111 protein-coding genes and 1 tRNA gene (2 of these 112 running past the window's edge) are annotated in these 113,839 nt (G+C 64.2%); 59 read left to right on the top strand and 53 right to left on the bottom strand.

All coding sequences use genetic code 11. From position 1 onward, the window contains the following. The 5 genes from SCD90_RS08620 to SCD90_RS08640 all read right to left on the bottom strand — a co-directional run. Positions 1–913 carry the 5' portion of a murein hydrolase activator EnvC family protein gene (locus SCD90_RS08620; protein ID WP_319844253.1) on the bottom strand. Its footprint begins 389 nt before the window's first position, so only the first 913 of its 1,302 coding nucleotides appear in the window; it begins with the start codon at positions 911–913; its stop codon lies beyond the left edge, outside the window. A gap of 58 nt (positions 914–971) precedes the next feature. Then, positions 972–1,454, bottom strand: coding sequence for a 23S rRNA (pseudouridine(1915)-N(3))-methyltransferase RlmH (rlmH, locus tag SCD90_RS08625; protein WP_319844254.1), 483 nt, complete (start codon positions 1,452–1,454; stop codon positions 972–974). Between the two features lie 13 nt (positions 1,455–1,467). Further along, entirely contained in the window at positions 1,468–1,851 is a 384-nt protein-coding gene (gene rsfS / locus SCD90_RS08630) for a ribosome silencing factor (protein ID WP_319844255.1), read from the bottom strand. Positions 1,852–1,957: 106 nt separating this feature from the next. Beyond that, positions 1,958–2,557 carry a nicotinate-nucleotide adenylyltransferase gene (locus SCD90_RS08635; protein WP_319844256.1) on the bottom strand — a complete coding sequence of 200 codons (600 nt, stop codon included), beginning with the start codon at positions 2,555–2,557 and terminating at the stop codon, positions 1,958–1,960. After that, positions 2,554–3,873 carry a glutamate-5-semialdehyde dehydrogenase gene (locus tag SCD90_RS08640; RefSeq protein ID WP_425265665.1) on the bottom strand — a complete coding sequence of 440 codons (1,320 nt, stop codon included), beginning with the start codon at positions 3,871–3,873 and terminating at the stop codon, positions 2,554–2,556. The genes SCD90_RS08635 and SCD90_RS08640 overlap by 4 nt, the downstream gene beginning before the upstream one ends. Before the next feature lie 72 nt (positions 3,874–3,945). On the opposite strand from SCD90_RS08640, the gene SCD90_RS08645 reads away from it, so the two are divergent. Continuing rightward, positions 3,946–4,665 carry a DUF72 domain-containing protein gene (locus tag SCD90_RS08645; protein WP_319844257.1) on the top strand — a complete coding sequence of 240 codons (720 nt, stop codon included), beginning with the start codon at positions 3,946–3,948 and terminating at the stop codon, positions 4,663–4,665. A gap of 3 nt (positions 4,666–4,668) precedes the next feature. Here the strand turns inward: SCD90_RS08645 and proB are convergent, their stop codons facing one another. The 5 genes from proB to rplU all read right to left on the bottom strand — a co-directional run bounded on the left by proB (position 4,669) and on the right by rplU (position 8,328). Continuing rightward, positions 4,669–5,793 (bottom strand): glutamate 5-kinase, encoded by a 1,125-nt coding sequence (gene proB / locus SCD90_RS08650; RefSeq protein ID WP_425265666.1) that lies wholly within the window; start codon positions 5,791–5,793, stop codon positions 4,669–4,671. A gap of 52 nt (positions 5,794–5,845) precedes the next feature. Further along, positions 5,846–6,886 carry a GTPase ObgE gene (gene obgE, locus SCD90_RS08655; protein WP_319844258.1) on the bottom strand — a complete coding sequence of 347 codons (1,041 nt, stop codon included), beginning with the start codon at positions 6,884–6,886 and terminating at the stop codon, positions 5,846–5,848. Next, positions 6,883–7,461 (bottom strand): GNAT family N-acetyltransferase, encoded by a 579-nt coding sequence (locus SCD90_RS08660; protein WP_319844259.1) that lies wholly within the window; start codon positions 7,459–7,461, stop codon positions 6,883–6,885. The genes obgE and SCD90_RS08660 overlap by 4 nt, the downstream gene beginning before the upstream one ends. Positions 7,462–7,644: 183 nt before the next feature. After that, complete coding sequence (gene rpmA / locus SCD90_RS08665) at positions 7,645–7,917, bottom strand: 50S ribosomal protein L27 (protein WP_319844260.1); 273 nt, start codon at positions 7,915–7,917, stop codon at positions 7,645–7,647. A 6-nt stretch (positions 7,918–7,923) separates the two neighbouring features. After that, positions 7,924–8,328 (bottom strand): 50S ribosomal protein L21, encoded by a 405-nt coding sequence (gene rplU / locus SCD90_RS08670; protein ID WP_319844261.1) that lies wholly within the window; start codon positions 8,326–8,328, stop codon positions 7,924–7,926. A gap of 211 nt (positions 8,329–8,539) precedes the next feature. Between rplU and SCD90_RS08675 the strand changes: the two genes are divergently transcribed. Both SCD90_RS08675 and SCD90_RS08680 read left to right on the top strand, forming a co-directional pair. Next, positions 8,540–8,629, top strand: a tRNA-Ser gene (locus tag SCD90_RS08675). A gap of 1,334 nt (positions 8,630–9,963) precedes the next feature. Then, positions 9,964–11,007, top strand: a complete 1,044-nt coding sequence (locus SCD90_RS08680; RefSeq protein WP_319844262.1) for a sensor histidine kinase — start codon at positions 9,964–9,966, stop codon at positions 11,005–11,007. Between the two features lie 338 nt (positions 11,008–11,345). Here SCD90_RS08680 and SCD90_RS08685 read toward each other — a convergent pair whose 3' ends face one another. Further along, positions 11,346–11,627 (bottom strand): hypothetical protein, encoded by a 282-nt coding sequence (locus SCD90_RS08685; protein WP_319844263.1) that lies wholly within the window; start codon positions 11,625–11,627, stop codon positions 11,346–11,348. Between the two features lie 1,074 nt (positions 11,628–12,701). Here SCD90_RS08685 and SCD90_RS08690 point away from each other — a divergent pair. The 4 genes from SCD90_RS08690 (at position 12,702) to SCD90_RS08700 (ending at position 15,264) form a co-directional block, all read left to right on the top strand. After that, complete coding sequence (locus tag SCD90_RS08690; protein ID WP_319844264.1) at positions 12,702–12,863, top strand: hypothetical protein; 162 nt, start codon at positions 12,702–12,704, stop codon at positions 12,861–12,863. A 72-nt stretch (positions 12,864–12,935) separates the two neighbouring features. After that, complete coding sequence (locus SCD90_RS16610; RefSeq protein ID WP_425265667.1) at positions 12,936–13,199, top strand: DUF6894 family protein; 264 nt, start codon at positions 12,936–12,938, stop codon at positions 13,197–13,199. A 701-nt stretch (positions 13,200–13,900) separates the two neighbouring features. Then, on the top strand, positions 13,901–14,611 hold the full coding sequence (locus tag SCD90_RS08695) for a hypothetical protein (RefSeq protein ID WP_319844265.1): 711 nt from the start codon (positions 13,901–13,903) through the stop codon (positions 14,609–14,611). 320 nt (positions 14,612–14,931) lie between these two features. Continuing rightward, a complete protein-coding gene (locus tag SCD90_RS08700; protein WP_319844266.1) occupies positions 14,932–15,264 on the top strand; it encodes a DUF3768 domain-containing protein in 333 nt (110 codons plus the stop codon). A gap of 28 nt (positions 15,265–15,292) precedes the next feature. Here the strand turns inward: SCD90_RS08700 and SCD90_RS08705 are convergent, their stop codons facing one another. Continuing rightward, complete coding sequence (locus SCD90_RS08705) at positions 15,293–15,559, bottom strand: helix-turn-helix domain-containing protein (protein ID WP_319844404.1); 267 nt, start codon at positions 15,557–15,559, stop codon at positions 15,293–15,295. 20 nt (positions 15,560–15,579) lie between these two features. Here SCD90_RS08705 and SCD90_RS08710 point away from each other — a divergent pair, with 20 nt between their 5' ends. The 3 genes from SCD90_RS08710 to SCD90_RS08720 all read left to right on the top strand — a co-directional run bounded on the left by SCD90_RS08710 (position 15,580) and on the right by SCD90_RS08720 (position 18,532). Continuing rightward, complete coding sequence (locus SCD90_RS08710; RefSeq protein ID WP_319844267.1) at positions 15,580–16,446, top strand: DUF2628 domain-containing protein; 867 nt, start codon at positions 15,580–15,582, stop codon at positions 16,444–16,446. 780 nt (positions 16,447–17,226) lie between these two features. Beyond that, positions 17,227–17,832, top strand: coding sequence for a hypothetical protein (locus SCD90_RS08715; RefSeq protein WP_319844268.1), 606 nt, complete (start codon positions 17,227–17,229; stop codon positions 17,830–17,832). Positions 17,833–17,962: 130 nt separating this feature from the next. Further along, positions 17,963–18,532, top strand: coding sequence for a recombinase family protein (locus SCD90_RS08720; RefSeq protein WP_319844269.1), 570 nt, complete (start codon positions 17,963–17,965; stop codon positions 18,530–18,532). Positions 18,533–18,719: 187 nt separating this feature from the next. Here SCD90_RS08720 and SCD90_RS08725 read toward each other — a convergent pair whose 3' ends face one another. The 16 genes from SCD90_RS08725 to SCD90_RS08800 all read right to left on the bottom strand — a co-directional run bounded on the left by SCD90_RS08725 (position 18,720) and on the right by SCD90_RS08800 (position 37,286). Beyond that, on the bottom strand, positions 18,720–19,595 hold the full coding sequence (locus tag SCD90_RS08725; protein WP_319844270.1) for an HNH endonuclease family protein: 876 nt from the start codon (positions 19,593–19,595) through the stop codon (positions 18,720–18,722). Next, a complete protein-coding gene (locus SCD90_RS08730; protein WP_319844271.1) occupies positions 19,592–21,649 on the bottom strand; it encodes an AAA family ATPase in 2,058 nt (685 codons plus the stop codon). The genes SCD90_RS08725 and SCD90_RS08730 overlap by 4 nt, the downstream gene beginning before the upstream one ends. Positions 21,650–21,884: 235 nt before the next feature. Then, the gene (locus SCD90_RS08735; RefSeq protein ID WP_319844272.1) at positions 21,885–22,604 is read right to left on the bottom strand and encodes an HNH endonuclease; all 720 of its coding nucleotides are present in this window, start codon (positions 22,602–22,604) and stop codon (positions 21,885–21,887) included. A 533-nt stretch (positions 22,605–23,137) separates the two neighbouring features. Beyond that, positions 23,138–25,270 (bottom strand): Z1 domain-containing protein, encoded by a 2,133-nt coding sequence (locus SCD90_RS08740; protein ID WP_319844273.1) that lies wholly within the window; start codon positions 25,268–25,270, stop codon positions 23,138–23,140. Between the two features lie 228 nt (positions 25,271–25,498). Continuing rightward, complete coding sequence (locus tag SCD90_RS08745) at positions 25,499–26,200, bottom strand: Eco29kI family restriction endonuclease (RefSeq protein ID WP_319844274.1); 702 nt, start codon at positions 26,198–26,200, stop codon at positions 25,499–25,501. After that, entirely contained in the window at positions 26,197–27,357 is a 1,161-nt protein-coding gene (locus SCD90_RS08750) for a DNA cytosine methyltransferase (protein ID WP_319844275.1), read from the bottom strand. The genes SCD90_RS08745 and SCD90_RS08750 overlap by 4 nt, the downstream gene beginning before the upstream one ends. Beyond that, the gene (locus tag SCD90_RS08755) at positions 27,357–27,767 is read right to left on the bottom strand and encodes a very short patch repair endonuclease (RefSeq protein WP_319844276.1); all 411 of its coding nucleotides are present in this window, start codon (positions 27,765–27,767) and stop codon (positions 27,357–27,359) included. The genes SCD90_RS08750 and SCD90_RS08755 overlap by 1 nt, the downstream gene beginning before the upstream one ends. Before the next feature lie 96 nt (positions 27,768–27,863). Beyond that, positions 27,864–29,534 carry a DUF927 domain-containing protein gene (locus SCD90_RS08760; protein ID WP_319844277.1) on the bottom strand — a complete coding sequence of 557 codons (1,671 nt, stop codon included), beginning with the start codon at positions 29,532–29,534 and terminating at the stop codon, positions 27,864–27,866. Between the two features lie 168 nt (positions 29,535–29,702). Beyond that, positions 29,703–30,626: a hypothetical protein gene (locus SCD90_RS08765; RefSeq protein ID WP_319844278.1), complete on the bottom strand. Its 924-nt coding sequence runs from the start codon at positions 30,624–30,626 to the stop codon at positions 29,703–29,705. 139 nt (positions 30,627–30,765) lie between these two features. Then, positions 30,766–31,344: a hypothetical protein gene (locus SCD90_RS08770; protein ID WP_319844279.1), complete on the bottom strand. Its 579-nt coding sequence runs from the start codon at positions 31,342–31,344 to the stop codon at positions 30,766–30,768. Then, on the bottom strand, positions 31,341–31,565 hold the full coding sequence (locus tag SCD90_RS08775) for a helix-turn-helix transcriptional regulator (RefSeq protein WP_319844280.1): 225 nt from the start codon (positions 31,563–31,565) through the stop codon (positions 31,341–31,343). The genes SCD90_RS08770 and SCD90_RS08775 overlap by 4 nt, the downstream gene beginning before the upstream one ends. Positions 31,566–31,672: 107 nt before the next feature. Then, positions 31,673–32,641 (bottom strand): hypothetical protein, encoded by a 969-nt coding sequence (locus tag SCD90_RS08780; protein WP_319844281.1) that lies wholly within the window; start codon positions 32,639–32,641, stop codon positions 31,673–31,675. Then, positions 32,638–33,831 carry a tyrosine-type recombinase/integrase gene (locus tag SCD90_RS08785; protein ID WP_319844282.1) on the bottom strand — a complete coding sequence of 398 codons (1,194 nt, stop codon included), beginning with the start codon at positions 33,829–33,831 and terminating at the stop codon, positions 32,638–32,640. Before SCD90_RS08785 ends, SCD90_RS08780 begins: the two co-directional genes overlap by 4 nt. Positions 33,832–34,102: 271 nt before the next feature. Continuing rightward, the gene (locus SCD90_RS08790; protein WP_319844283.1) at positions 34,103–34,807 is read right to left on the bottom strand and encodes an enoyl-CoA hydratase/isomerase family protein; all 705 of its coding nucleotides are present in this window, start codon (positions 34,805–34,807) and stop codon (positions 34,103–34,105) included. Further along, positions 34,804–36,099: an LLM class flavin-dependent oxidoreductase gene (locus tag SCD90_RS08795; RefSeq protein ID WP_319844284.1), complete on the bottom strand. Its 1,296-nt coding sequence runs from the start codon at positions 36,097–36,099 to the stop codon at positions 34,804–34,806. Before SCD90_RS08795 ends, SCD90_RS08790 begins: the two co-directional genes overlap by 4 nt. Further along, positions 36,096–37,286, bottom strand: coding sequence for an LLM class flavin-dependent oxidoreductase (locus SCD90_RS08800; protein ID WP_319844285.1), 1,191 nt, complete (start codon positions 37,284–37,286; stop codon positions 36,096–36,098). Before SCD90_RS08800 ends, SCD90_RS08795 begins: the two co-directional genes overlap by 4 nt. Positions 37,287–37,483: 197 nt before the next feature. On the opposite strand from SCD90_RS08800, the gene SCD90_RS08805 reads away from it, so the two are divergent. The 9 genes from SCD90_RS08805 to SCD90_RS08845 all read left to right on the top strand — a co-directional run bounded on the left by SCD90_RS08805 (position 37,484) and on the right by SCD90_RS08845 (position 46,673). Continuing rightward, a complete protein-coding gene (locus tag SCD90_RS08805; protein WP_319844286.1) occupies positions 37,484–38,386 on the top strand; it encodes a dihydrodipicolinate synthase family protein in 903 nt (300 codons plus the stop codon). Continuing rightward, positions 38,379–38,813: a GlcG/HbpS family heme-binding protein gene (locus SCD90_RS08810; RefSeq protein WP_319844287.1), complete on the top strand. Its 435-nt coding sequence runs from the start codon at positions 38,379–38,381 to the stop codon at positions 38,811–38,813. Before SCD90_RS08805 ends, SCD90_RS08810 begins: the two co-directional genes overlap by 8 nt. Before the next feature lie 8 nt (positions 38,814–38,821). Next, positions 38,822–39,658 carry an ABC transporter ATP-binding protein gene (locus SCD90_RS08815; protein WP_319844288.1) on the top strand — a complete coding sequence of 279 codons (837 nt, stop codon included), beginning with the start codon at positions 38,822–38,824 and terminating at the stop codon, positions 39,656–39,658. Beyond that, on the top strand, positions 39,655–40,419 hold the full coding sequence (locus SCD90_RS08820; protein ID WP_319844289.1) for an ABC transporter permease: 765 nt from the start codon (positions 39,655–39,657) through the stop codon (positions 40,417–40,419). Before SCD90_RS08815 ends, SCD90_RS08820 begins: the two co-directional genes overlap by 4 nt. A gap of 22 nt (positions 40,420–40,441) precedes the next feature. Beyond that, complete coding sequence (locus SCD90_RS08825; RefSeq protein WP_319844290.1) at positions 40,442–41,479, top strand: ABC transporter substrate-binding protein; 1,038 nt, start codon at positions 40,442–40,444, stop codon at positions 41,477–41,479. Between the two features lie 334 nt (positions 41,480–41,813). Continuing rightward, positions 41,814–42,323, top strand: a complete 510-nt coding sequence (locus SCD90_RS08830; RefSeq protein WP_319844291.1) for an RNA polymerase sigma factor — start codon at positions 41,814–41,816, stop codon at positions 42,321–42,323. 87 nt (positions 42,324–42,410) lie between these two features. After that, on the top strand, positions 42,411–43,343 hold the full coding sequence (locus SCD90_RS08835) for a FecR family protein (protein WP_319844292.1): 933 nt from the start codon (positions 42,411–42,413) through the stop codon (positions 43,341–43,343). A 114-nt stretch (positions 43,344–43,457) separates the two neighbouring features. After that, the gene (locus SCD90_RS08840) at positions 43,458–46,079 is read left to right on the top strand and encodes a TonB-dependent receptor (RefSeq protein WP_319844293.1); all 2,622 of its coding nucleotides are present in this window, start codon (positions 43,458–43,460) and stop codon (positions 46,077–46,079) included. 12 nt (positions 46,080–46,091) lie between these two features. After that, complete coding sequence (locus SCD90_RS08845) at positions 46,092–46,673, top strand: biliverdin-producing heme oxygenase (RefSeq protein ID WP_319844294.1); 582 nt, start codon at positions 46,092–46,094, stop codon at positions 46,671–46,673. Between the two features lie 350 nt (positions 46,674–47,023). Here SCD90_RS08845 and SCD90_RS08855 read toward each other — a convergent pair whose 3' ends face one another. From SCD90_RS08855 to SCD90_RS08880, 6 genes are all read right to left on the bottom strand, one after another. Then, a complete protein-coding gene (locus SCD90_RS08855) occupies positions 47,024–48,652 on the bottom strand; it encodes an MFS transporter (RefSeq protein WP_319844295.1) in 1,629 nt (542 codons plus the stop codon). Then, positions 48,649–49,086, bottom strand: a complete 438-nt coding sequence (locus tag SCD90_RS08860) for a DoxX family protein (RefSeq protein ID WP_319844296.1) — start codon at positions 49,084–49,086, stop codon at positions 48,649–48,651. The genes SCD90_RS08855 and SCD90_RS08860 overlap by 4 nt, the downstream gene beginning before the upstream one ends. 4 nt (positions 49,087–49,090) lie before the next feature. Next, positions 49,091–51,070, bottom strand: coding sequence for an amidohydrolase (locus tag SCD90_RS08865; RefSeq protein ID WP_319844297.1), 1,980 nt, complete (start codon positions 51,068–51,070; stop codon positions 49,091–49,093). Continuing rightward, a complete protein-coding gene (locus tag SCD90_RS08870; RefSeq protein ID WP_319844298.1) occupies positions 51,070–51,360 on the bottom strand; it encodes a XapX domain-containing protein in 291 nt (96 codons plus the stop codon). The genes SCD90_RS08865 and SCD90_RS08870 overlap by 1 nt, the downstream gene beginning before the upstream one ends. Before the next feature lie 63 nt (positions 51,361–51,423). Further along, positions 51,424–52,113, bottom strand: a complete 690-nt coding sequence (locus SCD90_RS08875) for a hydrolase (protein ID WP_319844299.1) — start codon at positions 52,111–52,113, stop codon at positions 51,424–51,426. Positions 52,114–52,224: 111 nt separating this feature from the next. Then, positions 52,225–53,157 (bottom strand): ring-cleaving dioxygenase, encoded by a 933-nt coding sequence (locus SCD90_RS08880; protein WP_319844300.1) that lies wholly within the window; start codon positions 53,155–53,157, stop codon positions 52,225–52,227. Positions 53,158–53,273: 116 nt separating this feature from the next. Between SCD90_RS08880 and SCD90_RS08885 the strand changes: the two genes are divergently transcribed. Next, a complete protein-coding gene (locus tag SCD90_RS08885; RefSeq protein ID WP_319844301.1) occupies positions 53,274–54,173 on the top strand; it encodes a LysR family transcriptional regulator in 900 nt (299 codons plus the stop codon). Between the two features lie 250 nt (positions 54,174–54,423). On the opposite strand, the gene SCD90_RS08890 is transcribed toward SCD90_RS08885, so the two are convergent. The 12 genes from SCD90_RS08890 to uxuA all read right to left on the bottom strand — a co-directional run bounded on the left by SCD90_RS08890 (position 54,424) and on the right by uxuA (position 66,709). Then, on the bottom strand, positions 54,424–55,272 hold the full coding sequence (locus tag SCD90_RS08890) for a sugar phosphate isomerase/epimerase family protein (RefSeq protein WP_319844302.1): 849 nt from the start codon (positions 55,270–55,272) through the stop codon (positions 54,424–54,426). Positions 55,273–55,321: 49 nt separating this feature from the next. Continuing rightward, positions 55,322–56,602 carry a TRAP transporter large permease gene (locus SCD90_RS08895; RefSeq protein WP_319844303.1) on the bottom strand — a complete coding sequence of 427 codons (1,281 nt, stop codon included), beginning with the start codon at positions 56,600–56,602 and terminating at the stop codon, positions 55,322–55,324. Next, entirely contained in the window at positions 56,596–57,102 is a 507-nt protein-coding gene (locus SCD90_RS08900) for a TRAP transporter small permease (protein WP_319844304.1), read from the bottom strand. The genes SCD90_RS08895 and SCD90_RS08900 overlap by 7 nt, the downstream gene beginning before the upstream one ends. 22 nt (positions 57,103–57,124) lie before the next feature. Next, complete coding sequence (locus SCD90_RS08905) at positions 57,125–58,117, bottom strand: C4-dicarboxylate TRAP transporter substrate-binding protein (protein ID WP_319844305.1); 993 nt, start codon at positions 58,115–58,117, stop codon at positions 57,125–57,127. 58 nt (positions 58,118–58,175) lie between these two features. After that, the gene (locus SCD90_RS08910) at positions 58,176–59,270 is read right to left on the bottom strand and encodes an Ldh family oxidoreductase (RefSeq protein WP_319844306.1); all 1,095 of its coding nucleotides are present in this window, start codon (positions 59,268–59,270) and stop codon (positions 58,176–58,178) included. After that, a complete protein-coding gene (locus SCD90_RS08915; RefSeq protein WP_319844307.1) occupies positions 59,267–60,010 on the bottom strand; it encodes an SDR family oxidoreductase in 744 nt (247 codons plus the stop codon). The genes SCD90_RS08910 and SCD90_RS08915 overlap by 4 nt, the downstream gene beginning before the upstream one ends. Positions 60,011–60,030: 20 nt before the next feature. Then, a complete protein-coding gene (locus SCD90_RS08920; protein ID WP_319844308.1) occupies positions 60,031–60,906 on the bottom strand; it encodes an SDR family oxidoreductase in 876 nt (291 codons plus the stop codon). Beyond that, a complete protein-coding gene (locus tag SCD90_RS08925; RefSeq protein ID WP_319844309.1) occupies positions 60,903–61,715 on the bottom strand; it encodes a sugar phosphate isomerase/epimerase family protein in 813 nt (270 codons plus the stop codon). Before SCD90_RS08925 ends, SCD90_RS08920 begins: the two co-directional genes overlap by 4 nt. Before the next feature lie 81 nt (positions 61,716–61,796). Next, on the bottom strand, positions 61,797–62,537 hold the full coding sequence (locus SCD90_RS08930) for a GntR family transcriptional regulator (protein WP_319844310.1): 741 nt from the start codon (positions 62,535–62,537) through the stop codon (positions 61,797–61,799). Continuing rightward, on the bottom strand, positions 62,534–63,670 hold the full coding sequence (locus SCD90_RS08935) for a mandelate racemase/muconate lactonizing enzyme family protein (protein ID WP_319844311.1): 1,137 nt from the start codon (positions 63,668–63,670) through the stop codon (positions 62,534–62,536). Before SCD90_RS08935 ends, SCD90_RS08930 begins: the two co-directional genes overlap by 4 nt. A 126-nt stretch (positions 63,671–63,796) precedes the next feature. Continuing rightward, positions 63,797–65,323 (bottom strand): UxaA family hydrolase, encoded by a 1,527-nt coding sequence (locus SCD90_RS08940; protein ID WP_319844312.1) that lies wholly within the window; start codon positions 65,321–65,323, stop codon positions 63,797–63,799. 189 nt (positions 65,324–65,512) lie between these two features. After that, positions 65,513–66,709 carry a mannonate dehydratase gene (gene uxuA, locus SCD90_RS08945; protein WP_319844313.1) on the bottom strand — a complete coding sequence of 399 codons (1,197 nt, stop codon included), beginning with the start codon at positions 66,707–66,709 and terminating at the stop codon, positions 65,513–65,515. A gap of 228 nt (positions 66,710–66,937) precedes the next feature. Between uxuA and SCD90_RS08950 the strand changes: the two genes are divergently transcribed. From SCD90_RS08950 to eda, 5 genes are read left to right on the top strand one after another with little or no spacing between them, the layout of a single operon-like run. Then, the gene (locus SCD90_RS08950) at positions 66,938–67,645 is read left to right on the top strand and encodes a GntR family transcriptional regulator (protein ID WP_319844405.1); all 708 of its coding nucleotides are present in this window, start codon (positions 66,938–66,940) and stop codon (positions 67,643–67,645) included. An 11-nt stretch (positions 67,646–67,656) separates the two neighbouring features. Then, the gene (gene uxaC, locus SCD90_RS08955; RefSeq protein ID WP_319844314.1) at positions 67,657–69,063 is read left to right on the top strand and encodes a glucuronate isomerase; all 1,407 of its coding nucleotides are present in this window, start codon (positions 67,657–67,659) and stop codon (positions 69,061–69,063) included. Beyond that, on the top strand, positions 69,060–70,550 hold the full coding sequence (locus tag SCD90_RS08960) for a mannitol dehydrogenase family protein (protein WP_319844315.1): 1,491 nt from the start codon (positions 69,060–69,062) through the stop codon (positions 70,548–70,550). Before uxaC ends, SCD90_RS08960 begins: the two co-directional genes overlap by 4 nt. Further along, positions 70,547–71,491, top strand: coding sequence for a sugar kinase (locus tag SCD90_RS08965; RefSeq protein ID WP_319844316.1), 945 nt, complete (start codon positions 70,547–70,549; stop codon positions 71,489–71,491). Before SCD90_RS08960 ends, SCD90_RS08965 begins: the two co-directional genes overlap by 4 nt. Beyond that, positions 71,488–72,126, top strand: a complete 639-nt coding sequence (eda, locus tag SCD90_RS08970) for a bifunctional 4-hydroxy-2-oxoglutarate aldolase/2-dehydro-3-deoxy-phosphogluconate aldolase (protein WP_319844317.1) — start codon at positions 71,488–71,490, stop codon at positions 72,124–72,126. The genes SCD90_RS08965 and eda overlap by 4 nt, the downstream gene beginning before the upstream one ends. A gap of 17 nt (positions 72,127–72,143) precedes the next feature. Here eda and SCD90_RS08975 read toward each other — a convergent pair whose 3' ends face one another. Beyond that, positions 72,144–72,851, bottom strand: coding sequence for a GntR family transcriptional regulator (locus tag SCD90_RS08975; protein WP_319844318.1), 708 nt, complete (start codon positions 72,849–72,851; stop codon positions 72,144–72,146). A gap of 102 nt (positions 72,852–72,953) precedes the next feature. On the opposite strand from SCD90_RS08975, the gene SCD90_RS08980 reads away from it, so the two are divergent. The 15 genes from SCD90_RS08980 to pstS all read left to right on the top strand — a co-directional run bounded on the left by SCD90_RS08980 (position 72,954) and on the right by pstS (position 88,703). Next, positions 72,954–73,928, top strand: a complete 975-nt coding sequence (locus SCD90_RS08980) for a TRAP transporter substrate-binding protein (RefSeq protein ID WP_319844319.1) — start codon at positions 72,954–72,956, stop codon at positions 73,926–73,928. Between the two features lie 66 nt (positions 73,929–73,994). Then, entirely contained in the window at positions 73,995–74,531 is a 537-nt protein-coding gene (locus tag SCD90_RS08985) for a TRAP transporter small permease (protein WP_319844320.1), read from the top strand. A gap of 2 nt (positions 74,532–74,533) precedes the next feature. Continuing rightward, complete coding sequence (locus tag SCD90_RS08990) at positions 74,534–75,817, top strand: TRAP transporter large permease (protein WP_319844321.1); 1,284 nt, start codon at positions 74,534–74,536, stop codon at positions 75,815–75,817. A gap of 41 nt (positions 75,818–75,858) precedes the next feature. Further along, positions 75,859–76,695: a 5-dehydro-4-deoxy-D-glucuronate isomerase gene (gene kduI, locus SCD90_RS08995; protein ID WP_319844322.1), complete on the top strand. Its 837-nt coding sequence runs from the start codon at positions 75,859–75,861 to the stop codon at positions 76,693–76,695. Beyond that, positions 76,692–77,453: a 2-dehydro-3-deoxy-D-gluconate 5-dehydrogenase KduD gene (gene kduD / locus SCD90_RS09000; protein WP_319844323.1), complete on the top strand. Its 762-nt coding sequence runs from the start codon at positions 76,692–76,694 to the stop codon at positions 77,451–77,453. Before kduI ends, kduD begins: the two co-directional genes overlap by 4 nt. A 19-nt stretch (positions 77,454–77,472) precedes the next feature. Next, entirely contained in the window at positions 77,473–77,805 is a 333-nt protein-coding gene (locus SCD90_RS09005; protein ID WP_319844324.1) for a cupin domain-containing protein, read from the top strand. 437 nt (positions 77,806–78,242) lie between these two features. Further along, positions 78,243–79,529 (top strand): ribulose-bisphosphate carboxylase large subunit family protein, encoded by a 1,287-nt coding sequence (locus SCD90_RS09010; protein WP_425265668.1) that lies wholly within the window; start codon positions 78,243–78,245, stop codon positions 79,527–79,529. Beyond that, positions 79,526–80,896, top strand: a complete 1,371-nt coding sequence (locus tag SCD90_RS09015; RefSeq protein ID WP_319844326.1) for a four-carbon acid sugar kinase family protein — start codon at positions 79,526–79,528, stop codon at positions 80,894–80,896. The genes SCD90_RS09010 and SCD90_RS09015 overlap by 4 nt, the downstream gene beginning before the upstream one ends. 16 nt (positions 80,897–80,912) lie before the next feature. Beyond that, positions 80,913–81,764, top strand: coding sequence for a phosphogluconate dehydrogenase C-terminal domain-containing protein (locus tag SCD90_RS09020; protein ID WP_319844327.1), 852 nt, complete (start codon positions 80,913–80,915; stop codon positions 81,762–81,764). Positions 81,765–81,850: 86 nt separating this feature from the next. Further along, a complete protein-coding gene (locus SCD90_RS09025; protein ID WP_319844328.1) occupies positions 81,851–82,858 on the top strand; it encodes a TRAP transporter substrate-binding protein in 1,008 nt (335 codons plus the stop codon). Between the two features lie 113 nt (positions 82,859–82,971). Further along, the gene (locus SCD90_RS09030; protein WP_319844329.1) at positions 82,972–83,571 is read left to right on the top strand and encodes a TRAP transporter small permease; all 600 of its coding nucleotides are present in this window, start codon (positions 82,972–82,974) and stop codon (positions 83,569–83,571) included. Next, positions 83,568–84,845, top strand: a complete 1,278-nt coding sequence (locus tag SCD90_RS09035) for a TRAP transporter large permease (RefSeq protein WP_319844330.1) — start codon at positions 83,568–83,570, stop codon at positions 84,843–84,845. The genes SCD90_RS09030 and SCD90_RS09035 overlap by 4 nt, the downstream gene beginning before the upstream one ends. Before the next feature lie 51 nt (positions 84,846–84,896). Next, positions 84,897–85,610, top strand: coding sequence for a transcriptional regulator NanR (locus SCD90_RS09040; RefSeq protein ID WP_319844331.1), 714 nt, complete (start codon positions 84,897–84,899; stop codon positions 85,608–85,610). Positions 85,611–85,874: 264 nt separating this feature from the next. Then, positions 85,875–87,587 (top strand): Na/Pi cotransporter family protein, encoded by a 1,713-nt coding sequence (locus SCD90_RS09045; RefSeq protein ID WP_319844332.1) that lies wholly within the window; start codon positions 85,875–85,877, stop codon positions 87,585–87,587. Positions 87,588–87,659: 72 nt separating this feature from the next. Further along, entirely contained in the window at positions 87,660–88,703 is a 1,044-nt protein-coding gene (gene pstS / locus SCD90_RS09050) for a phosphate ABC transporter substrate-binding protein PstS (protein WP_319844333.1), read from the top strand. A 58-nt stretch (positions 88,704–88,761) separates the two neighbouring features. On the opposite strand, the gene SCD90_RS09055 is transcribed toward pstS, so the two are convergent. Further along, entirely contained in the window at positions 88,762–89,190 is a 429-nt protein-coding gene (locus SCD90_RS09055; protein ID WP_319844334.1) for an ATP-binding protein, read from the bottom strand. Between the two features lie 29 nt (positions 89,191–89,219). After that, positions 89,220–89,549, bottom strand: coding sequence for an STAS domain-containing protein (locus tag SCD90_RS09060; RefSeq protein WP_319844335.1), 330 nt, complete (start codon positions 89,547–89,549; stop codon positions 89,220–89,222). Positions 89,550–89,761: 212 nt separating this feature from the next. Here SCD90_RS09060 and SCD90_RS09065 point away from each other — a divergent pair, with 212 nt between their 5' ends. Genes SCD90_RS09065 through SCD90_RS09075 form a run of 3 tightly spaced genes read left to right on the top strand, consistent with a single transcriptional unit; the run spans position 89,762 to position 93,654 of the window. Continuing rightward, positions 89,762–92,104, top strand: a complete 2,343-nt coding sequence (locus SCD90_RS09065) for a response regulator (protein ID WP_319844336.1) — start codon at positions 89,762–89,764, stop codon at positions 92,102–92,104. Then, positions 92,104–92,475 carry a response regulator gene (locus SCD90_RS09070; protein ID WP_319844337.1) on the top strand — a complete coding sequence of 124 codons (372 nt, stop codon included), beginning with the start codon at positions 92,104–92,106 and terminating at the stop codon, positions 92,473–92,475. The genes SCD90_RS09065 and SCD90_RS09070 overlap by 1 nt, the downstream gene beginning before the upstream one ends. 12 nt (positions 92,476–92,487) lie before the next feature. Further along, entirely contained in the window at positions 92,488–93,654 is a 1,167-nt protein-coding gene (locus SCD90_RS09075) for a PP2C family protein-serine/threonine phosphatase (protein WP_319844338.1), read from the top strand. 4 nt (positions 93,655–93,658) lie between these two features. Here the strand turns inward: SCD90_RS09075 and SCD90_RS09080 are convergent, their stop codons facing one another. After that, positions 93,659–95,293 (bottom strand): Na/Pi symporter, encoded by a 1,635-nt coding sequence (locus tag SCD90_RS09080; protein WP_319844339.1) that lies wholly within the window; start codon positions 95,291–95,293, stop codon positions 93,659–93,661. Positions 95,294–95,613: 320 nt separating this feature from the next. Between SCD90_RS09080 and SCD90_RS09085 the strand changes: the two genes are divergently transcribed. The 8 genes from SCD90_RS09085 (at position 95,614) to SCD90_RS09120 (ending at position 104,130) form a co-directional block, all read left to right on the top strand. Next, entirely contained in the window at positions 95,614–96,714 is a 1,101-nt protein-coding gene (locus tag SCD90_RS09085) for an ABC transporter ATP-binding protein (protein WP_319844340.1), read from the top strand. Further along, on the top strand, positions 96,711–97,994 hold the full coding sequence (locus SCD90_RS09090; protein WP_319844341.1) for an ABC transporter ATP-binding protein: 1,284 nt from the start codon (positions 96,711–96,713) through the stop codon (positions 97,992–97,994). The genes SCD90_RS09085 and SCD90_RS09090 overlap by 4 nt, the downstream gene beginning before the upstream one ends. 34 nt (positions 97,995–98,028) lie before the next feature. Beyond that, positions 98,029–99,438 (top strand): extracellular solute-binding protein, encoded by a 1,410-nt coding sequence (locus SCD90_RS09095; RefSeq protein ID WP_319844342.1) that lies wholly within the window; start codon positions 98,029–98,031, stop codon positions 99,436–99,438. 82 nt (positions 99,439–99,520) lie between these two features. After that, positions 99,521–100,447 carry a carbohydrate ABC transporter permease gene (locus tag SCD90_RS09100; protein ID WP_319844343.1) on the top strand — a complete coding sequence of 309 codons (927 nt, stop codon included), beginning with the start codon at positions 99,521–99,523 and terminating at the stop codon, positions 100,445–100,447. Between the two features lie 11 nt (positions 100,448–100,458). Continuing rightward, the gene (locus SCD90_RS09105; protein ID WP_319844344.1) at positions 100,459–101,298 is read left to right on the top strand and encodes a carbohydrate ABC transporter permease; all 840 of its coding nucleotides are present in this window, start codon (positions 100,459–100,461) and stop codon (positions 101,296–101,298) included. 5 nt (positions 101,299–101,303) lie between these two features. Next, a complete protein-coding gene (locus tag SCD90_RS09110) occupies positions 101,304–101,813 on the top strand; it encodes a hypothetical protein (RefSeq protein ID WP_319844345.1) in 510 nt (169 codons plus the stop codon). A gap of 35 nt (positions 101,814–101,848) precedes the next feature. Then, positions 101,849–103,414: a GMC family oxidoreductase gene (locus SCD90_RS09115; RefSeq protein ID WP_319844346.1), complete on the top strand. Its 1,566-nt coding sequence runs from the start codon at positions 101,849–101,851 to the stop codon at positions 103,412–103,414. Continuing rightward, complete coding sequence (locus SCD90_RS09120) at positions 103,411–104,130, top strand: phosphoribosyltransferase (RefSeq protein ID WP_319844347.1); 720 nt, start codon at positions 103,411–103,413, stop codon at positions 104,128–104,130. The genes SCD90_RS09115 and SCD90_RS09120 overlap by 4 nt, the downstream gene beginning before the upstream one ends. Here SCD90_RS09120 and SCD90_RS09125 read toward each other — a convergent pair. Then, positions 104,127–106,418: a xanthine dehydrogenase family protein molybdopterin-binding subunit gene (locus tag SCD90_RS09125; RefSeq protein WP_319844348.1), complete on the bottom strand. Its 2,292-nt coding sequence runs from the start codon at positions 106,416–106,418 to the stop codon at positions 104,127–104,129. The genes SCD90_RS09120 and SCD90_RS09125 overlap by 4 nt on opposite strands. A 172-nt stretch (positions 106,419–106,590) precedes the next feature. Between SCD90_RS09125 and SCD90_RS09130 the strand changes: the two genes are divergently transcribed. From SCD90_RS09130 to SCD90_RS09145, 4 genes are read left to right on the top strand one after another with little or no spacing between them, the layout of a single operon-like run. After that, complete coding sequence (locus SCD90_RS09130; RefSeq protein WP_319844349.1) at positions 106,591–107,130, top strand: SRPBCC family protein; 540 nt, start codon at positions 106,591–106,593, stop codon at positions 107,128–107,130. A 20-nt stretch (positions 107,131–107,150) separates the two neighbouring features. Further along, a complete protein-coding gene (locus SCD90_RS09135) occupies positions 107,151–107,636 on the top strand; it encodes a (2Fe-2S)-binding protein (RefSeq protein WP_319844406.1) in 486 nt (161 codons plus the stop codon). Between the two features lie 2 nt (positions 107,637–107,638). Then, positions 107,639–108,463, top strand: a complete 825-nt coding sequence (locus SCD90_RS09140; protein WP_319844350.1) for an FAD binding domain-containing protein — start codon at positions 107,639–107,641, stop codon at positions 108,461–108,463. 12 nt (positions 108,464–108,475) lie between these two features. After that, positions 108,476–109,093: a DUF1989 domain-containing protein gene (locus SCD90_RS09145; RefSeq protein WP_319844351.1), complete on the top strand. Its 618-nt coding sequence runs from the start codon at positions 108,476–108,478 to the stop codon at positions 109,091–109,093. Positions 109,094–109,107: 14 nt separating this feature from the next. Here the strand turns inward: SCD90_RS09145 and SCD90_RS09150 are convergent, their stop codons facing one another. Both SCD90_RS09150 and SCD90_RS09155 read right to left on the bottom strand, forming a co-directional pair. Then, on the bottom strand, positions 109,108–109,806 hold the full coding sequence (locus SCD90_RS09150) for an XdhC family protein (RefSeq protein ID WP_319844352.1): 699 nt from the start codon (positions 109,804–109,806) through the stop codon (positions 109,108–109,110). Further along, positions 109,806–110,129, bottom strand: coding sequence for an XdhC family protein (locus SCD90_RS09155; protein ID WP_319844353.1), 324 nt, complete (start codon positions 110,127–110,129; stop codon positions 109,806–109,808). The genes SCD90_RS09150 and SCD90_RS09155 overlap by 1 nt, the downstream gene beginning before the upstream one ends. A gap of 335 nt (positions 110,130–110,464) precedes the next feature. On the opposite strand from SCD90_RS09155, the gene SCD90_RS09160 reads away from it, so the two are divergent. The 4 genes from SCD90_RS09160 to SCD90_RS09175 form a co-directional block, all read left to right on the top strand. Continuing rightward, entirely contained in the window at positions 110,465–111,340 is an 876-nt protein-coding gene (locus tag SCD90_RS09160; RefSeq protein WP_319844354.1) for an alpha/beta hydrolase, read from the top strand. A gap of 53 nt (positions 111,341–111,393) precedes the next feature. Further along, on the top strand, positions 111,394–112,548 hold the full coding sequence (locus tag SCD90_RS09165; RefSeq protein ID WP_425265669.1) for an ABC transporter substrate-binding protein: 1,155 nt from the start codon (positions 111,394–111,396) through the stop codon (positions 112,546–112,548). 123 nt (positions 112,549–112,671) lie between these two features. After that, on the top strand, positions 112,672–113,544 hold the full coding sequence (locus tag SCD90_RS09170; RefSeq protein WP_319844355.1) for a branched-chain amino acid ABC transporter permease: 873 nt from the start codon (positions 112,672–112,674) through the stop codon (positions 113,542–113,544). Beyond that, positions 113,541–113,839: the 5' end (the start) of a branched-chain amino acid ABC transporter permease gene (locus SCD90_RS09175; protein ID WP_319844356.1), read on the top strand. 739 nt of this gene lie beyond the right edge of the window; 299 of the gene's 1,038 nt are visible here — the first part of the coding sequence; the start codon lies at positions 113,541–113,543; the stop codon falls past the right edge of the window. Before SCD90_RS09170 ends, SCD90_RS09175 begins: the two co-directional genes overlap by 4 nt.

Consider the following 113,839-nt stretch of genomic DNA (forward strand, 5'->3'; position numbering starts at 1 on the left):
TGACGGTCATTCCATTGACCGGCAGCGGCAGGAGGCCCTTGGCGGCGGCGAAGGACATTGCGGGCGTCAGGCGGCCGGGATCCTTCAGCGCGGCAAGATCGCCGCGGCCCGGCGTGGTGCCCGGGCGCGGCGCGGCATCGGCCGCAGCTTCCGCTGCCTTGCGGGCGCTCGCCACGTCGCGCTCCATCCGACCGATCAGTTCCTCCAGGGAGCGAACCTCGCGCCCCAGCGATTGCGCCAACTGGCGTTCCTCGCCCAGCGCGGCCTGCTGCTCCGTTTCGCGCTGCTGGCGCGCCTCGACAAGCAGGGACAGCCGCGACTGGACGGCCTGCTGCTCGGCGAACTCGGTGGCCAGCGTGGCGCGTTCCGTTTCGAGGTCGCTGCGCACGCGCGCCAGTTCGTTCAGGTCCGACGCAAGCTCGTCGGCCTGCTGGCGGATTTCAGGCAGGAGAGTGCCGAGCAGCATCGCTGACCGTACCGAGGCCAAAGCATCGCCCGGCTTCACCAATAGAGCGGGAGGCGGGCTGCGCCCGAGGCGCTCCAGCGCAGCCAGCAGCTCGGCCACCACCGAGCGGCTGTCGCGCAGCTTGCCCTGCACATCGGACTCCTGTGCGGAGAGGTCGCGCATACGCTGCTCGCTGTCCGCGATACGGGTCTCGCCCTCGCGGATGCGTTCGCCGGTGGCCACGAGATCGGCCGCGAGCCGGGCCCGCTCCTGTGCGATCTCGCCGATCTCGGCGCGGATGCGGGTTTCGTTGCCCTGGGCTTCCTTCAGGCGCGCACGGCGCTGCTCCAGTTCCTGCCGTTTCTGGGCCGCCGGCGTGAGATCCTGCGCTGCTGCGGGAACGGCAAACAGGATCAGCGCGACCAGCGCGCCTGCCCATTGGATGCCCGTGTGCTGCGATACTGCCATCGCATCCTTGCTGCGCCTGAAGCCTTAAGGCCTGATTAACCGAGAAAGGGCGCACGCCCTATTCACGATGATAGGGGTGCCCGGCCAGGATCGTCGCGGAGCGGTAAACCTGCTCGGCCAGCAGAACGCGGACGATGCCGTGCGGCCAGGTCAGCGCACCGAAGGCAAGCACCAGTTCGGCACGCTGCCGCAGTTCCGGTGCAAGGCCGTCGGCACCGCCGATGACGATGTGCAGCAGGGATGCGCCGTCGTCCCGCCAGCGGCCCATTCGCTCGGCAAAGGCCGCGCTTGTCAGATTGCGTCCGCCCTCATCGAGCGCCGCAACCGGCGCCCCGGGCTCAAGAGCGGCGCTGATGGCCTGCGCCTCTTCCCGCTTGCGGTCCTCGGGGCGTCTTGCGCGGCTTTCGGCGAGTTCGCGGACCTCGAGCGGGCCGATGGCCACGCCGCGGCCCATCTGCGCGACCCGCTCGGTGTAGCGGGACACAAGTTCGCGTTCCGGCCCATCCTTGAGCCGGCCGACCGCGACGACAACCACACGCATGAAGATGCGTGGGTTAGATCATGGACTTTTCGTCCGGACGATCCGCCGACCACATCTTCTCGAGATTGTAGAAGGAGCGAACCTCGGGACGGAAGATGTGGATGATCGCGTCGCCGGCGTCGATCAGCACCCAATCGGCCATGTTGAGACCCTCGACCCGGCAGCGGCCGAAGCCTGCTTCCTTGAGGCCCTGGATCAAACGGTCGGCGATGGAGGCGACGTGACGGGCGGAACGGCCCTCGGTGACGACCATCGTATCGGCAATGGATGTCTTGCCGCGCAGGTTGATGGACACCGTGTTCTCGGCCTTCGCGTCTTCCAGAAGAGCGATGACCAGCGCGTCGAGCCCGTCGGTACCTGGTGCGGTAGCCGGAGCTCCGATCGGGGGCAGGTTCATGGCTGCCTCCTGGGGCATGGAAATCTGCAGTGTTCTACCTCGTTCAGTGGCGGTTCCTTCACGTGAAGGGCCGCATCTTCAATATAGGGATGATGTGACATCCGGTTCAAGCGCGCTGCTCCGTACGGCGCAAGGCCGAGGACGAAAGGCGCGAGCGGGGGCCGTGCAGCAATGTCCAGGCAGGCGGGTGCCGGAGGGCAAGCGTCGGGGCATCAGCCTCATCGATCCGCGAGCGTGCCAACCGGAGGGCCGCCGGCATTCTGACGGCCCGGTGCGTGGTGCCCGGCCGGTCGATCACCGCGATGGGCACCCGACCAGCCAGCCCGCGCCAGTTCCTCCAGCGGTGAAGATCGGCAAGGCCGTCGCCGCCCATGATCCAGACGAAATGCACGCCCGGGCAAAGCCGCTGCAGCGCGGCCACGGTGTCCGCTGTGAAGCGGGTGCCGAGCCGGGCTTCGACATCCGTGGGAAGGATGCGCGGATCGGCGAGCAGCGCCCTCGCCTGCGCCATGCGCGCTGCGAGGGGCGGCAGCTTTCCGTTGTCCTTCAGCGGATTGCCCGGCGTCACCAGCCACCAGACGCGGTCCAGGCGCAGACGCCGCAGTGCGCGGCGGCTGACCATCACATGCGCCGCATGAGGAGGGTTGAAGGAGCCGCCGTAGAGCCCGATGCGCATGCCGCGGGCATGCGGCGGGATGCCCTTCACGGACGCGTCTGTCCCGTGCCCCTGAGCTGGTACTTGAAGGTCGTCAACTGCTCCAGACCGACCGGCCCCCGCGCATGCATGCGCCCGGTGGCGATGCCGATCTCGGCGCCGAAGCCGAACTCCCCTCCATCGGCGAACTGCGTAGAGGCGTTGTGGACGACGATGGCGGAATCCACCTCGCGCAGGAACCTCTCCGCCGCAGCGTCATCATCCGTCAGGATGGCATCCGTGTGCTGGGAGCCATAGCGGGCGATGTGCTCCATCGCGGCGGCCAACCCGTCGACCACCTTCACGGCGATGATCGCGTCCAGGAACTCGGTGGCATAATCCTCCTCGACCGCAGGCGTCACGCGAGCGTCCACCGCACTGGCCGCATCGTCTCCGCGAACGGCACATCCCGCATCGAGCAGCATGGTCAGCAGCGGGGCCAGATGCGTGCCGGCCAGCGCGCGGTCGACCAGAAGGCTTTCGGCGGCACCGCACACGCCCGTCCGCCGCAGCTTCGCGTTCATCAGCACGGTGCGCGCCATGTCCAGATCGCAGGGGCCGTGCACGTAGATGTGGTTGTTGGCGTCGAGATGGGCGAACACCGGCACGCGGGCCTCGGCCTGGACCCGCGCGATCAGGCTCTTGCCACCGCGGGGAACGATCACATCTACATCGCCGCCAAGGCCGGTCAGCATCTCGCCAACCGCGGCGCGGTCACGTGTCGGCACCATCGCAATGGATGCGGCAGGCAGGCCCGCAGCCACGAGGCCTTCGACCAACGCGGCGTGAATGGTGGTGGAGGTGCGGAAGCTTTCCGACCCGCCGCGCAGGATCACGGCATTGCCGGATTTCAACGTCAGCGCGCCGGCATCGGCGGTCACGCCCGGCCGGCTCTCATAGATCATGCCGATGACGCCGATCGGCGTGGCGACGCGCTCGAAGCGAAGTCCGTTGGGGCGCGTCCACTCTGCTCTAACCGCGCCAACGGGGTCAGGCAGAGCCGCCACTTGGCGAATGCCGTCCACGATGCCCGCCACCCGCTTTTCGTCGAGGAACAGGCGGTCGATGAGCGCCGGAGCGGTGCCGGCCGCACGTGCCGCCTCCATGTCCTGCGCATTGGCAGCGAGGATCGCCGGCATCTGGCGCTCCACGGCGTCGGCCATGGAAAGCAGCGCGGCATCCTTCTTGGCGCGTGGCGCAAGCGCCAGCACGCGCGCGGCAGCACGGGCCTCGCTGCCCATGCGCGCCATCAGATTGGAAATATTCTCGTCTCCGGCAATCCCGGGGGCCGCGACCGCGTTGAGCTTCACGACAGTTGCAAGGCTCATGACAATACTACCTACCGACATTCATGGCGCTGATATAGCCCATCAAGCCCCATCGCGCACCCCGGTGCTGCGATGACAGAGCTGCGCATCGGCACGTCCGGCTGGCATTATGGCAGCTGGATGGGCCCGTTCTATCCCTCCAACGTGAAGACGAAGGACCAGCTGGGCTTCTATTCCAGCCGCTTCGACACGACCGAAATCAACAACAGCTTCTATCGCCTCCCCACCGAGAAGGCCGTGGATGCCTGGCGGGAGACGGTGCCGGACGGCTTCGTGTTCGCGTGGAAGGCGTCGCGCTTCGTCACCCATTTCCGCCGGCTCAAGGATGTCGAGGACAGTCTCGCGCTCATCTTCGGGCGCATGGACCGTCTGGGCGTCAGCTTCGGGCCGGTGCTGTTCCAGTTGCCGCCCCAGATGAAGATCGACCACGAAAGGCTGGCGGCGTTCCTCGGCCTCCTGCCGCGCGAGCGCAGGTGCGCGTTCGAGTTCCGTGATCCGAGCTGGTACGAGCCGACTGTGTTCTCCCTTCTGGCAGACCACAACGCGGCGCTTTGCATCAGCGACCATGCGGCGGCCCCGGCGCCTTGGGAAGTCACAGCCGATTTCGTCTATCTGCGGGGTCATGGGCCAGGCGGCCGATATCACGGCAACTATCCCGAACAGACTTTGCGGGAGTGGGCAGCGACCATTGCCGATTGGCGCACCGGAAAGCGCGATGTCTATGTCTACTTCGACAACGACCAGAAAAGCGCCGCGCCGGCAGACGCGGCCAAGCTGCAATCCCTGACCTGACGGTCAGGGGGCGCGCAGCACAAGGTCGTCCCGGTGCACCATGACGCTGCGGAACGGCGCACCCAGCACCTCCTCGATGGCGGCGCTGTTCTTGCCCGCAATGCGCAGCGCGTCCGCAGCATCGTAAGCTGCGAGGCCCCGGCCGATCTCGGCGCCGGAAAGATCGCGCAGCACCACCGCCTCTCCGTGATGGAAGCTGCCTTCCACGCGCGACACGCCTGCGGGCAGCAGGCTCTTGCCGCCGCGCAGTGCCCTCACCGCGCCGTCATCGAGAAAGAGCGAGCCCTTGGGCTCCAGCGTGCCGCCGATCCAGCGCTTGCGCGATGCGGAGGGTGTTCCGGCCGTCAGGAACCAGGTGCAGCGCCCCTCCTGCTCGATGGCCCGGAGCGGATGATCGACCTTGCCGGAGGCGATGACCATGTGCGTGCCGCCATCGGTCGCGATCTTGCCGGCCTCAATCTTGGTGCGCATGCCGCCCCGCGACAGGGCGGACGCCGCGCCTCCGGCCATGGCCTCGATGGCCGGCGTGATGCGCGGCACGACAGGGATGTGCTCGGCAGCAGGGTCCAACGCCGGAGGCGCGGTGTAGAGGCCGTCGATGTCCGAAAGCAGCACCAGCAGGTCGGCGCCGGCCATGGTCGCGACGCGGGCCGCCAGCCGGTCGTTATCGCCATAGCGGATCTCGGTGGTGGCGACGCTGTCGTTCTCGTTGATGATGGGAACCGCCTTGTAGTCCAGCAGGCGGGCAATGGTCGCGCGAGCGTTGAGGTAGCGCTCGCGCTCCTCGGTGTCGCCGAGGGTCAGCAGGATCTGCCCGGCGGTCAGTCCATGGGTGCCAAGCACCTCGGACCATGCCCGCGCCAGAGCAATCTGCCCAACCGAGGCTGCGGCCTGGCTTTCCTCAAGCCGCAGCGGACGGCGCGGCAGATCGAGGATAGTGCGGCCAAGCGCGATGGAGCCCGACGACACCACCAGCACATCGGCCCCGCGCCGCGTCAGCCCGGCGATGTCCTCGGCCATGCTTTCCAGCCAGCCGCGCTTCAGCGCTCCCCTCTCCTGATCGACGAGGAGCGCGGAGCCGATCTTCACGACGACGCGGCGGAACTGGATGAGCTTGGGTATGATCACGGCACGACCAGACGATGATGCAGCCCGGCGCTAGCACAGCCCGGGCCGCGCGTCACGGCTGCCAGTCGCTCTGCACGGGTGCCAGGGCGATTTCCTCCTGCACGCGATGCTCGTCGATAATCGCCAGCAGCGCGCGCAGCACCTCCGGCACGCCCTCGCGGGACGCGGACGACAGGACCATCGGCGTCTTCTTGCAGGCCCGCTTCAGGCGCGCGATCTGCTGCTTGCGCGTCTCGGGATCAAGCGCGTCGGCCTTGGAGAGGGCAACGATCTCCGGCTTGTCGATGAGCCCGCCGCCATAGGCTTCCAGCTCATGGCGCACGGTCTTGTAGGCCTCGCCCGCATGCTCGGACGTGCCGTCGATGAGGTGCAGCAGCACCCGGCAGCGCTCGACATGGCCGAGGAAGCGGTCGCCAAGCCCGATGCCCTCATGCGCGCCTTCGATAAGGCCCGGAATGTCGGCGAGCACGAATTCCCGGTCGTCGGATCGCACGACGCCCAGGCCCGGAATGAGCGTGGTGAAGGGATAGTCGGCGATCTTCGGCTTCGCGGCCGTGGTCGCCGCCAGGAAGGTGGACTTGCCGGCATTGGGCAGGCCGACCAGACCGGCATCCGCGATCAGCTTGAGACGCAGATAGATGGTGCGCTCCTCGCCTTCCTGCCCGGGATTGGCGCGGCGCGGGGCTTGGTTGGTCGAGGTCTTGAAATAGGCGTTGCCGAAGCCGCCATTGCCGCCCTTGCAGAGAAGCACGCGCTGGCCCGGCTCCGTCATGTCGGCGATCAGCGTCTCCTCGTCCTCGTCGAGGATCTGCGTGCCGACCGGCACCTTCAGCACCGCGTCGTCGCCGCCCGCGCCGGTGCGGTTTGCGCCCATGCCGTGGCCGCCGGTCTTGCCCTTGAAGTGCTGCTGGTAGCGGTAGTCGATCAGGGTGTTGAGGCCCGTCACGCACTCGACCCACACGGAACCGCCGCGGCCGCCATCGCCGCCATCCGGCCCGCCGAACTCGATGAACTTCTCACGCCGGAACGAAACCGCTCCGGCGCCGCCATTGCCGGAGCGGATAAAGACCCGGGCCTGATCCAGGAATTTCATTGCACCCTCTCCAAAGTCTCACAGCAGATTTGGGACGCGGGCAAGGATTTGCCACGCCCCTGCCCCCAGGCCAGCAGGCTCTCCCAGATGCGCCGCTCCAGGCGAAACCGGTCCACCGGAAAAGCGCCTTTGAAGCCGAGCGATCCCGCGAGACCGCATCCGGACCACTGGAAGCCGCACTTCTCGATCACCCGCCGCGAAGCGGTGTTGGTCACACGGCACGAAACCGCGATGCGCTGGGCACCCAGATCGTCGAACGCGTGATCGACCAGCGCGCGCGCCATCTCCGTTCCATAGCCCGCGCCCCTGTGGGGAGCGCCGAGCCAGTAGCCAAGTTCGGGAACGCCGCCCTCGCCCGCATTGAACCCGCCGGCCCCGATCAGGGTCGGCACGCAGTCGACCATTGCAAAAGCAAGGTATGCCGGCTGGTCCTCGGCCTCCACCCGCGCACTCCACGCTTCCGCGTGCGCCGGAGTGTAGGGATAGGGGATCATGGCCGTGTTCTCGGCGATGGTCCGGTCATTGGCGAGGCAGGCGATCGCTTCGGCATCGCCCACCCGCGGACGGCGCAGCACCAGCCTGCCCGTCCTGATCCTACAGTCCTCGTGTTCGAGGTGTTCCCTGTCCCTGCTTTGCATGTGCCCTGCTCCAGATGCGACGAAGGGGAGGCGGTGTCCCGTCTCCCCTTCGAATATCGGAGCTTTAGAGGGCTCCGCCGGGTGTCTGGGACACCGGCGGATGGTCGCTCATCCGCCGTTTTACTCTGCGGCCTCGGCCATGGCCGGAGCCACGGTCACGTAGGTTCGGCCGTTGCCTTTGGCCACGAACGCAACCTTGCCCTCGACAAGCGCGAAGAGGGTGTGATCGACGCCCATGCCGACATTGGCGCCGGGATGCCACTTGGTGCCGCGCTGGCGCACGATGATGTTGCCCGGGATCACGGCTTCGCCGCCGAACTTCTTGACGCCAAGACGACGGCCGGCGGAGTCGCGGCCGTTGCGGGATGAACCGCCTGCTTTTTTATGAGCCATTGATCCTTACTCCTGCTCGTTCGAGGCCGGGGCAGCGGCCTCCTCAGCGGCGGGTGCCGGCGCAGCCTTCTTGGCCTTAGCCTTGCTCTCCGCCTTCTGGCCAGCGGCCAGGATGTCGGTGATGCGGATCACGGTGTGATCCTGCCGGTGGCCGCGCTTGCGCTTGGAGTTCTGGCGGCGGCGCTTCTTGAACGCGATGACCTTGTCGCCGCGCGAATGCTCGACGATCTCGTACACCACGCGGGCGCCGTCCACGAAGGGGGCGCCGAACGACGGCTGGTCGCCACCGAGCGCCAGGACTTCGCCGAACTCGGCGCTGGAGCCTGCATCGCCCTCGATGCGGCCGATGGTGATCTTGTCATTGGCGGCAACGCGATATTGCTTGCCGCCCGTTTTGATGACTGCGAACATCGTTATTCCTTTCGTGTTCGAACCGGCCTCGAGGACCGTCTTCTTGGCAGTCTGCGGGAAACGAAGAACCCGAGGATGGAATCCCCGCGCCTTCAAGCGCGTGTCCTTACTCCCGCGAGCCCTCTGCCGTCAACACGGCGACGCCTAAAGACGCTTGTGCGGCGCAGGGGCTGCATGTACATGAGCCCTGCTCATCGACAGCCCGGCCCGCGGAGAGGTGCTAGAGTGGTCGATTAGGACGGTCTCGAAAACCGTTGTGCGGGCAACCGTACCGTGGGTTCGAATCCCACCCTCTCCGCCATCTGCCCTGCTAAGTCGTTGGAATAGCGAGTTATTTGCTCCATCTCAGCCAGCTACCCCACATCGTACCCCACAACTTGCGGTGGCTGTAGCTGCACTGGCTTGTACTGCACCGGACATAGGCATGCCGGGCTCGACTAGAATCTCGGGCGTTAGAATGAATGCCTTGCGCTGGGCGGCATCTGTGCAACGCTGAGGCAGCTAGCCTTGTCCCTCCAAGATCTTGGGCTGGCAAGGTGGTCGCCACGCCGCTCCGATGGCTGTGGCGGCCGGTGCTTCGATCTGCGGCCAGCGGGAATATAACGACAGTCGTCGCGTTAGCCGATCAGAAGGCTCGGTGTTTCTGCTTGTCGGGCAAGCCAGCCCTTGCCCGACAAGCGCGCGGGCCGCCGTGAGTTGCTTCCGAGCAATGAATGGCGGCCCGCGCGGCTCCAGCGACGGTACCCTATAGCGGCCTTTCCACCGTCCGCGAGCGAACTCATCCTTCAGCCGCAAACCCGACTAGGCGCACAACAGTCAAACGTCGGGGCAAAAAGAAGCCTCGCATCTCCGTAGAGAGGCGAGGCTTCTGAGGTAAATTGAGACCGTTCAGTTGAACTGAAGTAGCTATCCGCTGCCCGCGCACAAGGGTTGGCTCAAAGAAGTCAAAACGCGTGCGGGGGTTCTTCCCTTCGACCCTAGTTGGTGCCGCCAGCTGCGGGGCCTGGAGGTGTAGCGCTGGTGGTCGCGTCTTGATCAACGCCGCCGACCTTTCCGGGGATCGTGCAGCCGCCGGAACCCGCAGTGCACACGGTGCTAGGGTTACTTGCTTCAGTCTGACCTGCCGCCGAGCTAGGCCGGGACGTGGGCTGGGAAGCACCCGCTCCTTGCTCTGACGATGCCTTGGCACCTTCCTTGGTGGTCTGGCTCAGACCGATGTCAGAGTTCGCCGGGTTGGCGGCCGAGGGGTTCTGCGCCAAGGCCGGAGCCGCTGCGAACATGATGAGCGCGGGAACGAGAAGGATTTTCTTCATGCCGGTTTCCTTAAGTTGTAGCTCGACAACCCTGAACCAGAAGTGGAGTTCCTTCGCTAGCGTCGGGGTGCATCAACTCCTGGTCGCTCGGCGTGGCGGCAGGAGTGGATGGTCAGCCCGTTTCGACCTGCCGACGTGGGGCCTGGTGCCGTACCGGGCCAAGGATCGCCGCGGTGCAGCGTCATGGCGAAGCTGAAGCGCCTGATGCGACGTTAACTTCGCCGTCACTCGAGCTCCAAGGGTAATGCGGCCTTGCCCAACCGGTGGATTTGCTCAACATGCCGGCCATCCGGAGGCTTGGTCCGGGTTAAGCGGAACATTCGTGACACGTCCCAAACTATCGCTGAGAGAACGCGTACCGATCTGGCGTGATCGGCCTCTCGCCGCCTATTGCTTTGCCGTGGTGATATCGGTGGCCGCCTGCGTACTGCGCGCGGTGCTGGACCCCTATTTCCCGCCGGGCTTCCCCTATCTGACCTTCTTCCCGGCCGTCATCATCTCATCGTTCCTGATGGGGATCGGCCCGGGCATTCTGGCCGCCGTCCTTTGCGGGCTCATGGCCTGGTATTTCTTCATGCCGCCGTTTGACAGCTTCGCCGTGGAAGCGCCGACAGCTGTTGCCCTTGCCTTCTATGTGGGCGTCGTGGCCGTCGATATTGCCCTGATCCACTGGATGCAGTTGGCGATGCGGCACCTTCGGGAAGAGCGTCAGCGCAGCGCTGATCTTGCGGAACGCAGCACGAAGCTGGCCGCACGTAACGAATTGCTGTTTCAGGAACTTCAGCACCGCGTCGCCAACAACCTTCAGATGGTCGGCGCCATCCTGTCGCTGCAGAAACGGGGCGTAGCGGATGGGGCGGCTCGCAAGGCGCTGGAGGATGCCTCCGCCAAACTGCGGATGATTGGCCAGATCCAGCGCCAGCTCTACGACCTTCACGGCAGCCGCACGAACCTCGATGCATTCCTGGGCACGCTGGTGCGCGACGTAATGGCCAGCGCCGATCAGCCTGGCATCACCTATTCGGTGAGAGCCGAAACGGCGGCGCAGCTGGACGCAGATGCCGTCACTCCTCTCGCCCTGATCGTGGCCGAGGCCATCTCGAACGCGCTGGAGCATGGGTTCAGCGAACGCACCGGTGGACATATCGAGGTGGTGGCGGAACGCCGGGGCACAGAATTGCACTTGCAGGTGGCCGACAACGGCGCTGGGCTGCCGGAGCATGCCGATTTCTCTTTGCCGGGAAGCCTTGGCCTTAAGATCGCGACCGCCATGGCGGCGCAGCTTTCAGGCCGCTTCACACTTGCGGCAGGCGATGCAGGCGCGGTGTCCAGCCTCGTCATGCCGCTGCCCAACGATCCCGTCTGAATTCGGATGGCAGACGCACACTGAGACACGCTCAGCGAGGGCAGGCAGGGGGCTAGAAGATGCTGAGTTGCTGAACCCGATCTGGGCCCGCATCTCGGGCGAGCTAATGGGCTCGTCGTCATTGTTGAACTCAGCCACGGCTTCCAACGGGAGAGCGCGCACTCCGACCAGCCAGTCTGCAACAGCAATTTCGATAGCTTGCTGGCGCGTGGGCTTCGGGTCTGGCTGGCAGCGGATCCAAGCATCTAGGCCAGCGTCGAGGACAGGCGGAAGATTGATCATGTGCCACCAAAGCCGCGTCGGGCCTGAATGACACCTGAACGCGACGTCGGGCGACGTCAGTCCGCCTTCTCGATCGACTGATGATGAGTGCTGATCGTCGGTCCGTTCTCACGGCCCACTTCAAAGCGCTCCAGGATCGCTGCAATGGTGATCTTCACTCGGCAGTTCTTCTCTCGCGCTGCCGTGTCCAACTCCCTGCGCACGCCGGACACGGCTTTGTCGATGTACGAGTTGCCGTCCATCCACACGTCGACACGGAGGACGCCGTCTGTCTCTTCGTAGATGGAGAAGCGCTCTATTCCTCTCCGACTTTGCAGGCGCTGCAGCAGCTCTTTCATGTTGCGATCCTCGCCTTGTTTAGGGCCGTACAATCATCGGCTTGAAGCAGAGTTCCTGACCTTTACCGTGCGGCCTCTTGCTCACGCATAAGCGCGGCGCAGAAGTCACGTGTTGGCGGAAGCATGTCTCGGCAGATTTCTGGCACCGGGTCATAGTGCCACCAGAAGTACGCGGCCCCCGTGACGAGGACGGTCAGGATCGATCCGAGGATCAAGGGCGTCGCTTTGTCCATTGCCGGCTAACCCTCCCCAATCTCCGCGCTCTTAGATCCGCAACGCAGGGAGGAGCGGCTATGTTCATGGCGGTAGTCGAGTAGCTGTTCTTCGAGGCTCTTGAGGCAGGGCTCCGGCGGTTCCTGACGTCTCTTTGGCGGTGCCGGGCGCCTCGACGTCGTCGCCCGCCGAGCTTAACCTTGAGGGGTGGTCGCAGAGGCTCTGAACATCGGAGCGTACAAAGAGGGTCGCTTGTATGAGCTTGGTGTTTGGATCTGTTAGCTTTCTCGTTGGGCTTCTCATGATCTTCGTCGGACGACCTGGCTCGACCGGGGAGAACCCCGCATTCCTCCGCAATGGTTTCGCTGAGACGTTCTATCCTGTCACCTGCCTCGGGCTGCTCGTCGTTGGAGCTGCATTCGTCGGGAAGGGCATTGGCCTCATCTAAGTCGGCACGTCCTCTGCCGGCCGTGTTGCAGCTTCGACATCCGGCAATCGCGCCCCACACTTGGGGTCGTATTTACCCGCCGGCCGCTGCCACGGTTTGCGGGCATAACGGCAATCCTTCGCAAGTTCCTGCAGCACGTCGATCAAGCGTGCGTGCGCGCGGAATTGCACCGCCAAGCGCACCAGGGGGTAGACGCCTCGCCGTGGGCAGACCACGCATGTGGTGCGCACCTTCACCCACGGATAGTCGGAGAGTCGACTCGGCGGTGCATTGTGAGAATGGAAAAAAGCGAACATGCGGAGGAGACAACGATGGTCCGCGAGACCTGTTTTTTACTCAATCCTACCGCGTCGACGGGCCGAAGCTAGTTGGCGGCACGCCCGAGAAGCACCGCTCTGCGGAGAAGGCCAAAGGTGGCCGCCGAGCGCATGTCGGCGAAGATCGGCGCGGTAGCTTTTCAGGTGACCGGCAATTACGACAGCGAGTTCGATTCGCCCGTGGTGTCATTCAAAGCTGGTCGGCTGCCTAACGACCTCGCAGAGGCCGAGGTTTTCGGCGAGCCGCAGTTCGATTGATCGTCGGGATACGCGAGGCTTGGTACGATAGCCCCAATGTCAGACCGAGCGGGCCGACGGCATACTAGTGCCATGCCCCGTTTTTACTTTGACATTTGGGAAGGTCGTCGCTTCATCCGAGACGATGACGGCGTAGACCTTGAAGATACCGATGCCGTTGAGCGGACGGCGACAATAGCTGCGGCCGATATCGGGCGCGAGGTGCTACCTCGTGAGGCTGGCGCAACCTCAGTGACAATCGAGGCTCGCGACGAGGCGGGCAATCACCTGCTGAGCGTGACCACATCGCTGTTGGTCCGGCGCCCGATGCAGATATCCGCGGGCCCAATTTCCTGAAGTTGGTCCGGAACCCACAGAGGGTGATGGTGTTATTTGGATCGACGGTGCCGGAAAGGGCCTGCCACTCCTAAGGCGGTGCGCTCACCACGGATGCACTGGAAGAAATCGTCGCCCTAACCGTGAGCACTTACAGGGCGACGGCATACTTCCGGCACCTCTATTCGTTGACGTCGCGCGGTGCAGCTATGGCGGATCATGAGAAGCTGAGCATGACCGCATCCCAAACCATGATGCTCGACGCCATGCAGGCGCTCCAAGGCAGCGGGGCATCAGTCACGCCTGCAGCACTCGAAGCCGAAGAACACGCTGCAACACGCATTGGCCAGGCGTTGACCGCACTTCGCGGGTCAACAGAGCAGACAGCTCTGCGCTCTACCGCCCTCAAGGAGACGAGTTCTTCGCCCCGTGACGCTGATCTTCCGCTGGGTCATGTTCTAGCCGAGCTTGAAACGCCAGCCGCTGCCACTCCTGCGCCATTCTGAGCCAGATAGCCTTGTCAGGTTCTGAAGTCGCCTGCGCAGCTTGCGCTTTGCAATCTGCGGCCTTCCGCTGGTACTCGTCTGCCTTCGTATTCATCGAAGTCTCGGGCTCCGGGTCGAGCCTCTTCTAAGCGCCTGACCAGCCAATGCCCAGCGCCTCAAGCGCAGCCGTCAGCTGGTAGTGCGGGCCACGCAGCTAGACCATTTTCGTGCTCCGGCTTGAGCGATGGCGGGGTCGATCCCATCGTGCGGATCGAGGCAAATCGCATTCGTGGGGCGCTGTCCGCTTACTATGCGGCTAATCCGGCGCTCGATGAGCTCAGGATTGAGTTGCCTAAAGGTGGCTACATTCCCGAATTCGTTCCGCGAGATCGGCCGACGAACGTCGTCGGGTTACCGTCTGCAACTCCTCTGCAGGTCGCCTCTTCCGGACCGCGATTGATCTGGCCGATAGGCGCGACCCTCCTTTTCATCTTGATCCTCGTTTGGGCTGGTTACCTGGCAGAGCCTGCTACGCCTCCGGTTGTCGAACTGCCGCCGCTCATCGCGCTAAACCAGGTCGAGGTTCTCGGAACCAATCCAGCCACCCCTGCGCTCGCGCGAAACCTCGCCCAGGCGATAATCGCGGACCTGTCGCAAGACACGGATCTACGCGTTGTGCTCGTAGATGAAAGGATGAAGGTCGATCGACTTCTCACCTTGAATGACCGAAGCCGCTTCTACCAGGTGAGCTCTACGATCCAAATTCTGCCGTCGGCGCACCGCTTCTGGTGGAGTGTGGCTGATGCCAGGCGGGGTGACATTGTCTTGTCGGAAACGCTCGATCATCCTTACGCTTCCCAAGGCGAAACGATAGAGAGTTACGTTAGCTCCCGGATAGCGGACAGTATCAACGGTCTAGTGATTTCGCGGTCGACTGGTTCACGTTAAGTGATCCCGAGCGCTGTTCACAGCGTCCTTGAATGCTTGAAGGCCTTTGACGTGTCGCCTACGGGCACAATCGCTTCCTCTAAAGGCCGATCGAGGAAGCGTAACTTCTAGCTGCGCCGCGGTCCAATCGGGCCAGCAGGAACGGGCGGACACTCTGGAAACTACACCGTACTCCAGACTGCTCCGCGCTACTTCAGCCACAAACCGCATGTAGGAATATATTGCTACTATCGCGAAAGTATGCGAAGTTGCCATCGATCAACCGAGCGCCTTAGCGACTATCGCTTAAAGCGATTTTCGCCCACTTGTAGGGGCAAAGAATGGAGACGCGTACAAGCGATCGCATTCGTGCACTCAACGATGACTTGCGTCAGCATCACCGAGGCGGCCGCATCGTCCTCACCGCTGGCGTTCGCAGCCTGTCTTCTGCAACGATCCAGCGGATCGACGAAGCGCTCGCAAGCTTCAGTGGCTTCAACGCCGACAATGATCCGCACGGAGAGCATGACTTCGGCTCATTCGAGATCGGCAGTGACGTTATCTTCTTCAAGATCGACTACTTCGATTTGGATATTCGCTTTCAATCTCCCGACCCAGCAGATCCTCATGTCACATGCCGCGTGCTGACGGTGATGCTGGCCAACGAGTACTAGTTGGCTGGCAGTTAATGCGGTGATGTAACTACAACCCGTCAACGAGATCGCGAACACGTACGTTCAGCACTTCAGCCAAGTGCCAGAGGGTTAGGACCGTAGGGTTTCGGTGACCCCGCTCAAGCCCGCTGACGTAAGAGCGGTCCACGCCCATGCGCTCAGCAAGACTTGCTTGCGTGAGCCCAGCAGCCAAACGGCAGCGCCTCACATTCAGACCCACACCCAAACGCACGTCATCAGCCATGGCTGATGCGCGCATATGGTGCACTTTAATGCGACGCACTAAAGTGCACATCACCAGGAGGATTGTGCCCAATGAGCAAGACAGAAACAGGATCAATGCCAGCGCGGGACAAGGTAGACGTCGAGCGTTTTCTAGCGTCTGACGCAACACGCTCGCTGATCGGACGAAAGCATGAGTACTATGCCCGCGTCTTCCAGAGGATCCTCCTGAAAACCGGTGGTGACCTTCCGATCGGCTTCACCTGGGGGCCCGCTCCTGGTCAGCGCGCCTACTTTTCATGGAACTGGGCCGCAGCGCTTTTCCCGACAATCTGGCTGCTCTACCGGCGTCAGTACGCGTTTGGCTTTCTTGCCCTGATCGCCAGCGTCGCTTGCAGCTTCCTGTCGCCGACGACATCGTTGTTGCTGCAGGTCTGTTTGATCGCCGTCGTCGGAGCCAAAGGCAACATCCTGTACCTGCGGTACGTACACCGCCGCTGGCTCGCATTGGAAAGTCCTCAGGCTGCTCCTTCCGGCCTTTCACGCAATGGGGGAGACATGGTGACCCCGATCGCCGCCCACGCCGTTCCTGTGGCGGCAGCGTTTCTCGTTGGCGCCAGCCTTGAAGCCTCAGCGGACTTCAGCTGCGCATCACCGACTGTCACCGGGTTAGCGACGCAGATCATCCGGGAGGATCTGGCGAAAACGCCATACGTCGATGCACAAGCCACCACTCTCGAGCTTGTTTTTGTCCGCACGCGATCATCGTCGCCGACGGCGCTGCAATGTGCGGCAGAGCTTCGCGCGAGCACCGTTTTGACGCAAGAATTCGCAGCTGCGCTCGGCAATAATCCGGAGAGGATGGCGACCATCTTGAACGCACAGCTCAATCGCGAGATCAGCTACTCGGTTGAGGAAACATCGGTCGCCGGCGAAATCTACGTCACCCTTAACCAATGATCGTCCGCGCCGTCGCTCCCTCTCTCAACCAGGCCGGGGAAGCGACAGCGCGCCACTAGGAGGTGCGCACACGCTCTGATCGACAATCGCCCAACGGCAAACCGGCGGAGGAACATGCGACACGTTAAACAACAAGGGGTTTGGGATTGCGGGGTAGCCTGTTTAGCCATGTTGGCTAACACAGACTACCCCATCGCATTCTCGACATTGTATCCAACCGGCCGCGCGAGGCCCACGAACTTAGCACAGCTGCGCCGTGCGCTTTCAGCGCTCGGTGTCGAACTTGCCGCAAGCCGAACGATGATCACCGCCAACCGCGCCACTTTGCTAACCTTCGATCGAAACGCGCTCCTAAAAGTCAGACCCCGGAAAGATCGAGGCGTCCATTGGTTGGTTTGGGACGCCGATCGGAAGCTTGTGCTCGATCCCCGGCACCCGCCCGATGTCCGTCCCCTCATCTGGCGCGCGCTCCCCATGTCGTCGTGATTTCGGACTCGTCGCGCGCCACTTCTGCGATGAAGCAACGTTGCGGCTAGAGGCGTCGGCAGCAGCATCACGTGTCTAAATCCTAGTCTCACGCTACGGAGGGACCACCGCCTTCGCAGGCTCAAAATGTACGGGCAAACATTTCCGCCGTTGACACTAGGACTATTTTCCTGTATGCTGATCGCAGGGATCTGCATTTGTGCGAGAGACTTACCGGAAGCTCGGAGCCGCTTATCGCATCTTCAAACAGGCCCTGCCCGAGCTTCCTTCCAAGCAAGCCAGGAGTCTATCCAGATGACAAACGTAAGCCCGTCTTCTAAGGCAAACCCGCAAAGCGGCAAGATCGCTGATGGCCGGAAGGCTCCAGCCGATCCGAAATCAACCTTGTCCCATCAGGTAAGCGTCGGTCTCGATAATGGCGATGCCGCTAAGGAGGGCGCACCGCTCAAGCCAGTTACCGCGCCACAGGAACTCCCGGCAGAAAGGACTGGTAGCTCAGTTGAACAGGAGCTTACCCCTTCTTCACAGATCAAAAAGGGTGACACGGTCCTCGCTGCTGATCCCGAAGATGGCTGGTTCGAGGCTAGCGTTGTAGGTGAGAAGGGCAACGAACAGCTGATCCTGCGTTGGCGGGATTGGCCGCTGGAGCTCGCTTTCACCAAGCCTCATACCGAGGTCGCCTTGCTCCCCTCGGCTACTGAAACCAGCAAAAGATGGGAAATCGCAACAGCGGGCTTGAAGGTGCTGGCCTTCGATCAGGAGTTCGAGGGTTGGTATGAAGCCACGATAGTCGAAGACCAAGGCACGCGTCTTAGCCTGAGGTGGGTAGCGGATCCTGACGATCCCGTTTTCTTCCGGACACGAGACTTCCTGGCGTTCATGCCGTCAGCGAAATCTTAGCGAAGCACTTAGGGCGCCGGGCACTGAAGTGCCCGGCGTCGGCTTCTTGTTCAAAACTCATGAGTTTTGAACAAGACCTAAGCTGCTGTTCAAGCAGCGCTAATTTGGCACGTATGTCTGGTACACAATCATGATCATCGGCTACGCTCGTGTATCGACGGACGATCAGGATCTGACATCGCAGGTAGAACGACTCCGGGCTGCGGGCTGCGAGAAGATCTTCAGCGAGAAGTTGAGCGGCAAGAACGCCAACCGTGCTCAACTCCTGAAGATGCTTGGTGGCCTCTCGGCTGGGGATGTCGTCCTTGCAACGGTGACTGACCGCATCGCCCGCGATCCTCTCGACATGCTCAACATTCTCAACACGGTCAAAGCTGCCGGGGCAGGTCTTCGGCTCCTGGACGAGCCTTTCCTCGACACGTCCAACGATCTCTCCGACATCGTCATCTTTATTGTGGGTTGGGCGGCCAAGTGGCACCGGCGGCGAATCTTGGAGAACACCGCCCGCGGCCGAGCTCGAGCCCAGGCCAATGGAACGAAGTTTGGCAGGAAGTCAAAGCTCACTCCCCATCAGCAGAGAGAAGCTCTGGACCGGCTTGCCAAGGGCTTTGAAACCCAGCGAGAGATCGCGCTCTCGTACAATGTCAGCCACCCCACCATCGGCCGGCTTCGCTCGAAGAGGGACAGGCCCGAGCTTTGATTGCCGCGGCAACGTTTTAGTCTGCTGTGGGGATACTTCGCCACATCAAACGGGCTAAAAGCGTAGGGTCGATAGTGCATCTTCAATGCATGGCTTACCAGGACTCGCAGATGAGCCCTCACAATCCCACACCAGTTTTGCTCTCGCTCCGCCCTACTATTTCACCGCGTAATTCACGCGTCACGGCCTATAGGGTTTCAAGCCAGCTACGGTAGTAGGCTCGGCATGCGGCCGAATACGGATTACGCCAATGCAAGAAGTTCTTGGCGAGCCGCTTTATCGCGAGCCGCCCTTTACTTCTTAAAAGGGCCGCTTTAGCGGGATCTGCCTCGGCATCGGCCACTTGGAAAAAGGTTTCGACGTTATCGATCGCTGCAATCATTCTCTCTATCGTTCTAAGTCGCGAAACTACCAGTCGATCACGATTCAAACCATAGGTATCGATGGACGCGCGTCCCTTTGGATCTTCGGTCCCCCCCGCATCGACGACTGGCTGCACAATGCTTTCCTTTCGTCCGCCAGGCAACTCGATATACACGTGCTGAATATGTCGGCTCGGCTGATCCTCTGTCGGGTTTAGAAGTAATGGCTGCTCTCCGTTGACGCCCGCCTCATCAACCGCAGGAGGAGCCCCACCTAGTAGCGGGAATAGGTTTTCCTTCCCCCTCTTGTACTTGCTCGTTCCTACCTTCTGCCAACGCGTCCGATTACAATCGATGCAGGATGGAAGCAGGTTCTCCCACTTCGAGGCCAACCACCAGTAACCAGGAAAGCGAAGCGTGCCAGTTGCATCGATTACGCCGCCCTTCGGCCGAAAATGTTCGACATCCACCGGCATCATGGCCCCAAAATCTCCCTCGCAGTAAGCGCACTTGAATCCAAACAGCATGTTAAGCTTGTTTTTAACTTCCTCATCAGAATAGGCTTTGAATTTCATATTATCCGTCGGCGCCGGATTCTGTGTGTAGTGGGTGATCGCACGTAGACGCTCGACCGCCGCTGGCGAGCCAGTATCCGCAAGAACCGCTGGGCAGGTGACTAGTTCACGAGGGCGCAGAATCATTCTTCGAGCTCGTCGTCCTGCTGGAGCATCTCACGCTCAGCGAGTTCGAAGAGATCGACTAGTTCAGCGATGGTTTCCTTGCTGATATTCTCCTCCCTGGTTCCCCGATGCCGAGCCAGGTACTCGTCAGCTATGCGGTACATGAGGCGCTCGCGCTGACTGTCGCCAAGAGGTACCTCAGGGGGAAGTGCTTCCGCAGCCAGCTGGAGTGACTGGCGCTCGCCGCGTGTCGGGTTCGGTCTTGAGAGCAGTGAATAGTATGTAGCTATACGATCGGCTGTCTCCGCATCCAGCGTCGTTTCTAACCCGAACAGGTCAGAGGTCAGGATTTGATCGACGCTCATCCCGCCCAACCCCGTTACATGCGGCTTAGCAAGGAACATCCCATCCTCGTCACGGCTGAGGATGGCGATTTCACCATCCATAAGCCCGCGCAATGGCAGCGGATCGTGGGTTGTCATTAGAAACTGCGCTAGTGGAAACGTTTCTCTCAAGGCGTCGACGATTGCTAGACGCCATGAGGGATGCAGGTGGGCGTCGATCTCGTCGATCAAGATGAACGCCTGGGCCGAAGTCATTCCATTCCAGACCTCGTACATGACATCCATGATGTCGGCCGTAATCGCCACAACGCTCTTGAAGCCGGAGCTGAGTTCATCGAGCGGCTGTTGCCGGCCGTTATCGTCGACGATGAGGCGGTTGGCTGGGCCAAGATGAGCCTTTGCGCGGCCCTGCAGAACGGCGTTCAACGCGCGCGTAGCATCTTCTAATCGAGCGATATCCGGCTCCCCGTTAGAAGATGATAGATGTTGCCGGAGCCCTAAGGCACCGTTTACTAGTTTTCGCTCAGAGAAGAGACTCCGGACCCTGTACTCATATCCGCGGGCACTCTCGCCGACCTCGCGACGGGCCGCTAGTCGATAAGCGCCATAGCCGAGCACCATAACCGGCACTGGAGCATCCCCGTCAAAGCTCTCGGAGCCGCTGTTAAACCGGACGACGTTCGTACGATCCGTGCCCCAAAACGAGACCTCGACCTCGCCTTGCTGCTCACCGTCCATGAGGCACCAGTTTGGCTTGATGCCTGCTTCTTCCGCATGGATCGGGCCGAGGCATCCAAGCGCTGCGGCTTGCAGCAAGGAGGTTTTCCCGACCCCGTTGTCTCCTAAAACAACTACGGAGCCGCCGCCTTTCCGACCCTTTTGATCAAGAGCAGGAAAATCGAGGACAGCATCTTCCAAGCCGCGAAAGTTCCTCACGCGAACCTGTCGTACATATCTCCGGCGGGGTTCTTCGGCGGAACGGTAATGAGAATCTTCGAAACTACCGCCGTCTAAGAAGGCGATCGACACTAGGTTCCGGATAGTTGTCAGGCTGGTGGAGTGACGGCGCCTGGTACGGGCGGCCTTCGGCGGCACACGCGCCAGCAGAGCAAGCCATGCGGCGCCAGAGAATTGCGCGGTAGGGAGGAGGGCTTCGGCCTTCTCGCCTTGTCTAGTCGCGCGCGAGAAGAGTTTGCTTACAACCTCTCCCCGTTGTCCCAGCAGATCACCTCTGTTTAGATCGAATACATCAATAGTTAATTCACCTCTCAATGTGTGAGGCACTAGTTCCCCGTTGCGGGTGATCCGAAGATGCTCGGAGGGCGCATCCCAGCAGGGATCCAGAATGGTGTCCTGCTCCATTCGACGCAGCTGTGTGATAGTCGCGCGCAACGGTCCGCGTGAAACTACTGGAAAGCGATTGCGTTTTTCACGAATGCAATATGGGCAAGCCAGGTAGAGGTTTGCCCAGTCCAAGGCGAGCCAGCAATAGTGCTGAAACGCGATTCTATCTGGGCCCTGTTCCGCTCCATGCGCTGGGCGAAACAAATCAACCGAACCGGAAGAACCAACGCGGATCCCGCAATACGCACAGTTGTTGCCGAACAGACGCCCAAGAGATCGCCGAAGGCTACTTTCCTGAAATATATGACTGGGAACACGTGGTGGCCGTTCCTCCCGGCTGGCCTGGCTGAGGTAGTTCGCAACCTCCACCCGATATTGTTCTGCCATCGACGATCGCAGGATGGGGGGCTGCGCAACGCGCTGCCGATCAACGACCTGCATCCATCACCTCTTTGGTTCGTTGCGAAAGCGACGAGACCCTCTACATTGCCAGCATCCAAACTCCAAACTAACAACGGTATTCATTGAGCGAACTGCTGGTACCTGACGTTGGCAACGAAACGGACCCCGATGTAGTCGAGGACGCAGCCGCGCTTAACGTCGGCGGATGATAGAACGTAGATCAGATTGCTGGCGTTCTTCCCAAAGATAGCTTCCGGTGCAACACGCGATGGCAATTTGCGCAGAGGCATTTTAGATCGTCAGTGGTGGTCACATGGCCCGGCTGCATCGCTGACACGTGCACGCGGTGGTGATGGACCTCGATGCATGCAGGGCCTAACTCAGGACCATATGCCTCGACTGGATCGAGCTTGCACTCCTCGCAGAACAGCCGGCCCCACAGCGCGATGAACTCAGCTCGCTTTCGCTCAGCAACTCCCGGATGCCGCTCACGTTTTAGGTGTGAAACAATCTTCGGATTTCCTTCGATCCAGCTACGCTCCTCCTCCGTCGGCGCAAGGGCGGTTAATGCGGCTACGACTTCGCCCGGATGCGGCTTGGGCCTTGAGGCCCCCTCCCCTTTCGGGACGATCCATAAACCTGCCTTCTCCAAAAGTTCGAAAGCCACCTGGCTCCACCCGGCACTGAAATGGCGAGGAAAAGCCTCTATTCCCAAGGCGTCTTCCAGGGCCAGCCCGAAGACCTTTTTCGGTGCGAGTGGTGCGCCATCATCCGTTAAGACATCGTAGTCACGTGAAGAAGCGAAGTTCGGCGCTTTCTCGCCCGCAAGAAGCCGGGCCACAGCCTTGTGGATGTGAGCGCTAGTTACCTGCCTAAGCTGCGCAGCAGGTAAGCGTTCAAGGCCCGGCGAGCTCGCATTTGCTGAGAGCGCGACACGCATTCTCGCACTGTCCCTCTCTGCCATTCGTATGAGGAGGCGACGCCAAGCGCTATGACTAGCGCTTCCAGCGTTCATTGATCGAACAAGTTGGTCGAAACGAGCTTTGACCGGGGCCTGTTGGTTGAACGTTAGGCGACGATCTTCCAGCGGGAGATGCTGTACGGGCCGGCTATCAAGGTAGACTTCAAAGCAGATTTCTAGGCGGTCGAGCCACGCGAACATCAGCTCCAATGCGCGGCGGTAATCTCGATTCCGGTCCGTCCCGCTGCGGCTGTGAAGGACAATGCCTCGTGGGTCCACCTCGATAGTCGCGTTAAGCGACACTCCAGCTTCATCTCTCAGCGTTAAGCTCGGCATGGAGGTCGACAATCAGCGGGCGTGTGGGTTTCGTAGCCTTCCAGGCAGCATCAGCCGAACGCCGCTTGATCCGCCACTGAAATCGATGCCTGCCTGCCGATCCCACCGAGTTCAAGTGGTACGGTTCAGGGGGCTTCCATAGAAGTAGGAGGCAGTGGAGAAGGCGCCCCTGTAACCTAAGCCGCAACTTTCGTGGCGAAGACGCAAGGTGCCGCACCTGGAGGCGCCGCTAACATCGGCCACCAGAAAGGTCCTGCTTTCCAGCCGAGTTCAGGTCCTCCGTCCTGCCGCAGCATCACGATAGCCGGGGCAGTTCGGCCGCGCGAACGAACCAGGTCGCGTAATTCTGACGTACCAAGAATGGAGAGGCCCGACCGATCTCCTGAACGCTCCCGATGTAGCCGGCGTCCTGTCTCAGCAAGAAGCAGGACCTGACCGCTACCACGTTCGGCGTAATAACGAAGCAGCCCCCGCATCGCGTCCCACTCAAAAGCGCCGTCCTCCGCAAGCTCCAGCGTGGGCTCTATCGCGTCAAGCAACGCGACTGCATCCTCGAGCGGAAACTCGACAAAGGTCTTCGTGTCACCTGCGGCACGCTCAACAATACGGTCAATGGCAGCTATCTGCCGACCAAGTCGAGTAGCAGAGACAGTGTTAAAGCCCGTGGGCAACAACACCTGATTGGGTCGAACAGCCACGACACCGCTGAGCTTCACCTTACTCGGAGCGCAGGGCACAATCCCCTGACGAGCATCACTCTGGATGAAAACAACGCCTGCATCATGCGCACCACTTTCGAATGCTTCGCGAAGAGCGGTCTCAAGCGCGTAAATCTTAGACAGTCGGGAATGAACGCTGCGCGATGTATAAAACCGCGTCACGGCAAGATCGTCAGGATGGCGGGCGCCATACATACGCGAGTGTTGGAGAACAGTATCCGCCTGCATGCGCTTGGGGTTACGGCCATAGTAGAAGGCGATCAGGTTAGGAACGGTAATCCCGCGATCAAGGATGCTGCCGCCGATGAACAGGTTCGCTTTAGTTCGAAGGCGAAGCTCTGCAGTGTCGGCATCCAGCAAGGGCTCCAGCTGTGCATCGGAATTGACGCGCTGAACGTTGAGCTCGCCGTCGCCGATCATCGTTCGGACGTCGTCGAAAGCCTCGGACGAGGATGGTAGGTGCCCCTCATTCGCGACGACAGATTTTGAAAGATCGGCGTAAGCCTCATTGAAAAGGGCTCGGAGCCGCTCATCGTTTTGCTCAACGGCCGACTCGAATGCTTTTGCTATGCGATGTACAGTCTCCCACTGCCAGTCATGCGCGGCACGCTGAGTGTCATTGTGGATGATCATTGAATACTTTTGAGGACGCTGGTCGAGCTTTACCTGCTGACGGCGGCGCACTGAAACAGCGAGCAGGAAGCTCATCAACGCGCGTCGAAGGATCTTAATGTTCTCACTCGTCCAGAGGCGATCCTCTCGGATTGTCCGACCATCAGCTGTTCGCAGCGCGTCATGCTCCCGATCTTCCACTTCGACATAGAGGTAGTATCGCAAGTCATCCGCGCCCCAGCCGCCGAAATAGGCCTCGCCCCCGACGTACGCTCCGTGGATCGGTAGTAGGACCGTGAACGCTGGCCGCTTGGGGTAAAAGAACTCTGTTGCCTGACTGGCACCGTCATAGGCCTCAGGCTGAAGATAGAGCGCGTAAGGTGTCGCGGTGACCTGCAAAAAAGCGATCCCAGATAGCGTCTCGCGCAGTCTGTCCATCTGGTTCGCAATAGCGCCCTGATCGTAGTCGTCCTGCCCCTTCTTCTTGGTGAAGCGGACACTTGCCATGTCAGCCTCATCGTCAACCAGCAAGACACGTTTTTCTCGAAGTTGCGGATAAGTGTCATCGAACAGTGCTTGGATCCGGTCCAGGTTCTGGACCTGCTTCTTAGCGACTATGATGATCTTGCGACGCAGCTCAGACTTGGTGAGTGCGTCTGGTGTCGACATTATATCGAACACGAGGATCTCGTCGTTACAGACGAATTCCTTGAAGTCGTGGTTGATTCTTTTCACTGTTTGACTAGCGAGCGTCTTCGTCCCCTTCGTCAAGACGATGGCAATGTCGAATTCCCGGTCGAACGCCCGCGCGATTACGCCCAGAAAAGCGCGGGTCTTACCGGACTGGATTTTGCCCAACAACATGCCAGGTTTGCGGGGATCGTCGGCGGTCTCGAGCTGGTCGACTACGGACTCAATACATCGCTGCAAATCTTCGTCATCGTTCCGAGCGTCGCGGAGCCTTGAATAGAAACCCACGAAGCGCCTCCCATCCATCTTCTGCCGACCCTTAACATGCGCGCATGGCGCTTCAGTCGGGCTCAGAATCGCCGAGGAGCCAGTAAAGCCGATCTTGGGTAAACCTGCAAAATGTCTATCGTGATCAGGAGACCGGCAGGCGCACGACTTCGCTCGAGCCCGGACAGATCTTAGTCGTTAGCTCAGAATCCCGAATGCGAATTCTAGCAATGTTCGCTGATCGATGATTCAGGCTTCATCAGCACCTTCCTCAGCTTCGGCTAGCTCTGCGGCCTGCTGTTCGACAACGGCTTTCGGCAGCTTCGCGAGAGGGCGACCAGCAAAATAGTCGGCAACTCGCTGGATCAGGAATTCGCTCGTCAATGGACTATCAGCTAGCTTGTGCGAGAAGGATCGGCCGGGATGCAGCACGTCCCAGGGAGATTTGAACTGGGTGGCCCGCCTTCTGCCCGGATCCTTGTTACCAAAGCCGTCTATGGCTCGGTTCCAAACGGGCTTGAAGGACTCGATCAGCATGTTCTCGCCGAGAGGTATCCAGATATCATCCACAACGAGATGCCGAATGCAAAAGTCAGCTAGGTCAAGGTTTTCCGATTCGGAGACAGATGCGGCATGCTGTCGAAGGCGCTCAGCCAATGCTGTGCCGCCTGCCGCCGCATTCTCGTTCAAGCCGCCCTTCCGCCCTCCTTTGGGAATAGCTTTGCCGACATAAATGGGCATTCTGAACTGCCCATCCGCGTTTGCTGCGGCAACTGGCGTGTACGGCGGAAAGCGACCGACATAGTAAATAACGTACATGCCCGCGCCGATGATGTGATCGACTTCAGCAAGTGGCGTCGTTGGGCGATTTAGCAGCTCCCCCTCGATGCTCCGTGCGAGATTGATACGCGCAAGTGGGTTGTAAGCGGCCTCGCTTTCTTTCCGCCTCATGCGGCTGCCGTGAGGTGCTTAGCGACGCTTTCGCCCACAGCCTGAGCCAGCATCACCGGGACGGCATTCCCCAGCTGCCGCATGGTTTCGCTCCAAGAGCCATGGAAGAGAAAGTTGTCAGGAAAGGTCTGGAGGCGCGCGCTTTCGCGCACGCTAAAATAGCGCACTGAGCCATCAGGTCGCGCCAGCATGTTCTCGCCCCCAGGGACGCCGTGGACGCCCGCCTTGAGCGTCTTAGCCGGTTCATCAAGCGGGCTGCCAGTATGGCCGGGGTAAGATCGGGCTCCCGGCTGAAAGCGGTGGTTTAGAACGCCGGCAGGAGGTCCGTCCAAACTCTCAAGATCCGGGAGATCGTGGATAGCGTCGCGCACTGTGCGCCACGGTAAGCTGTCTGGCTTGATATGGATGCGCTTCGCGCGATCAATTGCCCTTGGGCTCATCAACTGGCCGCGCCGTGAGACCCGATGGCGATCCCAATAATTTCCGTAGGTTTGATCCCAGAGCAGTCCTTCTAGAGAGTGAGTCTCGGTTGGAAAGGACCAAGTAACATTAAGGTCATCTCGGAGTCCCACGAAAACAACCCTCTCGCGGCGCTGCGGCACGCCAAAGTTGGCAGCGTTCAGCACACGAGTGACGACTCGATAATGAAGGTCGGTACGTGAGCCGCTAGTGTGGTGGCCCTCCAGGCGAGCTAGGTGCTCATTCCAACTTTCATCTGGCCTCGCAACGATCGTTGGGTGCTCCAGCTGGAGCCGCACATACTCGTAGTAGTTGCGGAAGCTAGCTCGAGTGAGCCCCTTCACATTCTCGAAAATGAACGCCTTTGGGCGAGCTTGACGCACGGCGCGAATCGCCTGCGGGAACATGTCTCGGACATCGTCATGAGCTCGGTGCTTTCCTCCCAGCGAGAAAGGCTGACAGGGCGGACCGCCAGATATCAGCTGGAGCTTGCCTTCATACGAGCTGAAATCAACAGCCCGCACATCGCCATGGGTGACGTTCCAACCCGCCATGGCCTTGATGCCGCGGCGCTTGTTCTCAGTCAGCGTATCGCAGCAATAGCGGTCCCATTCGACCACACGCACCGGATGAAAGCCAGCTTGGTGCAGCCCCATGCCTAAACCGCCAGCACCGGCAAAAAGCTCGATCGAGTTCATCAGCCTAGAAATGTCCGAAGGGTGGATTCCATCTGCGTTCTATCTTTTATCCTGCACTCCCACACAATCAAAACGTCCCAACCCAGGGCGCCGAGGTGATCCTGGTTCTCTTGATCACGGGCGCGATTGCGCTCGAGCTTCGGCAACCAAAAATCCAGCTTTGTTTTGGGAAGGCGGGCGAGCTTACAGGCTGGATCACCATGACGGTGCCAGAAGCATCCGTGAACGAAAATTGCCTTATGTCTGCGTGGAAAAACGAGATCGGGACTGCCTGGCAGTTCACAAGTATGAAGGCGATATCTGTAGCCCATACCATGCACAAGATGGCGCACGAGCATCTCGGGAGCTGTGTTCTTGCTGCGAACTAGGCTCATCCGTCGGCTGCGTTCGGTTGGCTCCAAGGTGTCCATGCTTAACCCTTTTACTTGCGCTACGCGCCGCCCGCCCGCTGCACTGATGGCCCACTCACGTACCCGTTCACGTTTTTTGTCGGCTGAGCTGGACCCTCAGGAGCTCTTCAGAAAAGCTAAGGAAAAGGCGTCGTATCGTAAAGTGAGCCAGCGCCGCCGGTTCGACCCCGGGAATCCCTGAACCTGGATCTGCGTGCCTCCTTTAGGCCCGTTCATAGCCAGATGCCCCGCCTCCTTGAGCTGCGCTCGCAGGACATGACAAGCCACATCTGACCCCGCGACCCCCCTCACCCAGCCAGGATCTAGAGCTACCACAGATCCAATCCCGATGGTCCGCTGGAACCCGACTGCACGATTTCGTAAACCGTCCGGGAGCTTTCGCCCAGCGGGAAGGGTGGGAATGCGCCCTTCATCCATGGCCGTTCGAACTGCAGCAAGAAAACTGCTTACGCCGCAGCCTGACGAGGCTATCTGGCGCCGGGCAACCCGATAGGTCCCGAGCACCGACAGGCGCCCAAACAACGGTGTCCAAGGAGCCACTCCCGCGCGGGCGGCAAGGTCTGCGGCCGCATACAGGAGGCCGAACTTGTTCGCGAACCGGGTTTCCCAAGCTTGTTCCTCTGCTCCAACCGTCACGATGAACCTGGCCCGCAGGATCTGTACTTCCTCCATGGCTTCAGCTCGTTGGCCGAGGAGCCATTCAACCCATGGCCGCAGTGCCACGCCGTAGTTCGCTTGGATAGTTGCCTCGGCCTCCGCAATGAGCTGGGTTGGTGATGAGCGCCGGCTACTCCAGCGGCGATCGAAGATCCCTCCCTCGGCCTCTGGCGGCACAGGGATGTCGATGTAACGTGCCTGTTCTCCGCGCAGCCGCGCTCTCCCGGAAACGGAATCGAGGGGCGTTTCGCCGGAAGTTAGTCCGGTGACCTTCCAGGAGGAGTTCGGCAGGTGGTATTTGACGCTTTTCGACCGCGACTTTCCGCTCCCACCAGCCACCTTGAACGCAATGGATTTCCGCCGATCAGGTCCGGCCGGGTCCTGTCCTTCTTCATCCAGAAGCACGCACAAATCGGACCGGCGTACGCACATTTCGTCGATCGCCGTATCAGTCATGTTGAAGGTTGGTAGATCGTTCTTACCGGCCCGGCCATAAACAGACGCGGCGCACCTCAGAACGCCTGTCTTGCCGGTGCTGGAGTCCCCGTGGAAGTGGAACAGGGCGCCCTCGCCCTCGCTGATGAGATCCAGCAAGGGCCCGGCGAACGCTGCTGCGATCCCCGTCGTGAGAAAGCGTGACCAGCGGCAAGGGCCGGCGAGTCCCTCTCGCCAGGCCTCCAGCGATCCCGCTGACAAGAAGGCGCGATCATCGTCGCCGCTGGCCCGCTCGTAGCTGAGGTGGCCTGCCTCCTCCCCGGCTGTCCAGGCCTGGTGCACATAGGTATTGGTGCCATGCCACCCGTGACGGCTAGTTACCTTGCTGATCCCCGGTGCAGGCACCCGGAGCATCCTTTCCACTGCAGCCTTTGCCGCGGACGGGTCTGCCGGTGCGTTCCAGCCCCTGTCCATCAGCTTTGCCAGGACATCTCCCGGCCGCCTCAGCTGAGAGCGGAGAAGCGTCGTTGACGCCTGTTTCCCTGACAGATCCTGGAAGGCGATCCTTACTTCGTGCTGATCCGTGTCTATGTCATGAAGGATGCTGTCGATCCGCAAACTCGCTACGGAGCTCGCGGTATCAAACAGGTCATTGAATGGGACGTTTGTTGACATGTGATCTTCCTAAAGAGGTGAGCGGTGAGCAGAGAGGCCGACTGCTCACCGCTCACCGGCGATTGCGACGCCACCAATTCCGGCGCGCCAAGTTGCAGTTCACACAGTTTTCCAGTGCCGGGGTTCCATGTTCACGCGTGATCACCAGAGCTCGGCAAGCTGACGAAGCTAAACAGGATGGGAGGTGTTGGAGCTTTTAGGATGGGACCGTGAAACCGGCTTGGGCTTCATCAGAGGTATGCCGGACAGCAACCATCGTGAGGTCAAACCCACTTCGTCTAGGTGCAGGGCCAACTCCACCTTCTGCCAAGCCAAGAGGTCGCGATCACGCGTGTTGCGACAAACCGTGCGGCCCTCTTTGCCGATGTGCTTGGGAATGGTCACACGGCGGTCGAAGGTGGTTTTGACGCAATACGCGAAGGCTCGAAGGTCGCCGTTGAAGCGATCGGCTTTGATCGGACGAGGCACATCCGGAGTCCTAGGAAACAGAGCACGGATCAAGGCCTCAGCGCGGAACCAAGCCTGTTGCGGGATCACGACGTAGACGTGCGCACACCTTCCGGATCTCCTGGGAGAAGGGTCAGCGGCATCATCACGGCGGATGAAGGGTGCCGTCTCATTGTACGAGACGTCGACACCTCCGATGAAGGTGTTGATCTTCGCTGCGTGAAGCGCGCGGAGGACGCGGTACTTAGCTGCTCGGATGCTCCCGCGGACGACAGCGCTCGTGTCCGGGGCCGTGGGGATGATGGTGACGGCCATCATATTGTCGTAGCGGGCGACGGCATGCAGCCTTGCGGACTCGTCGGCCTTGCCCACAAAGCGGCGCTGCGCTGCACGGCCACATTCGGGGCACGCGCCACTAGCGCATCGGCGCAGCGGACGGCACTCGTTGAGCTTCTCTGCCAACGAGAGCGCCATTGCGTCCTGCTTGCCATGGCGGCGCAGCACTTTCACCAGCTTGCGGCGCTCGATAGCGGCTTCTTCTGACGTTTGGCAGGGCCTGTTCGCCTTGCCCTGGCGCCAGTAGGGCGGGCCGTCGCCGTGCAGGATCTCCTTCAGAACAAGCTTTCTATCACGCTTGATGGACATCTCTTTGCTTCCTCGATGGACACGACTGGTCGATCCCGCGTTTGCAGGTGGCTCGATCGTTGAACGGCAGTTTCAGTTTTTGTGGTGGTTCGAAGAGGAGCCCGGGGGTCTGCCCCGGGCGTCCTTATTGTTTACCGGATCAGCGCTGGGTCTCAGGTGAATCAGAGAAGGCCGACGAGCCCTCCGCTGATGCATGATCCCCCGGTATTACGAACCTAGAGGCCAACAATGAGGAGGCCTGCGAGCGGCGCAGTTGCTCTTGAGAAGAACGCCTCGACTTTCGCCAGCGAGGGTCACTCATGATGATCGGAGCACCCAGTACAGTGTAAGCGTCAGCACGCCGACATCCCGTTAGCGCCAAATAGTGAAGCAGCAGAACGTAGCTCTTGAAATTCTCTGGCTTCTCGGCTGCGTCAGGAAAAATGCGCAGTACGACCCAGCAGAAGATGTCGTTGAATGGGACCTCTTCGGGCGGGCACTCGTCTTCCCAGATGAGATCTTTCCGAAACTCCTTCCAGGATCCGGCGTCCGTCATCAGGTGCTTGCCAAAGCCGTAAGCCAATGCGAGCACACGCAGCGTGCGTCTATGGCGATTTGGCTGGATGGCCACCGCCTCGTTGAACAGAAAGTCCGCGTAGGCAGCTACGCCTCCGCGGCGGAGCATCTCAGCTTTGTAGAAACAAGCTTCAAGGCCCTTTGATGCGTGAGCGCGGTTCATGCGCCCACCTCCTGATTGAGGCATTCGCAGAAGGCTTTGACGTCCTCACAGCGCCAGGCGGTGATACGCGGCGAAAGCTTGACCGGCTTGGGCGCCTTGCCGCTTTTTACCCACGCCCACCACGTGCTCTTGCACACGGGGATCGGGCCGTCGGGCGCGAGGACCTGGTTAAGCCGCAGAAAGCGGCACCCGTTGGGCGGGCCGTATTGAATAGACTGCATAACGCTCTTCTCCGATGTCCGTCGTTGGACAGAAGAGGAATTGGGCGTTCGCAGCTTTGGTTGGATTATGCCCGCCACGCTTCATAATGCAGGCGGCCCAGCATCATCTATTTGGCCTTGGACTTGCCACGCGGCTTCCTTGCGAACCCCGACCTAATGGCGTCCGCTGTGGCTTGATCGAAGTGTGGCGCAGGTATTTCGATGGGGATCAGTCCAGGCCCGCGAGGCGCCGGTTTCCGCAGCACTCGGCTCTCAGGGAGCTTCCCCAGGATGGCATCCGCCGCATACTGCGCTTTGCCAGCCCATTCAGGCAAAAGCGACGCATGCTTCCTGAGGCTAGCAGATTCATCAAGCATCTCATCGAGGAGCGTTCGCTGCTCGCCTGTGAAGATAGTTGAGGCGGCGTAGGAGTATGCAATGGACGCTTTGTGCTTAGCCCAAAATTCCTTGATCACCCGACCGGACGGCGGCTCTATTTCTTCGCAGGATATCTCATGAACTAAGTCGCTGCCCTTGTTGAGGCTGGGATATTCCTTATCCCCCGTTGCGATCTGATGATGAAATATTCTCATCATCGACAATAGATGAGGCAGTCCGATTGCTTTCGCCTTAAGGCGCTTCGACAACAGGCTCTTCCGCGAAGCCGCAAGCAATCCACTTAAGCCGCCGACAGTGAAGTACATCTCGTCGTAGAATTCTGGGCCGATCTTGCGGATCCGTATCAATAGATCCGCCAACATCCAGGTGTCGCCAAACTCCTGAGGAAGATCTTTCTCTATGGCGTGCAGCCGGCGCCCGACAGTCATCTGCATGGCCTGCTGGATGATGCGTCGCTCGCGAGGACACACGGCCCAAGCACAAAGCCCCGCGAACAGGACGTCTTTGTGCGCGAAGTAGGAGGTTTTGTCCTCCAGGAGAGCAGCCAAGACCTTGTCAGGATTAAACGTTTCCCAAGCGTCTCGCTTAAATGACCCTGGGACGTACGAGAACTTTTCTCGATTGGCAGCGCGATGTTGCTCGACGATTTTTGTCCAGTGGGCCTCTAGGTCCGATGCTTCGCGATCTACCTTTTTCATGTCTGATCGCCTTGTTGCCGGGTCGCAAACGCGCACCAAGCGTTCATCAGTTCACGCCGCTTGTCGAGCAAATCGCCTCGGCGATATGCCGCCTCAACCTTACTGCTGATTGTGTGGGCCAGCGCCATCTCAGCCAGCTCGCGCGGAAAGCTCGTCGCCTCTGCCGCCCAGTCCCGGAAGGACGACCGGAAGCCGTGCGCGGTGACAGAACGCTTCATCCGCCGCAACATCATCAGAAACGCCATGTTAGAAATGGGCCGATCTCCTGCTCTGCCAGGAAAGACGTAAGTGCTATCAGCCCCAACCTGCTTCGCATCCTTAAGCAGCTCTAGGCATCTGGAGCTAAGCGGAACCCGATGCTCCTTCTTGGCCTTCATGCGAACCGCAGACACAGTCCAAACCCCGTTTTCCAAGTCCAACTCGGGCCACGATGCCCCGATCACCTCGTTGGTGCGCGCGGCGGTTAGGATGAGGAACTCAAAGGCCAGTAGGGTGACCGTGTCAGCAGGCTGTGCACGAAGCTCGGCGATGAAGGAGGGCACTTCCGCATATGGCAGTGCGGCATGGTGCTGATCGCGTTCTGTCTGCTTAGGCAGCCCTTTTCTGACGCCCGCGACCGGGTTCTCACCGTCGCGATGTCCCGCTGCTCTCGCCCAGTCCAGGACTGTGCCGATGCGCTGCTGTACGCGCCGGGCCGTCTCGCCCTTCGTGAGCCAAATTGGCGCGAGCACCCGCATGACGTCAGGCGTGCCGATCCTGTCGACGCGCAGTTGCCCGATTTCCGGAAATGCGTAAGTGCGGAGCGTGGTGAGCCACTGGTCGCCGTGCTTTTTGTTCCTCCAAGTCGGCGAGTGTTCCGCGTGGACCTGCTCTGCTGCCTGTTCGAAGGTCGGCGCCACCGCCTTCAGCTTGCGCTGCTCAGCGACCGGATCTCCACCTTCTCTAGCGGTCTTCCTGTAGCTCAACGCTTTCTCGCGCGCTTCCGCCAGTGGCACCAGTTTTGCACTTCCTAAGCCAATGTCCCGCCGCCGGCCCTGAACCATGATCCGCAGGAGCCAACGCCGAGCTCCTGAATCGTCAACCACCAAGTAGAGGCCATTGCCGTCGGCATATCGGCCTGGCGCACTGATGTTGCGGACCTGCAAGGCTGATAAAGCCTTGTACGGATGGCGCTTGGCTGCAGTCGGCATTCGAACTGGCTACCCCACAAATTACCCCACATTGTGCTTCAGCTTTTGTCGGTTTACAATGCATCATATTGGACGCAGCAATGGCGCTAAGTCATTGCGGCGCTTCACCTGTTGTATGTAGCTGGACAACAGCGGACTAGTGGTCAGCGGCCACCCTCTCCGCCACACCTTGCCTAACATCCTGATGATGCCTAGGCTTCAAGTCGACTGAAACGGACTGGCGGCGCTTCACCGATTTTGCCCCGGGTGGTCAGCCAGGAACGCCTCGGCGTCAGCTCGTGGGCTTGCCGGCTTCGAGCCACGCGGCCAGCTGGTCTACGGCAAGATGCCCGTCCTCCGCTGAGGGATAGTCTGACACACCATTGACGAAGCGGCGGATCAGGCTCAATGCGCCAGGGTGGTAGGACGCAAGGACATCCAGGATTTCAGCCTCGGCAGCAGCGAGTGCACCGTCCGGAACAACCCGGTTGATCAATCCGATAGCGGCCGCTTCGGCAGCGCCGACATCTCGACCTGTGAGGCAAAGCTCGGATGCAGCTTTCCGGGGGATGAAGTGAGGCAGGTAGAGAACGACGATCAAGGGGGCCAGCCCATGCTTGATCTCGTCGAAGCCGAAGATGGCGCTTTCCTCCGCAACAGCGATGGAGGCGTGCAGCGCGATGCCGGACCCGAAGCCCATGGCTCGCCCCTTCACCAGCGCAAGGGAGACGCCGGGAAAGGTGCGCAGCAAGTCATTGGCGCGAAGGATCAGGCCGAGATTGTCGCGCTTGGGCACATCCACCTTTTCCTTCTGGTCGCGGCCCAGCGTGAAGTGCTCGCCTTCAGAGCGTAGGACGAGGACGCGTGCGCCGCTCTGATGGGAGGCTTCGAGTGCCGCGATGTAGTCGTTCATCATCCGGTAGGTGACCCGATTTCCGGTCTCCGGAGCGTTGAAGGTGATGCGGGCTGTCTGCCCATCATTCTCATAAGCGATCATGCGGGAACCTCGAGATCCAGATTGGCACGGAGCGTGCTGCCGGTGAAATCGCGGCGGAAGATGCCGCGCTGCTGGAGAAGCGGCACGACCTCGTCGACGAAGCTGGCGAGGCCGACGGGCAGCACATCCACCATCACGTTGAAGCCGTCCGCCGCGTCCTCGCGGGTCCACAAATCGACGGTTTCCGCGACCTGTTCAGGCGTGCCGACGACCTGGAGATGGCCGCCTCCGTTACGGTAGAGCAGTTCCCGGACGGTCAAACGTTCTTCCTTGGCGAGCATCACAGCGGCGGCCCGGAAGCCTTCCGATCCACGGAAGCCAGCATTTGCCTCCACGAGATCCAGCGGCAGCGGCTCATCGAGCGCCAACTCCGCCACAGGCACGCCGACGCGCAGCGCCAGCTTCTTCAATTCGGCATTGCCGGAAAGATGATCGAGGCGATCCTTCCGTGCACGCGCCTCGGCCTCGGTGCCGCCAAGGATCGGGACGAGGCCGGGCAGCACCTTGACATGATCGGGGTTGCGGCCGAACCCGCGAGCCCGGTCACGGACGTCGTGACGGAAGGCTTTCGCCGCGGACAGCACGTTCTGCACGGTGAACACCGCATCGGCCGTGCGCGCCGCAAGCGCCCGCCCCCGGTCCGACGAGCCCGCCTGGAACAGGACGGGCGCGCCCTGCGGCGAACGCGGCAGGGTCAGCGGCCCGCGCACGGAGAAATGGGTGCCACGGTGATCGAGCACATCTATGCGGCCGCGATCGGCATAGATGCCGGCAGCGGCGTCGGCCACCAGCGCGCCGGGCCGCCAACTGCCCCAGAGGGCCCGAACCACATCGACGAACTCCTCGGCGCGGTCGTAGCGGGCCGATCCCTCGGGGAGCGGCGCATCGCCGAAATTGGCGGCCACCGCGGGCACGAAGGTGGTGACGGCGTTCCAGCCGCCTCGCCCTCCGCTGAGATGGTCGAGCGTCGCGAACCGGCGCGCAATGTTGAACGGTTCGTTGTAGCTGGTCGAGGCTGTCGCTACGAGGCCGACATGGCGCGTGCCGGCTGCCAAGGCTGCGAGCACCAAAGTGGGGTCCATCGCGCCCAGGATCGGGCGCTCGAAATTCTCCTCGTCGGCCGCCAGCGTGTCCGCCAGGAAAATGGCGTGCAGCTTTCCCTTCTCCGCAAGCCGCCCGATTTCCGCGTAGAAGTCGAGGCCATTGGCCGAGGTGGCGCCCTTCTCCGCCCGCCAGGCGCCGGGATGCATGCCGACGCCGAGCACGCCGACATTGAGGATCGCCCCCGTCATGCCGGCGGCAGGCGCAGGCCGCGACGCTCCAGAAGCGGCAGCACATTGGCGGCGAAGAAGTCGAGATCCGGCCCGTAATCGTAGAAGCCGATCTGGATGCCGTTGATGCCGGCTCCATGAAGGGCCTCGATCTGGTCGGCCACATCCTCGGGGCTTCCGATGATCTGGATGTGCCCGCCCAGCACGCGATCTGCCGGGACATGCTGCTGCCATCCCTTGGCATCGCCGCCTGCGTGACGCGCGGTGTAGGCGTTGATGGCTGCGAGGTCGGCGTGGTCCACGATGGCGTCGCGGTAGGCGAACGCCTCCTCGCGCGTCGGTTTGCAGACGACCAGCGGGAAGATGATCACCTTGCCCGGCGCCTTGCCCCGGGCCTCGTAGGAGGCGCGGATATCGGCGGTATGGGCAGGCAGGGCGGCGATGGCCTTGTCGAACACGGCGCCCGCGGGGCTTGACGTGAACACCACGTCCGAGTGCTCCGCCGCGTAGTCGAAGCCGCGCCTGGATGCGCTGGCCGACACCATGATGGGCCGTCCGTGCCATGGGCGGGGCGAAACATAGGCGCCCTGCAGGTCGTAGAAGCGGCCTTTGTAGGTGAGGTTGTCCTCTCCGGCCCAGAGATGCTCCATGATGCGCGAGAACTCGTCGGCACGCTCGTAGCGCTCATCGTGCTCGATGCGTGTCATGCCGAACATCAAGGGCTCGGCGGCATCGTAGCCGGTGACGATGTTGAGGCCGAACCGGCCGCCGGAGATGTGATCGGCCGTTGCGGCGAAGCGCGCCAGATGCAGCGGATGCCAGTTCCCGTAGAGCACATGCACGGTCGAGATCGTGATGATGCGGCGCGTCACCGAACCGAGCGCCACGGTGGAGATGAACGGGTCCAGGAAGTTTTCGCGGTAGTGCGTTTCGCCGCCGAAGCCGCCCTTCGGCAGCCATTGCTGCAGCCCGAACACGAAGTCGAAGCCGTAGCCTTCGGCCTTCAGCGTGAGGTCGCGGTTGTAGTCGAACTCCCAGCGCGTGGAACGAGGCAGCGTGGATTGCGAGAAGCCTCCCGTCTGCGTTGGCAGGAACAGGCCCAGCATCATCGGCTGGTGCGCAACCTGCGAGAGCGCGCTTGTCGGGTCTTCAAGAGGGCTGGGCGGTGCGTGGAGCTCCGTGCGCGGCTGGAGATCGGTTGTACTCATAACAGCCTCTGCCATTCGATGTTCGGTCTCGCAGCACACGGCGGCAAACCCGCGAGAGATGGAACCTCGGGTTATTTAACAGTTTCAGCCTGATCAACCTAGACTATGTACCAATTGGTAATGCATATTGACGTGACCGCCTGAGCTGATAAGTCTTGTTACCTAATCGATGAATGCTCCGCAAGGACAGCTGACGCATGGCTTTTTCGACGATCGTTCCCCCGCTCACCCCGTTCCGCCCCGACCTTGAGGTGGATTATGCCGCGCTGCAGAAAGGCGTGGATTACGTGGTTCGAGACTGCGCGGCGGACGTTGTCATCGCGGCTGGCGTCGAGGCACAGGAATATCAGTTCCTCACCCTCGATCAGCGCCGGGAGTTGGTGCGGCAGACGGTGGCCGCCGTCGGCGGGCGCACTGCGGTTGCCGTCGGCATCTCGCATCCATCGTTCAGGATCGCCATCGAGTTCGCACAGCTTGCGGAGCAGCTCGGCGCGGACAGCGTGCAGCTGCTCGCACCGCAGAAACCGACCGGCGGCGCTCCCACGACAGCCGAGCTGGTGCGCTATTTCGAATTGATCGGGCGCGAAACCTCGCTGCCCATCATCCTGTATCTGAATGCCGGGCCGGGCGCAGACCTCACCATCCCGCAGACCATAGAGCTGGCCAAGCTCGACCGCGTGCACTTCATCAAGGAGAGCTCGCGCGACATCACGCGCGTTTCGCGGCTGATCCACGAGATCGATCTGGCCGGCCACGCCCGCTACTTCACCACGATGCAGGTGCTGCTGACCTCCCTGCAGCTGGGCGGCTCCGGCATCACCCTGCCGCCGCCGGCGGCCCGCATCGCCCGCGAAGTGATCCGCGCCTACGAGGCCGGTGACCTTGCCCGTGCCGTCGAGCTTCAGGGCCAGTTTGCGCTGTTCCCCGCACGCTGGATGCCCTCCGGCCTCGCAGCCGTGATGAAGGCGGCCGCCAACCATCTCGGCATCCCGGCTGGCGAGCCCTACCCGCCCTATGCGCCGGTCTCGGGCGACGCGCTCGAGAGCCTGCACCGATATCTCGACACGACCGCACTGACCAAGGAAGCCGCCAATGCTTGAGATCAAGCGCCTGTCGATCGAGGAAGCACGCGTGCTTGTGGAGGGCTCCATCAAGGCCTCAAACGAGATCGGCTTGCCCATGTGCATCGCCGTGACCGACGAATCCGGCAACCTGCTCGCCTTCGAGCGCATGGACGGCGGCAAGATCAGCTCGATCAGCATCGCCGTGGACAAGGCGTTCACCGGTGCGGCTGCGCGCAAGGCAACGCATGTCTACAACGAGCTGTGCCAGCCCGGTCAGCCGACCTTCGGCATCCACATCACCAATGGCGGCCATTTTTCCATCATCGGCGGCGGCTTCCCCGTCACCGTGGATGGCGAGGTCGTCGGAGGCGTCGGCATCAGCTCCGGCACGGCGGCTCAAGACGTCGTGGTGGCCGAGGCAGCGCTAAAGCACTTCTACGCCGCCACCGGCTACACACCCTGAAACCTTCGATGACCAAGCCCGCCCTCAGCCTTGCCGCCGACCGAGACAGTCGGGAACGGCCGGCCATCGTCACGGTGGAAAGCCTGCGCTTCGCGGTGACCGACCGCCGTGGCCGGCGCACCGATATCCTTGGCGGGGTCGATCTTGCACTGTCGGACGGTGAGTTCGTCTCCATCGTGGGGCCCAGCGGTTGCGGGAAGAGCACGCTGCTGAACTTCATTTCCGGCCTGTTGCCGGTGCAGGCAGGCCGCGTCGAGGTATTCGGCAAGCCTCCCGGTTCGGGCCGCGTCGGCTTCATGTTCCAGAGCCACGGCTTGATGCCGTGGCGGACGATCAGCGCCAATGTCGAGCTTGGCCTGGAGATCGCCGGCACGCCGCGCGCGGAACGGCGCGAGCGGGCCGGCGCCATGCTTGCCGAGATGGGCCTGAGAGGCTTCGAGGATCATTTTCCCGGGGAGTTGTCCGGCGGCATGCGGCAGCGGGCCGCGCTCGCCCGCACGCTGATCGCCGATCCGGACATCATCCTCATGGACGAGCCTTTCGGCGCGCTCGACGCGCAGACAAAGGTGTTCATGCAGGAACTGTTCGCCCGCTACTGGAACAATCATCGCAAGACGGTGCTGTTCGTAACGCACGATCTTTCGGAGGCGATCGCGCTGTCCGACCGGGTGCTGGTGATGGGCGCGCGGCCCGGCCGCATCATCGCGGAGCATGACGTGCCCCTGGCTCGCCCGCGTGATTTCGACCGCCTGCGAAGCCACACGCTCTTCAACGATCTCTACGAGAGGATCTGGGCCGACCTCCGCCGCGAGGCCTCGGCCGGCATGCGGGGCCGCGAGCCATGAGCGCCGGCCGCACCGTCCGCCTGACGCAGCTTGTGCTGCTCGTCGGCACGCTGGGCCTGTGGGAGCTCATCGCCCGCACAGGCACGGCCAGCGCCATGTGGATCTCCAGCCCCAGCCTGATCGCCGCCGCGTTCTGGGACTCGCTCCTCAGCCTGGAGATCACCCGCCACACCTGGGTGACCCTGTCCGAGGCACTGTCCGGCCTTGTCGTCGGAGCGTTCGTCGGCATCGCGCTTGGCCTGCTGCTGGGCGTCAGCCGCGTCGTCGGCGCCGCGCTGGAGCCGTTCATCGTGGCGTTGAACAGCCTGCCGCGCGTGGCCCTGGCGCCGCTGATCATCATGTTCGTGGGCATCGGCTTCGCCTCGAAGTTCCTCCTCGCCTTCTCGCTGGTCGTCGTGCCGATGATGATCAACACCTATGAAGGCATACGCGCCGTCGACCCCATCCTCCTGAACGTGATGCGCGTCATGCGGGCCAGCCGCGCACAGACCTTCATCAAGGTGCTGCTGCCGAACTGCGTGCCATGGATATTCTCCGGCCTGCGTGTGTCGATCTCCTTCGCCATCATCGGCGCCATTGTGGGCGAGCTCATCTCCGCACGCGCCGGCATCGGCTTCATGATCGACAGCGCGGCCGGCGACTTCGATGCCACCGGCATGCTGATGCCCCTCGTCGTGCTGATGCTGGTGTCCTTCGGACTCGACCGCCTCGTCCTTGCAACCTCGAAGCATTTCCTGCGCTGGCGCGACGCCGCCGCCTGACACCAGATCGGAGACCTCTTCCATGCTGCCCCTGTTCACCCGTCGATCCGCCGTCGCCCTTGCCGCCGCAGCCCTTCTGTCCGCCGCGTCGCCCGGCGCAGCGTCCGCCCAGGCAACCGACGTGCATATCGGCGTCTCCAACCGCTCCCTGCTGGGCCTGCCGATCCTGATCGGCCAGAAGAAGGGGTTCTTCGAAAAGGAAGGCCTGAACGTCACGGTCGATTACTTCGCGGGCGGCGTGCCGGCGACGGCGGCCCTGATCGGCGGCTCCGTGCAGTTCATTGATGCGGCCTTCGAGAACAACATCAAGGCGGTCAAGAAGGGCCAGCCCATCGTCTCAATCCTGGGCCTCCAGAGCGAATTCGCCGGCGCGCTCGTCGCCCGCACCGATGTCGTGGAGAAGCTGGGTGACAAGCTCGATGCCAGCAGCCTGAAGGGCCTGCGCGTCGGCACACTTGCGCGCGGCGGCTTCGCGGATGTCTCGACCCGCTACATCGCCGCCGATGCAGGCCTCGATCCCGAGAAGGACATCGAGCTTGTTCCGATCAAGGGCGCGGACCGCCAGCTCACCGCCGGCGAGGCGGGTGAGATCGACGCCGCCTTCGTCATGGAGCCGTGGAACGTCATCGCCGAAGACAGCGGCAAGTGGCGCTATGTGGTCGACCTGACCAAGGGCGAAGGGCCCGACAGCTTCCGCGGCATCGGCTACACCACGCTGCAGACGTCAAGCGACTACCTCGTCAAGAACCGGGAGACCGCCGACAAGGTCGTCCGCGCCGTGGTTGCCTCGCTGAACTTCATCACCGATCCCGCCAATCTCGACGAGACCGCAAAGCTGGCCGATGCCGAATACGGATCACCGGGCATCGAGATCATGAAGGCCTCCCTGCAGCGGCAGGCCAACACCTTCTCGCCGGTCCTGCAGCCTTCCTATCTCGAAAAGACTGGCCAACTGCTTCTGAAGACAGGATCGGTAGAGGCGCCGCTACCGGCATTCCGCACCGTCGTCGACACCTCCTTCGCGCCGCTCTGGGAGGACTTCAAAGCCCCTGCGAGATGAATGCGGCAGGGGCGTGTGGCCTCGAACCAGGATCACCGTGGAGCCAGGATGCAGAACACGCGGCTTGGGTGATCCTTGATCGTGAAGGCTGAAGAACGCCCCGGCGTGCAGAACAGCAAAAGATCCAGCGTCTGTTCGCCGCTGACTGGATGCCCAAGGCAAGGACGCTCTCTGATTGTAATGACCATCGAATTGTCGAAGTCACCGGTGGCAACCTGAGATTGCCTTGAAGTCGTCGCGGACTTTCGACCTTCGTATTCAAGGCAGTTTCTACTTATAATAGGTACAGACTAGGATCGTTGCTTCGCAGGTTCGGCGCTGCTACCTCAGAACTATGACTTCCACCCCTCTTGATGTCGCGAAGCTGTACGTCTCGGAGCGAGGACGCATTTGGCGGCTCGTGCAGCGCATCGTTCGCAATCAGGCCGTGGCTGATGATCTGGTACAGGATAGCTTCGTCAACCTCCTCGGCGCGGCCTCGAAGAGCGGCAACGTCCAGGACGAACGGTCCTACCTCAGCCGCATCGCCCGCAACCTCGCGATCGATCAGAAGCGCCGCGAGCGCGAGACGCTGACATTGGAGGACGCCGGCATCTTTGCGATGGCCGATCCAATACCGTCAGCCGAGCAGGTTCTTGCCGATCGGCAGGCGCTCAAGCTGACTTTTGATGCCATGGCCTCCCTGCCCGAACGCACCCGCCGTGCATTGGAGATGCACCGCCTGGGCGAGTGCACCTTGGCTGAGATCGGCCGCACGCTCGGCGTTTCGACCGCACAGGCAGGCCGCCTCGTGCTCAGCGGTTATAGCGTGGTGCGGGACCGCCTGCGCGAGGCGGGCGCATAAAAAACGCCGCGGAAGATGAGAAATCTTCCAGACTGATCCGTCTAGTATTCAGCAACAGTGTCGCAGCACAGCCTTGTTGGACGGCCCATGAACGCGCGTGACGACCTTTGGAACGAGGCGATGGCCCTGCTGCTCACTTGGCAACAAAGGCCGAACGACGAGACCGTCCGCACAGAAATTCGCACCTTCTGCGCCGGAGGAGAGGCTCATCTTGCAGCATGGGACGAGGCGAAGCGGGTCTTCCTGCTGACGGGAGCGGCCAGCGCCGGCCGGCGGAAGTCATCTCATCCGCGCGTCACCCGAAGGCAGGCCATGATCGGTGCCGGCAGCATGATCGCCGCAGGCACCCTCATGTCGCAGGGACAAGGCTGGTGGCGCCGTCTCTCCGCGGATCAGGCAACAAGCTCGGCGCAAATCCACCGCAGCACATTACCGGACGGCAGCCAGCTGACATTGGGCCCGGACAGTGCGGCACGTTTCGCCTTCACCCCGTCAGAGCGACGCATCCAACTTCTTTCCGGGGCCGCATTCTGCGAAGCCACGCCCGACGGACGCCCCTTTGTCTGTGCGAGCGACCACCTCAGCGGGGTCACCTCGTCCGGCACCTTCGAGCTGCGGACTTCATCAAGTCGGCACGACATCGCCGTCGCGACGGGTGAACTCGAGGTGGAAGTTACATCAGCGGCCAGCACGAAGCAGCTTCTTCGCGCCGGGGATTGGATGTCTGTCTCAAAAGATGCCGGCCACGTGCGTCGCGGACGCCGCGATCCCGCCAATATGGCGGCTTGGCGAAGAAAGCAGCTCATCGCCGAAGAAGAGCGAGTGGCGGACGTGATCGCGGAGATCGGCCGCTGGAAGCAGGGCCGCATCCTGATCCCTGAACGGTCCTTGCGGGACGAGCAGGTCAGCGGCCTCTTCGACCTCAGCAACCCGGATGCGGCGCTGCAGGCCGTGGTTGCACCGTTCAGCGGGCGTGTCCGCTCGATTGCTCCCGGGCTGACAGTCATCACCACGATCTGAGGAAATTTACCCGGAGGGCGAGAAATCCGCGCCGCTTCTTCGTCAACACGATGGGCATGGCGGTCGCAGCCTTGCGAGCGAGCCACGCCCGTGGTGCTGGGGGAGTTCAGGACGATGGACGATAGGGTCAGGAGGCGCACGGCCGGCGCAAAGGGACGCTTTGCATACACCGCGGCATTGCTGATCGGCGCCGCAATCGCGCCCACCATGCCGGCCTCCGCACAGGGCGCCACGACTTCGGGTCCACGTGACTTTGCCGTTTCCGGCGGCTCCCTCTCCTCGGCACTGCTCGCCTTCGGCAACCAGGCCGGCCTTCAGGTCAGCTATGTGCCGTCCATCGCGCGCAGCAAGGTAAGTTCCGGCGCGGAAGGCAGCCTGACCCCTGAGGGCGCCTTGACGCGGATCCTGGCGGGAACGGGGCTCGTCTACCATTTCACGGATGCCGCCACGGTCACCATTGAGGACGGTCGTGCCGCGGATGGGACAGCCGAGGGCGCTGTCTCCCCCGATGAGATCGAACTCGAGCCGATCTATGTCACAGGAACCGGTTCTACCGTGGGCGGCGGCGTGCCGGACGCCCCCGATCAGCCCTACCGATCCATAGGCTCCACGTCTTTCGTGACGGCGGAGCAGGTGGACCGCTTTCGAGGCATCTCGGCCGGCGATTTGCTGAAGTCAACTCCGGGCGTCATTGCGGCCGGCAACCACAACGGCGCCTCGCTTGGTGTGAACATCCGCGGCATGCAGGCGATGAACCGCGTGAAAGTGACGATCGACGGCACCGAGCAGACCACATCCACCTGGCGCGGTTATCTCGGAGCGGACGACCGCACCTATATCGACCAGGACCTCATCGCGAGCATCGGCATCGCCAAGGGTCCGAGCGGAGGCGCGGAGGGCGCAGGCGCCATCGGCGGCGTCGTGGCGTTCCGCACGCTGGGCGCAAAGGACATCGTGGAGGAGGGCAAAAGCTTCGGCGCGCGCCTGCGCCTCGGCACGCACGATAATGCCGTTTCGCCGCGCGTGGACAGTTTCGACCAGAGCACGGATGCGCCGGGGCTGTTCGATTTCGAAAACGGCTGGGGCAATGTCGCGCTCGCGACCACGCAGGAGAACTACGATCTCTTCTTCGCCGTCGCCAAGCGGCGGTCCGGCAACTATTTCGCCGGCGAGAACGGGCCGTCGACCTGGCGGCCGCCCGGCCGCAATGCCGATGTTCCGCTGTCCTATACCAAGCCCGGCGAGGAGGTGTTCAACACCTCATCCGACACACAGTCGATCCTGGCGAAGGCAACGTTCCGGCCAACGGACGATCAAAGCGTCGAGTTCGGTTTCCAGCACTACGACGCGACCTTCGGCGAGGCAATCGGCAGCATGCTGACCATGCAGGACAGTACTTGGCGACAGACGCTTCTCGCAGACTCGAACGTCGAAACCTACAATGTCCGTTACCGCTGGGATCCCGTCGGCGACCTCATCGACCTTCGTGCGAACGCCTTCGCCACGAACGTGGAGGCGAATACGGTTTCCGTGGGTCCCGCTTTCTACCTTCCCCCATGGCTGACGCCCGCGATGCGGCCGCCGGCGCAGGACAGGCGCTTCTCCGAAACCTGGACCTATGGCGTCAACGCCAGCAACACCAGCCGCGTCGAGACCGGCTTCGGCGGGTTGGCGCTGGACTACGGCGGCTCCTACACACTCGAAGACACCGACGGAAAACCCTACTTGAGCGGGCGCGCTTACTGGAACGACATCGGCGTGCTGCTGCAGCCAAGCATCGGCACCCGAGAGATCGCCGGGCTCTTCACCCGGGCGGAATACACGCCGCTCGACTGGCTGAAGATCAGTGCGGGCCTACGCTACGATCACTTCGCCATCGACGAAAAGGGACCGGCCTCGCCTTACGGGGTGTACGCCGACAAGGAAGGCGGCCGCCTGAACCCTACCCTCGGCGTGACGCTGGAGCCGGTCTCCGGCCTCCAGTTCTACGGCCTGTATGCAGAAGGTTTCCGTCCGCCCAGCCTGCGCGAGTCCATCCACAGCGATTCCACGCTGGCCCCCAACCCCGAACTCCAGCCGGAGATCGCGCGCAACTGGGAGTTCGGCACGAATGTCTCCATGGAGGACGCCCTGTTCGAGGGCGACAAGGCGGGCCTAAAGGCCGCCTACTTCATCAACACCTACGACGATTACATATCCCGCGTGCAGAACCCCAAGACCGGCCCCCTGGAACCTGGCGAGCAGCGGCCCTTCTACAGTGTCGCCAACATAGACAAGGCCAGCTTCACCGGCCTCGAACTGTCCGGCACCTACGATGCGGGCGTGTTCTTCGCCGAAGGCGCCCTGACCTACTACACGGACTTCGAGTTTTGCGACGCGGGTAAGCCCTGCTCTTCAGGAACACTGACGAGCGACTACGCGCTCAATCACATGATGCCGGAGATTTCGACCTCCCTGACCCTCGGCGTGCGCCTGTTCAACGAGAAGCTGACCGTCGGCGGCCGCGTCCTGCACAACGGCGCAAGACTTGGTGGACCGCCCGCAGTGGTTCAGCAAACCAATTACTGGTTGCCCTACACGGTGTTCGACGCCTTCGTGGACTACAAGATCCACGACAACGTGACGCTGAACATCTCGGGCGAGAACCTCACCGACCGCTATTACATCGACGCGCTGAACGGCTGGCTGCCCTCCCCGGGGCGTACAATCCGTGCATCATTGACCGCACAGTTCTGAGGGGGACGTCACATGAACATTGCCATGAATGTCCCGGATCAGGGCAGCCGTCTCCAGCGTTTCAAGGACGCGACCACGTCCGAACACGGCCGGCTCGACCAGCGCATCATGGACGGGAGGCCGTTCGAAAGCCGCGAGCGCTATGGGATGTTCTTGAGGGTGCAATACGGCTTCCACGCTACCGTGGACAGCGCCTATCAAGACCGCAGGCTCAACGCCCTCATCCCCGACCTGGCCCAGCGGGCCCGGCTTTCCGACGTGGAGCGCGATCTTGCGGACCTCGGCATCGTGCCGGCACTGCTTCCGGCCGCACCCGCGTTCGACCTTCCGGAGGCGCTTGGCTGGCTCTACGTCGCCGAGGGTTCGAATCTTGGTGGCGCATTCCTGTTCAAGGAGGCGGCCAAGCTCGGCCTCGATGAAGCTTTCGGCGCGAGGCATCTCGCGCCGCATCCCGAAGGTCGCGGATTGAACTGGCGGCGGTTTAAAGCAGATGTGGATGCAATTCAGCTGACTGGGGAGGAGGATGCCCGCGCCATGGCCGGAGCCCGGCAAGCCTTCCACTATGTGCATGAGCTGGTGACAAGCATCTTCTAGCAGCTTCGCGGACGCTGAGGCGCCACGCGATGCCAAGGTATTGCCGGAGGATCGCAAGCGTGCGCGCGAGTTCACGGCTCGGCGTCGTGCCCGCCGGCAAGCCATCGACGAGGATGCTGCCGGTCTGGAGAGGCTGCAGGCGACTGGCTGTCGCACTGGAAGTACGTGACGATGTCGCGAGCGGCCGTCCCGTGGACGTGCCGCTCTCCGGTTTCGCCCTCCCTGATCCGGGGATCTGGGCCGACCTGCCTACCCGGCCGGTCGTGTTCGCGAAGGTAAGGCTCCTCCGCGACGCCGTCTCATCTCACCTTGCGCAAGGATAACGTGCACCCTCGGCGTGCGGCATTGCCTCAGTCGAAATCGCTACGGGAAGAGGCCCGGCCGAGCTTCGGTGGCTTATCGACGGTGAGGAAATGCCTGACGACCGGTCGGTCCGTGCCGGAGTGAAACTTGAGCACCCTTTCCTGCAGGTCAGCATCCGCATGCGAAACGCGCCGGTGCTGCCTGAGGTGCTCGGCCCAGGATTCCACCATGAACCACTCCACCATCTTCTCCGGATCGGCAGAATCCTCCGTGATGCCCCACCCGTAGGCACCGTCTCTTCGCCTCTCGAATGACAACTCGTCGAGAGCGTGCAGGAATGCGGCGCGGTGCGCCTTCTCCACGCGGTATTCGATGAGGATCAGCACCGGCCCGCGGTCGTGCGGCACCGGCTCCGCCACCAGCGGCTCAGGCCAGTGGTTCGACGGAACGAGATCGGCCTCGCCCGACGGCAGCTTTACGCGGTGCATGAGAAGACCGGCGACCAGCAGGCCACCCGCGCTGATCAGCAGGGTTCCCGGAACGCCGGCCGCCTGCCCCACCGCACCCCAGCCAAGGCTGCCCGCCGTCATCGCACCGTTGAAAACCGTCAGGTAGACGGCGAGCCCCCGGCCCCGCACCCAGTTCGGCAGAACAGCCTGTGCAGTGCCGTTGAGCGTGGTCAGCGCCGTGATCCAGGCTGCCCCCAGGAACAGCAGGACAATGACGGCGAGCCATTGCGGCGGCGCGAGCGCGAGCACCGCCATGACCACAGCGGTGACGATGGCGGATGCGAGCAGCAGGCCGTCGGCATCGAGCCGCTCCCGCAGGCGCGGCATGACCAGCGCGCCGATGATCGCACCCGCACCCACGGCACCGAGCAGGATGCCATAGAAGCTGGCGTCCCCACCCAGCAGCTGACGTGCCACGAGGGGAAGCAGGGCCCAGACAGCACTGGCGAAGGCGAAGAAGATGGCGGCCCGCAACAGGACGACATGAAGCGGCCGGCTTGCCCGCGTGTAGCGAAGTCCGGCCCGGAACGCGCCAAGGAAACCCTCGGACAACGCGTCCCCGGCATCCCTGGCGCGGGGCCACCAGATCAGCGCGGCGATGACCAGAACGTAGCTGGCCACGTCGGCACCGTAGGTCACCGCGGCACCGAATGCCGCGAGCAGCAAGCCGCCTGCGGCGGGACCGATGGAGCGGGCGATGTTGATGCCGAGCGAGTTCAGGGCGACCGCGCTCTTCACGTCCTCGCGCGGCACGAGTTCGGGAACGATCGCCTGCCATGTCGGCCCCATCAGCGCGGCGCCGATGCCGCCCACAAAGGTAAGGCCGATCAGCGCGCTGACGCTCAGCATGCCGAGATGGGACAAGGTCATGAGCGCAATGCTGACGCTCGCGAGCAGGAGCTGGATGGCGATCAGGAATTTGCGGCGGTCCAGGATGTCGGACAGCACGCCTGCGGGGATCGCGAGCAGGAAGACGGGAAGCGTGGCGGCCGCCTGCACCATGGCCACGGCCGCCGGTGCCGCAGACAGGTCCGTCATCAGCCAGGAACTGGCGACGTCGCGCATGAAGCTGCCAGTATTGCCCAGCACGGTCGCGGCCCACAGAACCGCGAACACCGGCTGGCGGAGCGGCGCAAAGCTGCCGCCGGAGGGCTTGGACGTGCTCATCTGTCTTCTCCCTTGCCGATGTCCATGAGCGCGACGAGCAGGAAGGCTCCCGCCAGACCGACGTGCTCGAAGAAGGCATTCGTCGCCATCGCCCTCTCCATGCCGGGCGCAAGATCCCAGAAGCGCAGCGCGATAAACGTTGCGAGAAGCGTGAAGGCGGCCAGTGCCAAAGCTCCCAGCCAGCGCATGAAGCCCGAAAGCACCATGGCCGAAGCCCCGAGTTCGAAGACGATGACGGCCACCGCGAAGGCGACTGGCGGGCGAAGGCCGAAATGCTCCATCTCGGCAAGCGCGCCCGGGAAGTCCGACAGCTTGGTGAGCGGCCCCTGGATATAGGCCGCGCACAGCGCCAGGAGCGCGATGAAGCGAAGTCCGCGCGACGCCGCAAGCTGCGAGAGGCCGCGCGAAAGGCTGGTTCGTGACGACATGCTCATCCTCTCACACGGCCCAGCAGGAGCAGCCAAGGGCTCCGAAGAAGCCCTTCAGGTCTGCAATCGGAAGCTTGGAGGTCCAGGCACCGGCATGATCGTGACCATGCACCCCGCAATTGCCCGCGCACCCGCACGTCGACATGGCGGTGCGCCGCAGCGAATGCTTGCCCGCGCCTTCGGGCTCACCCCAACCCGCGAAACCGCCGAAGCTGCGCACCGGGGACCAGTCCGGCATCGCCGGGGGAACGGGGTTCTCGTCGAGAGCCGCGAAATCGCCGCTGCCGTAGACGATCTTGCCGCCCACCATGGTCAGTTCCGAGACAAGGAACGAGATCTCGTATTCGGCGCAGGCAAAGAAGTCCTTGTCGGGCACAACGAGATCGGCGAACTGCCCCTTCACGATGCGGCCCTTCTTGCCCTCTTCGTTCGAGAACCAGGTGACCTTCTCGGTCCACATCCTCAGCGCCGTCTCGCGGTCGAGGCAGTTGCCACGTGAGTAGAGCTGCATGCCGCCCACCGTCTTGCCGGTGATCATCCAGGACAGCGAAACCCAAGGGTTGTAGGAGGCGACGCGGGTGGCGTCCGTGCCGGCAGAGACATGCACGCCCTTGTCCAGCATGCGCCGGATGGGCGGCGTGGCTTCGGCGACCCCGTGACCATAGCGCTCCACGAAGTATTCGCCCTGATAGGCCATCCGGTGCTGGGTCGCGATGCCGCCGCCAAGTGCCGCTATGCGGTCGATCGAGCGATCGGAGATGGTCTCGGCGTGGTCGAAGAACCAGTTCAGGCCTTCCAGCGGGATGTCCTTGTTGACCTTCTCGAAGACATCCAGCGAACGTGAGATCGTCTCGTCGTAGGTGGCATGCATGCGCCATGGCCAGCGGTTCTCCGCCAGCACCCGCACCACCTCTTCGAGCTCTCCCTCCATTTCGGGCGCAAGCTCCGGGCGCGGCTCACGGAAGTCCTCGAAATCCGCGGCAGAGAACACCAGCATCTCGCCGGCACCATTGTGCCGGAAGTAGTCGTTGCCCTGCTTGTACTTGACGGACTTGGTCCAGTTCAGGAAGTCCTGCTTCTCTTCCTTGGGCTTCTGCGTGAAGAGATTGTAGGCGAGGCGAACGGTCAGCTGATCCTCGTCGGACAGCCTCTGGATCACCGCGTAATCGTCCGGATAGTTCTGGAAGCCGCCGCCTGCGTCGATCACGCCAGTGACGCCGAGCCTGTTCAGCTCCCGCATGAAATGGCGCGTGGAATTGACCTGGTACTCGAACGGAAGCTTCGGGCCTTTCGCCAGCGTGGAATAGAGGATGCCGGCATTGGGCTTTGCCAGCAGAAGGCCAGTGGGGTTGCCGCTGGCATCGCGCGTGATCTCGCCTCCCGGCGAGTTCGGCGTGTCGCGGGTGTAGCCGACGGCCCGGAGCGCCGCCCCGTTCAGGAGGGCGCGGTCGTAGAGGTGCAGCAGGAACACGGGAGTGTCGGGAGCGATTGCGTTGATCTCCTCGATCGTCGGCAGGCGCTTCTCCTCGAACTGGTGCTCCGTGAAGCCACCCACCACCCGCACCCATTGCGGCGCGGGCGTTACGGCCACCTGCCGCTTCAGCATGTCCATGGCGTCGGCCAGGCTGCGGATGCCGTCCCAGCGCAGTTCCATGTTGTAGTTCAGACCGCCCCGGACGACGTGGGTGTGGTTGTCGATGAGACCGGGCAGCACGCGCTTGCCACCGAGGTTCACGATCCTCGTCTCCGGGCCTGCCAGCGCCATGATCTCACTGTCGCTGCCCACGTCGAGGAACACGCCGTCCTTGATGGCGATCGCGGTGGCGTTCGGGTTCCCCTGATCCAGCGTAGTGATCATGCCTCCGTGGAGAATGGTATCTGCGTGCATGGACGTGTCTCCGGTCTTGGTCTGATCGGCGCGTGCCGAAGAAAGCAGGTGCGGAAGGGCAAGGCCCGCTGCGGCCCCCAGAAAGGTTCTGCGCGTCGTCATCAGCTGTCCTTCCGTGAGTTCGCTTCGGCGCTGGCGGACGGGATGCCCGGCTGGCCGGCACCCTTCGGAAGATGGCCGAACATGTGCGGCTTCACCTGATGCAGCCAGGACCGTGCGGCGGGCTCCTGCGCCCAGGCACCTTTCGCCAGCGGCACCAGTTGCTCGCCCACCAGGATCCCCAGCAACCCGATGAGGGCAACCACGGGCGGCGCCGGCGAGCGCACGTCCAGCAGGCTGTAAATGACGCCGACCAGCAACCCGGCGCCCAGCGAGAGAAGATAGGTTTTCATGCGAACACCTGGCTTTCGGAAAAGCGATCGCTCCGGCAGGTGGACCTGCCGGAGCCGCACGCGTCAGTTGGCGGGATTTGGACCGATGCGCTTGCCGTGGCCGACGCGCTCCGCGCCTCCATGCACATGCGTCACGGCATAATCGATGCCCATGCCGTAGGCGCCGGAATGCTCCTTCACGAGGGATGTAACGGCGTCATAGGTGCCCTTGCGGGCCCAGTCGCGCTGCCATTCGAGCAGGACCTGCTGCCAGGTCACCGGAACGACGCCGGCCTGCACCATGCGGTCCATCGCAAACTTATGGGCGTCCAGCGAGGTGCCGCCCGAAGCATCCGCGACCATGTAGATCTCGTAGTCTGTGTCCTGCATGCAGGACAGCGCGAAGGTGGTGTTGCAGACTTCCGTCCAGAGACCGGCGACGACAACCTTCTTCCGCCCGTTCGCCGCATTCTTCGCAAGAGCGTCTCGCACGTTCTGGTCGTCCCATGAATTCATGGAGGTGCGCTCGAGGATGTCGTTTTCGGGGAAGACCGCGAGCAGCTCCGGGAACGTATTGCCGGAGAAACTGTCGGTCTCCACGGTCGTGAGCGTGGTCGGAACGTTGAAGATCCGGGCAGCCTTGGCCAGCCCCACCACGTTGTTCTTCAACGTCTGCCGGTCGATGGACTGGACGCCGAAGGCCATCTGCGGCTGCTGGTCGATGAAGATCAGCTGGCTGTTGTCGGGGGTAAGGACCTGAAGCTTGCTGGACATGATCGAATTCCTTCTTGTGGAATGGGTGGGATGGCTTGGTCCGGTGCCTCGCAGGCGGCTCCGGCGGAAAGGTCATGCGGGCGATGGCTGCTCGGCAGCCGGCCCAATAGGTCAGGCGGCCAGCGGCGTGAGCCCCGCCTCGATGCGATCTCGCAGCGGCTCGTAGCGGGCGGGCAGCTTCAACGCCTCGCCGAGATGAGCGCGGTCCTCGTCACGGGCGAAGCCGGGTTCGTTGGTCGCGATCTCGAACAAAACCCCGCCCGGCGTGCGGAAGTAGATGGCCCAGAAGTAATCGCGGTCGATGACCGGCGTGACCTGATAGCCAGTGTCCATGAGCGCCTTGCGAACCGCGAGCTGGGTTGCGCGATCATCCACGGCGAAGGCTATGTGATGGACCGAGCCGGCTCCCTGACGTGCGCCCGGCGTCTGCGGCAGGGCTTCAAGATCGATGTGGTCCGCGCCGTTGCCGGAGGGGATCACGAAGCGGGTGGTGCTGCCCTCCGTGGCCTCGCGCTCATAGCCCATGAAGCGGAGAAGTTCCTCCGTAGCCGCGATGTCATGCAGGGTCAGGCGAGCGGCCGTGAAACCCCGGATCGCCACCTCTTCAGGCACCCCGCCGCCGGTCCATGCCGTCCTTCCGTCATCGGGCACCTCGACCAGCGCGAGGCTGTCACCGTCGGGACCGCTGAAACGAAGGCGATCCGCGCCGAAAACCTGGCTCGCCGTCATGGCGGCCACGCCGCTGGCCTTGAGCCGGTCCTGCCAGAAGGACAGCGAACCCCTGGGCACGGAGAACTGGGTTTCACCGACCTCGCCGGTTCCGGGCCGCCCCCGCATCATCTGCTCGAAGGGGAAGTAGGTCATGACCGTTCCGGCGGAGCCGATACCGTCTCCGTAGTAGAGGTGGTAGATGCTTGGCTCATCGAAGTTCACGGTCTTCTTGATACGCCGAAGTCCAAGCGTGTCGGTGAAGAACCGATTGTTCTTTCCCGCATCAGACGCCATAGACGTGATGTGGTGGATACCTCTGATATCCTTGATCATGATTGTTCCCGCCGCGCTTTCGTGATGTCTTCCTTGAGACAAAACCTAACCGCGTTGCCGGGACGCGAGAATTGCAATAATCCTTGCGACTGAATTGCGCTGGATGAAACGCCGCCATGAACGACTTCAAGGCGCTCAAGACATTCCTGATGGCGGCGGAGAAGAAGAGCTTCGCCCAAGTTGCGCGCGAGCTGGACATGACGCCGGCTGCCGTCACACGCGCCATTGCGGCCCTGGAAGCGGACCTCGGCGTGCAGCTCTTCGTAAGAACGACCCGGCAGGTGTCACTGACCGCCGATGGCGCGGTGTTCGCGGCGCAGATCAAGCCGTCCATCGAGGCCCTTGAGGCTGCACGGCGCGATGTCGTGAATGCGAACAAGGCGGATCAGGGCCGGCTCCGCATCAGTGCGCCGACCTGGCTGGGCAAGACGATCCTTCCGCCGATCCTGGCGGGATTCAAGGAGCTCCACCCCAAGATGTGCTTCGAGATCTCCCTGTCGGACGGTCTCGTCAACATCCTGGACGACGAGTACGACCTCGCCATCCGGATCTCATCGCAGCCCTCCGACAAATTCACCATCTGGCGCAAGATCTGCGTCATTCCTCGCATCCTTGTCGCAGCTCCGAACAGCCGCTTCGTGGATATGAAGCATCCGGGCGAGCTCTCCCCGGACGACTGCCTTGCCTATAACGGCGACAGCCGGCGGGAGAACTGGGTTCTCTCGGATGGCGGCTCCACGGTGAACATCTCCGCCGGCCGCGCCTTCAGCGCCAACAGCGGCGAGGTTCTGGCCGACATGGCCGCGGAGGGCTTGGGCGTAACGCTGCTGCCGGGCTTCGATATCTCGAAGCATCTGCAGGCGGGCAAACTGGTGCACGTCCTCAGGAACTGGGCGCCGCCGGACCTGTGGCTGACGCTCTACTATCCGCCCTATCAAGCCCTTCCGCCGCGTGTTGCTTTGTTCTCGAAATTCTTCGAGCAGCAGCTTCCGGCGTCGTTGCACCCGCCTTACTGATCCACTGCTGGTTCTGTCCGCTTGTCAGCAATGCGCCGCGGGATGTCCTGAAAACGACCTCTATTCAGGGGCTTGAGCAGACCTTCCCCGCTCTTGCAGCATTGATCGTTGCAGCGACCGTGATATCGAGCGCGCGGGTGAGCAGCGACTGTAGTCGCTTCCGCAGGCATCTCGCACCGCGTCGGCGGTCCGCTGTTGCCGAAGCGAACTCAACCTACCGGCGGCGCCTGCCGCCATGGAACGCTTCAGATCAAAAGCCGTTCGCCACCAACAGACGGCGCCCGTCCTCCGCAACCTCGTCCCCATGGGCAAAGAGCGGGCGCCAGGCCCCGACACCTGCAGCGATGTCGGGGTGCGAGACGGTGGATGAGAATGCCTCCACGCCGACGACGCCTTCATAGCCGACAGCCTTGAGCCGCTGCAGGAGCGGCGCGAAGTCGATCGATCCCTGGCCGAGGCGCCCGCGATGGTTCTGATCGAGCTCAAAATACGCCAGATGGGGCAAGGCCGTTTCCAGCGCGCCGAGCAGGCTGTCTTCCTCGATGTTCATGTGGAAGGTGTCGAGGTGCACCTTTACGTTGTCCGCCCCGATGAGGCCGATGAGGCGCACGGCGTCGGCTGCGGTGTTGATGAGGTTGCTCTCGTAACGATTGACGACCTCTAGCGTGAGAGTGATCCCCTTCTCTCGCGCAGCCTCGGCGACCTGATGAAGTCCCTCGGCCGCCGCCATGACGTTCTCTTCGGTGGCCGCGCGCGAGGCCTTGCCGAACGCGCTGTAGAGGATGCCTCCCATCCTCGTCGCGCCCATGTCGCGCGCCAACGAGAGAGCCGCAATGTGACGTTCGACGCCCCGCTTCCGAATGTCCGGATCGGTGCTGGAGATGTCGTTGCCGGCCTGCAGCGGCGACGTCGTCACCGGCTTGATGCCGTTGGCCCGGCACAGGGCAGCGATGGCTTCCGGCTCGATGACCTCGTGGTCGCGCAGCGGGATGGCGAGAAGGTCGTATTCATGCGCTGCGGCGCGTTCGGCGGCGAGCTTTCCGCCCTCCGTGCTCCAGCGCGGAATCCAGGTGTAGGAGTGAATGGCACGCTGGGTCACGGTGTCTCCGCGGGAGGTCGCGGGGGGACGTGCCCCCCGCTTCCAGCCCTCAATTGAACAGCAGGTTCGGCAGGAAGAGCACGGCTCCCGGCACGAAGATCAGGAACAGGGCGACAACCCCGATCGCGATCATCAGCGGGATCGATTCCCGGGTGTAGGTGCCGATCGGCACCTTGAGGATGGAGCACACGGTGTACATCGCGGCTCCCACGGGCGGCGTGAAGTTGCCGATCGTCGCTGCAACGATGAAGACGATGCCGAAGTGAACGGGATCACCACCCAGGCTGCGGACCAGCGGCAGAAAGATCGGCGTCATCATGATGATCAGCACAGTGGCATCGATGAAGCACCCGGCGACGATGACCAGCAGCACGATGATGACCATCACCGCCGACACATTGCTCGTGACGCCTGTGATGCTGCCCGAGATGACTTCCGGAATGCGCTCGAAAACGATGCCGTAACTGAAGATCGCGGACAGCGTGATGAGGAACATCACCGAACCCACGTCCCCGAGGCTGACCTCCAGAGCATGCAGGAAACCCCGGCCGTTCATCTTACGGTAGATCAGGAACCCGATGAACAGCGCGTAGACCACGGCGAAGGCGCCGATCTCCGACGGCGTGAAGATGCCCATGCGCAGCCCGGCCAGCAGGAATACGGGGAAGAGCAAGGCCCAGATGCCGCCACGGAAGGCGGTGCCGTACTCGGCCAGCGTCGGCCGGGTTGTCCGCTGGGGCGGGTAACCCCGCTTCTTCGCCGTCAGCCAGATGGCGAAGCTGAGGCCGACCCACAGCAGGATTGCCGGAAAGAAGCCGGCCGCAAAAAGGCGGCCGATAGACACCTGGCCGATGGTGCCGAACAGGATCATGCCAATGCCGGGCGGGACAATGGGGGTGAGGATCGACCCGAAGGAGATGACGCCGGCTGTAAAGCCGGGCGACATGCCCCGTCGGACCATCTCGTCGCCCAGCACGCGGGACTGCATGGCGGCGTCTGCGATGGCCGACCCGGACACACCGCCCATCAGCCCTGAAAGCAGGACCGAGACCTGCGCCAGCCCGCCTTTCATGCGGCCGGTGATGACCGATGCGAGATCCAGCAACCGCTCCGTGATGCCGGAGCGATTCATGAAGTTGCCGGCCATGATGAACAGCGGAACGGCAAGCAACGCAAAGTTCTGCGTCTGCGAGACGGTGATCTGGAACGGGATCGTGAAAGGAAGATCCGGGTTCTGCAGGAAGAAGGTAAGGCCTGCGATGCCGATCGCGAATGCCACGGGCATGCCCAGGGCCATGAAGACGAAGAAGACGATGGCGACGATTACCATGCCGACGGCACTCCTTCTTCAGCCGTGTGCACTACACGATGATCCTGCATTGCCGTCCGGATCTTCAGGACAGTGGTGATCAGCATCAGCGCGGCGCCAACGGGCAGGCTTGCCGTGACCCAGGAATAGCTGACGCCGGTGATGCCCTGGAAGCTGCGGGAGCGGCTGATCCAGGCCAGCCAGCCACCTGCGTAGATCGCGTAGCAGAGGAAGCACGCGATGACGAAGAGGTTGAAGTAGACGATTGCGCGCCGGACGGAGGGAGGAAACAGATCGACGATCAGGTCGAGCGACATCAGCGTGTTGTTCCGCCACGCGATATCTGCGCACAGGAAGCACGCCCAAGCGAAGCAGCCTGTGGCGACCTCGCCGGTCCAGTTGAGCGGATAGTGCATCATCCGCGCAACGCCGCCGCCGAAGATCACGGCAACCATGATCAGGAGGAACGTGCCGGCAAGCACAGCCTCAGCCCCGATCATGTATCGATAGAACGTTTTCATAGGTTTCCTCCCTCCGCAGAGGTTAGCGGCCCAGTTCCTTGTAGACCTGATCGCGAGCAGCCTTGAGGTTCAGCTTCTCGTAGGCCTTCTCACCTGCGGCCTTGAAGGCGGCGAGATCCACGTCGCTGACAATCGTCATGCCGCGCGACTTCAGCTTCTCGCGGTCGGTCTTGCCAGCTTCCTCCATGGCGGCGGACGCTTCGCGCCCGGCGGTCCTGCACTCCTCGACAAGCGCCGTCTGGTACTCGGCGGGCAGCTTGTTGAACCAGGCGGAACTGACGACCTCGAAGTTGATCAGCGTGATGTGACCGGTCTCGTTGGCGTATTTCAGAACCTCGTTGAGGTTGCCGGCCGTGATGTTGGGATAGACGAGTTCCGCCCCGTCGATCGCCTGCTGCTGCAGGCCGGGATAGATCTCGCCGAAGCTCATCGCCGTAGGAGAGGCGCCGAGCGCGCGGATGGACTCCTGCCAGATGGGCGCCGGCGGCGTGCGGATGCGCAGCGATGACAGGTCTTCCGGCTTGCGGACCGGCTTGTTGGTGTAGAAGTTGCGCTTGCCCTGCACCCAGTCCGAGCACACCACCTTGATGCCCTGCTTGGTGGCGAGCTCATCTTCCCACTTCTTGATGGTCTCCAGATCGCCGAGCTTGAAGGCCTCTTCCTTGCTCTCGACGAAGTAGGGGCCGTTCACCACCGCCAGCTGGGGCACGTAGTTGCCGAGCCGCGCCGCGTCCGTGTTCTGGCCGATCGCCGCGCCCTGCCGGATCTGCTCGATGATGTCTTCTTCGACGCCGAGCTGCGCGCTGTGGAACACCTCCATCTTCAGGCCGCCCTTGGTGCGCGCCTCCACGGCCTTTGCCCATTTGGTAAAGCCGATGGCGTTCGGCTCCGTCGGGCTGTGGACGTGGTTGAAGCGCAGCGTGAACTTCTCCTGCGCGAGGCTCGGGGCCGCAGCGAGGGCGCAGAGTGCCGTCGCTCCGCACAGGGCGGCAATCCAGCTGTTGAACTTGGTCATGGTGTTCTCTCCCTTTCAGCAAATCTTCTGTTTGCGTGTTGAACAAAGACCTCGAAGATCAAAGCGTCCGGCTGTTCTCCTCGAAGGGCAGGGCAACTCCGTAGGTGCCGGAGAATTCGCGGAACGCTGCTTCGGTGGCGGGGTCGATGGGTGCGCCCTCGCGATCGCGAACGTCCGCCACCTCCCACTCCCGGTCTCCGGGGGCCAGCACACGGGCGCCCGGACGGGCCGGCGAGGCTCTCAGGGTCTCGACATAGCGCGTCATGAGACCTGAGAATTCGTGCCTCTCGACGATGGCGTCCGGCCGGATCGCCATCACGAAGGCGCCCATGCGGCGGGGTGTGGACTTGTCCTCGCCGTTCATCGGCAGGATGTCGAAGTCGAGAGCCATTCCCGGCAGCACCGCGCACAGGATGGAGACGAGACCCGCAAGACCCGCGCCCTTGAAGCCCACCTCGTTGCCGAGCGGCGCGAGCATGTCGACATCTTCGGCGTCGAACGTGTCACGGCCTTCCTGATCGGAGGCCATGCCTTCCGGCACCGGGTGCTTCAGGCTCTTGTAGAGCTGGACGCGGTTGTACGTGATCGCGCTTGTCGCCATGTCGAGAAGCCAGGGACGGCTCCCCTCGACAGGCACCGCGCAGGCGATGGGGTTGGTGCCATGGAAACGCTGCGCACCGTCGTGGAGCCGCATGAAACTGTCGGAATGACAGAGGGAGAGGCCGATAAAGCCGCGCTGCGCCGCCTCGTAGGCGAAGGCTCCGGCGGCACCGAAATGGGAGCTGTTGCGGATCGCAACCGCGCCGATCCCCAGCGTCTCCGCAAGCTCGATAGCGCGGCCCATCCCGACATAGGCGCCGAGCGCGCCATGTCCGTGATCGAGGTCGAGAGCGGCGATCGCCCCGAATTTGGAGGAGAAGCTCAAGCGGGGTGTCTTGTTGACCCGCCCGCCCTCGAGCACCGAGACGTAATGCGCGAGCAGGCGCACGCCGTGGCTGTCGACGCCCAGCCGCGTACCATGCATCATCGCCCGCGTGACGGCATCGCATGTAGGCGCGTCGGCGCCCACCGCCGCGAGAACGTCCCGGCAGAACCGGTCCAGCCTGTCCAGGGAGACGATCTGAGGGGCCGGAGATGGCGTGCCTTCGCTCACAGGGTCTGCCCTCCGTCGATGACGAGGATCGTGCCCGTCATGAAGCTCGATTCATCGCTGGCGAGGTAAACCGCGGCCTTCGCCATCTCGTCCGGCGTGCCGAGGCGCCCCATGGCCTGACGCGCGATGAAGGCCTGGCGCGTCGCCTCCGGGTCTGCGGTTGCGGAAATCCGCTCGTCCAGCGAGGGCGATTGCGTGGTGCCCGGACACAGGGCGTTGCACCGGATGCCTTCCCCGATGAAGTCCCGGGCCACGGCCTTGGTGAGGCCAATCAACGCGGCCTTGCTGGTGCCGTAGGCCGCGCGGTTTGCGACACCCGAGATCGAGGAGGCAACCGAGGCGATGTTGACGATCGAGCCCCGCCGGCGCGCGATCATTCCGGGAAGCACCGCCTGCAGCAGGTGGTAACAGGCCGTGACGTTCTGGTCGAAGCTGCGCTGCCAGTCCTGCGGCGTGCAGTCGAGTATGGTGCCGTTGTGCACCCAGGCCGCGCAGTTCACGAGGATGTCGATCTCGCCGCCGGCGGACACCACGTCCATCACCTGCTGCCGGTCCGTCACGTCGAGTTCCGTCGGGGAGATGCGCGGTGAAATCGCCGGCAGGTCTGCCATCTTCGCGCCCGTCCGGCTGGCGGCGATGACCTCGGCTCCCTCGGCCGCAAAGGCGAGCGCGATGGCCCGGCCGATCCCCTGCCCCGCCCCAGTCACGAGGGCCCGCTTTCCCTGCAACCGCTCAGTCATGCCCTGTTCTCCGTTTCGCATCAGACACCCGCATAGGCCATGAAGCCGCCATCCACCGGCACCGTGATCCCGGTGACGAAGCCGGAGCGCTGCTCATCCACCAGCCACAGCAGCGTTCCCAGCAGGTCCTCCGGGGTGCCAAGCCGGCGCATCGGCGTGCGGCTCAGGACTTTCTCTGCGCGCGGCGTGAAGGAGCCATCAGGCTGGGTCAGCAGCGCCCGGTTCTGCTCGGTGAGGAAGAAGCCCGGCGCGATGGCGTTGACCCGGATGCCGACATCCGCGAGATGCACCGCGAGCCACTTCGTGATGCTGTCGACGCCTGCCTTTCCGGCGGAGTAGGCCGGCACCTTGGTGATGGGCACCTGCGCCGCCATCGACGAGATGTTGATGACGCTTGCACCGGGACGGTCGATCATGCCGCGCGCAAAGACCTGCGTCGGCAGCCATGTCCCCAGCAGGTTGAGATCGAGCACATGGCCGAACCCTTCCGAAGTGATGTCGAAGAAGGTCTGCACCGTCTCGTCGTCGAGGTCGGACGCCTTCAGCACCTCCGTACCCGTGTTGCCCTTGGGATGCCCGCCGCCCGCGCCGTTGATCAGAATGTCCGCCGGGCCGAACGCGTCTCCCACCTCGATGTGCAACCGGGCGAGCGCCGCCGGATCGAGAACGTCGCAGGAAAACGCGCGCGCCGTGCCGCCGCTGGACGCGATGGCACGCACCACATCGTCGCTCTTCTCCAGCGAGCGTCCGACCACCGCCACCTTGACCCCGTGGCGTGCGAGTTCCACGGCCATGGCGCCGCACAGGACGCCGCTGCCGCCCGTCACCACCGCAACGCGACCGGCGAGCTGTGCCTGCAGGGCGAAGGCCGGGGGCTGCTGGCGTGCGTCCGTCACAGGCAGCCTTTCAGGAAGCGCTGCGCCTGGCGCGCCGCAGTGTCGGGGTCGGGCAATCCCAGGCACTCGACCGAGAGGACACCGGTGTAGCCGGCGTCTTTCAGAGCGGAGATGGTTCCTCCAAAATCGTAGTGCGCGGTGCCGGGTGCTCGCCGGTTGCTGTCGGCGACATGGACGTGGCCGATGCGCGACCCTGCCGCAGCGATGTTCGCCGCGATCCGGTCCTCCTCGACATTCATGTGAAAGGTGTCGATGTGGAGCTTCAGCCGATCGGAGCCGAAGCCCTCGATGAACGTTGTGGTTTCCGCGAGGGTGTTGAAGATGTCGCTCTCGTAGCGATTGACCGCCTCCAGCACGAGCGTGACCCCGGCCCTCTCGGCGCGGGCGATGAGGTGGCGCAACGCCTCCGTAAGACGCTGGAGGTAGAGGGTGCGCTCCCCGACATCGCGCACCTGCCCCTTGATCAGACCGATGATGACCACGCAGTCCAGCCGCGCAGCGAGATCGATGAAGTGCTCGAGCCGATGGAGCGCCGTCGCACGCTTGGGCTCCTCGGGATGAACGAGGGTCACGCCGTCGCGCAGGAAGGCAAGGCCCGTCCCTATCGAGGACACGCGGATGCCGGCGTCACGGCAGCCCTCGAGGATAGCCTCCGCGTCGACTTCGGCGGGGTCCGCGATGTGGAGTTCGATAGCGTCGAAGCCGAGCTCGGCCGCGTGGGGAATGGACTGGGCGAAGGGCCCGCGCAGCACGAAGGGCGCGCCAGGCGCCGCCTCTTCCACTGCCGTGATCGCCAAAGACAAACTCATTGAGCGGCCTCCCAACCGATTCCTGCGCTCTGCGCGGCGCTTCTCTTGTTCCGTTGCCGCCTTTGGCGGTGTTTCGGCTCGCTAGACGAAGATCTCCCTATGTCGGGCGAAGATTTCCTCGCGGAATTCTTCGAGCATCTTCAAGTGCAGACGCAGCTCCTCTGTGGTGCGCTCCACATCGTTCTTGCGGATCGCGTCGAGGATCTTCCAGTGACCGTCGATCGCTTCCTGTTCGTGATGGGCTTCCTGCAGTTCGAGGTAGCGCACCCGGTTGAGATGGGCGCGCACGTCGTGGATGAACGACAGGAGGATGGCGTTTCCCGCCAGATCGAGAATGACGTTGTGAAAGGCGACGTCGAGCTGGGTGAACGCGAGATAATCCCTGCTGACGACGGTTCCTTCCTGCTGGCGCAGGATGTCGAGGATCTTGCGTTCCGCTTCCTGGTAGACGGGATCCGCGGCGTTCCAGGCTTTCGCCACTTCGCCGAACGCGCTGATCTCCAGGCTTTCCCGCACGAACTGCGCCTGTTTCACCTTTGCGATCGACAGCTCCGCCACGAGGGCGCCGCGCTGCGGCAGGATCTGGAGCAGATCCTCGTGCGACAATTGCAGAAAGGCCTGGTGCACAGGCGTGCGGCTGACGCCCAGCTCCTCGGCAACGGCGACTTCCGAGATCAGGCTGCCCGGCCGGTAGACAAGCGTCACGATGCGCTTGCGCAGCTCGTCATAGACGAGGGTGTCGAGCGTCGTGCGCGGCACCAGCAGCGGTGTCACCTTGCCGCCGGGACGCCGCTTAGGCATCTGGCTTGCGACGGAATTCATTTGCTGCCTCCCATGAAGGCCGCGCGGGCGCGTTCGCCTGTCAGCTCGTGCGGCTTCAGGGCGGCCTTGTTCAGCACGATCCCGTGGCCCGGGCGGTCGGGCGGCACGCCGATGCCGTTCACGACGGCGATAGGCTCTTCCAGGAGGCCGAGTTCGGTCAGGCTGCCGCCGATGACGTTTTCCAGCATGAAGGCATTGGGAACGCCGCACAGGAGATGCAGCGACAACTCCATCATGAAGTGCGGCGCGACAGGGCGGCCGAACGCCTGCGCCAGATGGGCGATCTTGAGCCATTCGGTGATGCCGCCGACGAAGGCGACGTCCGCCTGAACGATGTCGACGGCATCCGCGCGCAGATACTCCAGCACCTGATGGCGGCTGTAGAGGCTCTCTCCCAAAGCGATGGGCGTGCGGATGGCGCGGCGCAGGGCGGCGTGCCCGGGCACGTCGTTGTAGAGCAAAGGCTCCTCGATCCAGCCAAGGTTGAACGCGTCGAGCTGCGGGGCTTTCACGATCGCCTCCGACGCGCTCCATTTCTGGTTGAGGTCGACGAACAGCCGGCCCGAGGGGCCGAGCGCCTCCCGCACCCGCGCCACTCGCTCCAGATCCTCGGCGAAATCCTCTTTGCCGACCTTGATCTTGACCGCGCCGTAACCGCGATCCCGATAATCCGCGATGCGCGCGACGAGATCCTCGACCCGGTCCTCGGCGCTCAGATTGATCTCGCTGATGTAGGCCGGGATGCTGTCGCGGGCGCCGCCGAGCAGCTTATGGAGCGGCTGGCCGGTGCTCTTGCCGATGAGGTCCCACACCGCGATGTCGAACGCCGCGATGGCCATGGAATTGAGCCCAAGGCCAAGGCGGCGCGACTGGCGGTTGAGCCGCTCCCAGATCCGCTCGTAGTCGCGGGCATCCATGCCGAGCACAAGATTGGCGAGATAATCCCGCGCGAGGCTCAGCATGGCCGTGCCGCCGATGTCGACGGTGTAGCTCAGCCCCATGCCCCGCAGGCCGCTTCGTGTCTGCAGTTCGACCACGAGGAATTCGAGCCTTCCGACGCGGTTCGTCGCGTCTTCCCACGGCGAAGCCGGCGGGAGACTGTAGGCCTGAACATCAACGTGCGTGATCTGCATGAGCGGCTTTCGTGACCGGCGCAGCCAAGCTTGCACACTTGCATGCAAGCTGCAAGCGAGGTCGGCCCTCCACGGGGAGACATTCCAGAAGCGATGCTGTCTGACCCCTGCCGACGCGTGCGCGGCCTACATCACCGCGCCGATTTGCCAGGGCACGAATTCGTTGCGGCCATAGCCCAGCAGTTCCGATTTCGTCCGCTCGCCGGATGCCACCGCCAGCACGGCCTCGAAGATCTCACGGCCCTTATCCTCAAGGCTGACGCCTTCGATGATGTCCCCGCAATTGAGATCCATGTCGTCGGTCATGCGGGCATAGAGTTCGCTGTTGGTGGCGAGCTTGATCGTCGGCACCGGCTTGCCTCCATAGGCGGAGCCGCGGCCGGTTGTGAAACACAGGATGTTGGCGCCGCCGGCAACCTGCCCGGTGGCCGCCACCGGGTCATACCCCGGCGTGTCCATGTAGACGAAGCCCTTGCGGTCGATGCGCTCGGCATAGCGGTATACGCCGCGCAACGTGGAATTGCCGCCCTTGGCGACGGCGCCGAGCGACTTCTCCAGAATGGTCGTCAGCCCGCCAGCTTTGTTGCCGGGCGACGGATTGTTGTTCATCTCCCCGCCGTTGCGCTGCGTGTATTCTTCCCACCAGTGGATAAGATCGACGATCTTCTGGCCCACTTCCGCGCTCTCGGCGCGGCGGGTCAGCAGGTGTTCGGCGCCGTAGATTTCCGGCGTTTCCGACAGGATTGCGGTGCCGCCCTGCCGCACCAGCATGTCGGCCGCGATGCCGAGAGCCGGATTGGCGGTGAGGCCGGAATAGCCGTCTGACCCGCCGCATTGCAGGGCAAGGGTCAACTCGCGGGCTGGCAGGGGTTCACGGATCGACCGCGCGGCGAAGGGGAGCATCCCCCTGATGCGCGCCACACCCGCCTCGACGGCTTTCCGCGTTCCGCCGATCTCCTGGATCGTCAGCGACTGGAAATGATCGCCCTCGGCGATCTTGTAGGTGTCCTTCATGCGCGGGATCTGGAACACCTCGCAGCCGAGACCAACCAGAAGTGTGGCTGCGAAATTGGGATGGCTGGCATAGCCCCATTGCGTGCGCGACAGCACGTCGAAGGCCTCGCCCCGCCCGGCCATGCCGCAGCCCTGGCTGTGGGGCAGCGGCACGATGCCGTCGATGCCGGGATAATCGGAGAGGATACCCGAGCGCGTGATCTCGTCGGCGATGTAGTCGACGACCGTTGCGGAGCAATTCACCGAGGACAGAATGCCAATATAGTTCCGGGTGCCGGTGCGGCCATCGGCCCGCCGGAACCCCTTGAAGAAGGCGGGCACCTCGCCCTGCCGCAACTCCTCCACCGGTCCGGCTTCGGCCGCAAAGGCATAGTCGCGCTGGAAGTCGTCTCCCATCGTCACGTTCTTCTCATGCACCCATTCACCGGGGCGAATGTCCTCCGCGGCAAAGCCGATGGTCTGGCCGAACTTGAGTATCGGTTCACCCCGGAAAATGGCGCGACTGGCAACCTTGTGGCTGCGGGGCACCCGCGCCAGCGCGACCACGCCGGACTCCACAGCTGTGCCGGCAGGCAGGTCCGCGATCGCCACCACCACATTATCCTGCGGGTTGAGGCGCAGCGTCTTCTTCACCGTCATGTCAGACCTCCAGGATCGCGTCGATCACGCCGGCATCCGGTTGTGGCCAATCAAAGAACGACCTGATGCCAGTCATCGTGGCGGCCGCGCGAGGTCCTAAGGCTGCGCATTCCGGCTGAGGGAGCAGGCGACCGGGCGTGTCGCAGACCACGGCCTTCATGGGGTGTTCTCTCCGGGTCCGCATCAAGGTCACCTCAGTCCGAACTCCGCATGTGCGAGGGCGCGCTCGATGCCCCTGAGTTCCGCAAGCCCCTTCAGCCGGCCAATGGCGGGATAGCCGGGCTGGGCACCGCGCGTCATGTCGTCGAGTATTTCCTGACCGTGATCCGGCCGCATGGGGATGCGGTGATCCTCCCTGCCCTCCGACCGGCGCCGCTTTTCCTCCGCCAGGAGAGCCGCGATGACGGCCACCATGTCGGTGCCGCCCTCCAGATGCTCGTCCTCGAAGAAGGAGCATGGCACGCCCTCTTCGTCACGGGTGACGTTGCGCAGGTGCACGAAGTGGATCCGTGATGCGAAGCGGGCTGCAATCGCAGGCAGATCGTTGTCCGCGCGTGCGCCAAGTGACCCCGTGCACAAGGTGACGCCGTTTGCGGGGCGGTCGACGGCCTCCAGCATATAGGAATAGTCGGCTTCCGTGGAAAGGATGCGCGGCAGGCCGAGCAGCGGCCACGGCGGATCGTCTGGATGCGCGCAGATATTGATGCCGACCTCTTCGGCAACGGGGACGACCTCGCTGAGGAAGTCGATGAGGTGAGCCTGCAGCCTGCCGCGGTCGACGCCCTGATAGGAGCGCAGCTTGTCCAGCAATTGCTGCAGCGTGTAGCCGTCCGCCGAGCCGGGCAGACCGGCGCCGATGTTGCGGCCGAGCGCGGAAATCCGCCCATCCGGCATCTCCGCAAAGCGCCGGGCCGCAGCCTCCACCAGCCGTTCCGGGTAATCCCGGACGGCATCTGGTCGCGCCAGAATGTGGATGTCGAAGGCGATGAAGTCGGTGAGGTCGAAGCGCATCGCGCGCGCACCGTGGCGGGTTTCCCAGCGCAGGTCCGTGCGCGTCCAGTCCAGCACGGGCATGAAATTGTAGCACACCGTGCGAATGCCGCTGGCCGAGAGGCGCCGTAGCGTCTCCTGCCAGTTGGCAATATGCGTGCGCCAATCCCCGCTCTGGGTCTTGATCTCTTCCGAGACGGGCACGCTTTCCACCACGTCCCACACCAGACCGCCGGTCCTGATCTCATCATGGCGCCGGAGGATTTCACCGGTCGGCCACACGGCGCCGGTCGGGATGTGGTGCAGCGCGCTGACAATGCCCTCCGCGCCGGCCTGCGCTGCGTCCCGGACCATTACCTTGTCGACCGGCCCGAACCATCGCCACGTATGTCTCATCCCATGTCCTTCAGTTGTTCGTCCTGCGAGCCGGGTCGATCTGCACCCTTCAGGCGCCGGACCGGTCCTTAGCCTGTTCGAAGTTTTCCAGCGCGCCACTGAACGGGAAGAGGCGCGACTCTCGCACTCCGCACGCCGAGATCGTTCTCCAGAGCGCTGAGGGCGCTTGCCCTCTCGATATACTAATATATGAGTAACTGAAGATATAGATGGAGTGATGGCTTGGCCGTGCAGTTCGATGGCTTGGAGCGTGTGGATCTCCGCGCGGTGCCAATCTCGGCGCGGGTCCACGAGGTCCTGCGAAAGGCGATCACCAACGTTGAACTTCTGCCGGGCGCTCCCGTATCCGAGAAAGAGCTGTGCGAGCGCTACGGCGTGAGCCGCACGCCTGTCCGCGAGGCGCTCCTGCGGCTGGCGGACGAGCGGCTGGTGGACATCTTCCCCCAGCGCGGCACCTTCGTTTCACGAATACGGCTGGACAGCGTGCAAGACGGCATGGTGATCCGGCAGGCCCTCGAACGCGCCTCGGTGCGCAGGGCCAGCTCGCGAGCGACGCCGGCGGACATCGCCGGATTGCGCATCTCTTTGGCACGCCAGCGAGCCAGCAATCTCGCCGCCGACTTCGCGGTTTTCCACGCCGAGGACGAGGGCTTTCACCAGAGGATCGCGGACCTTTCGGGCCATCCCAGCCTGTGGCGTGTGGTGCGGCAGGAGAAGGTGCAGATCGACCGTTGCCGCGTCCTCCATCTGCCGCTGTCGAGCCGGCGCGAGGATGTCATCGCCGAGCACGCCGCCATCGTGGATGCGCTGGAGCGTAACGACCCCGACGCCGCCGAGCACGCCATGCACGCCCATCTCGCCGGCGTGCTGCCCGGCATCGACGAGCTTCTCGAGCTCCACCCCGATTACTTCGACTCCCTTCCGAACCGCACCTGAGAGAGCGCCGCGTGCTGCACCCGGACCGCCTGTTCCCATCCGATCCGACGACACGGGCTATAGCCCGCCGGCTCTACGACGGCGTCGCCGGCCTGCCGATCGTGTCGCCGCACGGCCACACCGACCCGCGCTGGTACGCGGAGAACGAGCCCTTCGCCGATCCCGCCGCGCTGTTCGTGGTTCCCGACCACTACATCTTCCGCATGCTCTACAGTCAGGGCGTGGCGCTGGAAGACCTCGGCGTTCCCGCCCGCCCGGGCAGCGGCATCCGCGTCGAGACCGACCCGCGCGCGATCTGGCGCCGCTTCGCCGAAAACTGGCACCTGTTCCGCGGCACCCCGACCCGGCTGTGGCTGGAGCACGCCTTCGAAACCTTGTTCGGCCTCGGCGCGCCGCTCTCCGCCAAGACCGCCGACCTCTACTACGACACCATCGCGGAGGCCCTGCCGCGCCCCGAGTTCCGGCCGCGCGCGCTGTTCGAGCGTTTCAACATCGAGGCGATCGCCACCACCGAGAGCCCGCTCGACGACCTGCGCTGGCACCGCATGATCCGCGAATCCGGCTGGAGCGGCCGCGTCGTCACCGCCTACCGCCCCGATCCGGTGGTCGATCCCGACTACCCGGGCTTCCGCGCCAACCTCGAGCAGTTCGGCGATCTCACCGGCGAGGATGCCTTGAGCTGGACCGGCTATCTCGCCGCACACCGCATCCGCCGCGCCTACGTCAAGAGCTTCGGCGCAACCTCGACCGACCATGGCCACCCCAGCGCGACGACAGCCGACCTCGACCCAGCCGAGGCCGAGGCGCTGTTCCGCCGCGTCAGCAGCGGCAATGCCGCGCCCGGGGATGCGGAGCTGTTCCGCGGCCAGATGCTGACCGAGATGGCGGCCATGAGCCTGGAGGACGGACTGGTGATGCAGATCCACCCCGGCGCGGTGCGCAACCACAATCCCGGCGTCTTCGAGCGCTTCGGCCTCGACAAGGGTGCCGACATCCCCTCGCGCACCGATTACGTGCGGGCACTGAAGCCGCTGCTCGACCGCTTCGGCAACGAGCGCGACCTCACGATCATCCTCTTCACGCTCGACGAGACCGCCTACTCGCGAGAACTGGCCCCGCTGGCGGGGCATTACCCCGCACTGCGGCTTGGCCCCGCCTGGTGGTTCTTCGACGCCCCCGGCGGCATGCGCCGCTTCCGCGACCTGACGACGGAGACGGCGGGCTTCTACAACACCGTCGGCTTCAACGACGACACCCGCGCCTTCCCCTCCATCCCGGCCCGTCACGACGTGTCCCGCCGCGTCGATTGCGGCTTCCTCGCCGAACTGGTCGCCACCCACCGCCTCGGCGAGGACGAAGCCCACGAGACGGCTCACGACCTCGCCTACCGCCTCGCCAAGAAGGCCTATCGCCTATGACCGCCCACCTCTCCCGCCAGACCCTCCCGAACCTGCCGCCGGATGTGCAGCAGCCGGGCTACGACATCGCCGCCCAGAAGATCGGCATCGTCCATCTGGGCATCGGCGCCTTCCACCGCGCCCACCAGGCCGTCTATGTCGATGACCGCATGGCGGCCGGCGAACGCGACTGGGCGATCCTCGGCGTCAGCCTGCGCTCGCCGGACACGCGCGACGCGCTGGAGCCGCAGGACGGGCTCTACACCGTGCTGGTGCGCGGGGGCGAGGGCGTGCAGCCGCGCGTCATCGGCTCGGTGCAGGGCGTGCTGGTGGCGCCAGAGGATCCCGAGGCGGTGCTGCGCGCCATGGTCGATCCCGCCGTCCGCATCGTCTCGCTCACGGTGACGGAGAAGGGCTATTGCCACGATCCCGCGACGGGCACGCTGCGCGAGAACCATCCCGACATCGTCCACGATCTCGAGGTGCCGCTGACGCCTCGCAGCGCGCCCGGACTGCTGGTGGAGGCGCTGCGCCGCCGCCGCGCCAACGGCACCGTGCCGTTTACCGTGCTGTGCTGCGACAACCTTCCGAGCAATGGCCGCACCGTGCGCCGCGTCGTCGTGCGCCTCGCCGAACTGCTGGATGCCGATCTCGCGGCCCACATCGCGGCCGACGTCGCGTTCCCCGCCACCATGGTGGACCGCATCGTGCCCGCCACCACGGCCGCAGATCGCGACTTCATCACCGAACGCCTCGGCGTGGACGACGCCTGGCCGGTATCGACAGAGCCGTTCAGCCAGTGGGTCATCGAGGACAGCTTCCCGACCGGCCGCCCGCGTTTCGAACTGGCCGGCGCCGAACTCGTCACCGAGGTCGAGCCCTACGAGGCCATGAAGCTGCGCCTCCTCAACGGTTCGCATTCAACCCTGGCCTATCTCGGCTATCTCGCCGGTCATGAGACCATTGCCGACACCATGGCCGATCCGGCCTTTGCGCGGCTGGTGCGCGGCCTCATGGACGAGGAGGTCACGCCCACCCTGCAGGTTCCGCCGGGCGCCGATCTCGCGGGCTACAAGGCCTCGCTGATCGCCCGGTTCGAGAACACCGCTCTGCGCCACCGCACGTGGCAGATCGCCATGGACGGTTCGCAGAAGCTGCCCCAGCGCCTGCTCGGCACGGCGCGGGAGCGGCTGGCGGCGGGCGGCTCCATTGCCCGCATCGCGCTCGGTGTCGCGGCCTGGATGCGCTACGTCACCGGCGTGGACGAGAACGGCGCCGGGATCGACGTGCGCGACCCGCTCGGTGAGCGGCTTCGCGCGATTGCGGACGCCGCCGGCCCGGACGCCGCGCGCCTCGCCCCCGCGCTGCTCGGCGTCCGCGAGATCTTCGGCGAGGACCTGCCGAACGAGCCGCGCTTCACCCGTCCGGTCGAGGAAGCCCTGGCCTCCCTGTTCGCGCGCGGGTCTGCCGCCACGGTCGAGGCGGTCGCCTCCGGGACCGGCGCATGAAGCGCCTCGACATCCTGTGCATCGGCGAGCCCCTGATGGAGTTCGCCGAGGTGAAGCGCGCGGGCGAGCGGCTGATGCTGCCGGGCTTCGGAGGCGATGTGATGAACGTCGCGGTGGCCGCTGCGCGTCAGGGCGGGCGGGTCGCGGCCTTCACCGCGCTCGGCGACGACACCTTCGGGCGCGAGTTCCTCGACCTTTGGGATCGCGAGGGCATCGACCGCTCCAGCGTCATCACCCGCGAGAACGGCCGCACCGGGGTCTACTTCATCACCTACGGCCCTGAGGGCCACGAGTTCACCTATGCCCGCGCCGGCTCTGCCGCGAGCCTGATGACCCCAGACGAACTGCCGCGCGATTTGCTGGAGAGCACCCGCGTCCTCCACGTCTCCGGCATCAGCCAGGCCATCAGCGCCGATGCGGCAGATGCCGTGTCCTCCGCCATCCAGCAGGCCAAGGCCGCCGGGGCGCTGGTCTCCTACGACACCAACCTTCGCCTTCGCCTCTGGCCGCTGGAGCGCGCCCGGACCGTGATCCACGCAGCCATTACCAACGCCGACATCGCCCGCCCCGGCCTCGATGACGCGCGCCAGCTCACCGGCCTCGATACCCCCGACGAGATCGTGGACTTCTATCTCAAGCTTGGCCCCCGCATCGTGGCGCTGACGCTCGGCAGCGAAGGCTGCCTCGTCGCAACCCGCGAGGAACGCCGCATCGTGCCCGGCATCCGCGTCGAGGCCGTCGACGCCTCGGGCGCGGGCGACACCTTTGGCGGCGCGTTCCTCGCCGAATACCTCCGCTCCGGCGATCCCTTCACCGCCGCGCGCCATGCCAATGTCGCCGCCGCCCTTCAGACGCGCGGCCACGGCGCCGTCGCCCCCATGCCCACGCGCGCCGAGGTGGATGCCGTCCTCGCCCCGCCCTCTTCCGGAACCCCGTCATGATCGACCACAACCAGTCCCTGCGCGACCTCCTCGCCCGCGCACCGGTCATCCCGGTGCTGACGTTCGAAACGCCGGAGGAGGCCATCGCCATCAGCGGCGCGCTGATCGACGGTGGGCTCGACGTGCTGGAGGTGACGTTGCGCACGCCGCGCGCGCTGGAGGTCATCGCAGCCCTGGCCTCTGAATTCCCCGATGCCTGGGTAGGCGCCGGCACCGTGCTGGCGATCGAGCAGGCCCGTGCGGCACAGGAGGCCGGGGCACGCTTCCTCGTGTCGCCCGGCAGCACCGAGACGCTGCTGCGCGAGGGCGCCGATTTCCCGCTGCCCTGGCTGCACGCCGCCGTCACCGCGTCGGAGGTCATGCGCCTGCGCGAGCATGGCCGCCGCGTGCTGAAGTTCTTCCCGGCCGAGCAGGCCGGCGGCGCGGCGGTGCTGAAGGCGTGGGCGCCGGTGCTGCAGGACGTGATGTTCTGCCCCACGGGCGGCGTCGATGCCGCCAAGGCCCCGGCCTACCTGGCCTTGCCGAACGTCGGTGCGGTGGGCGGTTCGTGGATCGTGCCGGCGGATGCGGTCAAGGCGCGCGATCTCGCCCGCATCACCGATCTGGCGCGTGCGGCGAAGGCGCTGCGCCCCTGATCGATGCCCGTGCTGCCCTAGTCAAACAGATCGGGGTAGTCGGTCTCCAGCTGCGGCAGCGCGCGCAGGATTTCCATGAGGTGCGCGCGCATAGCGGCGGCAGCATCGTCCTCGTCGCGGCGGTCGATGGCGCTCATGATGGCGCGGTGCTGCTCGATCAGCGGCAGCATGGCGTCCGGACCGGGCAGGGTCAGCTGGCACACGCGGTCCATGTGCGCCTTCATGTCCCGCGCCATCGTCCACGCGAGAGGGCAGCCCGCGCCCTCGGCCAGCGCCTGATGGAACATCTCGTCATAGCGCTTGAAGGCGCCATGCTCTCCGCGCGTCGCGACCTTCTCCTGCATGTCGATGATGTCGTCGATGCGCACGCGTGTCTGCGTGTCGAAGGAGGTGCAGGCCCGCCGTGCGACGGCGGTCTCGACAGCCTCGCGCACGAAGCGCGCCTCGATCATCTTCCGCACGGTGATCTTGGCCACCACGGTGCCGCGCTGCGGCAGGATCTCGACGAGTTGGCGCTGCGCCAGCGAGATGAAGGCCTCGCGGACGGGCTGGCGCGACACTCCGGACTTCTGCGCGATGTCCTGTTCCGACAGCCGGGTGCCGGGGCGCAGCTCAAGCGTCATGATGGCCTGCAGAAGCTCAGCCTCGATGCGCTGGGCCGCTGAGAAATAGGGCGCGGCTTCGAATCTTTCCTCCAAAAGCTGGCCCTCCCGATTGTCTTGCATACTCTTTCCTACTACCATACCACATTCAAGAGGGGTCGGTCATACGGCCCTCGAACTTGAAGAATGGCGTCAACGAACGCCACGCCCGGAGGAGCACATACCATGATCAGCAGACGCACCCTCATCGGCGCGGCATTCGCGCTTGCCGCCGCCACCACAGCGGGTCACGCCCAAGTCACCCTTCGCTCCGCCGACATCCATCCGGATGGCTACCCGACGGTCGAGGCCGTCAAGTATTTCGGCCAGCTTGTCGAGGAACGCACCAAGGGCGCGCTCAAGGCGCAGGTGTTCAGCTCCGCTCAGCTGGGGCAGGAAAAGGACACCATCGAGCAGACCCGCTTCGGCGTCATCGATCTGAACCGCGTCAACATGGGCGCGTTCAACAACCTCATTCCCGAGACCACCGTCCCCGGCCTGCCGTTCGTCTTCAAGTCCATCGCGCACATGCGCCATGTCATGGACGGCCCGATCGGCGACGAGATCCTCAGGGCGTTCGAGCCGCACGGCCTCGTTGGCCTCGCCTTCTATGATTCCGGCGCGCGCTCCTTCTACAACAGCAAGAAGCCGATCAACTCCCCCGCCGACATGAAGGGCATGAAGATCCGCGTCCAGCAGGCGGACCTGTTCATCGCCATGGTCAACGCGCTGGGTGCCAATGCCACGCCGATGCCGGCGGGCGAGGTGTATGGCGGAATCCAGACCGGCGTCGTCGACGGCGCCGAAAACAACTGGCCGAGCTACGATTCCTTCCGCCACGCCGAGGTCGCGAAGTTCTATTCGCTGACGGAGCACTCGATGTCGCCGGAAGTGTTCGTGATGTCGAAGCTCAAATTCGACCGCCTGACGCCGGAGCAGCAGGGCATCGTCCGCGCCGCCGCCAAGGAGTCCGTCGCCAAGATGCGCGAGCTGTGGGACGCCCGCGAGAAGGCTTCCGAGGCCAAGGTGCGCGCGGCAGGCGCGCAGGTGAACACCGTCGATAAACAGCCCTTCATCGACGCCGTGCAGCCGCTCTACGCGAAGTACGCGAAGGACGCCAAGCTGAAGGACCTCGTCGCCCGCATCCAGGCGACGAACTGATCCACATTCCGCCGGGCGGGCCGGAGCGATCCGGCCCACCATCTCGTCTCGTTTGGAGATCGCGGCATGGCCAGGCTTAGGCACATCCCCGACATTCTTTCCCGCATCAGCACGGCGGCCGTCTGGCTGGCCGGCGCAGGCCTCGTCCTTATGACGGCGTTCGTCGCGTGGCAGGTCTTCGCCCGCTACGTCCTGAACGATTCCCCAAGCTGGACCGAGCCGGGCGCCCTGCTTCTGATGAGCTGGTTTATCCTGCTCGGCGCGGCGGTGGGCGTCCGAGAGGGCGTCCATCTCGGCTTCGAGACGGCGCTCCACCACGCGCCGCGCCCGCTGCGCCGCGTCATGCTGGCCACCACGGAAACCCTCGTCACGGGCTTCGGCGTCGCCATGAGCTGGTACGGCTGGCAGCTCGCCGCCTCCACCTGGAGCGCGGACATGGCCGGCCTGCCCATCCCGCAGGGCATGGATTACCTGCCGCTCGCGGTCGGCGGCGCGCTCATCGCGCTGTTCGCGCTCGAGAAATTGGCCCGCCTTCTGTTCGCCGGCGAGGAGGTTCCCCTCGTCCGCCCTGATCAACCGCATCTCGTCGCCGTCGAGGACTAGCCATGGAACTGTGGATCCTCTTCGGCGTCTTCACGCTGCTCCTCGTCATCGGGACGCCGGTCGCGTTCTGCCTCGGCATCGCGTCGCTGGCCACGGTGCTCTACATGGGCCTGCCGCCCATCGTCGTGTTCCAGCAGATCAATTCCGGCATGAATGCGTTCGCGATGATCGCGATCCCGCTGTTCATCTATGCCGGCGACCTCATGGTGCGCGGCGGCATCGCCGACCGGCTGATCCGCTTCGCCGCCAGCCTCGTCGGCCATCTCCGCGGCGGCCTCGGCCAGGTCAACATCCTGGCCTCCACCTTCTTCGGCGGCGTGTCCGGCTCGGCCATCGCCGATGCGTCGGCGGTCGGCGGCATCATGATCCCGCAGATGGCGGCGCGCGGCTATGGCCGCGACTACGCGGTCAACGTCACGGTCAACGCGGCCATCATCGCGCTGCTGCTGCCGCCGTCGCACAACATGATCATCTATTCCATCGCCGCCGGCGGCTCGGTGTCGGTGGCGGACCTGTTCACGGCCGGCATCATCCCGGGGCTCCTCCTCATGGCGGCGCTGATGATCACCGCCTGGATCGTGGCGGTACGGCGCGGCTATCCCGCGGGCGTGTTCCCCGGTTTCGCGACGGTTCTCGCCTACCTCCTCGCGGCATCCCCGGGCATCGTTCTCATCGCCATCATCTTCGGCGGCGTCCGGTCGGGCGTGTTCACCGCCACCGAGAGTTCATGCGTCGCGCTGCTCTACGCGCTGGGCATCACGGTGTTCGCCTACCGCAGCCTGAAATGGCGCGATTTCCTGGAGGCGACGCTCGCCGCGGTGCGCACCACAGCCATGGTGCTGCTGGTCATCGGCTGCGCCAGCGCCTTCGGCTGGCTGATGGCCTTCCTGCAGGTGCCGCAGGCCACCATCAGCCTGATGCGGGCGGTGTCCGACAACCCCATCATCATCCTGCTGATGATCAACATCCTGCTGCTGATCCTTGGCACCTTCATGGACATGGCGCCGATGGTCATCATCTGCACGCCGATCTTCCTGCCCGTAGTCACCGCCTTCGGCGTCAGCCCGCTGCAGTTCGGCATCGTGCTGATCCTGAACGCCGGCATCGGCCTCAACACGCCGCCGGTTGGCTCGGTTCTGTTCGTCGGCTGCGCCGTCGGCAAGATCTCGATCGGCGAGGCCATGAAGACGATCTGGCCGTTCCTCGGCGCCAGCGTCGTCGTGCTGCTGCTCGTCACCTACGTGCCGGCCCTGTCGCTGTGGCTTCCCAGCCTGTTCCACCACTAGGGCGCCGCGCCTCTTTCCTTTCCGAACAAGTGAGACCCGTCATGATCGACGTCCGACACGTCAGCCACCCCGACGCCGTCAAGGCCTACGACACGCAGGAATTGCGCCGCCATTTCCTCATAGAGCGGCTGTTCGCGCCTGGTGAGATCGCGCTGACCTACAGCCACATCGAGCGTTTCGTGGTGGGCGGCGTCACCCCCACCACGCGGCCTCTGGATCTGGAGAGCGACAACGCCACCATCGGCTCGCCGAACTTCCTCGACCGCCGCGAACTGGGCGTCTTCAACGTGGGCGGCCCCGGCCGTGTCGAGACGGACGGCGAGATCCATCAGTTGCAGCCGCGCGATGCGCTCTATGTCACGAAGGGCACGGCGAGCGTGCGCTTCCACTCCGACGACGCCGCGAATCCGGCGCGCTTCTACCTGCTCAGCGTGCCGGCCCATGCCCGCTACGAGACCAAGCTGATCTCCGCCGCGTCCGCCAAGAAGATGGAGTTGGGCGCCCAGGAAACCGCCAACAAGCGCACGATCTACCAGATGATCCACCCGGACGTCTGCACGACGAGCCAGCTTGTGATGGGCCTGACGCAGCTCGACGCCGGCAATATGTGGAACACGATGCCGGCCCACGTCCACGACCGCCGCGCCGAGGTCTACCTCTACTTCGACCTGCCGGACACCGCCCGCGTCATCCACCTGATGGGCGAGCCCGCCGAGACGCGCCACCTCGTGGTCGCCAACGAGCAGGCCATCCTGTCGCCGCCATGGTCGGTGCATTCCGGCGTCGGCACCAGCGCCTACAGCTTCATCTGGGGCATGGGCGGCGACAACATTGACTACACCGACATGGACGTCATCGCGATGGACGCGCTGCGGTGAGGCCGGCGGCGTTCGATCTCTCCGGCCGCACCGCCCTCGTCACGGGCGCCAACACCGGCATCGGCCAGGCCATCGCTGTTGCGCTGGCGGAAGCCGGCGCCGGCGTGGTCGCGCTCGGCCGCTCCGGCATGGACGAGACCGCGGAACTGGTGGCCTCCCACGGCGCGCCGTTCCGCGCAGTGTCGGCGGATCTCGCCACGTTGGAGCCCGTCGCGAGGGTGATGGCGGAAGCTGCCGAACTCTCGGGCCGCGTCGACATCCTCGTCAACAATGCCGGCATCATCCGGCGCGCCGACGCGCTCGACTTCACGGAAGCCGACTGGGACGCCGTGATGGACGTCAACCTGAAGTCGGCCTTCTTCCTGTCCCAGGCGGCGGCGCGCGCCATGCTGGCGGACAACGCGGGCGGTAAGATCATCAACATCGCCTCGCTGCTGTCCTTCCAGGGCGGCATCCGCGTGGCGTCCTACACAGCCGCGAAAAGCGGGCTCGCGGGCCTGACGCGGCTGCTGGCCTGCGAATGGGCTGCCAAAGGCATCAACGTCAACGCCATCGCGCCCGGCTATGTCGCGACCAACAACACGCAGGCGCTGCGCGAGGATCCCAACCGCAACGCCGCCATTCTGGGCCGCATCCCGGCCGGCGCCTGGGGGCAGCCCGCCGACATCGGCGGCGCCGCCGTGTTCCTGGCCTCGCGCGCCGCGGATTATGTCCACGGCATTACCCTGCCGGTCGATGGCGGCTGGCTGGCGCGCTGACACTTTCGAGGACGACACGATGAAGAACCAGGTTTTCACCCACGACGCCGACATTGCCTGGACGCCCACGGAGCCGGGCGTGCGCCGCAAGGTCCTCGGCTACAATGACGGGGTCATGATGGTCCGTGTCGACTTCGAGCGGGGCGCCGTGGGATCGCTGCACCAGCATGTCCACGTGCAGTGCACGCTGATCGAGAGCGGCGCCTTCGACGTGACGATCTCCGGCAAGACCGAGCACATGGTGGCCGGCGACTGCTTCCTCGTTCCGTCGAACGAGATCCACGGCGTGGTCGCCACCGAGGCGGGCGTGCTCGTCGATGTCTTTACGCCGATGCGCGACGAGTTCGTCTAGCGCACCGTCGCGTTTCCGCCTCGGCGGGCAGCCGCCTTAGGTGCTGCCGGTGGTACACGTTACGTTGGCGATGGCACGGCCTCGTCCTAGCACCGCGTCTACTAGCTGAGAACGCGCGTGCCAGCTGGCGTGCGGCCGATCCTCTGCAAACGAAGAGAAGCCCAGCCTCAGGACGAGAGAGCCGAGCCCGGGTCTTTCACCAGTTCATCGCCGCCAAAGAGGTTGGTCAGGACTACCCCCGGCTGGGGCAGCCTTCCCTTCGGCTGCACGCCGCGTAAGGCCACATCTCGATAGCGCAGCCTGCCGGCGTCAAACGGACGGGCCGCTCGAAGGCGCGCCAGCAGACGCTTGTTCATCCCAAGTAACTGGTATAATCAGTATGCCAAAGCAGCCGAAGAGTTGCCGGAAACGCTGATAGGGCTTCGCCCTTCCACTTCATGGATCTGAACGGCACCTGCCCCGCCCAGGTGCAAGGAGGGGTCGTGCCTGAGAGGATTGAAGCGGACTACATCATCGAGACCTCCGACGATCCCAGGCGCGCTGCCGAAGCCGCCGCCGGGGAGCAGTCGAGCGGCACCTTCGTGCCCGTTCCCGGGGAAACCCCCGAGCTCAAGCAGCGCTCGGCCGCGCGCATCGAAGCGCTCGATCTTCTGGAAACGGTTTCGACGCCATCGCTTCCCGGTTCAGCCGGCACACCGCCAGACGGCCACTTTCAGCGCGCCCGCGTCACCCTGTCCTGGCCACTCGACAATCTCGGCCCATCGCTGCCCAACCTGGTGGCGACGGTGGCCGGAAATCTCTTCGAACTGAAGCAGTTCTCAGGGCTGCGGCTGCTCGATATCCGCCTGCCCGACGCGTTCGGCGGCGCCTATCCCGGCCCGAAATTCGGCATCGTGGGGACCCGGCGGCTCGCCGGGGTGCACCAGCGCCCGATCGTGGGGACCATCGTGAAGCCCAGCGTGGGGTTCGGGCCGGCCGAGACCGCAAATCTCACGCAAACCATGTGCGAGGCGGGCCTCGACTTCATCAAGGACGATGAGCTGCAATCCGACGGCCCGCACTGCCCCTTCGACGACCGTGCCCGCGCGGTGATGCGCGTCGTCAACGAGCATGCCGACCGCACCGGCAGAAAGGTGATGTTCGCCTTCAACATCACCGGCGAGATCGACCAGATGCGCCGGCGGCATGACCTCGTCCTCAAGCTCGGAGGCACCTGCGTCATGGCAAGCCTGAACTCCGTCGGGCTGGTCGGCATGATCGAGCTGGGGCGTTTCAGCCAGCTGCCGATACACGCCCACCGCAATGGCTGGGGCTACCTCTCCCGCGCACCGATGCTGGGCTGGTCCTACATCGCCTGGCAGAAGATCTGGCGGCTCGCGGGCGCGGACCACATGCACGTCAACGGCCTGGCGAACAAGTTCTCCGAACCGGACGATAGCGTGATCGCCTCGGCGCGGGAGTGCCTGACGCCGATGTTCGCCGACAAGCCCTGCCTTGCGATGCCTGTCTTCTCCTCCGGGCAATCGGCGAAGCAGGTTCCCCCCACCTACGCGGCGCTTGGATCGGCCGACCTGATCTTCGCCGCCGGCGGCGGAATCATGGCCCATCCGGGCGGGCCTGCCGCCGGCGTGGCCGCCTTGCGCGAAGCCTGGGACACGACACTCAGGAATGCGCCGTCGGCCGCGAGTGCCGACTTCGGACCGGTAGAGGCGAAAGCTTCATGACCAATCCGGCACCCGAGGCGGACTGGCTCCTGAGCTTCTACGGGGACGACTACACCGGCTCCTCGGCCGTGATGGAAGTGCTGACCTTCGCAGGCGTGCCGACTGTCCTGTTCCTTGGCCTGCCGACGCCGGAGCAGATCGCACGTTTCTCCGGGTACCGCGCGCTCGGCATCGCCGGAATGGCGCGTGCGCGCTCGCCCCGGTGGATGGAAGACCATCTGCCTGCGGCGTTCGAAATGATGGCGTCGCTGGGTGCGCCCATCGCGCACTACAAGGTCTGCTCGACCTTCGACTCCGCGCCGGAGATGGGATCCATCGGCAAGGCCATCGAGATCGCAGCACCCCCGCTCGGCGGAAGCTGGCACCCGATGGTCGTGGGTGCGCCCGCTCTGGCGCGATACCAGGCCTTCGGAAACCTGTTCGCGGCAATCGATGGTGTCGGGCACCGGCTGGATCGTCACCCGGTGATGTCGCGCCACCCCGTGACGCCAATGCGGGAATCGGATCTGCGCCTGCACCTGGCGGATCAGACCCGGATGCCTGTCGGCCTCATCGACCTCGCGGAGATGAAGGGTGGACGAGCCGACATGGCCCTGCGGCGCGAGCAGGACGCCGGACGCGCGCTGATCTCGCTCGACGTCATCGACCAGGAGACGCTGCAGGAAGTAGGGCGCCTGATCTGGGAACATCGCGGGGAGAGGCTGTTCGCGGTTGGCTCGCAAGGCGTCGAATACGCGCTCGTTGCCCACTGGCGCGCCGCCGGCCTCCTGCCGGAGGCCGCAGCCGGCGTTGCGGCCATCGGTGCCGAACGGCTCGCGGTCGTCTCCGGCTCCTGCTCGCCCATTACCGCAGTCCAGATCGACCGGGCGCTGCTGGCCGGCTTCGCGGGCATCCGGCTGGACGCCAGCCGCGCCGTCGATGCGCGAGCCTGGAACGGCGAACTCGACCTCGCGACGGAGCAGGCATTGGGCGCGTTGCAGGACGGCCGCGATCCTCTGGTGTTCACCGCGAGCGGACCCGACGATCCGGCCATTCCGGCGCTTGGCGCAGCAATCGCCGCCAGCGGTGACGATACCGGCGAGATCAACACCCGCATCGGCGATGGTCTCGGAACGGTCCTCGACCGTGTGCTCAGGACAGCGAAGCTGAAGCGCGCGGTGATCTCCGGCGGCGACACGTCCGGCCAGGCCGGCATGGCGCTGGGGATCTATGCCGTCACCGCGCTTGCCCCGCTCGTGCCGGGCTCACCGCTTTGCCGCGCCCATGCCGAGGGCGACCACGACGGGCTCGAGATCGCATTCAAGGGCGGCCAGATGGGGTCGCCCAGTTTCTTCCTGGACGCCCGGGACGGCGGACAGAAAGCGTAACCTGAGGAGGGACACCATGAAGAAGATCGCGTTGCTGGGTGCCGGTGGAAAGATGGGGGTTCGGCTTGCCACCAACCTTCAGGGCTCGCCCTATGAGGTTCTCCACGTGGAGCCTTCGGACGAAGGCCGCGCCCGGCTCAAGGCTGCCACCGGCGCCGATTGCGTCGACGGAGACAATGCACTTGCCGACAGCGACGCCGTCCTGATGGCCGTGCCGGACCGCATGATCGGCAAGATCGCCCACACCTTCATCGAGAAGGTCAGGCCCGGCACCGCCATCATCATGCTCGATGCCGCCGCCCCCCATGCCGGGGAACTGCCGAAGCGCGACGATGTCACCTACTTCGTGACCCATCCGTGCCATCCGCCGATTTTCAATGACGAGGTGACGGAGGCCGCGAAGAAGGATTTCTTCGGAGGCGTCCATGCGAAGCAGCACATCGTCTGCGCCCTGATGCAGGGACCGGACGAACACTATGCCGCCTGCGAGCAGATCGCCCGCACCATCTACAAACCGGTCATGCGCGCGCACCGCTGCACAGTGGAGCAGATCGCCATCATGGAGCCGGCGCTGGCCGAGACGATCGGCGCTACGATGTGCCTGGCATTGCGCGACGCGGTGGATGAAGCTGTGCGGCGCGGCGTGCCGCGCGAGGCCGCGACCGACTTCCTGCTGGGGCATCTCACCATCGAACTCGCCATCGCCTTCGAAGTGTTCCCGGAAGGCAAGTTCTCGGACGGCGCGCTCTACGCCATCGAGCAAGCGCGCCCGCAGATCTTCCGCGACGGCTGGCTCGACAGGATCTTCGATCCGGCGGCCGTGCAACGCTCAGTGGAGGAGATCTGCAATCCGCCCCGGGCGGCGTGACCACGACGAGAGGGTAAAGCAGCCTGCCTGCCCGCTGACAGACCGAATGGTCGCGGCGGTCCATCACGCATTTTGGAGGAAATGCCATGTCAAACCACATACCCGCCCGTCTGGCGGCCGCCGCGCTGTCTCTGGCGCTGCTCTCGACCTCGGCGCTCGCCGAGGTGAAGGAGCGCACGCTCAAGTTCGGCTACAGCACCTTTGAAGCCCATCCCCTCGGTCAGGGAGCCAACAAATTCGTCGAGCTTGTCGGCCAGAAGAGCGGCGGCAAGATCAAGATGAAGGTCTACCCGGCCACGCAGCTGGGCTCGGAAACGCAGACCATTTCCGCCACGCAAGGCGGCGTGCAGGACATCGTCGGCACCTCCACTGCCCCGCTCGCCGGGCTGGTGAAGGAATATGCCATCTTCGACTTCCCGTTCCTGTTCGCGAACGAGAAGGAAGCGGATGCCGTGGTCGATGGACCGGTCGGGCAGACCCTTCTGGCGAAACTGTCCGAGAAGAACCTCGCGGGGCTCTGCTTCTTCGAGAACGGCTTCCGGAACATCACCAACAGCAAAAGGCCGATCAGCAAGGGCGAGGACGTCGCCGGCCTGAAGATCCGGACCATGCAGAATCCGGTCTACCTCGAATCCTTCAAGACGCTCGGCGCCAACGCCGTGCCGATGCCATGGCCGGAGGTCTACACGGCGCTGGAATCCGGAGCCATCGATGCCCAGGAGAACCCCTATGGCATCATCTCGGTCAACAAGCTCAACGAAGTGCAGAAGTATATCAGCGTGACCAAGCACGCCTATTCTCCCTGGGCGGTGATCATGAGCAAGAAGCTCTGGGACGGCCTGTCGGAGGAGGAGCGCACGATCTTCGTTTCATCCTGCAACGAGGCCAAGGACTTCCAGAGGAAGTTCAGCCGCGCCGAGGACGCCAAGATCGTTGCGGACCTGAAGTCCAAGGGAATGATGATCAACGAGCTGGCGCCGGAGGAGGTTTCCAGGATCAAGACCACGCTTCAGCCCGTCATCGACAAGTACACCGCCACCGTCGGCGAAGATCTCGTGAAGCAGGCGCAGGCCTCCATCGCGTCCGTGCACTAGGCGCTTCGTCCCGCCCGGCCGCCCGGCCGGGCGGGACGATCCTCTTTCAGTACAGGCGGGATGGCGTGGACGCTCAAGAGCCGGGAGCACCGGCGGCGACGGGAGGATCAGTCGTGTCGTACATTGTTGATGTCTACTTCTGGATACTGAAGATACTGGTCGCATTCCTTATGGCGGCCATGGTCGTCCTCGTCTTCGGCAATGTCGTGCTGCGCTACGGCTTCAACTCCGGCATCACCTTGTCCGAGGAGGTGTCGCGCTGGATGTTCGTATGGCTGACCTTCCTCGGGGCCATCATCGCCATGCGGGAGCGTGGCCATCTCGGGGTCGATTCCCTCGTTCGCCGGCTGCCGCTCTGGGGCAAGAAGCTGTGCTTCACCGCCAGCTACCTGCTGATGCTTTACGCAACGTCCCTGCTCTTCATCGGCAGTTGGCAGCAAACCCTGATCAACTGGGATGTCGTCGCTCCGGCGTCGGGGCTGTCCGTGGCCTTCTTCTACGGCGTCGGCCTCGTCTTCGGCGTGTCCACCATCCCCATCCTGCTGGTGGGCCTTTACCGCGCCCTCGCCGGAGAACTGGACGCCGCCAAGCTCGTCACGGTGCAGGAGTCGGAAGAAGGCAATATCGACGAGATCCAGGAACGCCATCTTGCCAGCCCTGCCGGTGCTCCGGTGCTCGTCGCGGTGCCGGTAACGAGCAGGAGGCAGCCATGACGATCCTCGTCTTCGCCGGGTCCCTGCTCGGCACCATGGCCATCGGAATGCCGATCGCCTTTGCCCTCCTGCTCGCAGGCGTGGCGCTGATGCACTACCTCGACATCTTCGATCCGCAGATCATCGCGCAGAACATCATCAACGGCGCGGACTCGTTCCCGCTCATGGCGGTGCCGTTCTTCATGCTCGCCGGCGAACTGATGAACACCGGCGGCTTATCCAAGCGCATCGTCAACGTGGCGCTCACGATCGTCGGCCATGTCAAAGGCGGGCTCGGCTATGTGGCGATCCTCGCCGCCTGCGTGATCTCCGCTTTGTCGGGATCGGCCGTCGCGGATGCCGCTGCGTTGTCTGCATTGCTCGTGCCGATGATGGTGCGTGCCGGGCACGACAAGCCGCGCGCCGCGGGGCTGATCGCGGCCTCCAGTGTCATCGGCCCCATCATTCCGCCCAGCATCGGGTTTGTGATCTTCGGCGTGATCGGTGGCGTGTCCATCACCAAGCTGTTCCTTGCAGGGCTGGTGCCGGGGCTGATCATCGGACTTGCGCTCGCGCTGGCATGGTGGTGGGAGGTCAAGAAGGAAAACATCGTGCCTCCGCCGCGCCAGAGCGGCCGGGCCATCCTGCGGGCGCTGATCGACGGTGTCTGGGCGCTGATGCTGCCCGTCATCATCATCGTAGGCCTGAAGTTCGGTGTGTTCACGCCCACGGAGTCAGCCGTCGTTGCCGCGGTGTATTCCCTGTTCGTGGCGACCTGCGTGTACCGCGAACTGAAGGTCAGCGAACTGTTCGACGTGTTCCTGGCCGCCGGCAAGACCACCGCAATCGTGATGTTCCTCGTCGCGGCGGCCCTGGTGTCGTCCTGGCTCATCACAGTGTCCGACATCGCGCAGGATCTGGTCACCCTGCTCCAGCCGCTGATGGACAACCAGACGCTGCTGCTGCTGGCGATCATGGGCATCGTCATCCTGGTCGGCACGGCGATGGACATGACCCCGACCATCCTCGTGCTGACGCCCATCCTGATGCCGATCGTCAAGGCGGCAGGCATAGATCCCGTCTATTTCGGGGTCCTCTTCATCGTGAACAACTCGATCGGGCTGATCACGCCACCCGTGGGCACGGTGCTGAATGTGGTATCCGGGGTCACGAAGGTGAGCATGGAAGATCTCATGAAGGCCGTGGTGCCGTTCATGCTCGTCCAGTTCGTGGTCCTGCTCCTGATGGTGCTGTTTCCAGGCATCGTGATGTGGCCGGCCAGCCTGCTTTACTGAGCAGGCCCGGCTTTTGCGAACAGGGCGACGGACAGAAACAGGTACGCAGCGATGGCGAATCCACCCGAGGCAATTGTGCGGCGCAAGCTCTCAGACGAGATCTTCGATCGCCTGAAGGCCCTGATCACCAGCGGGGAACTTGGCCCGGGAGATGCCATGCCCTCGGAGCGCGAGTTGATGGAGCGGTTCGGCGTCGGACGGCCCGCCATCCGCGAGGCTTTGCAGGCGCTCGCCAACAATCGCCTGGTGACCATCTCCCACGGCGAGCGGGCCCGTGTTCGCGAAGTGAACGCCCGGTCCATCTTCGAGCAGGTGGACCTGACGGCCAAGATGCTCCTGTCCACCTCGCCCACCAGCCTGGAACATCTGAAGCAGGCCCGGCGCCTGTTCGAGCGCGCGATGGTGAGGGAGGCCGCCGCTCGCGCGACGGAGGACGACGTTGCGCGGCTTGCTGCCGTCCTCGATGAGCAGACGCGGGGCGCGGCCGATCCCCAGACCTTCATTTCCGCGGACATGCGGTTCCACAGGGAGATAGCGGCCATTTCCCGCAATCCGCTGTTCGAAGCCGTCAGCGAGGCCATGCTGGGCTGGCTGCGGAAGTACCATACCGAAGTGCTGCTCTGGCGCGGCAAGGAGAACCTGACGCTCGTCGAGCACGGCCAGATCATCCGCCATATCGCCGCCAATGAAGCGGACGATGCGGAGGAAATGATGGCGCGGCATCTGGACCGATCAAGCTCCTTGTACACTCACACGCAGTCATGAAGCTCATTCTGCCGGTGAACGAATAGCAGGCATAAGCCGTCGTGGATCGCGGTGCGATCTGCGCCGCCCGATGTAGAGCGTGTTGCCAGCAGCGATGAGAACGCCAGCGCGAGAGTTCGGCGGCTGCCTGCATCTTCGGAGCGTAGTCCCGCCGATCACGGTAGTTGATCGCCTTTCCCAGCGTCGCAATCGTCGTCACGCCTTCATGAAACTCCTTCAGTGATGGAGAGGATCCTACCGTACAGCTGTGAATTGGACAGGCAGATGCAGGCCGACATCTTCAAGGACATCCTGGTGCCGGTTATCGGCGGGCTTGGCATCTTCATGCTGGGCCTCGAATTTATGTCGAACGGCATCCAGGCCATGGCCGTAAGCCGCATGCGCACCCTTCTCGGTCGCATCGCGGGTACGCCGATCAAGGGCGTCATGGCGGGAACGCTCATCACCGGCATCATCCAGTCGTCGACGGCGATGACAGTTATGGTGGTCGGACTAGTCAATGCTGGCGTCCTAGGCCTGCGGCCAGCGATCAGCGTCATCATGGGCGCGAATATCGGCACCACGCTCGGCAACGGCCTGATCGCCCTGCCGCTGGGTCCCCTGGGCCTCCTGCTCGCCGGCTTCTTCGCTCTTGTCTACGTCTTCTCGAGCAATCCGAAAATTCGCAACATCGCACTGGCCTGCATCGGCTTCTCGCTGATCTTCTACGGCCTCAACCTGATGACCGGCGGCCTCCGCCCCCTTCGCGCCATGCCGGAAGTCATGGAGGCCATCTCCGGCCTGAACGCGGACACCTTCGGCGGGCTTATCACCTGCGTGCTGATCGCCGCCGGGATCACGGCAATGATCCACTCCTCGTCGGCAACCATCGGCATCGTCATGGGCCTCGGTGCCGCGGGCGTGCTGGAATGGCAGACCGCCGTGGCGTTCTCGCTGGGCGCGGATCTCGGCACGACGATCACCTCCTGGATCGCCTCCCTGAATCTGACGAAGAACGCGAAGCGCGCCGCTTACGCGCACATCTCGTTCAACTTCATCGGCGTCGCGGTGATGCTGCCGCTGTTCTTCCCGTCCATGATCCTGCTGACCTATGTGATGGGCTGGTTCGGCGGAGATCCCGGCGTCCCGCAGATGATCGACGGCAAGGAATCCTTCCCGCTTGTCCCGGTCGCCGTGGGCATCTACTCGACCTGCTTCAACCTCTTCAACACCGCCCTCCTCTTCCCCTTCGTCAGCGTGTTCGAGCGGGTCCTGCTCAGGGTCGGCCGCAACGAGGCGGAGGAGCTGGAAGACTTCTCCCAGGCCCGCTACCTCAACGCAGGCGAGCAGGGTGATCCGGCCAAGGCCGTTCCGGCCGTCCAGAAGGAGCTCGGGCGCTATCTCGAGGCAGCGCGCCTGTTCCTCGACATCGGTCGGGGCAGCAAGACCGCGCCGAAGGATGCGCGGGAGCACTACTCCTCCACGGACATCCTCAGCCGCGAAATCCGCACCTATGCGGCCGGCATGTTCAAGCCCGGCCTTCCCTATGCACAGACCGATCTTGTCGCGAGCCTGATCGAGGAGGCGGATTTCACGGCCAGCCTCGGCGAAACCCTCTACCAAACGGCGCGTCGCGTGGAACGCGAGCAGTTCTCGACGGCTGGGCAGGCTCTGGCCGAAGTGGTTCTCGGCAAGATCGGCGATGCACTGGACGTGCTGGCCCGGGAGGCCAACGGCGAAACAGCCATCGCGGCGGACGCCGAAAGGCGGCTGCCGGAGATCGCCGCGCTGCGCGAACAGTGCCTGAAGCTTGGCCCGGAATTGCCGCCGGCCGAGCGCGGATCGCTGCTGGCCCTTCTCGGCAGCGCCGAGCGCGCTTTCGTCCTCATCGAGCGGATCGACGCGGAGCGCCGCTCGGTGTCGCGATCCGTCCGCTCCCAGGCGCCCGTGCAATCGGGCTCCGAGTTCCCGCTGGCCGGCAGTCCCGTCCCGGCCTAGCGCGCACGTGACCGCCGGCACAGCCGGACGCACCATGACCGACAGCCCCAGATCCAGCCGGAGGAAGCCCAGATGAGGCTCGCTTTGCTCGCCGCCACGATCGCCGCAGGCCTTCTCGGCGCTTCTCCCGCATGGACGCAGAACATCAGCGGCGCTGGTTCGACCTTCGCGTTCCCCGTGCTGCAAAGCTGGTCGCAGGCCTATCAGCGCGAGCAGTCGGACGCCGAATTCCAGCCGGTGGGATCGGGGCTGGATTACGAGCCCATCGGCTCACAGGCCGGGATGATGCGGCTGCGCGCCGGCGACGTGGACTTCGGAACCACGGACGTGCCGCTCGGGCCGGAAGAACTGAAGGCTTCGGCCTTGACCCAGTTCCCGATCGTCATGGGCGGCGTCGTTGCCGCCGTGAACCTCCCGGGCCTCAAATCGGGGCAACTGAAACTCACCGGCCCCCTGCTCGCCGATATCTATCTCGGCCGCATAAAGACGTGGTCCGACCCTGCGATCCGCGACCTGAACCTCGAACTGTCCCTGCCGGACGCCGCCATCGCCGTGATCCGGCGCCAGGACGGGTCTGGCACCACCTTCAACTTCACGGACTACCTGTCGAAGGTCAGCCCCGAATGGCAAGCACGGATTGGACGTGCGCTGGCCGTCGACTGGCCCGTCGGGACTGGCGCCAAGGGCAACGGAGGCATGGCAGACGCGATCAAGGCCACGCCGAACTCGATCGGCTATGTCGAGTTCGCCCAGGCGCAGCGTTCCGGACTGTCCTCAGCCTTGCTGAAGAACAGGGCCGGCAATTTCGTGGCCCCGAGCCAGCAAAGCTTCCAGGCTGCCGCACGCGACGCAGACTGGTCGTCCGCACGGGAGTTCAACCTGCTGCTCACGGACTCCGCCTCTGCCGAGGCTTATCCGATCGTGGCCACCACATTCGCCGTGGTGTCTGCGAAGAAGCCGGCGTCGCAACGGGTGCGAATGGCAATCGCCTTCTTCCGCTGGTCCGCGGCAAGCGGGGCGAAACGCGCAACGGATCTGGGCTACGTTCCGCTACCTTCCCAGCTCGTGGAACAGGTCGAAGCGAACTGGCGCACCCTTCTGGGCGCGCCGAACTGACGGCGCTGCCCCCATTGTGTCCAGAACGACAGCACGTGGCGAAGGGGGCTCTTCTCCTTCAAGACCCGATCGCATTCTCGAAGGTCAGCCTGTTCACACCGTCGGCGCGTTCGTATCGGACAGCGCTGGAAAGCTTCCTGATCAGATGAATGCCCAGTCCGCCGATGTCCCGGTCATCTAGACCGGAGGAGACGTCGGGATCTCGCATCAGGAGCGGGTTAAAGGATGTGCCATCGTCCACGACCGTGGTGACGATGCGATCCTCATGGACAGCGACGACCACTTCCATGAAGCCATCCCTTCGCTTCAGGCTTTGCGGCGCGCCGTGCTCGATGATGTTGGAGAGCACTTCATCGAGCGAGAGGCAGATGCGGTGACTGTGACGTTCCGCGACGTCTTCAGCTTTGAGGAACGCCGCGACTTTCTCGATGACAGTGTTCAGGTGAGAGGCTTCAGCAGGCACACGGAGCGAGAAGGTAGGCACCATCGTCGGACCCCTCCCCTCATCTTCGGTGCTCAGAGCGAGGCCAGACCGGACCGCACGTCGGGATGGATGGCGAAGATCGCGGTAAACCCGCTGACCTCGAACACTTCTTCCACCTGTGGCGCGAGGCTGGCGAGAACAAGCTTGCTTCCGGACGACTTCGCCATCTTCGCAGACTTCAGCAACACCCGAAGCCCCGCGGAGCTGACATATTGCAGGCCCTCGAAGTCGATCACCACGCCGGCCTTGTTCTGCACCGCCCTGAGCAGGACATCTTCGAGACCCTTGGACGAGGTGCTGTCCAGCCGTCCGGAGATGCTGAGGATGATGTTCGCACCTTCGGCCTGTTCGGTGATGTTCATCGCATGTCCCCCGCCGTCGGGCGCGCCGCTCGCTGGCCCCGCATCTCTCTAGCTCCAGGCTTGCTGGACAGCCAGCCCCGCAATGCCGAAGCAGAGGCATCGTAAAGCCCGCGTAACCAACCCTGATGAAATCACGGGTAGATCTGGTTTTCAGTGCTTCCCGCTGGAAGGATGCAGTACTTAAGCCGGTACGGCACGTAACGGGGCGGAACATGACGACAGATCCCAGACGGCCCCGGACGGAGCACGAGACGACGGCGCCCGCAGTCGATGCCGGCCAGGAAGCTGTCCTGCTGCGGGCGACGCTGGAGAACATGGCGCAGGGCGTTGCCATGTATGACGGCGCGCACCGTCTCGTCACCTGGAACAGCCTGTTCCGCGAGTATCTGGAGATGCCGGACGAGTTCCTGGGCACGGACCGCACCTTCTCCGACTACATCCGTTATCTCGGCGAGCGCGGCGAGTTCGGCACGGCTTCCGTGGAGGACAAGCTCAACGAGCGGCTGGCGATGCTGAAGAGCTCGCACCGGTTCGAGCGCACGCGGCCGGACGGAACCGTCCTTGAAGTCAGACGCGATCCGGTGCCCGGCGGCGGCTTCATCGCCATCTACACCGACATCACGGAACGCAAGCTCGCGGAGATGAAGCTCCGTGACGACGAGGAGCGCTTCCGCGCCATCGATGCGGCGGCACCGGTCGGCCTCGTCATCGTCGACCTCGGGGACCACCGCATCCTGCACCTCAATCCCTGCTTCTGCGAACTGGTGGGCCGCCGCGCTGAAGACCTGATGGGGCAGACCGTGGAGGCACTCTTCGACGATCCCGAACGAGGCCGCGTGCTGGGCGAACTGATCGCCCGGCCAAACGCCACGCGCACGGAGTTCCGCTTCGAGCGGCCTGACGGGACGGTTTGCCACGCAGCCGTTTCGTCCGTCGATTTGGAATTCCAGGGACGGGCGGCGGTCATTGCCAGCCTTATGGACATCAGCGACCGCGTGCGTGCCGAGCGCGAACTGGTCGAGGCCAAGGAGGCGGCGGAATCCGCAAGCCGCGTGAAGTCGGCATTCCTGGCGAATATGAGCCACGAACTGCGGACGCCGCTGAACGCCATCATCGGCTACAGCGAGATCCTGATCGAAGACGCGCAGGATCGCGGCGACGATACCACCGTGGCCGACCTGTCGAAGATCGAAGGCGCCGGCAAACACCTGCTCGGCCTGATCAACGACATTCTCGATCTGTCCAAGATCGAGGCCGGCCGCATGGATGTCTATATCGAGCCGGTCCTGCTGACCCGCCTGCTGGACGAGGTAAGGGTCATCATCTCGCCCCTGCTGGCGAAGAACGGCAACACGCTTGTCGTGGATTGCGCGCCCGATCTGGGATCGCTGCGCACCGACGTCACCAAGCTGAAGCAAAGCCTGATCAATCTCCTCAGCAATGCCGCGAAGTTCACGAAGAACGGAACCGTCACGCTCCGGATCTCGCGAGAGGACCTGGAGGACGGCCGCCCCGGAATGGCACTGGCGGTCATCGACACCGGCATCGGCATGGACGAGGAGCAGCTTTCGCGGCTGTTCCAGGCCTTCACGCAGGCAGACTCGTCCACCACGCGCAACTTCGGGGGCACCGGCCTCGGCCTGACCATCACCCGGCATTTCTGCACCATGCTGGGCGGCAGCATCGGCGTGTCCAGCACGCTCGGCCTCGGCTCCACCTTCACCATCCGCCTGCCCGCCGAGACGGAAAACACGTTCCAGTCAGCCGAAGCCATCCCCGCTCCCGCGCCCGGCGTGCTCGGAGGAGGTGATGGCTCGATCAAGGTGCTGATCGTCGACGATGATCCGGCGGTCCACGACGTTCTCGCGGCGACCCTCGGCAAGGAGGGCTACAGCCTTCGCCACGCCCGCGACGGCAACGAAGCGCTCGACATCATGCGCGCCGATCCGCCGGACGTGGTGACGCTGGACGTGATGATGCCGAAGATCGACGGGTGGTCCCTGCTCGGTCTCATGAAATCCGATCCCGATCTGGCGTCCATCCCCGTCATCATGCTGACGATAGTGGACGACCGGAACCTGGGGTTCTCCCTCGGCGCATCCGAATACATGACGAAGCCGATCGATCGCCGCCGCCTCGTCGACCTGATTCGGAAATTCGCGCCGGACAATGAAGGCGGCCTGGTCCTCGTGGTGGACGACGACGCCGACGTGCGAGCCTTGATGCGCAAGACCATTGAGGAGTGCGGCGTCGAGGTGGCGGAGGCGCAGAACGGCGCGGAGGCGCTTGACTGGCTCGCCGCCAATCCCGCGCCATCCCTCGTTTTGCTCGACCTGATGATGCCTGTGATGGACGGCATGGACTTCCTGCAGCGGGTGCGCGGCAGGACCGAACTGGCGGACCTGCCGGTGATCGTGCTGACGGCGAAGGACCTCACCGACGAGGAACGGGCCTTCCTCGCGCGCAACACGCTGCTGATCCTGAGCAAGGCCGCCCAGCCCATCGCGACCCTGGGCTCAGCCTTGTCCGCCATCGCCCGCACGGGAGCACGCTGATGCCGAGGATCCTGCTGGTCGAAGACAATGAGATGAACCGGGACATGCTGTCGCGGCGCCTCATCCGCAACGGCTTCGATGTCGTGCTGGCGGTGAACGGGCAGGAAGGCGTGGACCTCGCCAAATCCGCGAAGCCCGACCTCATCCTCATGGATATGAGCCTACCTGTCCTCGACGGCTGGGAGGCCACGCGACGCGTGAAGGCCGATCCGGAGACCGCCGGCATCCCCGTGATCGCGCTGACCGCGCACGCGATGGAGCAGGACCGCGCGCAGGCGCTGGCCGCCGGATGCGACGAGTTCGACACCAAGCCCGTCGAACTGCCGCGCCTCCTGGGCAAGATCACCGCTTTGCTGCCGTCCCTGGCCTGAGCGGAGCGCACGGTGGCGATCAAAGATGCAGTCGTGCTCGTCGTGGACGACGTCGCCGACAACCGGGACATCCTGATCCGGCGGCTCCGGCGGCTGGGGATCGAGCAGATCGAGCAGGCGGAGAACGGGGTGGAGGCGCTGGACGCCATCGCGCGCCGGGGCTTCGATCTGGTGCTGCTGGACATCATGATGCCGGAGCTCGACGGCTTCGGGGTGCTGGAGGAACTGAAGCGGCAGGGCAGGTCCGACCTTCCGGTCGTGGTCATCTCGGCCCTCAACGAGATTGAGCCCGTGGTGCGCTGCCTCGAACTCGGTGCCGAGGATTTCGTCTTCAAGCCTTTCAACCCGGTTCTGCTGAAGGCGCGGGTGACAGCCACCATCGAAAAGAAGCAGCTTCGCGACCAGACCCGTGCCGAACTGGAACGCAAGCGGATGGAGTTGAACGAAGCGCGCGACCTCCAGCTCGCCCTCGTGCCTGCTCCGTTTTGCGGCGAGTTGAGGGATGTGCCGCTTCGGGTCGACGTGCTGCTGGAGCCCGCCCGTGAAGTCGGCGGCGATCTGGTGGACTGGTTCGTCGTCGGCGAAGGGCGGGTGGTGCTGGTACTGGGAGATGTGTCGGACAAGGGCGCGGGTTCCGCCCTCGTCATGGCGCGAACGCACGCCCTTCTTCGCGGTCTCTCCACCCGTCCCGATGCCGATGCGCTGTTCGCAAGGCCCGAGCAGGCGGCAACATTGGTCAATGAGAGCCTCTCCGCCCGCAACGCCTCCAACATGTTCGTGACGTTCTTCCTCGGGAGCTTCGATCCCGCCGAGGGTGAGCTTGCTTATGTCTGCGCCGGGCATGTGCCACCCTTCCTGCGCGCGGCCGACGGGACCGTGGAGCGGCTGACCGCGCGCTGCGGCCTGCCATTGGGTGCGATGGAGGGAGCCCTGTACCGCTCCGAACGTGTCCCTCTCGCCCGTGGAACGCGCCTCCTCGTCGTCACCGACGGAATCACCGAGGCCGTCGATCGCGCGGACGTGCAGTTCGGCGAGGAGCCGGTTGCCTGCTTTCTGGCGGCCCTGGATGATGCGGCGGCCGACCCACTGGGCAACTTGGCCGATCTCGTCCGGGTGCATGAGGGAGAACAGCCCGCCTATGACGACGTGGCCGCGATCCTGCTGACCCTGCCTTCCTGAAAAGCTAGGCCGTCACGGCCGGGCTTTCCACTTCCAGATCGGCGCCCGGCGCTTGCTGCACCTGAAACGCCAGGCGCCGGAGGAGCCAAACTGCGCGCTCGAACAGCGCCGAAGCGCGGAACACGGCGTCGTGCAGGTCATAGGCAAGCCCCGCATCCTGCGCCACCGCCCGGCTGCGCAGCGCCTGCATCATCTCACCCCGGTCACGGGTCAGGTCGAGCAGCATGGCGATGTCGTCCGTGTCACGGGAGCGGGTGGCTTCCTCCATCTGCCACAGCAAGGTGTGCAGCGCTTCGGCAAGCCCGCTGATCAGGGGCGGAGCATCCATCCGGCCCTGCACGCTTTCCAGCGTGGTCGCGAACTCATCGACCGTTTCGCGCAATCCAGTCAGCAGCACGTTGCGGGCATTGAGGCCGACGGCGTGGTCCAGCGTCTCGCGCTCAAGTCCGGCTTCCATCAGCGCCTTCAGGAATTCCGCGATCTCGCGTTCGAGATGCTCGCTCGAACCCGACAAAACGGGTCGTGGCACGTCGCCGGTCCCGCCCCCGTCGATGACGCCTTCCAGCATGGCCGGAAACCGCGCGATGAGCCGCTCCTGCTCGCGCTCGGCAAGGTCGAGCGCCGTCGGCGCATCCTGCTGGGCCTGCTCGTTGATGAAGGCGGGACGCGACAGGTCCTCGCTTGCACTGGGAGGCGAGAAGCGGGCGATCAGGCCCAGCAGGATGCCGGTGAACGGCGTCAGGGCCAGTGCCGTGCAGAGCTGCAGCATCAGGAACAGCCAGCCGACCTTTCGCGACGGATCGGCGGCAAGGAGATCGCACAGGGCCAGGACGAGCGGCACATCCATGGCGTGTTCGATGACGTAGAGCAGCAGGAACAGCATCGTGCCCAGGCACTTGAACAGCGCCTGGAACAGGACGAGCTGCCGGGGGCTGCCGGAGAAGCTGCGCGCAAGCAGCAGCACCGACAGCCCCGAGCCGAGCGACGCGCCATAGACGATCATGACCGTCTGGTCATAGGTGATGAGCTGCGCGGCCGCGAAGGTGATCGCGAGGATCGACACCGTCGAGGAGGATTGCGCGACGAGCGTCACCAGCACGCCGAGCGCGAGAGGCGGGATCAGCGCACCATTGGCAAGCGACAGCACATCGCGCACTGCGGCGACATCGCGCATGGGCGCCGCGCCGGCTTTCACGATGGTGAGGCCGAGGAACAGCAGGCCGAGCCCGACCAGCGCGTTGAGCGCGGGCCGCCATTTGCCGCCCTTGTCCCAGCCGAAATAACCGGCAAACCCGGTCAGGCCCAGCAGCCAGAGCGCCGCCACCCTCATATCGATCGCGGCAAGCAGGACGAGCCCCGAGGTGCCGACATTCGACCATGCGACGACCGGCACGGCGCGCCGCATGGTCAGCAGGCCGGAGCCCAGCATGCTGGTGGCGATGACGGTGACGGCATTGGTGCTTTGCGTCAGCGCGCCCAGCAGCACGCCCAGGAGGACGGGTGCAAGCGGCCGTGCTGTCAGCCGGTTGATGGCGTTCCGCGCCCGCCGCCCCGCAAGCTGCTGGAGATTGCTGCTGACCGCCTTGATGCCGATGAAGAAGAGCCCGAGCCCGCCCAGGATGGATGTCAGTATGTCCATGTTACCTGTCGAGCTGCGGCTCTCGAGAAAGGAAGCAGCACGTTAGCGCGACGGCATGATGACAGCCGCCTGCCCTTAACGCGCGAGACCGGCCCGGCCCCTATGCTCCTCACCAGATCGGACCGCTGCCGCGACGGTACCGGCGGTCCTCGGCGCGCCTCATCAACAGAATGCACTGGTGATCGAATGCACTCGCTTCAATCTCTCTGCTCCTATTTGCGGCAGAGAATTCAGGCGGCCGGCTGAAACGAAGCGTTATTCGCTTCCCGCACGATTTGGCACGAGACTTGAAGGAGCCACCCCAAGCGGGGAGTGCACGCGTGGCGTCTTTGTCGTTTGTCTCTGTCTCGAAGCAGTACGGGCCGACCAGTGCTGTCGAGACGCTTGATCTCTCCTGCGCCGAGGGCGAGATGCTGGCCCTTTTGGGTCCTTCCGGCTGCGGCAAGAGCACGACGCTGAAGATGGCTGCCGGCATCGAGACGGTGTCAGCCGGCGAGATCTACTTCGGTCAACGCCCGGTATCCCGGCTTTCGCCTGGCGAGCGCAACATCGCCATGGTGTTCGAGGATTACGGCCTATACCCGCAGATGACGGTTTGGGAGAATGTAGCGTTCCCGCTGAAGGTCCGCGGCCAGGCCGGTCAGCCGGCTTCCGAGCGCGTGGGCGAGGTGCTGCAGCTCCTCGGCTTGCGGGGCATGGCGGACCAGAACGTGCGCGGGCTCTCGGGCGGCGCCATGCAGCGCGTTGCCATCGGCCGCGCCCTGGTGCGCGATCCGGAGGTGATCCTCTTCGACGAGCCGCTCTCCCATCTCGATGCCGACCAGAAGGTGCAGCTCCGGGCCGAGATCAAGCGCCTCCAGAAGCTGCGCCGCGTGACGTCAATCCTCGTCACGCATGACCAGACCGAAGCCATCGCCATGGCCGATCGCATCGCGGTGATGAACCATGGCGTGCTGCAGCAGGTGGGGGCGCCGCAAGAGCTCTACGAGCACCCCATCAACCTCTTCGTGGCCAACTTCATCGGCGAGCCGCCCATGAACCTTGTTCCCGCCGTGTCCGAGGGTCATGGCGTGCTGGCGGGCCGCAGCTGGTCGGCAATGCTGGAACGCGACCGTGCGGACAAGCTCGCCCGCGCATCGGGCGGCGAAATCGTCGCCGGCGTCAGGCCCGAGCATATCGGGCTGCATGCCGAGGGCACCTCCGGCACCTTTGCAGGCGTCGTCTCCTACCGCGAACCGCGCGGAGACGCCGATGTGCTGACGGTGCGGCTGAGCGGCGCCGAAGGCGGCCAAAGCTTTGTCACCGAGATCGCCGGCCCGTCGCACTGGCGGGCGGGAGATCCGGTGGGCGTGGAGATCCCGCCTGACCGCGTCCTGGTCTTCGATGCCGCGAGCGGGCTCAACCTCGAGGCGCAGCCATGAACGCGCCCTTCAACGCGGCGGCCGTGACGGCCGGAGCGTCGCGCCACGGGCTGTCGATCCGCGGCATATCAAAGACCTTCCAGCACAAGGTGCTTTCGGACGTCGGGCTAGACGTCGCGCCCGGCGAGATCCTCGCGCTGACGGGGCCCTCCGGAGCCGGTAAGACCACGCTTTGCCGCATTCTGGCAGGCCTTGAGCACCCCGAAGACGGCACCGTACTGCTCGGCGGGAAGGACATGGCCGGCGTGCCGGCGGGCAGCCGCCGCGTGGCGCTGATGTTCGAGTCCTACGCGCTCTACCCTCACCTCACCGTGCGGCAGAACGCGCTCTCGCCGCTCATGGCCCCCAATGGACGGCAGGGCACGAACCCGCAATCGGTCGCGGCCGTCGTGGACGAGGTCCTGAAGCTCCTTGAGATCCACCACCTCGGCGAACGGCTTCCCGGCGCATTGTCCGGCGGGCAGAAGCAGCGGGTGGGCCTTGCCCGGGCATTGGTACAGTCGCCCGGGCTTCTGCTGCTCGACGAGCCGATCTCGCACCTGGACGCCAAGCTCCGCCACAAGCTGCGCGGGGAAATCCGCCGAAGGCTGTCCGGCGGTGCCTCCCCGACGATCTGGTCTACCCCCGATGGCATGGAGGCGCTGTCCGTCGGCGACCGCATCGCCGTCATCGATGGCGGCGTGATCCAACAGGTCGGCACGCCCGAAGACCTCTGGGAACGCCCGGCGAACATACAGGTGGCCCGGCTTCTCGGCGATCCGCCGATGAACCTGATCCCCGGCACCATCGAACAATCCGGCGACGCCGTCTTCTTCGTCCGCCGCCAGCTCCGGATTCCGCTGGAAGGCCCCGCCGCGCAGGCTGCGACACGGGCCAGCGGCCGGGGCATCGTTCTAGGGGTGAGGCCGGATGCGCTGGGGCTTGCCCAAGGCACGGCGACGGGCTCCGAAATCTATTCCAACGAGCCTTTCGGCAAGCACGCCATCGTCACCGTGGNCCGGGGCATCGTTCTAGGGGTGAGGCCGGATGCGCTGGGGCTTGCCCAAGGCACGGCGACGGGCTCCGAAATCTATTCCAACGAGCCTTTCGGCAAGCACGCCATCGTCACCGTGGACATCGGAAATCACCTCATCAAGGTGAAGACCAGCATGGCTGCGGCGGCGGAAGCGGGCGGCGGAATAGGCGCCGGCATCGGCCGGACGATCGCGCCCACCTTTCCGGGCCAGGCGATCACCATTTTCGACGAAGAGACGGGCCAGGCGCTGCCTGCCCCGCTCTAGGCGGACATCCAGACACTTCAGGGGGTACAGGGCGATGAAGAGCAGGTTCTTGTCTTTGGCTGCGGGCTTGGCGGCCTCTGCGGCTCTGATCCCCGGGTCCCTCGTGGCGCCGGCGGTCCATGCGGAGGACAGCTTCTACAAGAAGGCGGCGCAGCCCTACACCGGCACCACGATCCGAGTTCTGGACGAGATCACGCCGCTCCAGGAGACGCTGGCCAAGATCGTGCCCGAGTTCGAGAAGGAAACGGGCATCAAGGTCGAGTACGAACTGCTCAACCACTTCGAGGTCATCAACAAGGGCCAAGCCGACATGCTGTCGGGCCGTGGCTTCTACGATGCCGTGATGCTGCACAATTTCCAGCTTGGCCCAATGCTCTCGGCCGAGGCCATCCTGCCCATCGACAAGCTGGTGGCGGATCCCAAGCTCTCCAATCCGGACCTGAACACCGCCGACTTCATCCAGCAGCCCTACAAGACGGCGGCCTTCACGAACGGCAAGCAGTACTCGTTCATCAACTGGAACTACAATCAGGTCTACTGGACGCGCGCGGACCTCATCGGCAATGAGGCGGAGAAGACCGCGTTCAAGGCCAAGTACGGCTACGATCTCGCGCCCGCCAAGACCATCGAGCAGATGCGCGACATCGCCGAGTTCTTCACGCGGAAGAAGGGCGAGAAGCTCGCCGGCGAAACGTTGCAGAGCGATTTCTACGGCATCGTGCTCGAGGGCATCAAGGGCGGCTCGACCTTCCCCGCGCTCTGGAACAACTTCATGAAGAACTATGGCGGCGACATCATCGACGCCAAGGGCAAACCCATCTTCGACAGCCCCGAGAACGTGGCGGCGCTCAAGATGTGGGCGGAACTGTGGAAGTTCGCGCCTCCCGGCATCGCGGAATACTCGCTGGTCGACGTCCCCACCGTGATGGGCAACGGCATCGCCGCGCAGTCCATCGCCTGGTCGGACTTCGTTCTGGGCATCGACAAGCCCGGCGTGTCGCCGCTCGCCGGCAAGTTCGTCTATGGGCCGGTGCCGGCAAAGGCCGGCCGCGAAGGCCAGCGCCATGCGGAGGCGGAACCCTCCGTCACGGTCATCACTGAGGCGAGCCGTAACCCGGAGGCCACCTTCATCTTCCTGCAATGGCTGACCGACCGGAAGCAGCAGGACAAGCTGATCGAGATGGGCAAGGGCGGCGTGCCGATCCGCGAAAGCGCGTGGGCGCTCGATGCCATCAAGAGCAATCCCAATCCGTCGCTCTTCGCGGCCATGCAGTCCACCCTCGAAGTGGCCACCGCCAAGCCGAAGATGCCGAAGTTCTACGAGCTCTACGACGCCCTCAGCGGCGTGGCGCAGGAGGTCGGCCTTGGCCGCATCTCGCCGGAGGACGGGGCCAGGAAGGGCCAGGCTGAAATGCTGAAGATCTGTGAGGAATGCCTGCTCTGACGCGGCATTACACAAGGGTCAACGGTGATATCGGGGGCGGCGCGCCGCCTCCGGCACCATGCAAACAACTTCAGAGGCCGAGATGACCAGCGTAACGCATGCCGGTTCGCCTGAGATCGCGACCGTGCGGAAGCCGCACAGCGGACGCACCTGGTATCCCTATCTGCTCATCGCACCGTCCATGCTGACGCTGGTGGTGGTCTCGCTGATCCCGTTCATCTACGCGATCTATCTGAGCTTCCACGAGGCCAAGTTCGGCCGCGTCAAGGATTTCATCTGGTTCGAGAACTACGGCGCGCTGCTGTCCGACCCGCGGTTCTGGAATTCCATCGGGACCGCGGTGACCTTCGTCGCGATTGCCGTGCCCATCGAGTTCATGCTCGGGCTGGCCGGCGCCATGGTGCTGAACCAGAACGTGAAGGGGCGCTCCATCCTCATTCCGCTGCTCTTCATGCCGGCGATGATGGCGCCCATCGTCGTCGGCCTGCTGTGGAAGATCATGCTGGCGGGCTCGTGGGGCTTCATCTCGTTCAACGTGTTCGAGAGGTTCGGGCTGCTGCAGGAAACCTCGATCTTCGCCTCGCCGGACCTTGCGCTCTACGCGCTGATCTTCGTCGATATCTGGCAGTGGACGCCCTTCATGATGCTGGCCTTCTTCGCGGGCCTGCAGGCGCTTCCGCTCGCGCCTTACCGCGCGGCGGCGGTGGACGGCGCAGGGCCGTTCCAGATCTTCTTCCACCTGACCTTGCCGATGATGACGCCCCTCCTCGCGGTCATCGGGCTCCTGCGCTTCATCGATGCCTTCAAGGTCTTCGACACGATCTACATCCTGACCGGCGGCGGCCCCGGCACCTCCACCGAAACGCCCAGCATCCTCGCCAACAAGATGACCTTCGAGTTCTGGAACATCGGCGAGGCGTCAGCGCTGGCGGTGCTGGTCTGGATCGCCTTCTTCATCTTCTGCAACGTCTTCTACCAGGTCGCCAAGAAGCGCCTGAACGCCTTCTAGGAGCCCGCGCCATGGCCGCCACCTCCGTGACCGAACCCACCGCCCGCAGCGGCGTGTTCTGGACCTCCGTCACCGTCATCTACGCACTCGTCGTCCTGTTCCCGATCTTCTGGATGGCGACGATGATGGTCAAGCCGAACGAAGCCATGTTCGCGCGGCCGACACAGTGGCTGTTCACGCCCACGCTCGAGCACTTCACCTATGTGCTGGCACAGGGTTTCCACTGGCACCTGCTGACCTCCTTCGTGCTGTGCACGATCTCGACCGCGCTTGTCGTCATCATCGGAACGCCCGCGGCCTATGCCTTCGCCCGGTTCGAAATGCGGGCCAAGGATGATCTCTTCCTGTTCATCCTGGCCTCGCGCATGGCGCCGCCGGTGTGCCTCGTCATCCCGTTCTACCTGATCTTCGCCAAGGTCGGCCTGCTGGACACATTCCTCGGCCTCACGCTCGCCTACATGACGTTCAACCTCTCGTTCTACATCTGGGTGCTGCGCAGCTTCTGCCGCGACCTGCCGAAGGAACTGGAAGAGGCCGCCGCGCTGGAGGGCTGGTCCAAGCTGCAGATCTTCCGCCGCGTCGTGTTCCCGCTCCTGCGCAACGGCATCGTGGCCACCGCCGTGCTCTGCTTCATCTTCGCGTGGAACGAGTTCCTCTTCGCCTTCATGCTCGGCGGGCGAGGCGTCGAGACCCTGCCGGTGTCGATCCCGAAGCTCATCACCAGCCAGGGCGTGCGCTGGGGCGAGATGGCGGTGGTCGGAATGACGGCGCTGCTCCCGGTGCTTGCCGTCGTGTTCGTGCTGCAGCGCCACATCGTGCGCGGCCTCACTCTCGGCGCCGTGAAGGGATAGACGCCATGACCGACAGCCCCGTCACCCGGATCGCGCACAAGGACCCGAAGCTGCCGCCGCCGGTGGACCTTCCGGAAGGACCCGAATGGGTGGAGACGCTCGGCACGTTCGACGCCCAGATGGCGGAGACGCTCGTGCTGGCGGTTCGCACTCTCTACCCGCACGATGGCCTGCCGGACCGCGTCTACCGCCGCACCGTGCATGCCATCGACCGGCTGGCCACACGCGCCCCTGCCATGGCGCAGATCTTCGCCGAATTCGTGGACGGGGCCGACGGCGCGATGCCCTTGGCCTTCCGCGACCTTTCGGAAGGTTACCGGGTGGCGGTGCTCAAGGGCATGGAAGGCTCGATGGCGTTCCTTCTCGTCCAGCGCTCGGCGGTCCGGTTCCTCTACGATGACGTCGAGGTCTGGGAGGCCTTCGGCTACGAGGGCGCCTCCGTCCATCTCGGCGGCTACGTCCGCCGCGGCTTCGACGACCTCGACTGGCTGCCGCCGGTCCCCGCCGGCGTCTGACCGGCCTCCTTACCTGCAAGCACGGACGGACCATCATGGCACGCTATGAACTCGACGACGACGGCGTGGTCGTCATCATCGGCTCGGGCTCGGGCGGCGGCACGCTGGCGCATGAACTCACCCGGCGCGGCGTCGAGGTGGTGGTGCTGGAGGCGGGCAAGCATCTCACGGCAGACGACTTCGTCAACGACGAATGGGGCGGCTACGAGATGCTGTCCTGGCTGGACAAGCGCACATCCTCGGGCACCTGGCGCGTCGCCAAGGACCACGCGCTCTCGCCCAGCTGGCACTGCAAGGTGGTGGGCGGGACCAGCGTGCACTGGTCGGCCTGCTGCTACCGCCTCATCGAGGACGAGATGCGGGCGCGCAGCGTCTATGGCGACATCCCCGGCACCACGCTCATCGACTGGCCGATCACGCTCGACGAACTTGAGCCCTATTACGAACTGGCCGAGGCCAAGATGGGCGTGACGGGCACGAACGGCCTGCCGCCCCTGCCGCCCAACAACAACTTCAAGGTCATGTACTGGGGCGCCAAGAACCTGGGCCTCGAACAGGTCTCGACCGGCCGCCACGCCATCAACTCCGTGCCCTATGACGGCCGTCCCGCAACCATCCAGGACGGCTTCACCATCACGGGCGACAAGACGGGATCGCGCTGGTCGACGCTGAACGTGGAACTGCCGCGCGCCCTTGCCACCGGCAGGCTGGACCTGCGCCCGCAATGCCGCGCCATCCGCATCGAGCACGACGAGAATGGCCTCGCTTCCGCCGTCGTCTACGTGGACCCGCACGGCGTGATGCAGCGGCAGAGGGCGCGCGCCGTGGTGCTGGCCGGCAATTGCGTGGAGAGCCCGCGCATCCTGCTGAACTCGGCCACGGGCCGCTATCCCAACGGCCTCGCCAATGGCTGGGGCCATGTCGGGCGGCATTATCTGCGCCACCTCATCCAGACGGTGTGGTCGGTGTTCGACAAGCCGGTGAACATGCACCGGGGCGAGATCATGACCGGCCTCATCAAGGACTTCGCCCGGCACGATCCTTCGCGTGGCTTTGCCGGCGGCTATTACGTGGAGCTGAACTCCATGGGCCTGCCCACCACGGCCGCGCTTATGGAACCGGGCTGGTGGGGGCGCGACTTCGTGTCGGTCATCGAGCAATACGCCAACATGGCCGGCATCTTCATGACTGGCGAGGACATGCCGCAGGCGGACAACCGCGTCACGCTCACCGATGAACTGGACGAGTTCGGGGTCCCCGTCGCCAACATCCATTACGACGACCACGTCAACGATACCCGCATGCGCAGCCACGGCTACAAGACGCTGACGGCCATCCACAAGGCCGCCGGTGCACGGCGCTGCATCGAGGCACCGGCCTACCCGGCGAGCCACAATCTCGGCTCGAACCGCATGTCGGCGCGGCCCGAAGATGGGGTGGTGGACAGGCACGGCCGCACGCACGAGGTGCCGAACCTCTTCATCGCGGACGGCAGCGGCTTCGCGTCCGGCGGCGCCTGCAATCCGACGCTGACCATCGTGGCCCTCGCGATCCGGCAGGCCGAGTACATGGCCAACCGCATGGCAGCAGGAGGGCTTTGACCGAGGGGTTCACGGAGCCGACGCTCGGCTACTGGCAGGACCTGCATGGCGAGGTGCCGGCGGGCTTTTCCGCCACGCCGCCGCATCGTCATGGCTACCCCGTGCAGCTTCCGTCCGGCGCGGTTCTCGTTCTTCCCTTGCGGCAGTTGCCGGAGGGATCGCACGCCGTGGCCTCGCTGATCGCCAACCAGGCCTCGCACGGCGTTGTGCGCGCGCTTTCCATGCACATGGCGGATGCTGCGCGCCCGCTCGCGGCAGACATCGTGGTAGGTTTGCCGACGCTGGGCCTCGTCTTCGCGGCCCAGGTCGCGGAGGCACTCGGCCAGCCGCGCTTCGTGCCGCTCGGCTATTCCCGCAAGTTCTGGTACGCGGACGATCTGTCCGAGCCCGTGGCCTCCATCACCAGTCCGGAAGCCGGCAAGAGGCTGAGGCTAGACCCCAATCTTCTGCCGCTGATCAGGGGCCGGCGTGTTGTGGTGCTAGATGACGCGATCTCGACGGGACGCACCGCGCTTGCCGCGCTCAGGCTGCTGCGGCGTGCCGGCGCGGAGGTGGCCGGCGTCGTCGTCGCGATGAAGCAGTCGAACCGCTGGGAAATCCCGCTCTCTCGGGACGACGCTCCGGTGCCGGTGCGCGCGGTCTATGGCTGTCCCTTGTTCGAACGGCGGGAAGACGGCTGGTGGCCCTTGCCGGGAACCATGCCGCCCGTGCCCTAGACCGAGGCCGCGCGAATGGCCTCCCACACCCGGGCCGGCGTGAGCGGCATGTCCAAAGTCCTCACACCCAGCGGCGCCAGCGCGTCGATCACGGCGTTGACCAAGGCCGGGGGAGCGCCGATGGCACCGGCTTCGCCCGCACCCTTGATGCCGAGAGGATTGGTGGTGCACGGCACGTTCTGCGTCGAGACATCGAAGAAGGGCAGGTCGTCGGCGCGCGGCAGGCCGTAGTCCATGAAGCTGCCCGAGAGCAGTTGGCCGGTCTCTTCGTCATAGACCAGATGCTCGGTCATGGCCTGACCGATGCCCTGCGCGATGCCGCCATGGACCTGCCCGGCGAGGATGAGGGGGTTCAGCACGCGTCCGAAATCGTCCACCACCGTGAACCGCTCGATGTGGATGCGCCCGGTCTCGACCTCCACCGCGACCTCGCAGACATGGACCCCATTGGGGAAGGTGCCGGCCAGTTGCTCGAAGTCTCCGGTGCCTGAAATGCCGCCGGCATGGGCGGCCACGTCCAGCAAGGACAGGTGCCGGTTGGTGCCCGCCAGTCGGAACAACCCGTCCTCGAAGGCTAGATGTTCCGGCGGCGCATCCAGCATCCGGGCCGCGTGCGCGCACGCCTCGGAAATCGCGGCCTCGGCCGCCAGCTTCAGCGCACCGCCGCCATGCACCATGGTGCGCGAAGCGACGGTGCCGCCTGCGGAGGGCATCGGCTGCGTGGTGTCCCCCGTGCGGACCTGGATGTGCTGGGGCTCGACGCCCAGCTTCTCCGCCAGCATCTGGACATAGGTCGTCTCGTGCCCTTGGCCGGTGGACTGGGTGCCGACATGCAGCACGACCTTGCCATCCGCTCCGATCTCGACGACCGCGCCTTCCTTGCCGGGAACTCCGGTGCGCTCGACGTAATAGGCCATGCCGATGCCGCGCATGAGGCCATCGCCCGTGGCCGCTTTGCGTAGGCCGAAGCCGGACCAGTCCGCAGCTGCCATGCCGGCCCGCATCACGCTTTCGAAATCGCCGGAATCGTAGACGAGCCCCGTTGCCGTGGTGAAGGGCATTTCGCCCGCGCCGATCATGTTGCGGGCGCGCAGATCGTCCGGCGCGAGGCCGAGTTCGCGCGCCGCATGGTCCACGAGCCGCTCGATCAGATAGGTCGCTTCCGGCCTGCCCGCCCCGCGATAGGCGTCCATCGGCGCATTGTTGGTGTAGGCGATGCGGACATCGGTCGCGACGACCGGGATGCGGTAGACGCCGGGCGCCATCGGGGGGCCAGCCAGCGTCGGGCAATACACGCCGAAAGCCGATAGCGCGCCGCCGCAGCTTGCCTGCGTTTCGACCGTCAGCGCGGTGAAGCGGCCCTCGCGGTCGACGCCAAGGCGGGCAAGGGAGCGGTTGTCACGGCCTTGCGTGTCGCTGAGAAAGGCTTCGGCGCGACTGGATTGCCAGCGCACGGGACGGCCGAGCGCACGCGCGGCATAGAGAACCAGCGCCTGCTCCGGATAAGGCACTGCCTTCATGCCGAAGCCGCCACCGACATCGGGCGTGATGACGCGCAGCTTCTCCGGCGGGAGGCCGAACACCGCCTCGAAGAACCACGCCCGGAGCATATGGCTGCCCTGGCTGCCGGTGACGAGCGTGAAATCCCCGGTTTCCGCATCGTGCAAACCGATGGCGTTGCGGGGTTCGAGCGAACTGACGACGATCCGGTTGTTGACCAATGCCAGCGAGATCACGCGCTCGGAGGCGGCCAGCGCCGCGTCGGCGGCTTCGAGATCGCCGATGCTCCAGTGCAGCGCAAGATTGCCGGGCGCGTCCTCATAGAGCTGCGGGGCGCCGGGTGCGAACGCCGCATCCGGGACCACGACGGCCGGCAGCTCATCGACAACGATCTCCACGACCTCTGCCGCCTCTATCGCCGCCTGCGCGCTTTCCGCCACCACGAACGCCAGCGGTTCTCCAAGATAGCGCACCTTTCCGGTCGCAAGCAGCGGGCGGGGTGGCAAGGGCATGCGTCCGCCTTCGGCATGATCGAGCACGATGGTCACCGGCATTGTGCCAATTCCGTCTCGTGCGAGATCCTCCGCGGTAAAGACAGCCAGCACGCCCGGCATTGCGCGCGCTGCTTCGGCATCCACCCCTTTCAGAACACCATGCGCCACGCTCGACCGAGCCAGTGCGGCATAGGCTTCCCCCTCGAAGCGGTAGTCATCGGTGTAGTGGCCCTGCCCCGTAATGAACCGGATGTCTTCCACACGCCGGAATGGCTGCCCAACGCCGAACTTCATGCTGTGTCCTCCGCATCGCCTTATGCGAAATCCAGGCCAGCATGCCCCGCACGGCTGCAATGCGAAGTGATATGCGCATTGCCTTGAAGACGGGCACACTGGACGATGTTACGGCATTCTCCCGGAGATCGGAGCCATGTCCCGCCCGGGCGGGGCACGACAGAGGGATGGCATGCGGCTTGCAGTTTCAGGGGCGGGTTCCAAGAGCCGCCGGCTCTTCCTGCGCATAAGGACCGTTCCCGTGGACATGACAGGCCAGCAGCGCATCGAGGCGTCACGCGAGGACGTCTGGCGGGCCCTGAACGATCCGGATGTGCTGCGCCTTTGCATTCCCGGCTGCCAGGAGATCACAGCCCTGTCACCCACCGAGATGAAGGCGTCCGTCACCCTCAAGATCGGACCGATGAAGGCATCCTTTCTTGGGAATGTGACGCTGTCGGACATCGATGCGCCAAAGGGCTACCGTATCAGCGGGGAAGGCAAAGGCGGGGTGGCCGGCTACGCCAAAGGCGGCGCCCGCGTCTGGCTGGAGGAAGATGGCCGGGCGACGCTCCTGAACTACGAGGCGCAGGCCGATGTCGGGGGCAAAATCGCCCAACTCGGCGGGCGCCTGATCGACAGCACCGCACGCAAACTCGCGGCCGAGTTCTTCGGAAAATTCGGCGAAGTGGTCGCACCCGCGACTGCCGACGTGGCAGACATCATTCCTTGAATCCGATGCAGGACCGCATGATGTCCCCAATCAGCATGACCGTGAACGGCGTGCCCGTGTCGGCCGAGATCGACCCCCGTACCCTGCTCGTCCAGTTCCTACGGGATCATCTTCGGCTTACCGGCACGCATGTCGGCTGCGACACAAGCCAGTGCGGCGCCTGTCTGGTGCAGCTTGACGGCGCCGCGGTGAAGTCCTGCGCCGTTCTGGTGGTGCAGGCCTCCGGCCGAACGGTGACGACCATCGAAGGGCTGGCGGGGAGCGGAGCGCTGCATCCGATGCAGGAGGCCTTTCGGGAGCATCACGGGCTGCAATGTGGGTTCTGCACTCCGGGAATGATCATGGCCGGCCTCGACATGGTCCGCCGTCATGGCCCCTTTCTGGAGGCCGATCAGGTGCGAACCGAGCTGGAGGGCAATCTCTGCCGCTGCACCGGGTACCACAACATCGTCACGGCCATCATCGCCGGCGCCCGTGAGACGGCCATGCCGGCCACGCGGAGCTGAGCATGTTTGCGTTCACCTACCACAAGCCGGGAGACACAGGGCTCGCGGTGGAACTGGCAAGCCGCAACCCGGATGCGAAGTTCCTGGCCGGCGGGCAGACGCTGATACCGACCCTCAAGCAAAGGCTCGCTGCGCCCTCGGACCTCGTGGACCTGGGCGCGCTCGGTGATCTTCGGGGCATTTCGGTCTGCGACGAGGGTGTCCTCGTGGGCGCCATGACGCCGCATGAGGCTGTGGCATCCTCGCCTCTGATGAAAGCCCACATACCCGCTCTTGCGGACTTGGCCGGCCTGATCGGCGATCCGGCCGTCCGCCAGCTCGGGACCCTCGGCGGCTCTGTTGCCAACAGCGATCCCTCGGCAGATTACCCCGCCGCCTGCCTCGCGCTCGGTGCCACGGTGATCACGGACCGCCGTCGCATTGCAGCAGCCGATTTCTTCCTCGGCCTGTTCGAGACGGCTCTTGAGCCCTCCGAACTGATCACCGCGATTGTGTTTCCCGCTCCGCAAGGCGCCGCCTACACGAAGTTCCGCAATCCGGCTTCGCGCTACGCCATGGCCGGCGTCTTCATCGTGCGCGGCACGGAGGATGTGCGCGTTGCCGTCACCGGCGTCAGCGGCGATGGTGTGTTTCGCTGGCAGGAGGCCGAGGCGGCACTGGCGACCGACTTCAGCGAGGCTGCACTTGGCGATATCGTGCTTCCGGCAGAGGGCATGATCTCCGACATGCACGGCACCGGCGCTTACAGGGCGCATCTCGCAAGCGTGATGGCACGTCTGGCGGTGCGGCGGATGGGTGTATCGCCATGGCCTGAGCAACCCCTCTAGAGAGGACGGAAGATGAACCATGAACCCGCAGGAGCGATCCTCAGCGATGAGATCCTTCCCCCGCGCGCCTATTGGCACCGCCGCCTCGCAAGGGGCGAGGTGCTGCGCATCATCGACTTGGAAGGGTGCCAGGCGGTGGATACCCTGTTCTACGACGCGGAGCAGCCTTCGGCTCGCTACAATGCGCCAAACACGATGAAGCTTGCCGGCAGCGTCTATCTGTCCAAAGGCTGCGTGCTCTACGACAACCTTGCCGAACCGCTTGTGACGATGATCGAGGACACCGTCGGCCGGCACGATACCCTGGCTGGGGCCTGCAGCCGGGAGATCAACCAGATCCGCTACGGCCGGCCGGGCGATCTCAGCTGCCGGGACAACTTCATCTCGGCCCTGCGCGAACTCGGCATGGACGAGCGCGACATTCCGCCAAACGTCAACTTCTTCATGCACGTGCCGGTGGACGGAAGCGGTGGACTGACCATCGCCGACGGAATTTCAAAGCCGGGCGACTATGTCGATCTCCGCGCCGAGAAAGACGTGATCGTCGTGATCTCCAATTGTCCGCAGGAGTTGAACCCGTGCTGCGGCGGCAGCCCCTCGCCGATCCGCCTCACGGTCTGGCAACCCTGAGCCATCCCCGCGCCTTAACTGTTGGGTGCCGGCAGGTGCGGCCTTCTACGCGACATGATGATCTCGGCCAGTATCGCCGTGGCGATTTCCGCAGGCGACACCGCATCGATGTCCAGCCCTATCGGTGCACTGATGCGGCCGAGTTCTGCACTGTCGAAGCCAAGCAGGCGCAGGCGCTCCAGCCGGCTTGCATGGGTGCGGCGGCTTCCGAGCGCGCCGACATAGAAGCACCCGGCCCGCAAACCGGCGGCGAGAGGTAAATCGTCGATGCGCGGTTCATGCGAGAGCGCCGCGACGGCGGTGAAGCGATCAAGAGGACGATCGGCGAGGACACTCTCAGGCCATTCGGCGAGCACCTCCTGACCGGGGAACCGCTCCGAGGTCGCAAAGCCTTGCCGAGGATCGACCAAGGTAACCTCGAGCCCGACCAGCCTCGCCATCGGGACCAGGCTTTGCGCGATATGGACCGCGCCGACGATCATCAGCCTGGGCGGAGGATTCTGGATGTTCGCGAAGATCCCGCCTTCGACGTCCTTGAGGAGCATCGAGCGGCCGGAGAGGAAGAGGGGCGCAAGCACCTGGCCCATGGCGTCGTCGGCAAGCTCGTCCTCCCGCACCACGCGCGATGAGCCGGTATCGAGTTCGGTGACGAGCGCTACGGCAAGGCGCTCACGGCGGGCTTTCGCCACCGCCTCCAGCACATCGCGGCGCATCAGGTCACCGGATCGATGAAGATGCGGATGCTCCCGCCGCACGACAGGCCGGAGCGCCAGGCGGTTTCATCCGCGACGCCGAATTCAACCATTCGCGGTTGCCCGCTCGCGATCACGTCGGCTGCCTCTGCCACGACATCGCCTTCCACGCAGCCCCCCGACACCGAGCCTTCAAAATTGCCGTCGGCATCGATGACGAGGTGGCTGCCAACTGGCCGCGGTGCCGAGCCCCAGGTCTCGATGACGGTGGCGATGGCAACAGCCCGCCCGGAGGCCAACCATGACCCGGCCGTCAAAAGCACATCATCCGCAGACCCGCTCATGAAAACACTCCTGCACCGACATCGCCCCGTCAGCGTAAAGGCCCTGCCTCCATCTATCCAGCACTGACCGTGCCAGCCGAACGGAAGCCGCCTGCGGCTACGATGCCCAATCTGTAATCAGGCACGTGGGCTGGCCGCACCATTTCCGCAGCCGATGCCGGCCTCCGATCAGCGATGCTTGCCTTAGGGACGGGCAACTCAACAACGGCATCCACGCGTCCGAACTCGGGTGGCACACCGATTGCATAAGGAAATGCGAATAACACTTCGTTATTTTCCTAGCCTGAGGCCCGGTCAATGCTGCCCGTCTCCGACACCAAGTTTGCGGCGTGCCGATGAGCTCGCAGAACCCGGCATCGTCGCCATGGGACCGCTGGGCCAGCCTTGGCCAGGCGGAACGGGATGCCGCCTACAACAACAACGCGGCCGTGGCCGACAGCCCGGCACTGATCGAGGCGCGGAATGCCGCCTCGGCCATCTGGCGGAATGCGCATCCTCAAGGGCTCGACGTAGCCTACGGACATGGGGAGCGCACGGCGTTCGATCTTTATCCCGCCGCCGACCCCTCAGCGCCGTGCCTCGTCTTCATCCATGGCGGCTACTGGCAGAAAAACTCTCGCGAGAACTTCGCAGCCTATGCGGAAGGGCTGGCGCGCTCGGGCTGGTCCGTCGCCATGCCCAGCCACACACTGGCGCCTGAGGCCAGCCTCACCCAGATCGCCGCCGAGATCCGCGAGGCGCTCGACTGGCTCGCCTCCTCAGGCCCGGCCAATGGCATCTCCGGGCCCCTGGTGCTGTCAGGCTGGTCGGCCGGCGCCCAGCTTGCGGCCCTGCATCTGGACCATCCGGCTGTCACAGCCGGCCTTGCGATCTCCGGCGTCTACGAGCTCGCGCCCCTGCGCGACACGTTCCTGAACCAGGCCCTGCGCCTGACCGACGACGAGATTGCCACGCTCTCGCCGCTGCGCCGTCCGGTCTGCCTCAAGCCGATGGCCATTGCCTATGGCTGCGACGAACTGCCGGCTCTCGTGCACGACTCGCTTCGCCTTCACCAGCTCCGCGAACAGGCAAGCGCACCCGGCGCCCTCATCGCCCTGCCCGGTGCCGACCACTTCACCGTGCTCGACCAGTTCCGCACCCTCGACGGAGTGCTGGTGCGCGCCGCCAAGGAAGTCCTGGCCCTCGCTCGCAAGGGAAAAGCGGCGGCCTGACCGCTGCCGCGCGAGCAACCACGGATCACACACACCGCCTACTGGAGACCCGGATGACCACTTCAAAAATTGTCTGCACGACTGCTTTGGCCCTCCTGATGCTTGGAGGCACCGCCTTCGCGCAGGATGTGATCAAGATTGGCGTCAACCAGCCGCTGACCGGGCCGTTCGCGGCGTCCGGAGCCTATGTTGTGAACGGCGCGCGCATTGCGGCGGACGAGATCAACGCCAAGGGTGGCGTGCTCGGCAAGCAGATCCAATTGATAGTGGAGGACAACAAGTCCAACCCGACAGAGGCCGCGGCGGTCGCCGAGAAGCTCATCACCAGCGACAAGACGCCCGTATTGCTCGGAGCCTGGGGCTCCAGCCTGACACTGGCGGTCATGCCGAAGCTGGAAGAATACGAGGTGCCGATGCTGGTCGAAACCTCCTCCTCCGGCAAGATCACCACCTCCGGCAACCCATTCGTCTTCCGCATCTCGCCGCCCTCCGCCCTCGAGGCCGAGTCCTTTGCACCGATGATCGAGAAGATCGGCGTGAAGAAGGTCGACTTCCTGGTCATCAACAATGACTGGGGACGCGGCGCCGCCGCCGACTTTGGCAAGCTGCTGAAGGAGAAGGGAGTCGAGGTCGGCCTGACGGAGACCATGGATGCGTCCGCGCAGGACATGAGCGCCCAGCTGGCCAAGATCAAAAGCACCGATGCCGACACCATCATGATCACGGCGGCGGTGGACCAGCTGACGCTCGTGTTCAAGCAGATGGCCTCCATGGGCCTCAAGAAGCGCGTCATCACCACGGGCGGCTCGCAGAACCCGGATCAGCTGATCGCCCAGGCCGGCGCGGCGACCGAAGGCACGATGCACCTCACGACCTTCCTGCCCTGGGTGCCTACCGCTACACCCGATCCGAAGGCCACCGAGTACTTCATCAGCGAGTGGAACAAGCGCGGCTATCCCTTCGCCGGCACCACCGAGAGCTTCCGTGGCTATGACGGAATCCGCGCCATCGCGGCGGCCATCGAACAGGGCGGCTCGGCCGAGCCCGCGGCCATCAAGGAGGGTTTCTGGAAAGTCGACATGATGGGTCTGAACGGCCCGATCAAGTTCCAGAAGTCCGGACCGGCAGGCAGCGAAAGCGGCCAGAGCAAGCCGCAGGTCTACCTGATCAAGATCGCCGACGGGAAGGTCGGCGAGGTCAAGCTCTGAGCTAGAGCCCTGCACGGGTGGAACGGGCCCCGGCCGCTTCCACCCGGCTGGCACGCTCTCTGCACACCACCCCAGTTCGGCCGACGCGCCGGAAGAAGATCGTTCCGATACGGAGCCGGCAACTTGGATCAGTTTCTACAGCATGGCGTGAACACGCTGGTTCTCGGCGGCGCCTATGCGCTTCTGGGTATCGGCCTCACCCTGATCTTCGGGATCATGAACGTCGTCAACTTCACGCATGGCGCGCTCTACACCTTCGGCGCCTACCTGATGTACCTGGCCTGCGCAGCGTTGGGCCTCAACTTCTTCCTCTCGCTTCCGGTTGCGATCCTGGGCGGGCTGATGCTCGGCGCCGTCATCGAGGTCCTGCTGCTGCGGCCGCTGCGCAAAGCGGACATCGATACCACGATGCTGGTGATGATCGGCGCCGGCATCATCCTTCAGTCCAGCACGCTGTGGATCTTCGGGGGCGTGGCCAAGGCCATCCCGTCGCCGTTTCCGGACGCGCCCGTCCAGCTCGGCCCCGTCTCCCTCTCGTGGATGCGCCTGTTCGTCTTCTTCGCGGCCGGTGCCCTCATCGCCACGGCCTATGCCCTGATCAATCTGACCAGGCTCGGCCGCGCCATGCGCTCCACCTTCCAGGATCCCGACACGGCGGCGCTGATGGGCGTGAATGTGAAATTCATCTACACCGCGACCTTCGCGCTGGGCTCCAGCCTTGCCGCGGCGGCCGGCGCGCTGCTCGGCCCGGTCTATGTGGTCGTGCCGCAAATGGGGGATCTCGCCTCGGTCAAGGCGTTCGCCATCGTCATCCTGGGCGGGCTGGGCAATGTCGCGGGCGCAACCATCGGCGGCTTCATCCTTGCTTTCGCGGAGGAGTTCGGCGCCGGCTACATCTCGTCCGGCTACCGCGACGCCATGGGCTTCATCATCATCATAGCCGTCCTTCTCATGAAGCCGACCGGCCTTTTCGCCCGTGCGGAGCGCATCGGATGAGCCGCTATTTCCCGCCCCTCCTCCTCGTGATCCTCGTCCTGCTCCCGCTCTTCGTGAAGGATCCCTATCTGCTGAACGCGCTGATCACAGGCGGCATATTCACGATAGGCGCGATCAGCCTCAATCTGCTGCTCGGCTTCACGGGGCAACTCAGCCTCGGTCACATCGCCTTCTTCGGCATCGGCGCCTATGCCAGCGCGCTGACCTCGCTCGGTTTCGATGTCGGCCTGTTCGGCGGTGTGCGTGTCGTGCACGAGGCGTGGCCGCCGCTGGTGGGCTTCGTGGTTGCCGTTGT

The organism is Terrihabitans rhizophilus (assembly GCF_033898525.1).
Classification (GTDB): Bacteria; Pseudomonadota; Alphaproteobacteria; order Rhizobiales; family Methylopilaceae; genus Flaviflagellibacter; species Flaviflagellibacter rhizophilus.

Coding starts and splice junctions, on each gene's coding strand:
- rlmH (WP_319844254.1), bottom strand. CDS start 1,454: ATGCGTGTGGTTGTCGTCGCGGTCGGCCGGCTCAAGGATGGGCCGGAA.
- rsfS (WP_319844255.1), bottom strand. CDS start 1,851: ATGAACCTGCCCCCGATCGGAGCTCCGGCTACCGCACCAGGTACCGAC.
- SCD90_RS08640 (WP_425265665.1), bottom strand. CDS start 3,873: ATGAGCCTTGCAACTGTCGTGAAGCTCAACGCGGTCGCGGCCCCCGGG.
- SCD90_RS08645 (WP_319844257.1), top strand. CDS start 3,946: ATGACAGAGCTGCGCATCGGCACGTCCGGCTGGCATTATGGCAGCTGG.
- obgE (WP_319844258.1), bottom strand. CDS start 6,886: ATGAAATTCCTGGATCAGGCCCGGGTCTTTATCCGCTCCGGCAATGGC.
- rpmA (WP_319844260.1), bottom strand. CDS start 7,917: ATGGCTCATAAAAAAGCAGGCGGTTCATCCCGCAACGGCCGCGACTCC.
- rplU (WP_319844261.1), bottom strand. CDS start 8,328: ATGTTCGCAGTCATCAAAACGGGCGGCAAGCAATATCGCGTTGCCGCC.
- SCD90_RS08685 (WP_319844263.1), bottom strand. CDS start 11,627: ATGAAAGAGCTGCTGCAGCGCCTGCAAAGTCGGAGAGGAATAGAGCGC.
- SCD90_RS16610 (WP_425265667.1), top strand. CDS start 12,936: ATGCCCCGTTTTTACTTTGACATTTGGGAAGGTCGTCGCTTCATCCGA.
- SCD90_RS08700 (WP_319844266.1), top strand. CDS start 14,932: ATGGAGACGCGTACAAGCGATCGCATTCGTGCACTCAACGATGACTTG.
- SCD90_RS08705 (WP_319844404.1), bottom strand. CDS start 15,559: ATGTGCACTTTAGTGCGTCGCATTAAAGTGCACCATATGCGCGCATCA.
- SCD90_RS08710 (WP_319844267.1), top strand. CDS start 15,580: ATGAGCAAGACAGAAACAGGATCAATGCCAGCGCGGGACAAGGTAGAC.
- SCD90_RS08715 (WP_319844268.1), top strand. CDS start 17,227: ATGACAAACGTAAGCCCGTCTTCTAAGGCAAACCCGCAAAGCGGCAAG.
- SCD90_RS08720 (WP_319844269.1), top strand. CDS start 17,963: ATGATCATCGGCTACGCTCGTGTATCGACGGACGATCAGGATCTGACA.
- SCD90_RS08725 (WP_319844270.1), bottom strand. CDS start 19,595: ATGATTCTGCGCCCTCGTGAACTAGTCACCTGCCCAGCGGTTCTTGCG.
- SCD90_RS08730 (WP_319844271.1), bottom strand. CDS start 21,649: ATGGCAGAACAATATCGGGTGGAGGTTGCGAACTACCTCAGCCAGGCC.
- SCD90_RS08735 (WP_319844272.1), bottom strand. CDS start 22,604: ATGCGTGTCGCGCTCTCAGCAAATGCGAGCTCGCCGGGCCTTGAACGC.
- SCD90_RS08745 (WP_319844274.1), bottom strand. CDS start 26,200: ATGAGGCGGAAAGAAAGCGAGGCCGCTTACAACCCACTTGCGCGTATC.
- SCD90_RS08750 (WP_319844275.1), bottom strand. CDS start 27,357: ATGAACTCGATCGAGCTTTTTGCCGGTGCTGGCGGTTTAGGCATGGGG.
- SCD90_RS08755 (WP_319844276.1), bottom strand. CDS start 27,767: ATGGACACCTTGGAGCCAACCGAACGCAGCCGACGGATGAGCCTAGTT.
- SCD90_RS08760 (WP_319844277.1), bottom strand. CDS start 29,534: ATGTCAACAAACGTCCCATTCAATGACCTGTTTGATACCGCGAGCTCC.
- SCD90_RS08765 (WP_319844278.1), bottom strand. CDS start 30,626: ATGTCCATCAAGCGTGATAGAAAGCTTGTTCTGAAGGAGATCCTGCAC.
- SCD90_RS08770 (WP_319844279.1), bottom strand. CDS start 31,344: ATGAACCGCGCTCACGCATCAAAGGGCCTTGAAGCTTGTTTCTACAAA.
- SCD90_RS08775 (WP_319844280.1), bottom strand. CDS start 31,565: ATGCAGTCTATTCAATACGGCCCGCCCAACGGGTGCCGCTTTCTGCGG.
- SCD90_RS08780 (WP_319844281.1), bottom strand. CDS start 32,641: ATGAAAAAGGTAGATCGCGAAGCATCGGACCTAGAGGCCCACTGGACA.
- SCD90_RS08785 (WP_319844282.1), bottom strand. CDS start 33,831: ATGCCGACTGCAGCCAAGCGCCATCCGTACAAGGCTTTATCAGCCTTG.
- SCD90_RS08790 (WP_319844283.1), bottom strand. CDS start 34,807: ATGATCGCTTATGAGAATGATGGGCAGACAGCCCGCATCACCTTCAAC.
- SCD90_RS08795 (WP_319844284.1), bottom strand. CDS start 36,099: ATGACGGGGGCGATCCTCAATGTCGGCGTGCTCGGCGTCGGCATGCAT.
- SCD90_RS08800 (WP_319844285.1), bottom strand. CDS start 37,286: ATGAGTACAACCGATCTCCAGCCGCGCACGGAGCTCCACGCACCGCCC.
- SCD90_RS08805 (WP_319844286.1), top strand. CDS start 37,484: ATGGCTTTTTCGACGATCGTTCCCCCGCTCACCCCGTTCCGCCCCGAC.
- SCD90_RS08810 (WP_319844287.1), top strand. CDS start 38,379: ATGCTTGAGATCAAGCGCCTGTCGATCGAGGAAGCACGCGTGCTTGTG.
- SCD90_RS08815 (WP_319844288.1), top strand. CDS start 38,822: ATGACCAAGCCCGCCCTCAGCCTTGCCGCCGACCGAGACAGTCGGGAA.
- SCD90_RS08820 (WP_319844289.1), top strand. CDS start 39,655: ATGAGCGCCGGCCGCACCGTCCGCCTGACGCAGCTTGTGCTGCTCGTC.
- SCD90_RS08825 (WP_319844290.1), top strand. CDS start 40,442: ATGCTGCCCCTGTTCACCCGTCGATCCGCCGTCGCCCTTGCCGCCGCA.
- SCD90_RS08830 (WP_319844291.1), top strand. CDS start 41,814: ATGACTTCCACCCCTCTTGATGTCGCGAAGCTGTACGTCTCGGAGCGA.
- SCD90_RS08835 (WP_319844292.1), top strand. CDS start 42,411: ATGAACGCGCGTGACGACCTTTGGAACGAGGCGATGGCCCTGCTGCTC.
- SCD90_RS08840 (WP_319844293.1), top strand. CDS start 43,458: ATGGACGATAGGGTCAGGAGGCGCACGGCCGGCGCAAAGGGACGCTTT.
- SCD90_RS08845 (WP_319844294.1), top strand. CDS start 46,092: ATGAACATTGCCATGAATGTCCCGGATCAGGGCAGCCGTCTCCAGCGT.
- SCD90_RS08855 (WP_319844295.1), bottom strand. CDS start 48,652: ATGAGCACGTCCAAGCCCTCCGGCGGCAGCTTTGCGCCGCTCCGCCAG.
- SCD90_RS08860 (WP_319844296.1), bottom strand. CDS start 49,086: ATGAGCATGTCGTCACGAACCAGCCTTTCGCGCGGCCTCTCGCAGCTT.
- SCD90_RS08865 (WP_319844297.1), bottom strand. CDS start 51,070: ATGACGACGCGCAGAACCTTTCTGGGGGCCGCAGCGGGCCTTGCCCTT.
- SCD90_RS08870 (WP_319844298.1), bottom strand. CDS start 51,360: ATGAAAACCTATCTTCTCTCGCTGGGCGCCGGGTTGCTGGTCGGCGTC.
- SCD90_RS08875 (WP_319844299.1), bottom strand. CDS start 52,113: ATGTCCAGCAAGCTTCAGGTCCTTACCCCCGACAACAGCCAGCTGATC.
- SCD90_RS08880 (WP_319844300.1), bottom strand. CDS start 53,157: ATGATCAAGGATATCAGAGGTATCCACCACATCACGTCTATGGCGTCT.
- SCD90_RS08885 (WP_319844301.1), top strand. CDS start 53,274: ATGAACGACTTCAAGGCGCTCAAGACATTCCTGATGGCGGCGGAGAAG.
- SCD90_RS08895 (WP_319844303.1), bottom strand. CDS start 56,602: ATGGTAATCGTCGCCATCGTCTTCTTCGTCTTCATGGCCCTGGGCATG.
- SCD90_RS08900 (WP_319844304.1), bottom strand. CDS start 57,102: ATGAAAACGTTCTATCGATACATGATCGGGGCTGAGGCTGTGCTTGCC.
- SCD90_RS08905 (WP_319844305.1), bottom strand. CDS start 58,117: ATGACCAAGTTCAACAGCTGGATTGCCGCCCTGTGCGGAGCGACGGCA.
- SCD90_RS08915 (WP_319844307.1), bottom strand. CDS start 60,010: ATGACTGAGCGGTTGCAGGGAAAGCGGGCCCTCGTGACTGGGGCGGGG.
- SCD90_RS08925 (WP_319844309.1), bottom strand. CDS start 61,715: ATGAGTTTGTCTTTGGCGATCACGGCAGTGGAAGAGGCGGCGCCTGGC.
- SCD90_RS08930 (WP_319844310.1), bottom strand. CDS start 62,537: ATGAATTCCGTCGCAAGCCAGATGCCTAAGCGGCGTCCCGGCGGCAAG.
- SCD90_RS08935 (WP_319844311.1), bottom strand. CDS start 63,670: ATGCAGATCACGCACGTTGATGTTCAGGCCTACAGTCTCCCGCCGGCT.
- SCD90_RS08940 (WP_319844312.1), bottom strand. CDS start 65,323: ATGACGGTGAAGAAGACGCTGCGCCTCAACCCGCAGGATAATGTGGTG.
- uxuA (WP_319844313.1), bottom strand. CDS start 66,709: ATGAGACATACGTGGCGATGGTTCGGGCCGGTCGACAAGGTAATGGTC.
- SCD90_RS08960 (WP_319844315.1), top strand. CDS start 69,060: ATGACCGCCCACCTCTCCCGCCAGACCCTCCCGAACCTGCCGCCGGAT.
- SCD90_RS08965 (WP_319844316.1), top strand. CDS start 70,547: ATGAAGCGCCTCGACATCCTGTGCATCGGCGAGCCCCTGATGGAGTTC.
- eda (WP_319844317.1), top strand. CDS start 71,488: ATGATCGACCACAACCAGTCCCTGCGCGACCTCCTCGCCCGCGCACCG.
- SCD90_RS08975 (WP_319844318.1), bottom strand. CDS start 72,851: ATGCAAGACAATCGGGAGGGCCAGCTTTTGGAGGAAAGATTCGAAGCC.
- SCD90_RS08980 (WP_319844319.1), top strand. CDS start 72,954: ATGATCAGCAGACGCACCCTCATCGGCGCGGCATTCGCGCTTGCCGCC.
- SCD90_RS08985 (WP_319844320.1), top strand. CDS start 73,995: ATGGCCAGGCTTAGGCACATCCCCGACATTCTTTCCCGCATCAGCACG.
- SCD90_RS08990 (WP_319844321.1), top strand. CDS start 74,534: ATGGAACTGTGGATCCTCTTCGGCGTCTTCACGCTGCTCCTCGTCATC.
- kduI (WP_319844322.1), top strand. CDS start 75,859: ATGATCGACGTCCGACACGTCAGCCACCCCGACGCCGTCAAGGCCTAC.
- SCD90_RS09005 (WP_319844324.1), top strand. CDS start 77,473: ATGAAGAACCAGGTTTTCACCCACGACGCCGACATTGCCTGGACGCCC.
- SCD90_RS09010 (WP_425265668.1), top strand. CDS start 78,243: ATGGATCTGAACGGCACCTGCCCCGCCCAGGTGCAAGGAGGGGTCGTG.
- SCD90_RS09015 (WP_319844326.1), top strand. CDS start 79,526: ATGACCAATCCGGCACCCGAGGCGGACTGGCTCCTGAGCTTCTACGGG.
- SCD90_RS09020 (WP_319844327.1), top strand. CDS start 80,913: ATGAAGAAGATCGCGTTGCTGGGTGCCGGTGGAAAGATGGGGGTTCGG.
- SCD90_RS09025 (WP_319844328.1), top strand. CDS start 81,851: ATGTCAAACCACATACCCGCCCGTCTGGCGGCCGCCGCGCTGTCTCTG.
- SCD90_RS09035 (WP_319844330.1), top strand. CDS start 83,568: ATGACGATCCTCGTCTTCGCCGGGTCCCTGCTCGGCACCATGGCCATC.
- SCD90_RS09040 (WP_319844331.1), top strand. CDS start 84,897: ATGGCGAATCCACCCGAGGCAATTGTGCGGCGCAAGCTCTCAGACGAG.
- SCD90_RS09045 (WP_319844332.1), top strand. CDS start 85,875: ATGCAGGCCGACATCTTCAAGGACATCCTGGTGCCGGTTATCGGCGGG.
- pstS (WP_319844333.1), top strand. CDS start 87,660: ATGAGGCTCGCTTTGCTCGCCGCCACGATCGCCGCAGGCCTTCTCGGC.
- SCD90_RS09055 (WP_319844334.1), bottom strand. CDS start 89,190: ATGGTGCCTACCTTCTCGCTCCGTGTGCCTGCTGAAGCCTCTCACCTG.
- SCD90_RS09060 (WP_319844335.1), bottom strand. CDS start 89,549: ATGAACATCACCGAACAGGCCGAAGGTGCGAACATCATCCTCAGCATC.
- SCD90_RS09065 (WP_319844336.1), top strand. CDS start 89,762: ATGACGACAGATCCCAGACGGCCCCGGACGGAGCACGAGACGACGGCG.
- SCD90_RS09070 (WP_319844337.1), top strand. CDS start 92,104: ATGCCGAGGATCCTGCTGGTCGAAGACAATGAGATGAACCGGGACATG.
- SCD90_RS09080 (WP_319844339.1), bottom strand. CDS start 95,293: ATGGACATACTGACATCCATCCTGGGCGGGCTCGGGCTCTTCTTCATC.
- SCD90_RS09095 (WP_319844342.1), top strand. CDS start 98,029: ATGAAGAGCAGGTTCTTGTCTTTGGCTGCGGGCTTGGCGGCCTCTGCG.
- SCD90_RS09100 (WP_319844343.1), top strand. CDS start 99,521: ATGACCAGCGTAACGCATGCCGGTTCGCCTGAGATCGCGACCGTGCGG.
- SCD90_RS09105 (WP_319844344.1), top strand. CDS start 100,459: ATGGCCGCCACCTCCGTGACCGAACCCACCGCCCGCAGCGGCGTGTTC.
- SCD90_RS09110 (WP_319844345.1), top strand. CDS start 101,304: ATGACCGACAGCCCCGTCACCCGGATCGCGCACAAGGACCCGAAGCTG.
- SCD90_RS09115 (WP_319844346.1), top strand. CDS start 101,849: ATGGCACGCTATGAACTCGACGACGACGGCGTGGTCGTCATCATCGGC.
- SCD90_RS09125 (WP_319844348.1), bottom strand. CDS start 106,418: ATGAAGTTCGGCGTTGGGCAGCCATTCCGGCGTGTGGAAGACATCCGG.
- SCD90_RS09130 (WP_319844349.1), top strand. CDS start 106,591: ATGCGGCTTGCAGTTTCAGGGGCGGGTTCCAAGAGCCGCCGGCTCTTC.
- SCD90_RS09135 (WP_319844406.1), top strand. CDS start 107,151: ATGTCCCCAATCAGCATGACCGTGAACGGCGTGCCCGTGTCGGCCGAG.
- SCD90_RS09140 (WP_319844350.1), top strand. CDS start 107,639: ATGTTTGCGTTCACCTACCACAAGCCGGGAGACACAGGGCTCGCGGTG.
- SCD90_RS09145 (WP_319844351.1), top strand. CDS start 108,476: ATGAACCATGAACCCGCAGGAGCGATCCTCAGCGATGAGATCCTTCCC.
- SCD90_RS09150 (WP_319844352.1), bottom strand. CDS start 109,806: ATGCGCCGCGATGTGCTGGAGGCGGTGGCGAAAGCCCGCCGTGAGCGC.
- SCD90_RS09155 (WP_319844353.1), bottom strand. CDS start 110,129: ATGAGCGGGTCTGCGGATGATGTGCTTTTGACGGCCGGGTCATGGTTG.
- SCD90_RS09160 (WP_319844354.1), top strand. CDS start 110,465: ATGAGCTCGCAGAACCCGGCATCGTCGCCATGGGACCGCTGGGCCAGC.
- SCD90_RS09165 (WP_425265669.1), top strand. CDS start 111,394: ATGACCACTTCAAAAATTGTCTGCACGACTGCTTTGGCCCTCCTGATG.